The 113,156-nt window shown below is 64.4% G+C and carries 113 protein-coding genes, 1 tRNA gene, 1 other RNA gene and 1 pseudogene (2 of these 116 running past the window's edge); 79 read left to right on the top strand and 37 right to left on the bottom strand.

The window, feature by feature from the left end:
- The 29 genes from WFP44_RS08800 to WFP44_RS08940 all read left to right on the top strand — a co-directional run.
- Positions 1-338 carry the 3' portion of a host-nuclease inhibitor Gam family protein gene (locus WFP44_RS08800; protein WP_336926134.1) on the top strand. It extends 190 nt beyond the left edge of the window, so only the last 338 of its 528 coding nucleotides appear in the window; its start codon lies off the left edge, out of view; the stop codon is at positions 336-338.
- Complete coding sequence (locus WFP44_RS08805; protein ID WP_336926135.1) at positions 335-562, top strand: hypothetical protein; 228 nt, start codon at positions 335-337, stop codon at positions 560-562. The genes WFP44_RS08800 and WFP44_RS08805 overlap by 4 nt, the downstream gene beginning before the upstream one ends.
- The gene (locus WFP44_RS08810) at positions 559-873 is read left to right on the top strand and encodes an HNH endonuclease (protein ID WP_336926137.1); all 315 of its coding nucleotides are present in this window, start codon (positions 559-561) and stop codon (positions 871-873) included. The genes WFP44_RS08805 and WFP44_RS08810 overlap by 4 nt, the downstream gene beginning before the upstream one ends.
- A gap of 109 nt (positions 874-982) precedes the next feature.
- Positions 983-1,183, top strand: a complete 201-nt coding sequence (locus tag WFP44_RS08815; protein ID WP_336926139.1) for a hypothetical protein — start codon at positions 983-985, stop codon at positions 1,181-1,183.
- A complete protein-coding gene (locus WFP44_RS08820) occupies positions 1,176-1,604 on the top strand; it encodes a P27 family phage terminase small subunit (protein ID WP_336926141.1) in 429 nt (142 codons plus the stop codon). Before WFP44_RS08815 ends, WFP44_RS08820 begins: the two co-directional genes overlap by 8 nt.
- Positions 1,573-3,387, top strand: a complete 1,815-nt coding sequence (locus WFP44_RS08825; RefSeq protein ID WP_336926143.1) for a terminase large subunit — start codon at positions 1,573-1,575, stop codon at positions 3,385-3,387. Before WFP44_RS08820 ends, WFP44_RS08825 begins: the two co-directional genes overlap by 32 nt.
- Positions 3,384-3,527, top strand: a complete 144-nt coding sequence (locus WFP44_RS08830) for a hypothetical protein (protein WP_336926145.1) — start codon at positions 3,384-3,386, stop codon at positions 3,525-3,527. The genes WFP44_RS08825 and WFP44_RS08830 overlap by 4 nt, the downstream gene beginning before the upstream one ends.
- Positions 3,524-4,786, top strand: coding sequence for a phage portal protein (locus WFP44_RS08835; protein WP_336926147.1), 1,263 nt, complete (start codon positions 3,524-3,526; stop codon positions 4,784-4,786). Before WFP44_RS08830 ends, WFP44_RS08835 begins: the two co-directional genes overlap by 4 nt.
- Positions 4,783-5,496 (top strand): HK97 family phage prohead protease, encoded by a 714-nt coding sequence (locus tag WFP44_RS08840; protein WP_336926149.1) that lies wholly within the window; start codon positions 4,783-4,785, stop codon positions 5,494-5,496. The genes WFP44_RS08835 and WFP44_RS08840 overlap by 4 nt, the downstream gene beginning before the upstream one ends.
- A gap of 24 nt (positions 5,497-5,520) precedes the next feature.
- Entirely contained in the window at positions 5,521-6,936 is a 1,416-nt protein-coding gene (locus WFP44_RS08845) for a phage major capsid protein (RefSeq protein WP_336926151.1), read from the top strand.
- 81 nt (positions 6,937-7,017) lie between these two features.
- Positions 7,018-7,452: a hypothetical protein gene (locus WFP44_RS08850; protein ID WP_336926152.1), complete on the top strand. Its 435-nt coding sequence runs from the start codon at positions 7,018-7,020 to the stop codon at positions 7,450-7,452.
- A 71-nt stretch (positions 7,453-7,523) separates the two neighbouring features.
- Complete coding sequence (locus WFP44_RS08855) at positions 7,524-8,123, top strand: head-tail connector protein (protein WP_336926154.1); 600 nt, start codon at positions 7,524-7,526, stop codon at positions 8,121-8,123.
- Positions 8,120-8,455 (top strand): phage head completion protein, encoded by a 336-nt coding sequence (locus WFP44_RS08860; protein ID WP_336926156.1) that lies wholly within the window; start codon positions 8,120-8,122, stop codon positions 8,453-8,455. Before WFP44_RS08855 ends, WFP44_RS08860 begins: the two co-directional genes overlap by 4 nt.
- Complete coding sequence (locus WFP44_RS08865) at positions 8,455-8,955, top strand: hypothetical protein (protein ID WP_336926157.1); 501 nt, start codon at positions 8,455-8,457, stop codon at positions 8,953-8,955. Before WFP44_RS08860 ends, WFP44_RS08865 begins: the two co-directional genes overlap by 1 nt.
- A 2-nt stretch (positions 8,956-8,957) precedes the next feature.
- Positions 8,958-9,395 carry an HK97-gp10 family putative phage morphogenesis protein gene (locus WFP44_RS08870; RefSeq protein WP_336926158.1) on the top strand — a complete coding sequence of 146 codons (438 nt, stop codon included), beginning with the start codon at positions 8,958-8,960 and terminating at the stop codon, positions 9,393-9,395.
- Positions 9,392-9,823 carry a hypothetical protein gene (locus WFP44_RS08875; RefSeq protein ID WP_336926160.1) on the top strand — a complete coding sequence of 144 codons (432 nt, stop codon included), beginning with the start codon at positions 9,392-9,394 and terminating at the stop codon, positions 9,821-9,823. Before WFP44_RS08870 ends, WFP44_RS08875 begins: the two co-directional genes overlap by 4 nt.
- 1 nt (position 9,824) lies before the next feature.
- Positions 9,825-10,259, top strand: a complete 435-nt coding sequence (locus WFP44_RS08880) for a phage tail protein (protein WP_336926162.1) — start codon at positions 9,825-9,827, stop codon at positions 10,257-10,259.
- 2 nt (positions 10,260-10,261) lie between these two features.
- The gene (locus tag WFP44_RS08885; protein ID WP_336926164.1) at positions 10,262-10,744 is read left to right on the top strand and encodes a hypothetical protein; all 483 of its coding nucleotides are present in this window, start codon (positions 10,262-10,264) and stop codon (positions 10,742-10,744) included.
- A gap of 279 nt (positions 10,745-11,023) precedes the next feature.
- Positions 11,024-13,975, top strand: a complete 2,952-nt coding sequence (locus WFP44_RS08890) for a phage tail tape measure protein (protein WP_336926165.1) — start codon at positions 11,024-11,026, stop codon at positions 13,973-13,975.
- Positions 13,976-13,978: 3 nt separating this feature from the next.
- Positions 13,979-14,578 carry a hypothetical protein gene (locus WFP44_RS08895; RefSeq protein WP_336926167.1) on the top strand — a complete coding sequence of 200 codons (600 nt, stop codon included), beginning with the start codon at positions 13,979-13,981 and terminating at the stop codon, positions 14,576-14,578.
- Positions 14,578-15,195 (top strand): hypothetical protein, encoded by a 618-nt coding sequence (locus tag WFP44_RS08900; RefSeq protein WP_336926168.1) that lies wholly within the window; start codon positions 14,578-14,580, stop codon positions 15,193-15,195. Before WFP44_RS08895 ends, WFP44_RS08900 begins: the two co-directional genes overlap by 1 nt.
- Before the next feature lie 3 nt (positions 15,196-15,198).
- A complete protein-coding gene (locus tag WFP44_RS08905) occupies positions 15,199-15,663 on the top strand; it encodes a DUF6950 family protein (RefSeq protein ID WP_336926169.1) in 465 nt (154 codons plus the stop codon).
- A 10-nt stretch (positions 15,664-15,673) separates the two neighbouring features.
- A complete protein-coding gene (locus tag WFP44_RS08910) occupies positions 15,674-17,674 on the top strand; it encodes a phage tail protein (protein WP_336926170.1) in 2,001 nt (666 codons plus the stop codon).
- 36 nt (positions 17,675-17,710) lie between these two features.
- Positions 17,711-18,121 (top strand): hypothetical protein, encoded by a 411-nt coding sequence (locus tag WFP44_RS08915; protein WP_336926172.1) that lies wholly within the window; start codon positions 17,711-17,713, stop codon positions 18,119-18,121.
- Positions 18,118-21,555, top strand: coding sequence for a hypothetical protein (locus WFP44_RS08920; protein WP_336926173.1), 3,438 nt, complete (start codon positions 18,118-18,120; stop codon positions 21,553-21,555). Before WFP44_RS08915 ends, WFP44_RS08920 begins: the two co-directional genes overlap by 4 nt.
- 12 nt (positions 21,556-21,567) lie before the next feature.
- The gene (locus WFP44_RS08925; protein WP_336926174.1) at positions 21,568-21,936 is read left to right on the top strand and encodes a hypothetical protein; all 369 of its coding nucleotides are present in this window, start codon (positions 21,568-21,570) and stop codon (positions 21,934-21,936) included.
- 46 nt (positions 21,937-21,982) lie between these two features.
- The gene (locus tag WFP44_RS08930; protein ID WP_336926175.1) at positions 21,983-22,219 is read left to right on the top strand and encodes a hypothetical protein; all 237 of its coding nucleotides are present in this window, start codon (positions 21,983-21,985) and stop codon (positions 22,217-22,219) included.
- Positions 22,216-22,695, top strand: coding sequence for a lysozyme (locus WFP44_RS08935; RefSeq protein ID WP_336926177.1), 480 nt, complete (start codon positions 22,216-22,218; stop codon positions 22,693-22,695). The genes WFP44_RS08930 and WFP44_RS08935 overlap by 4 nt, the downstream gene beginning before the upstream one ends.
- Entirely contained in the window at positions 22,692-23,306 is a 615-nt protein-coding gene (locus tag WFP44_RS08940; protein ID WP_336926179.1) for a hypothetical protein, read from the top strand. The genes WFP44_RS08935 and WFP44_RS08940 overlap by 4 nt, the downstream gene beginning before the upstream one ends.
- Before the next feature lie 127 nt (positions 23,307-23,433).
- Here WFP44_RS08940 and WFP44_RS08945 read toward each other — a convergent pair whose 3' ends face one another.
- On the bottom strand, positions 23,434-23,922 hold the full coding sequence (locus tag WFP44_RS08945; RefSeq protein ID WP_336926180.1) for a hypothetical protein: 489 nt from the start codon (positions 23,920-23,922) through the stop codon (positions 23,434-23,436).
- 63 nt (positions 23,923-23,985) lie between these two features.
- Here WFP44_RS08945 and WFP44_RS08950 point away from each other — a divergent pair, with 63 nt between their 5' ends.
- On the top strand, positions 23,986-25,182 hold the full coding sequence (locus tag WFP44_RS08950) for a tyrosine-type recombinase/integrase (RefSeq protein WP_336926182.1): 1,197 nt from the start codon (positions 23,986-23,988) through the stop codon (positions 25,180-25,182).
- Here the strand turns inward: WFP44_RS08950 and WFP44_RS08955 are convergent.
- Together WFP44_RS08955 and WFP44_RS08960 are read right to left on the bottom strand one after the other, a co-directional pair.
- Positions 25,179-25,538, bottom strand: a complete 360-nt coding sequence (locus WFP44_RS08955; protein ID WP_336926184.1) for a helix-turn-helix transcriptional regulator — start codon at positions 25,536-25,538, stop codon at positions 25,179-25,181. The genes WFP44_RS08950 and WFP44_RS08955 overlap by 4 nt on opposite strands.
- Positions 25,539-25,644: 106 nt before the next feature.
- On the bottom strand, positions 25,645-25,944 hold the full coding sequence (locus tag WFP44_RS08960) for a hypothetical protein (protein WP_336926185.1): 300 nt from the start codon (positions 25,942-25,944) through the stop codon (positions 25,645-25,647).
- A 221-nt stretch (positions 25,945-26,165) separates the two neighbouring features.
- On the opposite strand from WFP44_RS08960, the gene WFP44_RS08965 reads away from it, so the two are divergent.
- Positions 26,166-27,005 carry a DNA adenine methylase gene (locus WFP44_RS08965; protein WP_336926187.1) on the top strand — a complete coding sequence of 280 codons (840 nt, stop codon included), beginning with the start codon at positions 26,166-26,168 and terminating at the stop codon, positions 27,003-27,005.
- A gap of 173 nt (positions 27,006-27,178) precedes the next feature.
- Here the strand turns inward: WFP44_RS08965 and WFP44_RS08970 are convergent, their stop codons facing one another.
- From WFP44_RS08970 to WFP44_RS08990, 5 genes are all read right to left on the bottom strand, one after another.
- On the bottom strand, positions 27,179-28,009 hold the full coding sequence (locus tag WFP44_RS08970; protein WP_336926189.1) for a LexA family transcriptional regulator: 831 nt from the start codon (positions 28,007-28,009) through the stop codon (positions 27,179-27,181).
- A gap of 46 nt (positions 28,010-28,055) precedes the next feature.
- Positions 28,056-29,321 (bottom strand): tyrosine-type recombinase/integrase, encoded by a 1,266-nt coding sequence (locus tag WFP44_RS08975; protein WP_336926190.1) that lies wholly within the window; start codon positions 29,319-29,321, stop codon positions 28,056-28,058.
- A gap of 160 nt (positions 29,322-29,481) precedes the next feature.
- Positions 29,482-29,556 (bottom strand) — tRNA-Phe (locus WFP44_RS08980).
- Between the two features lie 146 nt (positions 29,557-29,702).
- Entirely contained in the window at positions 29,703-31,478 is a 1,776-nt protein-coding gene (locus tag WFP44_RS08985) for a sodium:solute symporter family protein (RefSeq protein ID WP_336926191.1), read from the bottom strand.
- A gap of 17 nt (positions 31,479-31,495) precedes the next feature.
- Positions 31,496-31,804, bottom strand: a complete 309-nt coding sequence (locus tag WFP44_RS08990) for a DUF4212 domain-containing protein (RefSeq protein WP_336926192.1) — start codon at positions 31,802-31,804, stop codon at positions 31,496-31,498.
- A gap of 168 nt (positions 31,805-31,972) precedes the next feature.
- Between WFP44_RS08990 and wrbA the strand changes: the two genes are divergently transcribed.
- Positions 31,973-32,575 (top strand): NAD(P)H:quinone oxidoreductase, encoded by a 603-nt coding sequence (wrbA, locus tag WFP44_RS08995; protein ID WP_336926193.1) that lies wholly within the window; start codon positions 31,973-31,975, stop codon positions 32,573-32,575.
- A gap of 66 nt (positions 32,576-32,641) precedes the next feature.
- Here wrbA and WFP44_RS09000 read toward each other — a convergent pair whose 3' ends face one another.
- The 3 genes from WFP44_RS09000 to WFP44_RS09010 form a co-directional block, all read right to left on the bottom strand.
- Positions 32,642-33,256 (bottom strand): hypothetical protein, encoded by a 615-nt coding sequence (locus WFP44_RS09000; protein WP_336926194.1) that lies wholly within the window; start codon positions 33,254-33,256, stop codon positions 32,642-32,644.
- A gap of 131 nt (positions 33,257-33,387) precedes the next feature.
- Positions 33,388-34,443 carry an MlaA family lipoprotein gene (locus WFP44_RS09005; RefSeq protein ID WP_336926196.1) on the bottom strand — a complete coding sequence of 352 codons (1,056 nt, stop codon included), beginning with the start codon at positions 34,441-34,443 and terminating at the stop codon, positions 33,388-33,390.
- A 100-nt stretch (positions 34,444-34,543) separates the two neighbouring features.
- The gene (locus WFP44_RS09010) at positions 34,544-37,564 is read right to left on the bottom strand and encodes a TonB-dependent receptor domain-containing protein (RefSeq protein WP_336926197.1); all 3,021 of its coding nucleotides are present in this window, start codon (positions 37,562-37,564) and stop codon (positions 34,544-34,546) included.
- 199 nt (positions 37,565-37,763) lie between these two features.
- Between WFP44_RS09010 and purC the strand changes: the two genes are divergently transcribed.
- The 5 genes from purC (at position 37,764) to purQ (ending at position 44,669) form a co-directional block, all read left to right on the top strand.
- Positions 37,764-38,564 carry a phosphoribosylaminoimidazolesuccinocarboxamide synthase gene (gene purC, locus WFP44_RS09015; protein ID WP_336926198.1) on the top strand — a complete coding sequence of 267 codons (801 nt, stop codon included), beginning with the start codon at positions 37,764-37,766 and terminating at the stop codon, positions 38,562-38,564.
- A 48-nt stretch (positions 38,565-38,612) separates the two neighbouring features.
- Entirely contained in the window at positions 38,613-41,501 is a 2,889-nt protein-coding gene (locus WFP44_RS09020; RefSeq protein WP_336926199.1) for a M16 family metallopeptidase, read from the top strand.
- A 101-nt stretch (positions 41,502-41,602) separates the two neighbouring features.
- A complete protein-coding gene (locus tag WFP44_RS09025; protein WP_336926201.1) occupies positions 41,603-43,651 on the top strand; it encodes a DUF3857 domain-containing transglutaminase family protein in 2,049 nt (682 codons plus the stop codon).
- A 107-nt stretch (positions 43,652-43,758) separates the two neighbouring features.
- Positions 43,759-43,998, top strand: a complete 240-nt coding sequence (gene purS, locus WFP44_RS09030) for a phosphoribosylformylglycinamidine synthase subunit PurS (RefSeq protein WP_336926203.1) — start codon at positions 43,759-43,761, stop codon at positions 43,996-43,998.
- The gene (gene purQ / locus WFP44_RS09035) at positions 43,998-44,669 is read left to right on the top strand and encodes a phosphoribosylformylglycinamidine synthase subunit PurQ (RefSeq protein ID WP_336926205.1); all 672 of its coding nucleotides are present in this window, start codon (positions 43,998-44,000) and stop codon (positions 44,667-44,669) included. The genes purS and purQ overlap by 1 nt, the downstream gene beginning before the upstream one ends.
- 143 nt (positions 44,670-44,812) lie before the next feature.
- Here purQ and WFP44_RS09040 read toward each other — a convergent pair whose 3' ends face one another.
- The 6 genes from WFP44_RS09040 to glmU form a co-directional block, all read right to left on the bottom strand.
- The gene (locus WFP44_RS09040) at positions 44,813-47,116 is read right to left on the bottom strand and encodes a putative bifunctional diguanylate cyclase/phosphodiesterase (protein ID WP_336926324.1); all 2,304 of its coding nucleotides are present in this window, start codon (positions 47,114-47,116) and stop codon (positions 44,813-44,815) included.
- A gap of 105 nt (positions 47,117-47,221) precedes the next feature.
- Positions 47,222-49,045 (bottom strand): glutamine--fructose-6-phosphate transaminase (isomerizing), encoded by a 1,824-nt coding sequence (gene glmS, locus WFP44_RS09045; RefSeq protein WP_336926206.1) that lies wholly within the window; start codon positions 49,043-49,045, stop codon positions 47,222-47,224.
- A 16-nt stretch (positions 49,046-49,061) separates the two neighbouring features.
- Positions 49,062-49,427, bottom strand: a complete 366-nt coding sequence (locus tag WFP44_RS09050) for a type II toxin-antitoxin system VapC family toxin (RefSeq protein WP_336926207.1) — start codon at positions 49,425-49,427, stop codon at positions 49,062-49,064.
- A 3-nt stretch (positions 49,428-49,430) separates the two neighbouring features.
- On the bottom strand, positions 49,431-49,685 hold the full coding sequence (locus WFP44_RS09055; RefSeq protein WP_336926209.1) for a ribbon-helix-helix protein, CopG family: 255 nt from the start codon (positions 49,683-49,685) through the stop codon (positions 49,431-49,433).
- A gap of 48 nt (positions 49,686-49,733) precedes the next feature.
- Positions 49,734-50,045, bottom strand: coding sequence for a hypothetical protein (locus WFP44_RS09060; RefSeq protein ID WP_336926210.1), 312 nt, complete (start codon positions 50,043-50,045; stop codon positions 49,734-49,736).
- Positions 50,042-51,406 (bottom strand): bifunctional UDP-N-acetylglucosamine diphosphorylase/glucosamine-1-phosphate N-acetyltransferase GlmU, encoded by a 1,365-nt coding sequence (gene glmU, locus WFP44_RS09065; RefSeq protein ID WP_336926211.1) that lies wholly within the window; start codon positions 51,404-51,406, stop codon positions 50,042-50,044. The genes WFP44_RS09060 and glmU overlap by 4 nt, the downstream gene beginning before the upstream one ends.
- 60 nt (positions 51,407-51,466) lie before the next feature.
- Here glmU and WFP44_RS09070 point away from each other — a divergent pair, with 60 nt between their 5' ends.
- Complete coding sequence (locus WFP44_RS09070) at positions 51,467-52,150, top strand: HAD-IA family hydrolase (protein ID WP_336926212.1); 684 nt, start codon at positions 51,467-51,469, stop codon at positions 52,148-52,150.
- Here WFP44_RS09070 and WFP44_RS09075 read toward each other — a convergent pair.
- The 4 genes from WFP44_RS09075 to WFP44_RS09090 are packed head-to-tail and all read right to left on the bottom strand — an operon-like array spanning position 52,147 to position 55,164.
- Complete coding sequence (locus WFP44_RS09075) at positions 52,147-52,503, bottom strand: DUF2794 domain-containing protein (RefSeq protein WP_336926213.1); 357 nt, start codon at positions 52,501-52,503, stop codon at positions 52,147-52,149. The two genes, WFP44_RS09070 and WFP44_RS09075, sit on opposite strands and share 4 nt — an antisense overlap.
- Positions 52,503-53,222, bottom strand: coding sequence for a serine O-acetyltransferase EpsC (gene epsC, locus WFP44_RS09080; RefSeq protein ID WP_336926215.1), 720 nt, complete (start codon positions 53,220-53,222; stop codon positions 52,503-52,505). Before epsC ends, WFP44_RS09075 begins: the two co-directional genes overlap by 1 nt.
- A gap of 30 nt (positions 53,223-53,252) precedes the next feature.
- Positions 53,253-53,861, bottom strand: a complete 609-nt coding sequence (locus WFP44_RS09085; RefSeq protein ID WP_336926217.1) for a P-loop NTPase family protein — start codon at positions 53,859-53,861, stop codon at positions 53,253-53,255.
- Positions 53,862-53,889: 28 nt separating this feature from the next.
- Positions 53,890-55,164: a heavy-metal-associated domain-containing protein gene (locus WFP44_RS09090; RefSeq protein WP_336926219.1), complete on the bottom strand. Its 1,275-nt coding sequence runs from the start codon at positions 55,162-55,164 to the stop codon at positions 53,890-53,892.
- Between the two features lie 69 nt (positions 55,165-55,233).
- Here WFP44_RS09090 and purM point away from each other — a divergent pair, with 69 nt between their 5' ends.
- On the top strand, positions 55,234-56,331 hold the full coding sequence (gene purM / locus WFP44_RS09095; protein WP_336926221.1) for a phosphoribosylformylglycinamidine cyclo-ligase: 1,098 nt from the start codon (positions 55,234-55,236) through the stop codon (positions 56,329-56,331).
- A pseudogene (purN, locus tag WFP44_RS09100) lies at positions 56,324-56,911 on the top strand (phosphoribosylglycinamide formyltransferase); the annotation flags it as partial. The gene purM and the pseudogene purN, both read left to right, overlap by 8 nt.
- A gap of 12 nt (positions 56,912-56,923) precedes the next feature.
- On the opposite strand, the gene WFP44_RS09105 reads toward purN, so the two are convergent.
- From WFP44_RS09105 to WFP44_RS09125, 5 genes are all read right to left on the bottom strand, one after another.
- Positions 56,924-57,178 carry an HP1242/YdcH family protein gene (locus tag WFP44_RS09105; protein WP_336926223.1) on the bottom strand — a complete coding sequence of 85 codons (255 nt, stop codon included), beginning with the start codon at positions 57,176-57,178 and terminating at the stop codon, positions 56,924-56,926.
- 132 nt (positions 57,179-57,310) lie between these two features.
- Positions 57,311-57,733 carry a nucleoside-diphosphate kinase gene (ndk, locus tag WFP44_RS09110; RefSeq protein WP_336926224.1) on the bottom strand — a complete coding sequence of 141 codons (423 nt, stop codon included), beginning with the start codon at positions 57,731-57,733 and terminating at the stop codon, positions 57,311-57,313.
- Positions 57,734-57,836: 103 nt separating this feature from the next.
- On the bottom strand, positions 57,837-58,328 hold the full coding sequence (locus tag WFP44_RS09115; RefSeq protein WP_336926225.1) for a putative periplasmic lipoprotein: 492 nt from the start codon (positions 58,326-58,328) through the stop codon (positions 57,837-57,839).
- A 26-nt stretch (positions 58,329-58,354) separates the two neighbouring features.
- Complete coding sequence (locus WFP44_RS09120) at positions 58,355-58,792, bottom strand: DNA polymerase III subunit chi (RefSeq protein ID WP_336926226.1); 438 nt, start codon at positions 58,790-58,792, stop codon at positions 58,355-58,357.
- A 13-nt stretch (positions 58,793-58,805) separates the two neighbouring features.
- Complete coding sequence (locus WFP44_RS09125; protein ID WP_336926227.1) at positions 58,806-60,266, bottom strand: leucyl aminopeptidase; 1,461 nt, start codon at positions 60,264-60,266, stop codon at positions 58,806-58,808.
- Between the two features lie 155 nt (positions 60,267-60,421).
- On the opposite strand from WFP44_RS09125, the gene WFP44_RS09130 reads away from it, so the two are divergent.
- From WFP44_RS09130 to rsmA, 4 genes are all read left to right on the top strand, one after another.
- Positions 60,422-62,620 carry an LPS-assembly protein LptD gene (locus WFP44_RS09130; protein ID WP_336926228.1) on the top strand — a complete coding sequence of 733 codons (2,199 nt, stop codon included), beginning with the start codon at positions 60,422-60,424 and terminating at the stop codon, positions 62,618-62,620.
- A 158-nt stretch (positions 62,621-62,778) separates the two neighbouring features.
- On the top strand, positions 62,779-64,119 hold the full coding sequence (locus WFP44_RS09135; protein ID WP_336926230.1) for a peptidylprolyl isomerase: 1,341 nt from the start codon (positions 62,779-62,781) through the stop codon (positions 64,117-64,119).
- Between the two features lie 2 nt (positions 64,120-64,121).
- Positions 64,122-65,153, top strand: a complete 1,032-nt coding sequence (gene pdxA / locus WFP44_RS09140; protein ID WP_336926232.1) for a 4-hydroxythreonine-4-phosphate dehydrogenase PdxA — start codon at positions 64,122-64,124, stop codon at positions 65,151-65,153.
- Entirely contained in the window at positions 65,150-65,995 is an 846-nt protein-coding gene (rsmA, locus tag WFP44_RS09145; protein ID WP_336926233.1) for a 16S rRNA (adenine(1518)-N(6)/adenine(1519)-N(6))-dimethyltransferase RsmA, read from the top strand. The genes pdxA and rsmA overlap by 4 nt, the downstream gene beginning before the upstream one ends.
- Here rsmA and WFP44_RS09150 read toward each other — a convergent pair.
- Entirely contained in the window at positions 65,992-66,480 is a 489-nt protein-coding gene (locus WFP44_RS09150) for a hypothetical protein (RefSeq protein ID WP_336926234.1), read from the bottom strand. The genes rsmA and WFP44_RS09150 overlap by 4 nt on opposite strands.
- A gap of 114 nt (positions 66,481-66,594) precedes the next feature.
- On the opposite strand from WFP44_RS09150, the gene WFP44_RS09155 reads away from it, so the two are divergent.
- The 4 genes from WFP44_RS09155 (at position 66,595) to WFP44_RS09170 (ending at position 70,465) form a co-directional block, all read left to right on the top strand.
- Positions 66,595-67,806 carry a hydrolase gene (locus tag WFP44_RS09155; protein WP_336926236.1) on the top strand — a complete coding sequence of 404 codons (1,212 nt, stop codon included), beginning with the start codon at positions 66,595-66,597 and terminating at the stop codon, positions 67,804-67,806.
- Positions 67,803-68,834: an arginine N-succinyltransferase gene (locus WFP44_RS09160; RefSeq protein WP_336926237.1), complete on the top strand. Its 1,032-nt coding sequence runs from the start codon at positions 67,803-67,805 to the stop codon at positions 68,832-68,834. The genes WFP44_RS09155 and WFP44_RS09160 overlap by 4 nt, the downstream gene beginning before the upstream one ends.
- 5 nt (positions 68,835-68,839) lie before the next feature.
- The gene (locus tag WFP44_RS09165) at positions 68,840-70,090 is read left to right on the top strand and encodes an N-succinylarginine dihydrolase (RefSeq protein ID WP_336926238.1); all 1,251 of its coding nucleotides are present in this window, start codon (positions 68,840-68,842) and stop codon (positions 70,088-70,090) included.
- 129 nt (positions 70,091-70,219) lie between these two features.
- Positions 70,220-70,465 carry a hypothetical protein gene (locus WFP44_RS09170; protein ID WP_336926239.1) on the top strand — a complete coding sequence of 82 codons (246 nt, stop codon included), beginning with the start codon at positions 70,220-70,222 and terminating at the stop codon, positions 70,463-70,465.
- Positions 70,466-70,727: 262 nt separating this feature from the next.
- On the opposite strand, the gene ssrA is transcribed toward WFP44_RS09170, so the two are convergent.
- Together ssrA and mscL are read right to left on the bottom strand one after the other, a co-directional pair.
- Positions 70,728-71,070: a transfer-messenger RNA gene (ssrA, locus tag WFP44_RS09175) on the bottom strand.
- Positions 71,071-71,106: 36 nt separating this feature from the next.
- Positions 71,107-71,520 carry a large conductance mechanosensitive channel protein MscL gene (mscL, locus tag WFP44_RS09180; protein ID WP_336926240.1) on the bottom strand — a complete coding sequence of 138 codons (414 nt, stop codon included), beginning with the start codon at positions 71,518-71,520 and terminating at the stop codon, positions 71,107-71,109.
- Between the two features lie 164 nt (positions 71,521-71,684).
- Between mscL and WFP44_RS09185 the strand changes: the two genes are divergently transcribed.
- Genes WFP44_RS09185 through WFP44_RS09205 form a run of 5 tightly spaced genes read left to right on the top strand, consistent with a single transcriptional unit; the run spans position 71,685 to position 75,309 of the window.
- Positions 71,685-72,293, top strand: a complete 609-nt coding sequence (locus WFP44_RS09185; protein WP_336926241.1) for a LemA family protein — start codon at positions 71,685-71,687, stop codon at positions 72,291-72,293.
- A 26-nt stretch (positions 72,294-72,319) separates the two neighbouring features.
- The gene (locus WFP44_RS09190; RefSeq protein ID WP_336926242.1) at positions 72,320-73,144 is read left to right on the top strand and encodes a TPM domain-containing protein; all 825 of its coding nucleotides are present in this window, start codon (positions 72,320-72,322) and stop codon (positions 73,142-73,144) included.
- Between the two features lie 3 nt (positions 73,145-73,147).
- Entirely contained in the window at positions 73,148-73,825 is a 678-nt protein-coding gene (locus WFP44_RS09195; protein ID WP_336926243.1) for a TPM domain-containing protein, read from the top strand.
- Between the two features lie 21 nt (positions 73,826-73,846).
- A complete protein-coding gene (locus WFP44_RS09200; RefSeq protein ID WP_336926244.1) occupies positions 73,847-74,389 on the top strand; it encodes an NUDIX hydrolase in 543 nt (180 codons plus the stop codon).
- Entirely contained in the window at positions 74,386-75,309 is a 924-nt protein-coding gene (locus WFP44_RS09205; protein ID WP_336926245.1) for a ketopantoate reductase family protein, read from the top strand. The genes WFP44_RS09200 and WFP44_RS09205 overlap by 4 nt, the downstream gene beginning before the upstream one ends.
- Positions 75,310-75,314: 5 nt before the next feature.
- On the opposite strand, the gene WFP44_RS09210 is transcribed toward WFP44_RS09205, so the two are convergent.
- The gene (locus tag WFP44_RS09210; RefSeq protein ID WP_377922853.1) at positions 75,315-76,274 is read right to left on the bottom strand and encodes an isopenicillin N synthase family dioxygenase; all 960 of its coding nucleotides are present in this window, start codon (positions 76,272-76,274) and stop codon (positions 75,315-75,317) included.
- Between the two features lie 39 nt (positions 76,275-76,313).
- Here WFP44_RS09210 and WFP44_RS09215 point away from each other — a divergent pair, with 39 nt between their 5' ends.
- The 8 genes from WFP44_RS09215 (at position 76,314) to WFP44_RS09250 (ending at position 86,550) form a co-directional block, all read left to right on the top strand.
- Positions 76,314-77,150, top strand: coding sequence for a beta-etherase (locus WFP44_RS09215; protein ID WP_336926247.1), 837 nt, complete (start codon positions 76,314-76,316; stop codon positions 77,148-77,150).
- 6 nt (positions 77,151-77,156) lie between these two features.
- Positions 77,157-78,125, top strand: coding sequence for a 2-hydroxyacid dehydrogenase (locus tag WFP44_RS09220; RefSeq protein WP_336926248.1), 969 nt, complete (start codon positions 77,157-77,159; stop codon positions 78,123-78,125).
- Entirely contained in the window at positions 78,122-79,021 is a 900-nt protein-coding gene (locus tag WFP44_RS09225) for a kinase (RefSeq protein ID WP_336926249.1), read from the top strand. The genes WFP44_RS09220 and WFP44_RS09225 overlap by 4 nt, the downstream gene beginning before the upstream one ends.
- Positions 79,022-79,132: 111 nt before the next feature.
- Positions 79,133-81,193 (top strand): PQQ-dependent dehydrogenase, methanol/ethanol family, encoded by a 2,061-nt coding sequence (locus WFP44_RS09230; RefSeq protein WP_336926250.1) that lies wholly within the window; start codon positions 79,133-79,135, stop codon positions 81,191-81,193.
- Positions 81,190-82,446: an FAD-dependent oxidoreductase gene (locus WFP44_RS09235; RefSeq protein ID WP_336926251.1), complete on the top strand. Its 1,257-nt coding sequence runs from the start codon at positions 81,190-81,192 to the stop codon at positions 82,444-82,446. Before WFP44_RS09230 ends, WFP44_RS09235 begins: the two co-directional genes overlap by 4 nt.
- Complete coding sequence (locus WFP44_RS09240; RefSeq protein ID WP_336926252.1) at positions 82,446-83,528, top strand: alpha/beta hydrolase; 1,083 nt, start codon at positions 82,446-82,448, stop codon at positions 83,526-83,528. The genes WFP44_RS09235 and WFP44_RS09240 overlap by 1 nt, the downstream gene beginning before the upstream one ends.
- Positions 83,529-83,590: 62 nt before the next feature.
- Positions 83,591-85,543 (top strand): outer membrane protein assembly factor BamB family protein, encoded by a 1,953-nt coding sequence (locus WFP44_RS09245; RefSeq protein ID WP_336926253.1) that lies wholly within the window; start codon positions 83,591-83,593, stop codon positions 85,541-85,543.
- 20 nt (positions 85,544-85,563) lie between these two features.
- Positions 85,564-86,550, top strand: coding sequence for a VOC family protein (locus WFP44_RS09250; RefSeq protein ID WP_336926254.1), 987 nt, complete (start codon positions 85,564-85,566; stop codon positions 86,548-86,550).
- Between the two features lie 58 nt (positions 86,551-86,608).
- On the opposite strand, the gene WFP44_RS09255 is transcribed toward WFP44_RS09250, so the two are convergent.
- Complete coding sequence (locus WFP44_RS09255) at positions 86,609-87,010, bottom strand: c-type cytochrome (RefSeq protein ID WP_336926256.1); 402 nt, start codon at positions 87,008-87,010, stop codon at positions 86,609-86,611.
- A 265-nt stretch (positions 87,011-87,275) separates the two neighbouring features.
- Here WFP44_RS09255 and WFP44_RS09260 point away from each other — a divergent pair, with 265 nt between their 5' ends.
- The 9 genes from WFP44_RS09260 to WFP44_RS09300 all read left to right on the top strand — a co-directional run bounded on the left by WFP44_RS09260 (position 87,276) and on the right by WFP44_RS09300 (position 98,750).
- Positions 87,276-87,773, top strand: coding sequence for a hypothetical protein (locus WFP44_RS09260; RefSeq protein ID WP_336926257.1), 498 nt, complete (start codon positions 87,276-87,278; stop codon positions 87,771-87,773).
- Positions 87,773-88,471: a HupE/UreJ family protein gene (locus WFP44_RS09265; RefSeq protein ID WP_336926258.1), complete on the top strand. Its 699-nt coding sequence runs from the start codon at positions 87,773-87,775 to the stop codon at positions 88,469-88,471. The genes WFP44_RS09260 and WFP44_RS09265 overlap by 1 nt, the downstream gene beginning before the upstream one ends.
- A complete protein-coding gene (locus tag WFP44_RS09270; RefSeq protein WP_336926259.1) occupies positions 88,468-89,142 on the top strand; it encodes a hypothetical protein in 675 nt (224 codons plus the stop codon). Before WFP44_RS09265 ends, WFP44_RS09270 begins: the two co-directional genes overlap by 4 nt.
- Positions 89,143-89,355: 213 nt before the next feature.
- Positions 89,356-91,359: an outer membrane protein assembly factor BamB family protein gene (locus tag WFP44_RS09275; RefSeq protein WP_336926260.1), complete on the top strand. Its 2,004-nt coding sequence runs from the start codon at positions 89,356-89,358 to the stop codon at positions 91,357-91,359.
- A complete protein-coding gene (locus WFP44_RS09280; protein ID WP_336926261.1) occupies positions 91,359-92,411 on the top strand; it encodes a hypothetical protein in 1,053 nt (350 codons plus the stop codon). Before WFP44_RS09275 ends, WFP44_RS09280 begins: the two co-directional genes overlap by 1 nt.
- A gap of 9 nt (positions 92,412-92,420) precedes the next feature.
- Positions 92,421-93,545 (top strand): hypothetical protein, encoded by a 1,125-nt coding sequence (locus WFP44_RS09285; RefSeq protein ID WP_336926262.1) that lies wholly within the window; start codon positions 92,421-92,423, stop codon positions 93,543-93,545.
- A 63-nt stretch (positions 93,546-93,608) separates the two neighbouring features.
- On the top strand, positions 93,609-94,739 hold the full coding sequence (locus WFP44_RS09290; protein WP_336926263.1) for a hypothetical protein: 1,131 nt from the start codon (positions 93,609-93,611) through the stop codon (positions 94,737-94,739).
- 142 nt (positions 94,740-94,881) lie between these two features.
- Positions 94,882-96,540: a carboxylesterase/lipase family protein gene (locus WFP44_RS09295; RefSeq protein ID WP_336926264.1), complete on the top strand. Its 1,659-nt coding sequence runs from the start codon at positions 94,882-94,884 to the stop codon at positions 96,538-96,540.
- A gap of 92 nt (positions 96,541-96,632) precedes the next feature.
- On the top strand, positions 96,633-98,750 hold the full coding sequence (locus tag WFP44_RS09300; RefSeq protein ID WP_336926265.1) for an outer membrane protein assembly factor BamB family protein: 2,118 nt from the start codon (positions 96,633-96,635) through the stop codon (positions 98,748-98,750).
- A 71-nt stretch (positions 98,751-98,821) separates the two neighbouring features.
- Here WFP44_RS09300 and WFP44_RS09305 read toward each other — a convergent pair whose 3' ends face one another.
- Together WFP44_RS09305 and WFP44_RS09310 are read right to left on the bottom strand one after the other, a co-directional pair.
- A complete protein-coding gene (locus WFP44_RS09305) occupies positions 98,822-99,346 on the bottom strand; it encodes a DUF6644 family protein (RefSeq protein ID WP_336926266.1) in 525 nt (174 codons plus the stop codon).
- Positions 99,347-99,363: 17 nt separating this feature from the next.
- Positions 99,364-99,879, bottom strand: coding sequence for a DUF6644 family protein (locus WFP44_RS09310; protein WP_336926267.1), 516 nt, complete (start codon positions 99,877-99,879; stop codon positions 99,364-99,366).
- Between the two features lie 495 nt (positions 99,880-100,374).
- On the opposite strand from WFP44_RS09310, the gene WFP44_RS09315 reads away from it, so the two are divergent.
- The 4 genes from WFP44_RS09315 (at position 100,375) to WFP44_RS09330 (ending at position 104,991) form a co-directional block, all read left to right on the top strand.
- A complete protein-coding gene (locus WFP44_RS09315; RefSeq protein WP_336926268.1) occupies positions 100,375-102,249 on the top strand; it encodes an outer membrane protein assembly factor BamB family protein in 1,875 nt (624 codons plus the stop codon).
- A 116-nt stretch (positions 102,250-102,365) separates the two neighbouring features.
- Complete coding sequence (locus WFP44_RS09320) at positions 102,366-103,121, top strand: hypothetical protein (protein ID WP_336926269.1); 756 nt, start codon at positions 102,366-102,368, stop codon at positions 103,119-103,121.
- 73 nt (positions 103,122-103,194) lie between these two features.
- Positions 103,195-103,623, top strand: a complete 429-nt coding sequence (locus tag WFP44_RS09325) for a DUF6152 family protein (RefSeq protein WP_336926271.1) — start codon at positions 103,195-103,197, stop codon at positions 103,621-103,623.
- Between the two features lie 174 nt (positions 103,624-103,797).
- On the top strand, positions 103,798-104,991 hold the full coding sequence (locus WFP44_RS09330; protein WP_336926274.1) for an alpha/beta hydrolase: 1,194 nt from the start codon (positions 103,798-103,800) through the stop codon (positions 104,989-104,991).
- Here WFP44_RS09330 and WFP44_RS09335 read toward each other — a convergent pair.
- Together WFP44_RS09335 and WFP44_RS09340 are read right to left on the bottom strand one after the other, a co-directional pair.
- Complete coding sequence (locus WFP44_RS09335; RefSeq protein ID WP_336926275.1) at positions 104,988-105,377, bottom strand: thiol-disulfide oxidoreductase DCC family protein; 390 nt, start codon at positions 105,375-105,377, stop codon at positions 104,988-104,990. The two genes, WFP44_RS09330 and WFP44_RS09335, sit on opposite strands and share 4 nt — an antisense overlap.
- A gap of 214 nt (positions 105,378-105,591) precedes the next feature.
- Complete coding sequence (locus WFP44_RS09340; protein ID WP_336926326.1) at positions 105,592-106,122, bottom strand: response regulator transcription factor; 531 nt, start codon at positions 106,120-106,122, stop codon at positions 105,592-105,594.
- Between the two features lie 272 nt (positions 106,123-106,394).
- On the opposite strand from WFP44_RS09340, the gene WFP44_RS09345 reads away from it, so the two are divergent.
- Complete coding sequence (locus tag WFP44_RS09345) at positions 106,395-107,666, top strand: OmpP1/FadL family transporter (protein WP_336926276.1); 1,272 nt, start codon at positions 106,395-106,397, stop codon at positions 107,664-107,666.
- An 18-nt stretch (positions 107,667-107,684) separates the two neighbouring features.
- Here the strand turns inward: WFP44_RS09345 and WFP44_RS09350 are convergent, their stop codons facing one another.
- Positions 107,685-108,674 (bottom strand): hydroxyquinol 1,2-dioxygenase, encoded by a 990-nt coding sequence (locus tag WFP44_RS09350; RefSeq protein WP_336926277.1) that lies wholly within the window; start codon positions 108,672-108,674, stop codon positions 107,685-107,687.
- Positions 108,671-109,177 (bottom strand): cupin domain-containing protein, encoded by a 507-nt coding sequence (locus tag WFP44_RS09355; protein ID WP_336926278.1) that lies wholly within the window; start codon positions 109,175-109,177, stop codon positions 108,671-108,673. The genes WFP44_RS09350 and WFP44_RS09355 overlap by 4 nt, the downstream gene beginning before the upstream one ends.
- Positions 109,178-109,345: 168 nt before the next feature.
- Here WFP44_RS09355 and WFP44_RS09360 point away from each other — a divergent pair, with 168 nt between their 5' ends.
- From WFP44_RS09360 to WFP44_RS09375, 4 genes are all read left to right on the top strand, one after another.
- The gene (locus WFP44_RS09360) at positions 109,346-110,767 is read left to right on the top strand and encodes an aldehyde dehydrogenase family protein (RefSeq protein ID WP_336926279.1); all 1,422 of its coding nucleotides are present in this window, start codon (positions 109,346-109,348) and stop codon (positions 110,765-110,767) included.
- Positions 110,768-110,815: 48 nt separating this feature from the next.
- Positions 110,816-111,262 (top strand): RrF2 family transcriptional regulator, encoded by a 447-nt coding sequence (locus tag WFP44_RS09365; RefSeq protein ID WP_336926280.1) that lies wholly within the window; start codon positions 110,816-110,818, stop codon positions 111,260-111,262.
- Between the two features lie 133 nt (positions 111,263-111,395).
- Positions 111,396-111,572 carry a YezD family protein gene (locus WFP44_RS09370; protein WP_336926281.1) on the top strand — a complete coding sequence of 59 codons (177 nt, stop codon included), beginning with the start codon at positions 111,396-111,398 and terminating at the stop codon, positions 111,570-111,572.
- A gap of 107 nt (positions 111,573-111,679) precedes the next feature.
- Positions 111,680-113,156, top strand: partial view of a TonB-dependent receptor gene (locus WFP44_RS09375; RefSeq protein WP_336926282.1) — the 5' portion only. Its footprint extends 965 nt past the window's final position; 1,477 of the gene's 2,442 nt are visible here — the first part of the coding sequence; its start codon is at positions 111,680-111,682; the stop codon falls past the right edge of the window.

Here is a 113,156-nt window from a genome sequence, read left to right on the forward strand (position 1 = left end):
TTGCGATCTGGTGGGGCAAGGAGGGCGATGCGCTGCTGCCTGACGGCCGCAAGACGATGGAACTGGGCGGCTGCATCATCGGAGCGCGCCTGGGCAAACCCTCGCTGGCCGTGGCATGCAGCGATGACATCATGGTCGAGCGCCTCGACGGCAAGGCCTGGGCCGAGGGCCTGCTGCGCGTGAAGGTTACGCTCGACAAGCGGGCGATCCTGAAGGCGCTCGAAGGCCCGCACCGTGTGCATCTGGGCGAGGCAGGCTTCAGCATCAACGCGCCGGCGGCAGAGTTCGTGCTCGAGCGGGCACAGCAGGCCGGCACGCGTGGCGGAGCGGGCAAGTGAGGCTGATCATGCTGCCGATCGTCAACCGGACGGTCGAAGCGCTTGAGGGCGTCGAGCGCGCTGTCGAACGTGTGCAGGCCGACGATTTCTGCGTTTCGATCGCTGGCAACCGACAGGACGAAGCCATGCTTGCGCGAGTGAAGCCGGTGCTGATTTCGGAACTGACTGGCCGTAAGGCCGAGCTGGAGCGCGATCTGACGTCCTACGGTGTGGAACGCGGGTGACACGACGGGGCGAGCGCCTTCGCGGGCGTGCCGGGCAAAGGCAGCGGCAGCGCCGGCTTGAGCGATCTGGCTACCTCTGCGAGCTGTGCGCCGATCGAGGTCTGACGGTGAAGGCTGATGTGGTCGATCACATCGTACCGCTGGCCAAGGGTGGCCTCGACGTGGACGAAAACACGCGGAACCTCTGCGATCCCTGCCACGTGAAGGTGACGGCCGAACAGTTCGGCCTCGCCACGGTTGCGCGCGGCGTCGATCGGAGCGGCCGACCGACCTACGAGGGCCATCCGTGGAACGCTTCAGCTCGCCAGTGACGGCGAGACAGGGGGGGTGGTCCGATCTCTGAGATCGCCTCGAGCGGACACCGACGGTCCTCCTCCGTGCGCACTTTCACGTTTTTCAAAGCAAAAAGTTGGAGGCAGAATGAGCTCTCTGGTGCGGCGTTTGCAGATCCGGATGATGAAGGCGCGCGGGTATAGGCGCACGAACTACGCGATCCGGAAGGATATCGACGGGCAGCTTCGCCCGGTTCAGGTGCCGCGCGGAGGCCTCATTCTCGACCCGAACGACAAACCGATCGGCTATCACTGGCCGCGCACGGTCGGCGAAGGCATCGGTGGCTAAGCCATTCACGATCGGGGGCATCGCAGAGCCCGACTGGAAGAGGCTGCTGGCTGACAAGCAAGAGCAGGCCTTCGCGTCCGAGCAGTGGCGCCGGATTGCCGGCGAGATGGACGGCGAGCAGATCCTCTCGCCCGCGAATGGTCACGCACTGCAGCGCCTGGTGCTGGCCTATCTCGTATATGATCGCTGTTCCAAATGTGTGGCGGCGGACGGGCTGGTGACCGAGCCGAAAGCGGACAACCCCAAGGCAATTGCGCGCCTGTCGATCCACTATCAGGCGATGCGCGAGGCGGAAAAGACTGCCGAGCGGCTTGAAAAGCAACTGGGAATCACGCCTGGCAACCGCGCGAAGGTGGGCAAGGTGAAACAGAAGCGGGAGCGCAGCACGGGTGCCGACGCGTTCCTCGGGCCAAAGGGCTGACAAAGGGCCGTCCGATCCGACCACGGAATGGGCAGAGGCGGCGGTTCGCGGCGATTTTGTCGTAGGTGACCTGGTGCGGCATGCTGCCGAGCGCCACCTGCGCGACCTGAAGGATGCGCCGGCGCGTGGCTATCACTGGCGGCCTGAGCTGGCGGAACGCGCGCTGAAATTCTTTCCTGCGTTGTTCACGATTACGGACGGTCCTGCTGCCGGCAAGCCCTTCCACCTGCTGCCTTACCAGACTTTCTGCGTCGGGTCGCTGATGGGCTGGGTCAACGAGGCGGGACGGTGGCGCTTCCGGTCTGCCTGGATCGAGACGGGCAAAGGCCAGGCAAAATCTCCCATGATGGGGGGGCTTGGCCTTTACGCCATGGGCTGGTGCGGGTTCGAGCGCAGCCAGATCTATTCGATCGCGGCGAACAAGGACACGGCCTTCGTCCTGTTCAAGGATGCTGTGGCAATGTGCCGAGCCCAGATCCCGGGCTATGACGACGGGGAATCGCTGGAAGCGCGGGGTGATGTTGTCATCCGCGGCGAAGGGGACAACGCACACAAGATCGAACACCCGGAGACGGGAAGCTTCTTCCTGCCGCTGGCGGGCGGTGAAAAGCAGTCCGGCCCGCGCCCGCGAATGGTGCTGGCCGACGAAATCCATGAGTTCGCCACCGATACCCAGATCGAGATCTGGAAGGCAGCGATTGCGAAAGTGGCCGGCAGCGCGATGATGGTGCTGGGAACCAACACCCCGGCAACATCGCAACATGTCGGCACCTCATTTTCGGATACCGCACAGGCGGTGGCCAAGGGCGAGGTGCGGGACGATACATCGTTCGCCTTTGTGGCGAGGGTCGACAAGGCGGACCGGGAAACCGTGTTCGAGAACGAAGCGTGCTGGGGCAAGTCGATGCCCGCGCTGGGTATTACGTTTCCGGTCACCAACATCCGGGAGCAGGTTCAGACCGCCAAGACGCGGCTGTCGACTGCGAGTTCGGTCAAGCGCCTGTATTTCGGCATCCCGACCGGTGCCGCCGATTTCTGGATCGACGAGGAAGTCTGGGCGGCGGTCCAAGAAGAGATCGACGAGGAAGCCCTGAAGGGCCTTCCCTGCTGGCTGTCGCTTGACCTGTCGAAGAAGAACGACCTCACGGCCCTGACCGCAACATGGCGCGGCGATGCCGGGCATATCTGGGCGAAGACCTGGTATTGGACAACGCAAGTCGGCCTGCCTGATCGGGCAAAGGCGGACCATGCCCCGTATGAGGATTGGGTCGAGCAGGGATGGTTGACCGCGGTACCAGGTGCCACGATCGACAAGACGTTTGTTGCCGCACGGGTCGCTGAACTGGTTGCCGCGCATGATGTGCAGGAGCTGGTGTTCGATACTGCGCAAATCGCGGATTTCGAATCCGCCTGCGACGATATCGGCCTGCCGGTCTGGCGCTTCAAAGGTCCGGACAAGCCCCAAGGTGAAGGCCTGAAAATTGTTGCCCATGCGCAGGGCACCAAAGTGATGTTCGAAGACCGGCAATACTGCATGCCACGTTCGATCGAGCGGCTCGAGGACAGGATCCTGCAGCAGACGATCACCATCGAGAATTCGCCTGTGACTTACAGCTGTGCCGCAAACGCCGCGCTCGTGGAGGACGGAATGAAGAACCGGGCCTTCGACAAGAAGCGGTCACGCGGCCGCATCGATGGAATCGTTACGATCGCCATGGGCGTGGGCGCGGCGGACAACCCGAAGGCTGCTGCGCCGAAGAGCTTCTGGGAGACGCCGCGGTGACGGTATTACGTGATGCGATCGGACTGGCGGGCGCTGGCCTGGTTGTCGCCGGATTCTGGGACATTGCCCGTCCCGCCGGGCTGATCGTCGGCGGGATCATTCTGCTGGCTGGCGCAATCGCCTGGGCGCGGCGCGGGTGAGGCGAGCGGTGGGGCGCAAGGGCGGGATCTTCGGCGGACTCTGGGGGCCGCAGGACGACTGGGACACCAAGATGTCGAGCGCGGAGTTGTCAGCGCTGCTCCATGGCGGGACAACCAGCGGATCGGGCGTGACGGTGAACCATCGTACGGCGCTTCAGGTCACCACGATGCTCGCCTGCACACGCGTCATAGCCGAAGGAATCGCGCAGGTTCCGTGGAAAGTCTACCACGGCGATGCCGGGCGGGTGGAAGCGCGCGATCACCCACTGGCCGATATCATCCATCGCCGCCCGAACGGATGGCAGACCAGCTTTGAAATGCGGGAGACGGCTGCATTTCATGTTGTTCTGGCTGGGAACGCCTTCCTGCGAAAGATGCGCGTCGGCAGTGCCCGCAGGCTGGCAGCGATCGAGCCGTTCGAGCCGGGCTATATGCGGGCGCAACGCGAACCGGACGGGCGCATCCGCTTCTTCCACCGGCCGGAAGGCGGCAGCGAGCGGGAAATTCCGGCCGACGAGGTCTGGCATCTGAAGGGGCCGAGCTGGAATTCGTGGCTGGGGCTCGACATCACCAGGCTGGCTCGCGAGGCGATTGGCCTCGCTCTGGCTACCGAGAGTGCGCATGCCGAAATGCACAAGGGTGGATCGCGCATATCGGGCACATATACGGTCCAGAATGCATTGAGCCTGGAGAAGTTCGGGCAGCTCGAAAAGTGGATCGACCAGTATTCGCTTGGTGGCAAGAAGGCCGGAAAGCCGCTGATCCTTGATAACGGCGCGAAGTTCGAGCGCACCCAAATGAGCGCGGTGGACGCGCAGCACGTTGAGACGCGCCGTCTGCAGATCGAAGAAATCTGCCGCGCCATGCGCGTGATGCCGATCATGGTGGGCCAGTCGGACAAGGCATCGACCTATGCCAGTGCAGAGCAGATGTTCCTGGCGCATGTCGTGCACACGCTGATGCCTTGGTATGAACGGTTCGAGCAGTCGGCGGACGTCAATCTGCTGACCGAGGCGGAGCGGCGCGCAGGATATTACACCAAGTTCAATCCCAACGCGCTGATGCGCGGTGCAGCCAAGGATCGCGGCGAGTTCTATTCCAAGGCGCTGGGTGCGGGCGGGACGCCGGCATGGATGTCGCAGGACGAGGTCCGCTCACTCGAGGAGCTCGCCCCGCGGGGCGGCATAGCGGACGAGCTCAGCCGCGGGGCAATGAACAAGGCACCAGCCACCCCTTCCGAGGAGAACCCGGACCAATGACCCTCTTCGAATGCAAATCAGGTGCTGTGCGCCGCGCGGAGTTCGGCCTGTGCGAAGTGAAGTTCGCCGGCGATGAAGGTGAGGAGGCGCGCACCTTCGAAGGCTATGGCGCGGTGTTCGGCAATGTCGACAGCTATGGCGATGTGATCGAGAAGGGCGCCTTTCGCAAGTCGATTGCCGAGGCGAAGAAGTCGGGCATCTGGCCTGCCATGCTGATGCAGCACGGCGGTTGGGCGATGTCGGCGGACGATCTTACCCCGCTGGGCATCTGGACCGGCATGGAAGAGGACGACAAGGGCCTGTGGGTCCAGGGCATTCTTGCCGAGACCCTGCGCGCCAACGAAGCGCGCGCACTGCTCACCATGAAGCCGCGCCCTGCGCTTTCAGGCATGTCGATCGGCTACCGCGCGCGCAAGTTCACGCTGGGCACCAAGCCCGACGAGCCGCGCCGTCGGCTGCATGAGGTGGAGCTGGTCGAGATCTCGCTCGTAACGTTCCCCGCCAATCCCAAGGCCCGCGTCCATTCGGCAAAGTCCGAGGGCGGGCTGACCATACGCGACGCCGAAGGAGCCCTGCGGGATGCGGGCTTTTCGGCCAGCGAAGCCAAGGCGATCGTCGCCAAGGGCTTCTCCGTGATCGATCACCGGGAGGGTGATGATCAGACCAGGCTGAACGATGCGTTCGCCAACGCCCTCCGGGCGCTTTCCTGACCACCCTTCCCGAAAGGAATTGCCATGAAGACCGCCAACCTGCTGGAGCAGGGTCGCACCGCCGCGCCGTTTGAACAGAAGGACGGCCTCAACCTGCCGGCCGATCCGGCCGATGCTATCAACAAGCTGGCGGAGGCTTTCGTCGCCTTCAAGTCCAGCCATGCCGAAGAAGTGGCCGAGATCAAGAAGAAGGGCGCTGTCGATCCCCTTCTGACCGAGCGTCTGAGCAAGATCGATACCGCGCTCAACACCTTCACCGAGGCGAAGACCGCGCTCGAAAGCAGCATCGCGGCCGAGCGCAAGGAGCGCGAGGATCTCGAACTGCGCCTGCAGCGAATGAACGTGAAGGGCGACGGTGACGCCGCGAAGGCGGAGCTGGAGCTCAAGGAATTCAACCAGGCGGCGAAGTCGATGGCGGCCGCGCGTCAGCGCCCGTTCGAGCCTGTCGATGCCAAGTCCTTCGATGAATACAAGGCTGCCTGGGACAAGCTTCAGCGCGAGGGGAAGGATGCTCTTTCCGCCGATGAGCTGAAGGCAATGTCCGTCGGCAGCGACAAGGACGGCGGCTATCTCGTCACGCCGGACACCAACGGCCGCATGGTCCGCAAGGTCTTTGAAACCTCTCCGATCCGCCAGATTGCCAATGTGCAGGTGATTTCGAGCGACAAGCTCGAAGGCGATTATGACTTGGACGAGGCCGGGGCTGGCTGGGTTGGCGAAACCCAGTCGCGCATTGATACCGACACCCCTGAAATCGGAAGCTGGGAAATCCCGGTGCACGAGATGTTCGCGCAGCCCAAGGCCACGCAGCAGCTGCTCGACGACGCATCGGTGAATATCGAGAACTGGCTGGGCGACAAGGTTGGCCAGCGCTTCGGCCGCCTCGAGAACACCGCCTTCGTCAGCGGCAACGGCGCGCGCAAGCCGCGCGGCTTTGCCGCCTATCCGACGTTGGAAGACGATGGTTCCGGCGTGGCCTGGGGATCGATCGGTTTCGTGAAGTCGGGCGCGAATGGTGCGTTTCTCGCGTCCGCTCAGCACCCCGCCGACCGCCTGTATGATCTTATCGGCGCACTCAAGGAAGCCTATCTGCCTGGCGCGCGTTTTGTGACCCGCCGCACGGTGCTCACCGCGGTGCGCAAGATCAAGGCAACCGACGGCCATTATCTGTGGCAGCCGAGCTTCGTGCTTGGGCAGCCGGAAATGCTGGCCGGCTTCCCTATCACTCGCGCGGAAGACATCGCGGCACTCGGCAACGATTCGCTGTCGCTGTGGTTCGGCGATTTCAACGAAGCCTACCAGATCGTCGATCGTCTGGGCACGCGCGTGCTGCGCGATCCCTACACCGACAAGCCGTTCGTCAAGTTCTACTCGATCCGCCGCACCGGCGGCGCGGTGGTGAACTTCGAAGCGATCAAGGCGATGAAGTTCGCCGCGTAAGCGCGCGGCACACGCGGATGGCGGGAATCATCCTGATTCCCGCCATCCACCCTTACCCTTTTTCCAGTGCGGAGAGCTTCCATGCACAGCCTGACCCAGAACATCGAGATCCACCTCGTCAACGACGCGGTGGCCAATGCAAGCAATACCGATGACAATTCCGCTCGCATCGACATGGCCGATTACGAGAGCGCCACCTTCATCGTTCCCGTGGTGGACAGCGCCGCGACGGGCGTAGCCGCCCTGACCGTTGAAGCCAGCGATGCCGACACTGACTGCGCCATGGCAGCTATCAATGGTGCGACTGCGACGCTGACCTGTGCAGTCAATGACGACATCAACGGCAAGCTGCTGATCGTCGAAGTGCGCAATCCGCCGCGCCGCTTCATCCAGGCAGTGATCACCAGCGCGGTCGCGAACATCGCCTTCGGTGCCACCACCGTTCTGTTGACGCCGCGCCGCCTGCCAGTGGTCGACCATTCGACCGTGGGCGCAATCGCCTACGTCAGCGAGTAATCGACCGAGGGCCGACGGAAGGGCGGGCGGGTGTCCGCCCTTCTGTCCGGAAGCGAACAGGAGCGGGCTTTGTGGTTCTGATCCAAGCACCTTACCGCACGATCGCGCCGGCGCACGCTCTGCTGACGCTCGCGGAGGTCAAACAGTTCCTGCGCCTCGAACTGGACGAGACCGAGGAGGACGAACTGCTGACCGCACTGATCGGCACGGCCACAGAGTATCTGGACGGTTGGCGCGGCGTGCTGGGGCAGGCGCTGCTGGTGCAGGAATGGGCGATGAAGCTGGCCGATTTTCCGGCCGAGCGCTTCATTCGCCTGCCGCTGGGTCCGCTGATCGAGCTGGTTGGCGTAAGCTGTTTCGATCCTGCTGGGCAGCAGAGTGTGCTGTCCGGCCTGGAAAGCTGGACCGATGATCTGGGGCCGGTGATCGGCCTGGCCGAGGGGCAGAGCTGGCCCGCGACTGCAACCCGTCCGGACGCAGTGACAGTTACTTGGCGCTGCGGGTTTGGCGAAGGCGCCGACGCCGTGCCTGCCGGTATCCGCACTGCCGCAAAGCTTATGATCGGCCAATGGTTTGCCAACCGCGAGGCGGTGAACGTGGGCAATATCGTGACGGAAATGCCGCTGGGCGCTCAGGTGCTGCTGGCACCGCACAGGCGGATGGGCTCGTGACGCCGGCCGGGAAGCGGGACAAGCGGATAACGTTCCACGAAGAACTGGCTGCCGGCGAGAACGCCTATGGCGAGCCAGCTCAACAGCAGGAGATGCCGGGCGTCGGCCGAGCCTGGGCGATGGTAAGCTATGGCCGATCGGACGAGCGGCGCGAGATGGCAATCGAGCGCTCGGAACAGGTCGCGACTTTTACTGTGCCTGCCAATTCAACCACGCGCGCGATCACTGCCAAGCACCTGATCAGGTTTGGCGGCGCGTATTGGGATATCAACGGGATCGCGCCCTGGGAGCGATCAGACATTCAATTCACCGCGATACGGAGGACGGCCTGATGCTGACCGGTTTCATTGACAGTTTCTGGAGCTTCACGAAGCAGGGTTCTCCTGACATCGGGACCGCGCAGCACGCGGTATCCGTTCACCGCCGCGCGAGTTTCAGCAACGGCACTGGCGCCGACCAAGCGAACAATCTCTTCGTCGACAGGCGCACCATCGCCGGTGCGGGCAGCGAGGAAATCGACCTTGCGGGTGTGCTTTCCAACGCCTTGGGCCAGACCCTTACCTTTACCGCTATCAAGGCGATCCGCATCCATTCTGATCCCGATAATGGCGGCAATATCGTCGTAGGCGGCGCCGAATCGAACGCCTTTGTCGGCCCCTTTGGCGATGCGACGGATACGCTCTCGATCGCGCCAGGCGGGTTCTTTGAGGTGGTAAATCCCAGCGCAGCAGGCTGGCCGGTCACTGCCGGAACAGGCGACCGCCTCAAGGTCGCCAACTCCGACGCAGAAGACCCGGCCAGCTACTCGATCGAGATCATCGGCGAGGCCTGATCGTGGAGATTGCGCTCGAAGTGTCTGGGTTCGACAGGATCCCGGACACTCTTGCACGCATATCGGCGGCTTTAGGGTTTGAGACGATGAGCGCGGGTGCCGAGGAAGCGCTTCAGCCGGTGCTTGAGCGGGCGCGCGAGCTTGTCCCTGTCGATACCGGCAATCTGCGCGACGGGATCGTGATCGCAGGTGAGGATTACCGTCAGGCCGGCTCTGGCGCCAAGCGCTACAACCTGCATCCAGCATCCGGAGTGCGGCAAGGCGGGATGATCGTTGGCCCCCTCGAGGTGAACGAGTTCTACGCCTGGTTTGTCGAATTCGGGACGATCAATATGGCGCCGCAGCCCTTCCTGATCCCCGCAGTAGAGAGCGAGAAGGCGCAGGTTTTTGATATCCTCGGGCGGCGTGCCGGCCGGGCAATCATGGCAGCAACGGCATGAAGGCGGAGTTCCTGGCCAAGCTGCGTTCCGACGCCGCGGTGAGCGCGGTCGCCGGTTCGATAGCGGTAGGACAGGGCTTTCGCCCAGCAATTGACTGGGTGGCACGCCGTTCTGACGATGCGAGTGCCTTTCCTGCGGCTACGCTGCAGGTGATCTCGGGCGAAGGCGATTATGATCAGGATGGCCGCACTCGCTTTGAAGAGCCGCGCATCCGCGTCACATCGTTCGGAGCAAGCTACCAGGACGCGCGTGACCTGCACGATGCCCTGCAACTGGTGATCGAGACCCCCGGCGAGGTGAACGGCGTGAGATTTCACCGCGCCAAGCTGGTGCTCGAACGGGATCTTCCGCCCGAGAAGCTGAACGACAGACTGAACATTTACCGGGTCGCGGCGGATTACCGCGTGCCCGCAACACTAGGAGACTGACATGGCAGAAGCTGACGGCGTCCTGAGCGATGGCACCGAACTGTGGCTTACGAATGGCGCGGCGGTACTGACGAAGGTCAAGGGCCTGATGAGCGTCAACCGCCCCAACCTTTCGGTCGCGAAGGTGGAAAACACCGATCATGACAGCGGTGGCACCAAGGGCTATATCCCGGGCCACGGTGACTGGGGCGAGCTGAAGGCCAAGATCAAGTACGAACCGGGTTCGGTCACCGATCAGCTGATCAACGAGCACCTGGCGAGCAAGGAAAAGCGGCCGTTCAAGATCGTGACCGTCTCCGAAGACGGCTCGACCGAGGACAACACCGCCACCATCTTCCTGATGGGCTACGAGCCCGACGAAGCCCCGCTTGGTGGCATTCGCACGGCCACGATCACCGGTCAGCCCGGTCCGATCGCTCAGGCACCGAGTGCCTGATCATGACCAAGGTCGACATGGTCAATGGCCGGGCAAACCGGCTCCAGGGCGAAGCGCAGTTCACCTATGAGGGGCGCGCCTACAAGATATCAATCAACAACCGCGCGCTTTTCGAGGCCGAGAGCGTGCTGGGTGAATCGATGCTCGATTTCGGCAACGCCATTCTCGAGGCGCTGCAGGCTGGCCGTAACCCGATGATGAAGCACGTCTGTGCGATCGTTTACGGTGGCCTGGTAATCAACCATCCCGAGATCACCGAAGACGATGTAATCGATATGGTGATGTCGGGCGACAACAATGTGCGCCGGGCGATCTACGCCGCGATGCAGGGTGTGCAGACCCCGGCCAGCGCACCGGCAGAAGCGGGAAACGCGCCGGCCACCGCCACTCCGAAGGCGAGTGGGACTGGGAAGCGGTCTACGAAAGCTGGTGCAAAGCCGGCTTCGAACCGGCCGGCTTCTGGCGGGAAACGCCGCTCTCGGTAATTCTCGCCCTGCGCGGCGTCGGGCGGCGTCAGACTGACCTTACCGACCTTGTGATCTACAATGCCTGGATGGCTGGCCTTCTGGGCCAGACAGATCCTGCGAGATACCCGCCGCTCGCCTCACTTCTCAGCTCTGCTGCCGACACCAAGGCAACGTCTGATCTGCCCGATGACCTTGTCGTGGCAAGCCGCAACGCAGCCAGTTGGGGCGCTGCCATCAAGGGCATGAACCGGACTTCGCGTCCATCCCCCACCTGATTTCAACCACGCGGAGGCCTGAATGAGCGGATCGATTGCCGCACTTCACGCCTCGCTGCGCTGGGATCTGGCGGATTTCGACCGCGGGACCGCGCATATCGAGGGCGTTTTTGGCCGCCTGCGCGGCTTCATCGTGGGGGTGAGCGAAGCCATTGCCGCCGCTGGCAGGCGCATGACGTTGGGAATCACTGCGCCGCTTGCGGGGATTGCGGCCTATACGGTGAAGGCGGCCAGCGACGCGCAGGAGCTGCAATCGGCCTTCGACTACACGTTCGGTCGAATGGCCGACCGAATGAATGTGTGGGCCGAGGAAACCGGCAATGCGATGGGCCGCGCGACGCAGGAGATGCAGGAGGGCGCGCTGGCCCTGGGCGTGCTGTTCAAGCAGGCGGCACCCACCGAGGAGGCCGCAGCCCGGCTTTCGCAGCAATTTGCCGAGCTCGCCCAGGACGCCAGCAGTTTCTACAACGTGTCGTTCGATGATGCGCTGCTACGGATCCGCTCCGGCCTGACCGGCGAGGCCGAGCCGCTGCGCAAATTCGGTGTCTTCCTGAGCGAAAATGCAGTGAAGGCGAAGGCGCTCGAGCTGGGCCTCATCAGTGCCGGTCAGGAGATCAACGAGCAGGGCAAGATCATGGCCCGCGCAGCGATCATCGCGGAAAGCATGGCCGATGCGACCGGGGACGTCGAACGCACCAGTGATAGCTTTGCCAACCGTGTCCGCGCCCTTCGTTCCGATCTGCAAGAGCTGGCCACCGAAATCGGCGAACGCTTCCTGCCGATCGCGGAGCGCGTGATTGGCTGGCTGCGATCAGCAGTTCAGTGGCTATCCGCCCTTCCTGAAGGTGTGAAGGAAGCCATGATCAACATGGCGCTTTTCGCTGCCGCGGTCGGCCCTGTCCTGATGGTGCTGAACCAGCTCGCCATTTTCGTCCTCCCCCTGTTGCTGGTGAACCTCGGTCCAGTGGCGGCCGCAGTCAGCTTCCTGCTCAATCCGCTCGGCACACTGATCGTGATCGGAGGCAAGCTGGCTGGCGAATTCGGTTTGTTGGGCGCGGTACTGAGCCGGCTTGGGCCTTTGATCATGCGTGCGTTTGGCCCGATTGGCTGGGCGATCGGGCTGGCAATCACTTTCCGCGAGGAGATTGGTAACGCTTTCCGCATCATCGGGCAGTTGGCGGAGCAGTATCTTGGCCCGAAGCTGGATCAGCTCTGGGCGGCTTTCGACCGCCTTGGCGCTGCATTCCGGCAGCTGGCAGACGGACCGCTCGGCCAACTTATCTTGGCCTTCGGCGATGTCCTTGGCCCGGTCATCGAGCGACTGATCACATTGTTCGGTGCCGGGATGGTGGCCATTGTCGGCGCGGTGATCGACGCGGTTACAGCGATCGTGCGGCTGTTTGGCGATTTGACGCAGGCGTGGAATGACACGTTTTCCGCGATCGACGCAATCCTGCGCGGCGACTGGCCCACTGCCTGGGAGCATGCCAAAAATGCCGCCGGCAACGCCATTAGGAGCATTGCCGAATGGCTGTCCGGTCTTTTCCCGCCGCTGAACCTTTTGCTGAGGCTGCTGGGCAAGCTGCGCGGTGATGAGGAACAGCCGAGCGCGGTAATCCGCACGGGTGGGAGCAATTTCACCCATCTCAGGGAAATGCTCGATACGATCGCCGGCCTCGGCGATCCCGAAGGCAATTATGCGGTAGCGGAGGAGCCCAAGGCCAGCAGAGGTCGTGGATCGCGCGGCCGGACGGGGCCAAGTGCGCAGGAGCTCGCCGAGCGCAGAGCGGAAATCGCGCTCGAGCAGCAGATTGCAGTCGCCCGCGAAAGGGGCGATCTCGACGCCCTGCGTGCGCTTGAACGTCAGCGCGATCTGCGCGACAGGATCACCCAATACCAGCGTGCCGGCCTCTCTCTTGCACTGGCGCAGACTGCGGCCGAGCGCGATATGAGCGAGCTCGACGCTGCCCGCGAGGACGCGCGGATGCGTGAACTGGCCGATATGCGTTTCGCCACCGAGCGCGAAGTCGCTCGCCTCAACAATGACCAGATCCATCTGCGATACCTCGATCAGGAAGAGGATCTGCAACGCCGCATTATTGACCTTCAGCAGACCGGTTTCGATTTGGCCACGGCCGAACGGATTGCACTTGAACAGGTGCGCGCGATCGAGGAAGCGCGGGCTGGCCTGGTCACACGCCGACTGGCCGATCAACGTGCCGCGCACGAGATCGAGCTTGCTCGGCTGCGTGGAGAGGACACCTTCCAGCTCGAGGAAGCCGCGCGGATCCGCGCACGGATCGATGATCTCGAACGCGAGGGCGGAATGACGCGTGCGGAAGCCGAGGCCGCGGCGATGCGCGAGGCGGCTGAACGCTCGGAAGCCGCCATGATTGGCACTTTCCGCGATGCGTTCCGTGGTGGCCTCCAAGCGGCGATGGATGGAAATCTCGGCCGGTTTTTCGAGAACTGGCTGCGCGAGCACAGCTTCAACGCCTTGAGCCGCGTTCTCGAGCGTCTGGCCGACCAGCTGGCAGGGCTGATTTCGGGCCAGGGCGGAAGCGGGGGCGGACTGCTGGGCGCGTTGGGCAGCATTTTTGGCGCCACCAACACCGGCAATGGCTTCGGCGGAGGTGCGGCAGCCTGGGCAAGCGCAAGTACACCCCCCGGCTTTGCTACGGGCGGATCGTTCCGCCTGCGCGGCTTCCCCGGAATCGACCAGAATTTGCTTTCGCTGAACGGCAATCCGATTGCGCGCGTCAGCGACGGCGAAATCGTCGATATCCGCCAAGGTGCGCAAGGTGGCAGCGGCGGTGTTGTCCGAGTGGTGCTGGAAGATACGACCGGCCTCTTCCGAACCGCCGTGCGTGCCGAAGCCGGGCAGATCGTGGCGGAAACCGCACCAGCCATCATCGAGGCGGGGGCCGAGGCGGGCCTCGCAAAGGTGCGCGAGATCAACAGTGCGAGCTATTGACCCGTGGCGCTGACAGATCTGCCCGATCGCCCCTGGCCGGTGGCGCGCGAGATTGAATGGGAGCTGGTCGATTTCGGCGGCACGCTGGAAAGCGAGCTGGGTGGATGCGACCAGCGCGTGAACCGCCTGGGCAATCGCTGGCAGGTCACCGTTCCGCTGCCGGCAATGGACATGACGGCCGCCCGCGAGTGGTCTGCCTTGCTGGTGCGCGGACTGCGCACCGGTGTGCGCTGGAAGATCATACAGCCGGGCACGCCGACCGGTTCGCCCGGCAATGTGCTGGTAGCAGGCGCAGGACAGGCCGGTTTCGTGCTGAATGTCGATGGCGGGACGCCCGGCTATCCGGCGCGGCGCGGGCAGTTCTTCTCGATCCTGACGGGTGGACGCCGCTTCGTGCACCAGATTGCGGATCCGCAACGCATTGCAGGTGATGGCACGGCTGCACTGCCCGTCGAGCCCGCCATGCGCGTAGTGCCGGCAGACAATGCCGTGGTGGAACTGGGCCGCCCCTATCTGGAAGGTCTGATCCGCACGCCGCGCTGGAAACTTGACGCGGACCAGCTGGCGCGGGGGATTTCGCTCACCATCAGGGAGGCGCGCTGATGGCTGCCACCGACATTGCGATTACGCTGGCAACCTTCATCCGGTTCGAAGCGCCGGGCGGCGACGTGCTGCTGGCCGATGGCGGCGTGGTGAAGTTTGGCGGCGATACCTTTGATTCCTGGCATGCCGTGTTCGGTGCGATCCAGAAAATCGATGTCATCCGCTCGACAATCGGTGACATGGCCGAGCGCGGGAAGCTGGTACTGGCCCCCAATCCGGAAGCCTCGGTGTCCAGCTGGTACAATTTCGGCATCCGCAATGCGCGGGTCCGCGTCTGGATGGGTGAGCTGGAGGCCGATGGCGTTACCTGCACCGACGCCAAACGGCTTGCAGACTGGCAGGTTGATGAGATCACGCGCGTGCAGATGATGGGACAGGATCTGCTGCAGATCGACATGATCGGCCGGGGCGAGAAGCTGTTCCTGACCAATGAAGGCAATGTCTGCTCCGACCGCTTTCACCAGTCCCTGTTCCCCGGTGAACGCGGATTTGAGAACTGCACCGACGAGCAGGGATATTTCGCCTGGGGCGCCGAAAGCCCGCAACGCGCCAACCCGGTGCGCGGGGGAAGCACTCCCACGCCTACGCGCGGGCGCGGTCGAGTGGCAGGGATCTGAACCATGACCCACCACCGCCGGCCAGATCCGCGCGGCACACCGCGCCCCGGAACACTGGCCGAAAGGGCGCGCCGCACCGAGGACGTAATCGAACGCCACCGCACCAAGCCCTTCAGCTGGATGGGCGCGAACTGCATACGCCTGGCGCGGGCGCAGGCGGTGGCGCTGGGACACAAGCTGCCCCCGGTGCCGCCGTTTCGATCCGCGCTCAGTGCGCGGCGCGCGCTGGCCACACGCGGTGCGAAATCAGTGGGCGAATTGCTGGATAAGTATTTTCCACGCCTTCCGGCGCCGGCATTCGCGATTGCAGGTGACCTGGTGACTTTGCCCGGCGAAGATGGTGAACTGGAAGCGGTCATGATCGCGGATGGGCTGGGCAATCTGTACGGATGGCACGGCGCCGGGAATGACCGGATCGTCACGGTGAAGCTGGCCATGGGCGGCGCAATCGCCGCCTGGCGGCTGTAAGGCCTGGACGATGGCCAAGGCTCTGCGCGTAATCGGAGTGGTGGCAAGCGTTGCGGCCATGATCCCCGGTCCGCACCAGCCTTTTGCGGCCGGGCTGGCGGTGGCTGCCAATATCGGATCGCAGCTGGCCGCCAAGCCGCCGCGCGCGCAAGGCCAGGTGCAGGGTTACATGGTGGGTGCGAACCAGCCCCTGCCGTATCTGATCGGCGAGGCCTATACCGAAGGCGTTGAGCTTTACCGTGACGGTTTTGGCGGCAAGGTCGACAAGGTCCAGAACCCGTACGCCTTTATCCCGCGCGTGCTGAGCTGCTGCGGGCCGATCCAGTCGATGGGCGCAACGCTGGTCGATCACCAGGCAATCGGACTGACCGGCAGCGTCGGCAGCGTCCAGGAAGCCACCGGCTATTACGACAATTTCCTCTACATCGATCAGCAGCTGGGCGCACGGCCGGAAGCGGACGCGCTGACCACGCCCTGGGGCATGGCGCCGGGTTGGAGCAGCGCGCACAAGCTCTCCTCTCTCGCCGCAGTGGGCTGGAGCATGTTGTGGGACAAGAAGGCCGAACGCTTTGCCGGTGGCCAGATCCCGCCGCTGGGCAAGGTGCCGCAGGGCGTCAAGATCTACGACCCTCGGCTTGATTCAACCTATCCGGGCGGATCTGGTCCCTGCCGTCTCGGCGATGAAAGCACCTATATCTACTACCGGTGCCCGGCGCTGCATTCGGGCATGTATGCCTATGGCCGGTATGTAGCGGGCAAGAAGGTGTTCGGCGGCGGCATGGGCGCGGCCGGCGTCAACTGGCCCGAGGTGGTCGCCTGGGCCAATGTCTGCGACGTCAATGGCTGGACCGCCAACGGCACGATCTATGAACCCGCGGACAAGTGGAACAACCTGAAGCGCATTGCCGAGTGCGGCGCGGGCCGCCCGGTTTTGCGCGGCGGGGTGGTGGGCTTTGCCTTTCAGGCACCGCGCACCAGCCTTTACACGATCACCAAGGATGACCTCGCCAGCGGCGCGGTGACCGCGCGCGGCGGCAAGGGCTTCCGCGAGAGGCACAACACGCTGATAGCCCGGTTCCGCAGCCCGGCGCACCAATGGGGATATGTCCAGGCCACGGCGGTCAGCGAAGCGGCATTCCTGGCTGAAGACGGTGAGGAGAAGGTCGACGAGCGGCAATTCGACCTGGTCACCAATGTCGATCAGGCAACCGAGCTCATCACCTATGACCTGTGGCAGCGTCGCGCCGCAGGCCCGATCACGCTGACCTGCAAGCCTCATATGAAGGTGTTTGAGGCGGGCGACTGCCTGACGCTATCGGCCGAGATCGGCGCGCATCCCGCCGGCGCGATCAAGGTTATCCTGATCGATACCGCCAAGGATCCGCGTGACGGGACGGTGCAGCTGATCTTTGAAGAGGAAAGTGACGCCAAGCACGCCGCGGCGCTCGGCGCGACGGGCGCGGCCGCTGCGGCGGCGGTGCTGCCCGGCAGCGCAGAGATGGACGCAGCCTGGTTCACCAATGCGTTCGAGGATTTCCTTGACGCGCACGATCGCGCCAGTGCGGGCCTCGAGCTCGACGGCACGGTAAAGCCGGACAGGGTGATCAATTCGTCGGTGCTGGAAGGCGCGGTTTATGCGCAGGATGCCGAATATTCGCCCGGCAGCACCGCGATCAACAACACGTCGAGCGGGCCTTACAACACCTGGATCACGGTCGCATCCAAGGACTTTACCAGCACCGGCCGTGAGGTGCTGGTGAATATGGGTGCGCGCGTTGAGGTGACCGACAATTGCAAGCTGCAATACCGCCTGCTGTGCGACGCGGCGCAGGTCGAGGATGCGCTGGGCCCACTTTCGGTCAATGTCGGCGATCAACAGCCGCTAAGCTACCTTTGGGCGCACACGCCTATCGCGGGGTCGCATACCTACGAGTTGCAGGTGCAGTGCAACAATAACGGCATTGTGGTGCACAACCCGGTGCTGGCCCCCAGCGAAAACCGCAACATCTGACCTGCGCTGCGCGGGTCAATCCGGAGAAGTCGATACATGCAGACGCAATGGGGGCCATGGCTGGCCGCGGAGAGGCGCGCCCAGCGCGGCGGCGAAATATGGCCTGATGCAATCGTGCGCGGCCTGCCGTTCGCGATGGTGCTGCCCATCCCGATCGATGTGTCGGGGGATGCGTTTGTCGCCAGTCTGCGTATCGCACCCGGCGCAGTCGGCGATTCCCTGGCAGATTTCGCCTGCACGCCGGGCTCCTACGAGGACGGGTTCACCCTCGTGACCTTCACCTTGACTGCAGAGCAGACTGCCCTTGCGGGGGCGGCGGATGCCGATGGTGATGGCTTGGCCGAAGTGGTGATGGACGCGCTCTACACGCCCGCAGGCGGCCTGCAGATGCGCGCCTTTGGCCTTGTAATTCCCATCTCTGACCCGGTGACGGAGCCTGCCCCATGAGCGCGACGATGACCATTAGCCTCAACCGGCAGCCCGTCACCGTACCAATGCCGGGTGCAATGGCTGCCCAGGTGGCGCAGGCTTCCTCGATCCGCGCCCAGGCATGGGCGGTAGGCACCGAACCGGGCGGGCCGGGGACGTTGAGCGCACGGGAATGGAGCGAGGAGGCGCAGATTGCGGCGTCCGCTGCGGACGCATCCGTTGCCGCCGTGGCGGCGGCGGCGGCGGGCCTCAACAAGCTGTCCGACATCATTACCTGGCACGATGGCCTTCCGCGTCATCAAGTCGCGTGGCAGACCGATATTGGCCGCGCCACCATGCTGCCCAACGGCAACTGGTCTTTCGTTTCCGCCGTGACCGAGGAGCGCTGGATTTACGCGAACGGCCAGAAGGTCGCGCCGATCATTCAGGTGGCGGGCGAGTTCAAGTCCGCGCCGTTCCACGACACAATCCCCAGCAGCGGCCAGCCCGGTTTCGTCACCAACAGTAACACGGGCGGCACCGCGCTGACGCAATACGCCACGCAGCACAGTTCGCCGGATCGCTTTGGTGGCACGGGTGGCTGCCTGCGACTGGTGCAGGCGACCACGACGCAAAGCGCTGCGCAGCGCCGCTTTAACGATCAGACCGTGGACGCGGTGGCTGAGGACATCGTGCGTGTGGTGGCGCATGTTTCGTTTAACGCCAACCCCACCGGCACGGGCAGCTACCTGCTGGGCGTGCGGGCGATTTCCGGCAGCGCGCCGGGCGGGACAATGACTTTCGGTTTTAACACCTCGGGTGAGTTCATTTCGACCACGCCCGCTAGCCAAGTCCTGCGGGGCGGATACGAGCCGCTCGAAGTGCGTGATGGCAAGCAGTGGTGGCTGATCTGGGCGGACATGCGCTGCACCGCTACCGGCACAATCGCAGGTTATCTGCGGGAGCCGCAAACGCCTGTTGGCGCGGACATCGCGGTGCAGGATTTCTACATCACCAAGAACCCGCTGGGCCGCGCTTCGGGCGTGCCGGTGTGCCGTGCCAACGCGAATTACGCGGCGGACAGGCTGGGCCTTGGGAGTGCATCGCAGTTTCTCGAAGTGCATTTCTGGGAGAATGGCCGGGGCGTGAGCCGTGCTGCGGGCCATCAGGTGAGTCTGCCTGCCGTGCAGTTGGACGGAAACCGCTATTCGGTGGCGGGCAGCGTGTTCAACACCGAAAGCCGCATTGATGTTTACGCGGCCAAGACCGCAGCCAATCACAATTTCCTGCTTCCGCACCGCTATCCCGAACGCGACTTCAAGGGGTTGGGCGGCGCGACCTATCAGAACCTCACCTTCCGCGCGCTTGGCCATTGGGATCACAAGCTGCGCATCGAAACTGGCAGCAGCAATCTCGACATTCGCGGCCTGTCGGATACCGATTATCTGCGCCTGCCGTGGATCGGGCTGAACACCTCGAAATCGTTCACCCAGAACTTCCACTTCAATGGGGTGATGTTCAGCGCAGGCAGCGCGGCGACTTCGCAGTTCGGCCAGAACGAAATTCCGCAGAACCAGCAGGGGCAGATCGCCTATGGCGGCGCCTTCACCAGCGATATCATGGGCATGGCCTCGCACCCTTACGAGTATTCGCGCCTGCGAAACAAGGTGCCCTATGGAGAGGGATTGAAAAACAACGCGGCGACGTATGTCGGCAATTTCCCGCGCGACACGAATAGCAACAGCCAGTTGTTTCAGGTGAACAATATGTTTACCTTCGGGGTGGCCAAGCCGCTCGGCCTCAGCAACTGCGTGGCCAATATCGGCGGGCTGGTGCAGGCCAATATCAGCGGCGACTTCATGGGGTGGGGCAGCGGCCTTTCCGGTGAAATCCGTGACTGGCTGGCGATCCGTGACAATGTGATCCGCGCCGACTTCTACCAGTCCGCGCCCGATATGCCGCTCTGGCTCGATTACGGGGCTGGCTGGGTGTCGGTGGAAACGGCTGCTGCATCCGCTGGTATGACGGTAGCAAACTTTGTCCGCACGCTTCCGGTGCACCATCGGTGGGAGCGCTACGGCCAGTTGAGCCGCCCCTATGACGCGAATAATCCGCGCACGCTGGCCGATCTGCAATACGACCCCAAGCCCGACGAATGGACGGCGGTGATCGAATGGCAGATCAAGGGCGCTACCTTCAACAGCGCCGACAAGCCGGGGTATCAGTGCCACCGCACATATCGCCGCCTGCCTGATCCTGCGGCACCGCTCGGCTATGTGCTCACCGCCAGCGTGCCGTATGACAGCGCGTGGATTTCCACGGGTTACAAGCAAGCTGCACCCGATAATCCGCACCTGCTGTGGGTGCGCGGGAATGGCCGCTATCGCAGTTCGGACGGGGCATGGACGCCGATTGACGGGGCCAGCGAAGGCCCGGCCTACCCCAATACCTTCACCCACGGCGACCTCAGCCAAATCAATGTCAGCTCCACCACGCTGAATATCACCGTGCGGCGCGGGCTGGCGAATGTGAGGGCGCAGGGGTTCTTCGGCCAAGGGCCGCAGAACGACCCGACGCGTGTTCGCAATGTCACCATCGAGAATTACTTCCTCGCCAACCAGACGCAGAACGCGGTGCGTTACGACAATATGAGCGGCGGCACGATCACGCTGCGGAACTTCGTGCTGGCCAAGAGCATTGAAGAGGACAAGCCAGACTCCGGGGCCAATCGCCCGTGGCTGTTGCAAAGCCAGAACGCGCCATCTTATGTGCTGGATAATGCAGTTTTGACGGCCATGGTGCAGGCCGATGGCGCCATTCTGTCCCCTGTGGTGCAGGATGGCAGCCCGCCCAATCCGATCCCGCCCAGCGCCTATCGCCGGGTGCTGGCATCGCAATACGATGAAACCACGAAAACGTGGTCCACTGTCACCCCCACTGTTGTTAATGGCAGCGTGACCGAGCCTACCTGGGCGCAATTGCTGGGACGCAACAGCCCGATCTACGATCCGCGTTCGGGCTGGATCAATCAGGAAAACGAAGTGGAAGCGATGGCCCGCTGGGTCTTTCCGCCCAATGCCGTGCGCTATCTGGGCTGGAACCCAAATCAGGCCATCGACAACACGCTGCGCAGCCGGATCACCTACATCACCACCTACAACTTCATCACGGAGGTGCTGCAAGCGCTGCCCATCGGGCACGGCACCATCGCCAACAATCAGGCGGCGGGCACCGAAGTGCCGATCTACGAGGACTTTGATGACGGCAAGCAGAAGATCGTGCGCCTGCCCGGTTTCACCATCGACCCGATGTGGAGCGGATACGGGATCGACACGCCTTTCACGATCACGCCGGACGGCAAGTTTGTGCAGCGCTGGGCCTCGCTGTCCTCGCTCAACAAGGTGCTGCCCTTCCTGACCCGCTCGCCCGATGGCCAGTTTGGCCCGGTCGTCACCATCGATGTAACCGCTTGAGGAGCCGCCGCCATGCACGACATTAACGAAGTCCACCCTGTTTCCGCTGTCGGCCTTTCGGTGTGCGACAATTTCGCCGCCGCCATCATGGTGCAGGTGGATATCGCCACGGGTGAGCCGGTCGATCTGTTCGAGATTGACGCCGATGATCTGGTGATCGCCCGCGTGGTGGAATTGACCTTCACGCGCGAAGGCCCAAGCGGCGAGTTTGCCGAAGTGGCCGATCCCGAAACCGGCGATACGGTGACGCAGGAATTGCTGGGCGACGTAACCGAAACCGCCATGGGTCTGCCTGCCGGGGAATACCGCGTGGTGGGTGCCAACGGCCATGTGGTCGATATCACCGTGCCCCCGTTTGAGGGCGCGGGCGTCGTAATCTGACCTGATTAATAGCTGGTCTTTCCAGGCCAAACCGGAGCACCTTTCCATGTTCGACAATCACAATGCCCTCGCCGAGCGCGGCGGGGAGATCGCTGCTGCCGGCTTCAAGGCTGCGCCTGCTGTCGCGGTGACTACGGCGGCCAGTGCCGGGATGACGCTGGAGGAGTGGGTCTTCACGGTGACGCTGATCTACCTCGTGCTGCAGATCCTTCATCTGGGATGGAAGTGGGCGCGTGACCTCAAGCGCGATCGCGCAGAGCGCCTGAAGGAAGGCGCACAGTGAGCGGTGTCGTTTCAGGCCGCGCCGCGGGCCTTGTCGGTTCCGTCCTTGCCGCGTTGGCGCTGGCGGTCGCTACCATCGCGCCATGGGAGGGTAAGCGCAACGAACCGTATCGTGACCCGATCGGGATCCTGACCGTCTGCTATGGGGAAACCCGCGTGCCCATGCGTCGCTATACCGACGCCGAATGCACGGCCATGCTGGAGAGCGGCGCGGCAGGCTTCATGGAGGGTGTGCGCCGGCGTAATCCGGGGATCGTCGAATACCCGCACCAGTGGGCCGCGCACACCAGCCTTGCCTATAATATCGGGCAGTCCGCCTATGACAGGTCGAGCGTCGCCCGCCTGTTTGCTGAAGGCCGCCAGGTGGAGGCCTGCCGGTTCATGAACCGCTTCGTCTACGCCGGCGGCAAGAAGCTGCGCGGTCTAGAACGGCGCCGTGCGGCCGAGGTCGAGCTTTGCCTGAAGGATGCCCGATGAATCTGCCGTTCAATCCGTTCGGTGCGATCGCCGCGAAGATCTACAGCGCGCTGCTGATCGCAGCCGCAGCAGCTGCCTTGGTGCAAACCCTGCGCATCGAAGGCGTATGGTGTCGCGAGGTAGCCGAAGGCGAGCGATCGCGCTGCCTGATTACAGGATTTGTTCAGGACGTGGCCGACCGCGATGTCACGATCGCGCAGCGCACGGCCGAGCGGGACGCCGAGATCACGCAGCACCTTCTGACCAAGCAGGCTTACACCGGAGCGCAGGCGGAAGCTGCGCGCCTCGAGAGCGAACGACTGGAGCGAGTCCAGAACCGTCAGCAGGAGATCACCAATGCCACGATCGACGATTACCGCCGCCGCCTTGCTGCCGCTCGCGCTGATGCTGAACGGTTGCGCCAGCGCGCCTCAACCGGAACCGGTTCTTCAGGTGCGGCCGCAGGAATCGATCTGCCCGGCCTACCCGTTGCCTCCGGACGAGCTGATGCGTCGGCCAGCGATCGTGGATTTCCTCTCGCCGAGCGGCTGACAGCGACTGAGCAGGCGATCCAGCTGGACGAGCTGATCAGCTGGATCGAGGCGCAGGCCCGCGTCGATCCCAACGAGTAGGACGTTGTTCCCAGGGCCGGGAAAGACCTTGTCCAGAATGGGGGTATCAGCGGGGGTATCTCTTCCCGCAGGATGGACGAAATAGCCCGGATGTCCGCCATTCTCGCCCGGCGGCGGGGCGGAGGGGTTATCCGCCGCGATCCAGTATATCGATACCGAGGTTCTTTCGGCCATGTTCGATGAGCTCGGCGATCAATTGCTTCGCTCTGACCATTTCATCGTGCAGCAGATCCCCGTAGTCAGCCTGCGGGTCGGAGTGGCGCGCGTCGGTGAAATTCTCGAGCAATTTCTGCGTTTCTGTCGGGAGGATCAACTTACCGGTCGAGATCGTCTGATTCAGGATTTTTGTCGCCTCGCGATATCGCTGATTTTGCCGAGCACTTTCCTCCTCAGTCGGCCCTCTTTGGCCTTCCCAATGATCAAGCCACCGGCTGTTGAGCCGGTAGATCTCGCTGAGTGCGTCGACGAGGTCAGCGTAGGCGGCGAGACGGCGATCCCACATTCGCTCTGATTTGTAGCGCTTCAATGCCCAGCCAACGGCGAGCCGAGCAACCACGGCTGCACCTGCAAGCTGGGCGATCAGCTTCAGAACTTCAAAGATCAAAGTGCTGCTCATGGTCTCTGCCCCCGAAAATTACACCGGCACCCATTTCTAAATTTCTGCCTACAGGATTTCGCAATGCTCACCAACGCCGCGGCGAAAGCCGCCGGCGCGCAGGCGCGCGCCTACAAGCTTTTCGACCAGGGCGGGCTGCATCTGTTCATCGCGCCCACGGGCCTGAAGAGCTGGCGGTTGAAGTACCGCTGGAAGGGCCGCGAGAAGCTGCTGACGATCGGCCGATTTCCCGAGGTGAGCCTTGCCCAGGCGCGGATCCGCGCGGCCGAGGCGAAGGACGCGTTGAGCCGGGGAACAGATCCGTCGAACGCGTCAAGAAAATCGCCGCAAGCTGACACGTTCGAGCAGGTGGCGCGTGCCTGGTACCGGCATGGCCGGCCGGGATGGTCGGCCGCACACGCAGCCGATGTGATCGGCAGCCTCGAGCGCGATGTCTTCCCGGCGATAGGAGGGGAGCCGGTAGCGGCGATCACCGCGCCGCAGCTGCTTGCGGTCATGCGTTCAGTCGAGCGGCGCGGCAGCGTGGCCACCGCCCAGCGCATTCGTCAGCGCCTGTCCGAGATCTACGGCTTTGCCATTGCCGAAGGTTTGGCCACGATTGATCCCGCTGCACGCCTTGGCGCGGCAATGCGGGATGCTCCACCGGCGGTGCCGCACCCCGCGCTGCTGAGCGCGGAGGATTGCCGTGCACTGTTGACGGCGTGCGAAGGGATCGCGGCCAGCCGGGCCACGGTGCTGGCCAGCCGGTTCTTGGCGCTGACGGCGGTGCGCCTTGAAGCGGTGCGCGGCATGCACTGGTCCGAAGTGGATTTCGAGGCCCGGATCTGGACGGTGCCAGCCGCGCGGATGAAACTGGCGCGGGCGAAGAAGGCCGATCCGCGTTTCGATCACCAGGTGCCACTTTGCGCGGCGGCGCTCGCCGTCCTCGAGGAGGCCATGTCCACTTTTTCGCCCGCATCTGAGGCGCTGAAAATGAACAGTCTGATTTTTCCCGGCCGCGGCAACCAGCCGATTGGCGAGGGTGCGATCCGCGAACTTTACCAGCGTGCAGGATTCAAGGGGCGCCATGTGCCGCATGGTTGGCGCGCCAGCTTCTCGACCATCATGAACGAGGAGCTGGGAGAGGAGTGGCGGACCGTGATCGACCTTGCCCTTGCACACAGCAACAAGGGCAAGGTCGAGGCGGCCTATAACCGATCGCAGCTGCTCGACCGGCGGCGCGTGGTGTTTGATCGGTGGGGCGAGCTGCTGGCGGGTTAGGCCTGTGGCCGTTCCAGCCGTGCGATTTCCTTCTTCAGCTCCTCGCGCCGGGCGGCAGCGTTCTGCTTGTCCCATTCGAGCTGATAGTTCAGCAGGAAGTCTGCCATATCGTCGCCCAGCAGGGCGCCAAAGCGATAGGCCAGTTCCCGCGAAATGTCCGATTGCCCCAGCAGCACGCGCTGCAGGCCGACGCGGTTGACCTTCAGCAGCTCTGCCAGCGTGACAACTTTGGTAAGGCCCCATTGCGGCAGGATCACCTCGCGCAGATAGACGCCAGGCGGCCGGGTAAGTTCGGGCTGTTTGTCGATCCGCATCTCGGCCGGATCATCAATGCGGTACTCGTCTGCGGTTTCCATGATTCGCTCCTTGCCCTTCATTTTGTAGCGCAGCGCTATACATTTTGCAACAGAATTGTAGATCATCGGTCTACAGTTTGGGCGGGGTTTCCCCCGCCCGGCCGGTTCAGTGGGGATCGCGGTAATCGAGGAGCGAGACCTGCTGCTTGGCAATATCGCAGTGAAAGAGCAGCCGCCTGTTGCCGGTCACATCAAGCGACCAGTAACCCGCGCGGCCCTTCCATTCGTGCGCCCGCCAGTTAGGGAAGTTTTCAACCAGCTGGCGCGGGTGGGTCATCACGCGGATCGCGGCAATCTGCTGGGCGATTATGGTGAATTCGAAAGGGTCGAGGCCCTTGACCGCCGTGAGGCTGGCATCGCGGACCATCTTGCGGATGGCCTTGTGCTTGACGGTGATGATTTCCACTTGGTTTCTCCTTGCTGTGTATATTCTGAATATACAACAAGGATGATTCGCGCAAGACAAAAGTATATCTAGAATATACATTTTCTCGCCGTTCAGGCGGGGGAACGGGCGTTGGCGCGCCCGAAACCGACGACAACTGCATCGTCACAACCCCAACCGGTCCCGCCATGGGGCCGTCCCGCCAGCCGACGTCCGGCTGAGCCCTTTATGGAGCATTTTCGATGCATGTGACGCCAACCTCGTCCATTCTGGACGCAATTCGCCCCGTGACCCCGGCCGCTGGCTATCAGGGCGGCAAGCGCAACCTGTCGCGCCGCATCTGCGGCCTGATCGATCGGCTGGATCATGATGGCTATGCCGAGCCCTTTGTCGGCATGGGCGGGATTTTCCTGCGCCGTTCCACTCGGCCGCGCGCCGAGATCATCAACGATATCTCGGGCGACGTCGCGACGTTTTTCCGCGTGCTGCAGGAGCATTATCCCTATTTCGTCGATATGCTGCGCTGGCGGGTGAGCAGCCGGTCGGAATTCGAAAGGCTGCGCGCCCTGCCGCCGGAGCAGCTGACCGATCTGCAGCGGGCGGCGCGTTTCCTTTACCTCCAGCGGCTGGCCTTTGGCGGCAAGATCCAGGGGCGCAATTTTGGCGTCGATGCGCGAAGCGGCGGTCGGTTCAATCTCGCGCGGCTGGAGCCGATGCTGAGTGACATTCACGAACGACTGCAGGGCGTGGTGATCGAGCAGCTCCCCTTCGAACGCTTCATCGCCCGGTATGACCGGCCGGGCATGCTGTTCTACTGCGATCCGCCCTATTTCGGCTGCGAGGGTGATTACGGCGCGGACATTTTCGCGCCCGAGGATTTCGCGCGGCTGGCCGGTATCGTCGCGGGCGCGCGCGGCCGCTTCATTGTCTCGCTTAACGACACGCCGGAGGTGCGCGCCATCTTCGCCGGATTGCACCTTGTGCCGGTCGAGACGACCTGGACGATCGGCTCCGCCCACGCGGCCCCGAAGAAGGTTGGCGAGGTGCTCATCGCAAATTTCGACCTTGCCGCGCCAGGCTGAGGCTCGCCGGCTGGCACGGACCTTGCGCTTGCCCTTCTGGCAAGCCCCGGCCGGGCGCAGCCCGGCTGGTCCGGCGGTGCCGGAGGAGGTTTGATCGGGGGATGGGGGAGGCCTTTCGGCCTCGGGGCGCGTCTGCGCCAGAGCATCGGGGGGCCATTGCCCCCCGATTCATTCTATGGATCAGAATGATCCCCCGGTTTCATCGGCCCCGGAGGATTCGCGCTTCGTGCTTCACGCTCATCGACAAGAGCGGCGATCCGCCCCAGGACGTCGCCGAGATAGGGATCGCGGTTGAAGGTGGCGGAATATTCGCGCGCGGTAAGGCCGGCGAGCATCCGTTCGAATTCGGCCTTTTGCTGCCGGCGACGATCCTCCTCGCACGCCGGCGTCGGAGCCTTGCCGAAGAGCCTGCCGAGCCATTCGCGCATCGATGGCGGCGCATGGAGGGCATAAGCGTTGCTTGCCTGCTTCACCTGCGGTCCGCCTGGTTCAGGATCCTCGAGCTTTTCAGACCGGCGCATCCACGAAATGAAGCCTGCTTCCCGCAGGCGGCAGAGCGCCAGATGCACTGCCGAATAGGCGCGGCCGATCGCGTCGGCGATCGTGCGGATGGCGGGATCGAGGCGCCCGGTCATGAAGTCGACGTGCTCGTAGAGATATTCGAGCACCGCAATTCCGACATCCCCCAAGACGCCATTGCGACAGCCCGGATCGGTCTCGCGGCGTTCGGCCCGCGTCTTGAGTTCGAGCGCCTTGGCTGCCTTCAGCAGAGCGCCGGTCCACCTCTTTCCACCGCGAGCTGATCCTCCGTTGATCGGCTTCCAGATCCTGTCTTCAATCTGTCCGACATAGTAGGAATTGCGCCAGACCGGCTGGCCCGTGCGCGGTGAATCGCCGCGGGAAAGCAAGGCCCTTGTCTTGCGCGGCAGCTCGTAACCTACGAGGTTGGCCGCGATCAGCCCGATCGGCTGCGCGTCAAATGGCTGGCCGGGTGCGCTGCTCATGCCGCACCCCCTGGCGCCCGCACGAGCTGCTGGACTGAATTTGCTGCTAGTTGCGCGGACCTTCGCGCAGCTGTTCGGCCGATTGCAATCCCTGGCAGAGCAGATCCGCCCATTCCTGCGCCAGAACGCGCCGGCGCGGCATGTAGGCCGCCCGGTTGTAACGCGATTCCACACCGCCGGGCTTGTGCGCTAGCATCAGGTCGATGATGGCGCGGTCGCCCGCATTGCCTAGATCGGCTGCACGTTCGTTCATGATCGTCGAGAAGGTGCTGCGCCAGCCATGCGGCACGTGGCGACCCGCAAACATGGGCGTGCGGCGATAGGCCGTGCTGAGCGCGTTCTCGCTGATCGGCTTTCGTGCCTGCTGCGGCGAGGGAAACAGCCACGCCCGCCCACCGGCGTCGTCGATCGCGGCCTTCACGACTTCCACCGCCTGACGCGAAAGCGGGATAGTGAAGGCGAAAACCTCCTGCTCGCTCTCCGCGCGTTCCAGCTTCAGCTTCTCGGCCGGGATGATCCAGCGCGGATCCTCGCCGTCGAGATCGTGAAATTCCTCCGCCCTGGCGAAGCGCACCGGGCCCGGCCGCGACGCGGTGAGCGCCAGCAGGCGCGAGGCCAGCTTTACGGCTGGCCAATGCCGTTCGGCCTCCAGCTCCTTCAGGCCCGCTCGCGCTTCCGAAATTGTCACGACTGCCGGATATTTGCGTTTGGGAACCGGGCGAAGGATCGCGGTAAGCGGCGCGGCTGGATCGGCCGTTGCCTTTTCGTCCACGATTGCCAGCTGAAAGATGCGCGAGATCCGCATCAGCATTCGGTGTGCCTGATCGACCGCTCCGCGATCCTGCATAGCCTCGACGATCGGCCGGATGTCCGAAGGCAGCAGCTCCGCGATCGCGCGGTCCGCCAGATCCGGAAAGGCCTCCGCTTCCAGCGCTGACAGCACCTGCTGGGCGTGGTGCGGCTTCCACCCATGCGCCTGCAGGCTGTGCCAGCGCAGCGCCGCCTGCTTGAAGGTGTAGGCTGCTGGGGCAACGCCGGTTCGGCGCTGCCGCGCCATCTGCGCGGCGGATGAGGGATCGAGACCGGCTTGAAGCGCCTTCTTCGCCTCGTCCCGCATCGCGCGTGCATCGGCCAGACTGACCAGCGGGAACTGGCCGAAAGTGAGCTGCTTCTCTTTCCCGCCGAACCGGTATTTCAGGCGCCAGCTCTTCACACCCGAGGGCAGCACCAGCAAATGCAGCCCGCCGCCGTCGAAAAGCTTTACGGGCCTCGGCCCTGGCTGGGCCGCTTTCACCTGCGCAACAGTCAGCATCCGATGCCCCCACAACGGCGACCGGGTGCCCCGAAAATGCCCCCAGCGATGCCCGGCTTGCCCCGGAACTTCCCGGAACAACTCGGACGCAGGAATGGGCCGCAAATGGCGGAATTGCAAGGGTTTGGCGGAAGAAGCCGGAACACGGCGGAATAGGGAGTGGTGCCCAGGGGCGGAGTCGAACCACCGACACGACGATTTTCAGTCGTCTGCTCTACCACTGAGCTACCCGGGCATCTCTCAGGCGACGGTCCGGCAAGTCCGGTCCGGCGAGCGATTGGAAGCGGCCCTATGGCGAAGCCGCGCCAGCTTGGCAAGGGGCTTTGTGCGCTCTTTTTGCGAAGGGAGTGCAGCGCGCCGCCCCGCTCCCCGCACCGGCCATCAATGCATATGCGGGGTTTCCGCCCCCTTGGGCACGCGGATCGTGGCGACCAGGCGGCGCACATCCGGCGGCGTCGGCGCGGTCATTCGGGCCACCAGCATCGCCACGGCAAAGTTGAGCACCATGCCGACAACGCCGATCCCCTCGCTGGAAATACCCAGCAGCCAGTTTTCAGGGGTATCCAGTTCCGGAAACCACAGCTTGAAAAAGGCGATGTAGAGGAAGGTGAAGGACAGGCCCGTCACCATCCCCGCAATCGCGCCTTCGCGGTTCATCCATTTGGTGAAGATGCCCAGGAATATCGCCGGGAACAGGCTGGCCGCTGCAAGGCCAAAGGCGAAGGCCACCACCTGCGCCACCCAGCCGGGCGGATAGACGCCCAGATATCCCGCCACCAGAATCGCCGCACTGGCCGCAAGTCGCGCTGCCAGCAGTTCCCCCTTCTCCGATATGTCGGGCCGGAAGGTGCGCTTGAGCAGATCGTGGCTGACCGAGGAGGATATCACCAGCAGCAGCCCCGCCGCAGTGGAGAGCGCTGCGGCCAGCCCGCCCGCTGCCACCAGCGCGATCACCCAGCCGGGCAATTGCGCGATTTCCGGATTGGCCAGCACCATGATGTCGCGGTCGACATAGACCTCGTTCTCCCCTGCCGCGGCGGGATTGCTCACCAGCCGTTCGCCCGATGCGCCGGCTTCGCCCGTAAAGACCGGCGCGCCGCCATCAAAGGCGTGGCCGCTGCGGTATTGCATCACCCCGTCGCCGTTCTTGTCGGCCCAGGCGATCAGGTCATTCGCTTCCCAGTTTTTCAGCCATTGCGGCGCATCGGCGTAGGACCTGCCCTCCACCGTCTCGATGAAATTGAGACGGGCAAAGGCACCCACGGCAGGCGCGGTGGTATAGAGCAGCGCGATGAACACCAGCGCCCACCCGGCGCTGCGGCGCGCGTCGCTTGCCTTGGGCACGGTGAAGAAGCGCACGATCACGTGCGGCAGGCCCGCCGTGCCGATCATCAGCGCGGCGGTAATGCAGAACACGTCAATGCTGCTTTTCGAGCCAGCGGTATAGGCGGCAAAGCCCATATCCTGCAGCGCCATATCCAGCTTTTGCAGCACATAGAGGCCCGACCCGTCATTCACCTGCGACCCCAGCCCCACTTGCGGCAGAGGGTTGCCGGTAATCAGGAAGCTGATGAAGAAGGCGGGCACCAGATAGGCAAAGATCAGCACGCAGAACTGCGCCACCTGCGTATAGGTGATGCCCTTCATCCCCCCCAGCACGGCATAGACGAACACGATGCCCATGCCGATGATGACGCCGGTGGTCACCCCCACATCCAGGAAGCGCGAGAACACGATGCCCACGCCGCGCATCTGCCCGGCGATATAGGTGAAGCTGATGAAGATCAGGCAGATCACCGCCACCACGCGCGCAGCCTTGCTGTAATAGCGCGCGCCGATGAAATCGGGCACGGTAAACTCGCCAAACTTGCGCAGGTAAGGTGCCAGCAGCAGCGCCAGCATGACATAACCGCCCGTCCAGCCCATCAGATAGACGCTGCCGTCATAGCCCGAAAAGGCGATGATCCCGGCCATCGAGATGAAACTGGCCGCGCTCATCCAGTCGGCGGCGGTCGCCATGCCGTTGACCACCGGGTTCACCCCGCCGCCGGCAACATAGAAATCGGTGGTGGAACCGGCCCGCGCCCACAGCGCAATGCCAATATACATGGCAAAACTGCCGATGACGAAGATGTAGATCAGCGTCTGCGTGTCCATCGCGCCTGTGCCTCTCTTCAGTCTTCGAGGTGATATTTGCGCTCAAGCCGCTTCATGGCGTGCGCGTAATAGAAGATGAGGGCGATAAAGACATAGATCGCACCCTGCTGCGCGAACCAGAAGCCCAGCGGATATCCGCCGATCATGAACTGGTCGAGCCATTCGCGAAACAGGATGCCTGCACCAAAGCTGACCACGAACCAGATCGTCATCAGGATCGCCAGCAGGCGCAGATTGGCCCGCCAGTAGAGATTGCTTTCGGCGGTTTCGCCGGTCGATTCGGCCCCGTCTTCGGGAACCTTCGTGTTCTCAGTTTCGTTTGTCATGCCGAATGGGAAGCGTCTGCTGCCGGGCCGCCAGGCGGCACCGCCAAAAGACGCGCTTCCCGATCCTCCCTGTTGTCCTCTAGGACGCAGGTTGTAACGCTGCCGTGCTTGCCCGCAAGCCGCATCAACAGCTTTATTTTCGATCTATTGTTCAAGGGAAACAGGACCATGGCCCGCATTCTCGTGCTCTACTACTCCTCCTATGGCCACATCGCCACCATGGCCGATGCCGTAGCGGAGGGAATCACCGCCGCGGGGCACGAGGCGGTGATCCGCTATGTCCCCGAAACCGCGCCTGCCGATGTCGCCGCAGCAGCCGGTTTTCAGGTGCGCGGCGACCACGGTCAGATCGAAGGGCCCGACGCGCTGGCCGAGTTTGACGGCATCGTGCTGGGCTGCCCCACCCGCTTTGGCCGGATGGCCAGCCAGATGGCCGCGTTCTGGGATACCTGCGGCGGCCTGTGGTTCCGCGGCGCTATGATCGGCAAGGTGGCGGGCGTGTTCACCTCCACCGCCGCGCAGCATGGCGGGCAGGAAACCACGCTGTTTTCGATGATCACCAACCTGCTCCACTTTGGCTGCACGATCGTGGGGCTGGATTACGGCTTTACCGCGCAGAACGGCGTGGACGAAGTAAAGGGTGGTGCGCCCTATGGCGCCACCACGATTGCCGACAATGACGGCACGCGCCAGCCCAGCCAGACCGATCTGGACGGGGCGCGCTATCTGGGCCGCCGCGTGGCGGAAACCGCGGCCAAGCTGGCGGGATAAAGCCGCCCACGACGCATGGCTGCAAGGGGACGCTGCTCGCCGCAAGCGTCCCCTGTCCGCCCTGCATCAGCGGCGCAGCATCACCGGTGTGGTGCTGGACGAAAGCACGACGCCCGGCGGCAGCGACACGGGCACATCCTGTTCCAGCGTCGCCATCAATTCGCGGCCTTGCGGGATAACCGCGCTCTTGCCCGTGATGAACCCGGCGAAGACACCTGCCACCACAACGCCACCGACAGTGGCCAGCGTGTTGCCCTCGCCTTCCTGCCGATAGGTGCCGTCCAGATTGACCCGCTGGCCGCCGAGTTCCAGATATTGCAGCTCGATATCCATCTTGCCCGATTTGCCGAAGGCGCCCCGATTGGTGAGGTAGGTGATGCGGCCCACCGCGCGGGTCCCGGCAGGGATCACCACATATCCGCCCAACATCACCGGATGTACCACCGACATGGCGAAGCTGTCGCCCTCACTCCAACTGTCGCCGCGCGTGGTCACTTCCTGATTCATGCGCAAAAGGATTTCGGTGTTGGCGGGCAGCCGAGCGGCGGGGGCGGGCGGCGCTTCAACAGCCTGCAAAGTGACGGGGGCCGCCTGTATGCCATCGGCATCTTGCGCGTTGGCGTGAACGGCAAAGGCGAACAGGGCGCTGGTGGAAAATGCGAAGGCGGATCGGAATTTCATGGCAAAGGTCTCCTGCGAAGGGGAACCTATTGCCGGATCAACGCCGAAATATTGTGAACTTACGTGGCTAATGCCTGTTAATTAGGGGCAAATTCTCATCTGAAGAATAGCAGGCTTCGGCATCCGGCCGGCTATTCTGCAACCGCCTTTGCTTCCATCGCCAATTCGGCCTGATCGGCAGATGGCGCAGGCGCTTCCACGATGGCAGGTGCAGTATCGGCGGGAGAAACAGCAGCAGCGGCAGGCGCCACAGGCACCGGATCGGCCATCAGCGCATCGATGCTGCAATCGCGCGGCGCAGGGCGGTTGCGCAGCGCGGCAATGTCGGCTTCGCGCAGGCAGAGATAGCTTTCGCGCATGGCGCTGTAGGGGTCCACGCTGTCGCGGATCTGGCCCAGCCGCTCGTCAAATTCGATGCGGAATTGCAGCGAATTCACCGTATAGGCCGGCACCGCGTAATAGGGCGTGTTGAACGGCGCGCCCACGGCCAGCGGCACCACCGCCTGGTCCAGCGTGCTGCCGATGATATCGCGCAGCGTGGTTGCCCCGATCAGCGGCAGGACAAGGAACGGCCCCGGCCCCACCCCGTAATAGCCCAGCGTATTGGCCAGCCCGTTGCGGCGATAGGGCAGCTGGAATTCCGGCCCGGCGGCAATGTCGAACAGCCCGCCAATGCCCACGGTGGAATTGATGGTGAACCGCGCCAGCGTCTCGACCGCCTTGCCCGGTTTCAGCTGGAGCAGGAAATTGACGAAATTGACCGGTTCCAGAAGATTGCGCAACAGGTTGCGCAGGCCGTTGCGCAGCGGTTTGGGCAGATCGTCGCGGTACACCTCGGCCACGGGGGCCACGAAATTGCGATCGATGCTTTGGGTAACTTCGTAGACCTGGATATTGACGCTTTCGAGCGGGTCGCCCGGCGGTGCGGCCAGATTGCCTTCCACGATGATGACGTCTTGCGGTTCGGCCGCGTCGAGGTCGGTTACCGTCGCGGCCGGCTGCTCCACGCCCGCCCCGATCCCCTCGGCCGGGGCTGGCGCGCCCTCCTGCTGCGCCTCTGCCAGAGCCGCGGCGCCCTCTGCCGAAGCAGCCACCGAAACCGGCAGGGTGGCATGGGAAACGGGTGTATCGGCTAGGGAAAGCGGTGCGGCAGTTGCCAGCAAGGCGGGAACAAGGGAAAGGCTCATGCATACTCCGCCGAAATCTGGCACCACCATGCCAGCACAGGCCTAATTACGCAAATGGCCTGAACAGGTTCCGAACAACGCCTGGTTCCAGCCAATTCCTTCAGAAGCTGCGTGAAATCCCCAGCTTGGCCGTGGCGCCCAGCGGGCTGACGGTGAAGGGATCGTAATTCTGGTCCAGCCGGGCCAGCGGCGGATCGGCATCCAGCACATTATCCAGCACCAAAGACAGGCGCGTGGCCTCGTCCATGTCCCATACCCACACCAGATCCAGCGTGGTGAAGGCATTGAGCCGCTTGCCCGCCGTGACGGAGGCACCCGCCAGCGCAGCAGTGTTCGGGCCAAAGATCGCCGCGCCGCGCTGATCCTCGTAGCCGGCGATGTGGTTGACCTGCGCGCGCAGCGAATGGTCGTGCCCACGCCATTGCAGCCAGGCCTGCCCCTTGGCGCGCGGCAGCGGATAGGCGGTGGTCTGGAAATTGAGCAGGCCCACCGCGTTGAACGCGGGCTGCACCGGCACCCCGGCCACCGCAACATCGCCCACCTTGTAGGCGATGATATAGCTGCCCGATGCGCCCAGTTCGAGATCGCCCCTGCCCAGCCCCCATGCGTGGCTGATCTCCCCGTCCAGCCCGCTGGTGCTGACGGAAGTGGAATTGAAGGCATAGGTCGCCAGCCGCTGCACATTGGCCGCCCCGCACACGCCGCCGGCAAAGGTGAAGCGCGCCTGAAGCGCGGCAAAGGCGGGATTGCCGCAATTGGCCGTGCCGCTTGAACCGAACAGCGCGGCGACCATGCCGCCAATCGGTTCGTTCTCGATCGCGCCCGAAATATCATAGCGCCAGTAATCCACGCTGGCGCGGAAACCGCCGCTTTCGACCACCGCGCCCGCGTTCCACGTAGTGGCCTTTTCCGGACGGAGATTCGGATTGGCAAGGATATCGACCGCGCGGAAGCCGCCGCCGATAAAGGTCAGGATCACGCTGTCGGCCAGCGTCTGGTTGGGCGGAGGCGCGCGGAAGGTGCTGCCCACCCCGCCGCGCAGCACCAGCCATTCGGCAGGCTGGAAGCGCAGGCGCACTTGCGGGTCGAAGGTGGAGCCGCCGCCTTCGTAATCCTCGTAACGCGCGGAAATCTGCGCGCTGAAGGTGTCTGCCAGCGGCATCTGCACTTCGCCAAACACCGCCACCACATTGCGGGAAACGGCCAGATCGCGGCCCGCACCGATAAAGCCCAGCGCGCCCGTTTCGGGGTTGCAGGTAGCCGCCGGATTCAGCACCGATCCGGGGCAGGGAAACAGGTCGAGATTCGTGCCGCCTTCGAACCGGCGCGCAAAACGGTCGCGGCGCAATTGCAGGCCCAGCGCCGTTTGCACCTCGCCGCCGGGCAGGGTCACACCCGGATTGCCACCCACCACCGCATCGAACACCATCTGCCGCGTGTCGGCCACCCGATCCCACACATTGTAGAAATGGCCGATGGTCGCCGTATCGTTCACCAGCCCCGCACCCGGCTCAAGGCTGAGGCCCAGCGGATTGCCATTCGCGGCGAAATTGGGATTAGCCACACCAGTTACCGCATTGGCGGCAATGCCGGTGGAGAAGGGATTGAACCAGGTGCAGCCCGCCGTGCCCGCCAGCGCGGCCAATTGCTCCGCGCTCAGCCCTGCACGGCTTTGCGGGCTGGCGTAGGCGCAGCTTTCCCCGCCAAACCCGGCCAGTGCGTTCTGCAACAAATCCACATAGCTGTCGCCCACCTGATAGAAAGCGTTGTAGCGCGACCAGGTGCCTGCGGCGTGAAAGTAGAAGCTGTCACCCAGATCGGCGCGGAAGGCGGCAGCCAATTGATAGCTGTCGTTGTTGTAATCCAGCCGCGTTGCCGCGCGATCATTCTTGGCACTGGCGAACAGCGGATTGCCGCCAGCCAGCATCGGCCGAAACCGGATCGGGAAGGCCAGCGCCGGCTGCGTGGGATTGCCCGCCTGATCCAGCGCACAGCCCGCGCTATCGCCAAACCGCGCGCAGTAATCGGCCAGCGCAGGGGCGTAGGCCGGAATGGTGAACAGCCCGTTCCCGCCAAAGGCTGCATTGGCTGATGGCGCGATGGTCGGCAGGAAGCTGGGCGATGTATGCAGCCACGTCTGCGTGCGGCCATAAAGCCCGGTCAGCCGCAGATCCATGCCGGGCGCCAGATCCACCCCGACATCCGCGAAAAGCTGATACCGCTCCTCCGGTTCGACCAGATTGGTGAAGCCCAGATAAGAGGCCTGGCACAGATCGGCGCTGGAGCCGGGCAGCGAACGGAAACCGCCAAGCCCGGTGCAGCCTTCATCGGCTTCGAACACCAGCCCGCCAACCGCGCCGTTGAAATCGAAATTGCCGGGATTGCCGCCGCCGGTAAAGCCGCCTTGCGGGTTCTCCTCGAACGGACGCCAGGCAAAGGCGCGGTCGGTCACGCGCAGTTCGCCGCGCCGCTGATATCCGCCCGCGGCAAACACCCGCACATCACCGAATTCGCGCCCGAAACTGGCCGCGCCCGTCCAGTCGCCGCTTGATCCGTCGACATAGCGGTAATCCCCGCTCACCAGCAGGCCATCCTGATCGGTCCGGGTGAGGAGGTTCACCACCCCGCCCATCGCGTCCGACCCGTGCGTGGCCGCCGCGCCATCCTTGAGGATCTCGATACGTCCCACTGCGTGCAGCGGAATCAGGTTCATATCCACAAGCGGCACATTGCCGCCCCCGGTCGCCGCCAGACGCTTGCCGTTCAGCAGCACCAGCGTGCGCTGCGGCCCCAGCCCGCGCAGATTGATGCTGGATACGCCTTGCGCAAACTGGCTGCGGGTATCGAACTGGCTGGAATCGCCGATCACCCCGGCGGAAACGGGCAGGCGACGCGCCAGATCAACCGGGCTGGGCGACCCGGCGCGCAGCAGGTCATCGGCCGTAATCACACTTACCGGAGCTGCGGCATCCTCTGCGCTGCCCCCGATCAGAGTGCCCGTGACAATGATGGTATCGCCGTTCGCCTCGCCCGTCTGCGCCATCGCGGGAATTGCCCCTGCCAAAGCAAGAAAGGAGACGGCAGCCCGGCTGGCTGCGCGCAATGCGGTGCGGTTTGTCATGCTGACCCCGTTGTTTTTTGATCCGGGCGCGCCTTTAGCCCTGCTTTGCGCCTCCTGCAATTGCCAGCCGCACAGCCAGGGTGTATAGGCGGCAGCGAACCCGCGCCCCGGCATTTGCGAAGCCCTTCTGCTTTGCCAAGCCGGGGCGCTCTCTTTTCCGGCGCTGGCCGCAGCGCCCCGATGCGAAGGTTGACTGCCCATGTCCCGCCGCCGCCAGATCTACGAAGGCAAGGCCAAGATCCTGTATGAAGGCCCCGAACCCGGCACGCTGATCCAGTATTTCAAGGATGATGCCACCGCCTTCAACGCCCAGAAAAAGGGCACGATCAACGGCAAGGGCGTGATCAACAACCGCATCAGCGAACATGTGTTCACGCGGCTGTCCACCATTGGCATCCCCACCCACTTCATCCGCCGCCTGAATATGCGCGAACAATTGGTGCGGCAGGTGGAAATCATCCCGCTTGAAGTGGTGGTGCGCAATGTGGTCGCCGGTTCGCTGGCCAAGCGCGTGGGCCTGCCTGAAGGCGAGCCGCTGCCCCACACCCTGATCGAATATTACCTCAAATCCGACGAGCTGGGCGATCCCATGGTGGCCGAAGAGCACATCGCCTGCTTCAACTGGGCCAGCCATGAAGAGATGCAGGATATTGCCGCCATGGCGATCCGCATCAACGATTTCATGTGCGGGATGTTCAGCGCGATCGATATCCGGCTGGTCGATTTCAAGCTGGAATTCGGCCGGATTTACGATGGCGATTACAGCCGCGTGATTCTGGCGGACGAAATCAGCCCGGACAATTGCCGCCTGTGGGATTTCGTCACCGGCGAAAAGCTCGACAAGGACCGCTTCCGCCGCGACATGGGCGGCGAGGAAGAGGCCTATCAGGAAGTCGCCCGCCGGCTTGGCCTGTTGCAGGACGATGGCAGCCCCGGCGAAGTGCTGGATATGAGCGCGCACCGCACCCGCCTGCGCCAGCCGGTGAAGCCCAAGAAGTAGGCCCAAGAAGTCATTGCAGGTTAAGCCGGTTTCCCGCATCAGGCGCGCATGACCTTGCGCGCCTTTTGCGTCGGCCTTGCCGCGCTTGCCCTTCCCTTCACTGCCACCGCCCAGGCACCTGAATATCAGAACCCGGAACGCGTGGTGCATCATGTCACCATGCCAGGTGACCGTCTGGCGGAATTGCCTGACGATCCCTTCGGCATTGCGGGCAGCGACCTTCCGCTCGATCCGTCCTACCGCATCGGCGTGCTGCCCAACGGGATGCGCTATATCATCCGCCCCAACGCCACCCCGGCGGCGCAGGGCATGGTCTATCTGTGGGTCAATGCCGGATCGCTGGGGGAAGAACCCGATCAGGCGGGCTATGCGCATTTCCTCGAACACATGGCCTTCAACGGCAGCGCCAATGTGCCCGAAGGCGAGATGATCCGCCTGCTGGAGCGCGAAGGGCTGGCCTTCGGGCCGGATACCAACGCCTCCACCACTTTCGACCGCACGATCTACCAGCTCAACCTGCCGCGCAACGATGCCGGGCTGCTCGACACAGCCTTGATGCTGATGCGCGAGACGGCGAGCAATCTGACGCTCGCGCCCGAAGCCGTGGCGCGCGAAATCGGCGTGATCCAGTCCGAAATCCGCGTGCGCGATACCTATCAGCAGCGCGCGTTTCTTGACCGGCTGAAGTTCCTTTATCCCGGTTCCGCCTTTGCGCAGAACTGGGTTGGCGGCACGCCCGAAACGATTGCCGCCGCCACCAGCCAGCGCCTGCGCGATTATTACGAACGCTGGTATCGCCCTTCCAACACCGCCATCATTGTGGTGGGCGAATTTGACGCGGACGCGGCCGAGGCCGCCATCCGCCGCCATTTCGAAAGCTGGCAGGCCGCACCCGTGGAACCGCCCGCTTCTGCCGGGCCGATTGACCTCGATCACCGGGGCGCAACCGCCATCTATATCGACCCCTCGCTGTCCGAACAGATCGATATCGCTGTGCACGGCCCCTATATCGAACGGCCCGATACCGTCGCGACCCGGCGCGAGCGGCTGCTGCGCGAAATCGGCTATTCGATCATCAACCGCCGCTTGCAGCGGCTCTCCCGGCTGGAAGACCCGCCCTTCCGCGCGGCGGGCATTTCGTCCGACGATGTGTTCAAGGACGCGCGCACGACGCTGCTGGTGGTGCAGGCCGCCGAAGGGCAATGGCAACGCGGCCTCGCCGCCGCGCAGGAGGAATACCGGCTGGCGCTCGAATACGGCTTTTCCGCCGCCGAAGTGGCCGAACAGGTCGCCAATATGCGCGCCGCAATCGAATCGAATGCAGCCGGCGCTGCCACCCGCCACAACCGCGATTTCCTGACCGGGGCGATGACGCTGCTTGAAGACGGGCAGGTGCCCACCACGCCGCAAAGCGCGCTGGAACGCTTCACTGCGCACGCGCCGCTGATCACACCGGATGCGGTATTTGCCGCGCTGCGCGCCGATCTGGTGCCGCTCGACAACCCGCTGATCCGCTTTTCCGGTCGCACCGCACCCACCGGCGGCGCGGAAGCACTGCGCGCGGCATGGGATGCCGGGATGGCCGCTCCGCTGGCCGCGCGTGATCTGGGCGCGGCGGCGGAATTTGCCTACAGCGATTTCGGCCCGGCGGGCGCCGTTGTCAGCGACAGTGTCGAACCGCTGCTGGGCGTGCGCACCATCACCTTTGCCAACGGGGTCAGACTGAACCTGAAGCGCACCGATCTGCAGGCTGACCGGGTCAGCGTGCAGGTGAACATCGACGGTGGCGAAATGCTCAACACCCGCGACGATCCGCTAGCCACCGCGATGACCGGATCGCTTCTGTCGGGCGGGCTGGGCGCGCATACGCTGGATGAACTGGTGACGATCCTGGCAGGCCGCCAGGTGGGGCTGAATGTGGAACCGGCGGAGGAAACCTTTCGCTTTACCGCCACCACGACCACGCGCGATCTGGATATGCAATTGCGCCTGTTTGCAGCGGCGATCAGCGATGCCGGGTGGCGGCCGCAGGCGGAGGAGCAATACCGCCGCTCGGTCGCCAATTTCTTTGCCCGGCTCGACGCCACACCCGAAAGTGCGCTGGGCAACGCCATCGGCGGCATCGTGTCGGACAATGATCCGCGTTTCTCGCTCCAACCGCAGGACGCCTATCTGCAATTGAGCTTTGCGCGGCTGCGCGAGGCGATTGGTGACCGGCTGGCAAACGGCGCGATGGAAGTGGCGCTGGTGGGCGATTTTGACGAGGAGCAGGCAATTGCCATGATTGCCTCCACACTGGGCGCGCTGCCCCCGCGCGAAGCCGATTTCCGCCCCTATGCCGATAACCGCGACCGGGGCTTTACCGCCAACCGATCCCCGCGCACGCTGACGCATCGCGGCGATGCGGGGCAGGCGCTGATCCATATGGTATGGCCGACTACCGATGGTGAGGACCTGCGCGAGACCTTGCGCCTTGAACTGCTGCAGAATGTCACCCGTTCGCTGCTGCTCGACCGTCTGCGCGAGGAGCTGGGCCAGACCTATTCGCCCGGCACATCGGCGCAGCAATCGCGCGTCTATCCCGGCTACGGCACCTTCGCCATCAGCGCGGCAGTGACCCCGGCCGATATCGCCGCCACGCGCGATGCGATGCTGGCCGTGATCACCGAACTGCGCGATGCGCCGGTCAGCGAGGATACGCTGCTGCGCGCCCGTGCGCCGCAACTGGAAGCCTATGACAACCTGCTGAAAACCAATGGCGGCTGGATGGGGCTGGTCGACCGCGCCCAGACTCAACCCGACCGGCTGGAACGGTTTGTGGCGGGCAAGGGGATCCTTCAGGCGCTGACCGCGCAGGATGTGCAGGCGGCGGCCAGGGCCTATCTCGATCCGGAGGCACGTCTGGAAATCACCGTGTTGCCCCGGCCTGCCGAGTAAACCCTACCCAAAAGCGTCGCAGCTTTAGTGTGTTAGGCCGTCTTTCCGCTTGACCTCATGCGGCGCGTAGCGGAGGCTTTCCTGCCTGAGACAGGGGGAATTTGATCCGTCTTGCAGCGATTGCGCTGATTCTGGCAGGCGTGTCTGCGCCGGCCATGGCGGCACAGGAAGTCACATACGGCCCCGCCCCCGAGTGGTTGATGCCCACGCTGGAACCCGTTGCCCCCGACCGTCGGCAGGGCGCAATCGCGGTGCTGGCGCGCGATGTGCAGATCCGCCTCGATGCCGATGGGCAGCATATGTACGAAGCGACCGACTATCTGGTGCAGACAGCCGAAGGGCTGGCAATTGGCAATCTGCAGATCGTATGGAATCCGGCTGCCGGCGGCCCCACCGTCCACGCCGTGAACATCGTGCGCGATGGCGAGGTGATCGATGTGCTGGCGCAGGAAGGTTTCCGCATTTTTCAGCGGGAAGGCGGGCTGGAGCAGGCCTTTCTGGACGGGCTGCTCACCGCCAGCCTGCAAGTGCCGGGCCTGCGCGTGGGGGACCGGCTGCAATTCGTGCTGACATCACACGTGAAGGACCCAACCTTTGGCGATCAGCCCTTTGGCCTGATGGCGATGCCAGCTTTGCCGAGCGCGGGCAGCTACCGCTCGGCGCTGAGTTGGGAAGAGGGCCATGCACCGCGCTGGCTGGCGACGCCCGATATTGCCGGGCAAGTGCAGCAGAACGCGGGGGGGATCGTGCTGCGGCTCGACCAGCCGGGCCAGTATTCGCCGCCCGACAACGCGCCCCTGCGGTTCAGCCCGGCGCGGATGATCGAATATTCCGCCTTTGCCGACTGGCAGGATGTCTCGGCCCGCATCTATCCGCTGTTTGCCCACCGGGCGGTGCTGCCCGAAGGATCCGAACTGGCGAACGATGCGGCGCGCATCCTGCGCAATTACGCCAGCGAAGCCGACCGCGCGCGCGCCGCGCTGCGGCTGGTGCAGGATCAGGTGCGCTATGTCTTTGTCGGGCTGGACGGCGGGAATTGCACGCCCGCCAGCGTGGCCGATACGTGGGCGCGGCGATACGGCGATTGCAAGGCCAAGACGGTGATGCTGATGGCGCTTTTGCACGCCATGGACATTCCGGCGGAGGCGGTGCTGGTCAACCAGTCTGTCGGCGCCAGCGACATGGTCGCGCATTTCCTGCCCAGCCCCGGCCAGTTCGATCATGTGCTGGTGCGCGCCCTTGTCGATGGGCGTCATGTCTGGCTGGACGGCACGCGCCACGGCGATCTTCGCCTGTCCGAGGTTCCGCCCGATGGAATCCGCGAGTTTCTGCCGCTGCGCGCAGAGGGTTCGGGCCTCGAAACGCTGCCTTACCACCCGCCTGCCGAGCCGCTCACCATCACCTTGCGCGAATACGATGCCACCGCCGGGATCGACCAGCTCAGCCGGTTGCGGATGCGCCAGATCTATCGCGGGGTGGAGGCGGTGCAGATGCGCGCCGGACTGGAAGCGCTGCCGCCCGATATGCTCGATCAGGTCTTGCGCCGTCTGGTTGGCGGCGAAGGGGCCTGGGCTGAGCTGGAACGGCTGGATTGGTCGTTCAACGAAGAATACGCCGCATTGGTGATCGAGGCTGAAGGGCTGGACGATCTGGAATGGGACGAGGCGGATGATTATTCCATCACCAGCTTCGCCATCCCCATGGCCGGTTTCAATCCGCCGCCCCGGCGCCAGCGCCCGCCGCAACAGGATCGCAGCCTGCCCTATGCGAACGACCCGCTGCGCTTTCCCTGCTATGTCACCACCATCCGCCTGCCCGCCATCACTGCCCGCCAAGGCTGGACGCACAGCGCCGACGCCATGAATGTGGAAATTGGCGGCGTTGCCTACTGGCGCATGGCCGATCTGGAAAACGGCGAACTGCGCACCGTGATGAGCAGCCGCACAGTGCGCCACGAAATCACGGCAGAGGAGGCGGCGGTCGCCAATGCCGCCATCCCCGGCTTCGACAATTCGCAAAGCTGGGCCTATCTGCGCCGGAATCCGGAAACAAGGAGCCAGCGCCAGATCGCAGTTCCGGGCCTGACCCGCGTGCCCGCTGCGGGCGAGGTGGACTGGCTGGCCGATCCCTCGGCCTGCCGCGCGCCCTGAGGCCCCGGCGGGGATGCGCGGGTGCTGCCCCCTTGCCCCTGCGGCGGGCAGACGCCATAGGCGGGGGCATTGAGTCCGATTCCATTTCGTACGAAAGTGATCCGCCCATGAAAGTCCGCATCTTCGTCAATCTGAAGCCCGGCGTGCTCGATCCGCAGGGGCGCGCGGTGCATCACGCGCTGGAGGGGCTGGGTTTTGCAGGCGTGGCCGATGTGCGCATTGGCCGCCTCATTGAAATGGATGTGGCCGACAGCACCAGCGACGAAGCGCTGGATGATATGTGCCGCAAACTGCTCGCCAATATGGTGATCGAGAATTACCGGATCGAGAAACTGGAAACGGTCTGATGCGCGCGGCTGTCATCACCTTTCCCGGCTCCAATTGCGACCGCGACATGGCGGTGGCGATCGAGAAGATTTCGGGCCGCGCGCCGCTGCGCGTCTGGCACGGCGATGCCGAACTGCCCGATGGGCTTGATTTCATCGCCCTGCCCGGCGGCTTTTCCTATGGCGACTACCTGCGTTCGGGCGCGATGGCCGCGAAAAGCCCGATAATGCAAGGCGTGATCGCGGCGGCCGCACGCGGCGTGCCGGTGCTGGGCGTATGCAACGGGTTTCAGGTTCTCACCGAAAGCGGGCTGCTGCCCGGCGCGCTGATGCGCAATGCGGGGCAGACCTTCATCTGCCGCACCGTGGCGCTGAAGGTGGAAAACAGCCAGTCGCTGTTCACCTCCCGCTATGATGCCGGGCGGGTAATCGCCATTCCGGTGGCGCATCACGATGGCAATTACTTTGCCGATGCCGAAACGCTTGACCGGCTGGAAGGGGAAGGCCGCGTGGCGTTCCGTTATGCGGAAAGCGTCAACGGCTCGCAGCGCGACATCGCCGGCATTCTCAATGAAGGCGGCAATGTGCTGGGCATGATGCCGCACCCCGAACGCGCGATCGAAGCCGACCATGGCGGCATCGATGGCCGCGCCCTGTTCGAAAGCGTATTCGCCAGCCTCAGCGTTGCCTGATTGATGCAGCGAAGGCCCGGATCAGCCTTCGCAAACAAGCCAACGACGCGAAGCGCCGCAAGGCCAAGCGGCCGCCCGCAGCGGGGGCAGCTTGCTGCCCGCCTAGCGAGGACGAAGGCCCGGATGGGCCTTCGCAAAACCAATTAAGCCGCTGCCGTATTGCGGCGCTTGACCACCAGACTGCGGGCTTCGAGCGCCCCCATGGGACGACCGAAGTAATAGCCCTGGATCTTGGTGCAGCCCATATCGCGCACCAGCGCGGCCTGCGCCGCGTCCTCCACGCCTTCGGCGGTGGTGGACATTTCCAGGCTCTGTGCCATGGCGACCACGGCATTGATGATGGCGAGGCTCTCCTGGCTCCCCTGCGCCGCGCCCTGCACAAAGCTGCGGTCGACCTTGATCGTGGAAAAGCGCAGCGTGCGCAGATAACCGAGCGAGGAATAGCCGGTGCCGAAATCGTCGAGCGCGATCGAGCAACCCAACGCCAGCACCTCTTCCAGCGTCTGGCGGGCGGTGCGCCCATCGCGCAGGAACACGCTTTCGGTCACTTCGATTTCCAGCCGGTGCGCTGGCAAGGCGGCATCCCCCAGGGCGCGCACCACGGTCTGCGCAAAGCGCGGGTCGAGCAATTGTTCGCCCGACACATTGACCGCCACCTTGATGTCTTCAGGCCAGGCCATTGCATGGCGGCACGCCTCGCGCAGCACCCATTCGCCAATCGGCACGATCAGCCGCGTATCCTCGGCCAGCGGGATGAACTTGGCCGGGCTGACGGGCCCGTGATCCTTGCTGTTCCAGCGCAGCAGCGCCTCGAAACTGACGACATTTTCGCTGCGTGCATTCACCACCGGCTGGAAATGCAACTCCATTTCCTCCTTGCCGATGGCCGTGCGCAGCGATGCTTCCAGCTTGAGGCGTTCCTGCGCATTGCTGTGCAGCGCGGGCATGAACTGGCGGTGCTTGCCGCCGCCGTCATCCTTGGCCTGATACAGCGCCAGATCGGCATTGCGCATCAGGGCTTCCACCGTTGCCCCGTCGCGCGGGCCGATGGCAGAGCCGACCGATGCGCCAATATACAGCGTGTGGTTGTCCACCAGATAGGGCTCGGAGACCGCCTTGACGATCCGCTCGGCCACTTCCTCCACATGGCCGCTGCGCGATGCGTCGCGGATCACGACGGCAAACTCGTCGCCGCCCAGGCGGCCCACCTGCTCGTTCTTGGTCATCACCGCCTGCAGACGCGCGGAAACCTGTGCCAGCAGCCGGTCGCCCACATGATGGCCCAGCGAATCGTTCACCGCCTTGAAGCGATCGAGATCGACCATCAGGAAGGCGCAGCGCGTTTTCCATTGCGCGGCATAGCGCAGCGCCTCGGCCAGCCCTTCGGTCAGCATCAGGCGGTTGGGCAGGCCGGTCAGCGTGTCATAGCGGGCGAGATAGGCAATCTTCTCGGACGATTCGCGCTCCTGCGTGACATCGGAACCCACGCCGCGGAAGCCCGCAAAATTGCCCGCCTCATCCAGCACCGGGGTGCCCGAAAGCTCCCACCAGCGGCGGCCCGCAGGCACTTCGACCTGCACCACCAGGTCGGCGAAACTTTCGCGGCGGCGGAGGCGTTCGGCAAGCTCGTGCAACGAGGCCGGCAATTGCCCGGTTTGCCAGCCCGGCCCAGCCAGCATTTCCATCAAGAGTTTGCCATCCACCTCGCGCGCTTCGCGGCCCAACGCATAGGCAAAGCGCGGGCTGGTGCCGCGAATGCGGCGCTGCGTATCGATCTGCCACAGCCAGTCGGCCTGGTGCTCTTCGAACTCGCGCAGCAACAGCGAGACGACCTCGTCCTTCTCGGCCACGCCCGCCTCAGCTATCCGCGCGGTCAGAAACATTCGGGCGTTTTCCACCGATCCGGCCACGATGAGAACGGCATAAAGCAGGCACGTTCCCGCCAGCAGGTATTCCTGCACCATCAGAAAGGAAAAGGCGCCGGTCAGCCCGCCGATCACCGCCCAGGTCAGGGAAATGACGGGTGCCTGCTTCAGCTTCACCGCCGATCCTGCGACCAGCATGGCAACCAGCATCCACAATGTCGCGTGTTCCCCCGGATCGCCAAAGGGCACGAAAACCAGCAGAGACATACTCCACACCGTGGCGAGGCCAGCAACGGACAGGCAGTGGCGGTTGAATTCCACCCGCGTCATGAGCCTGCGGTCCAGGCTGACAAGCTGCCGTTCGATGGTCAGCACATGGCCAAGCGCCAATGCCAGCGCGATCACCCAGGCGCCCAGCAAAATGGGCGACACATCATCCATGAACAGTGACAGGACGATAGCGGCCGACACCACGTGTCCGACAACGCGCACAGTCGCCGACGCAAACAGTTCGCGGTATTGCAGCACGCGCACGCGTGCCCAGTCCCCTTCGCAAGGGTCCTTGAAACCCAACACCTGCATGGTGCTGAGCCGCAGGGGTAGTCCCGGAAGTCCTGTTACATCTTCAGCCACGCATCGGGGAATAGCGCGCAAGCGTTAGCGACGCGTAAAGCGCGAGGCCCCGATTCACTCCACCGTGACCGATTTTGCCAGATTGCGCGGCTGGTCCACATCGGTGCCCTTGAAACAGGCCACGTGATAGGCGAGCAATTGCACCGGCACGGCATAGACCAGCGGCGCGATCAGCGGGTGAACGCGCGGCATTTCGATGGTGGCAAGGCAGCCCGCGCCCGCTTCTGCCAAGCCTTCAGCATCGGAAATGAGCACGATCTTGCCGCCGCGCGCGCGCACTTCCTGCATATTAGACACGGTCTTTTCAAAATGCGGGCCCGAAGGCGCGATGACGATCACCGGCACCGCTTCGTCAATCAGCGCGATGGGGCCATGCTTCATCTCGCCTGCCGCGTAACCTTCGGCATGGATGTAACTGATTTCCTTGAGCTTCAGTGCCCCTTCCAGCGCCAGCGGGAAGTCCGGCCCGCGTCCCAGATACAGCACATCGCGCGCCGGCGCGATCAGCGGGGCCATCGCCTTGATCTCGGCATCATGTTCCAGCGCCAAATTGAGGCTGGCGGGTGCTTCCATCAGATGCGCCACGATTTCGGCCTCTTCCGCCGCGCTCATCCGGCCCTTTTTTACGGCGAAATGCGCGGCGAGCGCGGCCAGCACGGCCAGCTGGCAGGTGAAGGCCTTGGTGCTCGCCACGCCGATTTCGGGGCCAGCATGGGTGGGCAGCAGCAGATCCGCCTCGCGCGCCATCGTGCTGGTGGGCACGTTCACGACCACCGCAATCGTCTGCCCCGCTGCCTTGCAATGGCGCAAAGCGGCCAGCGTGTCCGCCGTCTCCCCGCTCTGGCTGATGAACAGCGCGAGGCCCCCTGCGGGCAGGATCGGGTCGCGGTAGCGAAACTCGGATGCGAAATCGATGTCCACCGGCACGCGGGCAAAGCATTCAAACCAGTATTTGGCCACCATTGCGGCGTAATAGCTGGTGCCGCAGGCGACGATGGTGATGCGGTCCACCGCCGAAATGTCGAAATCGATCTGCGGCAGGGCCACCTGCTTTTCCAGCGGGCGCAGATAGGAGCGGAGCGTCTGCGCCACAACGGTGGGCTGCTCGAAAATCTCTTTCTGCATGAAGTGCTGATACGGCCCCTTCTCGATCGCCGCCGCGCTGGCGCCCGATGCCACCACGGGGCGATCCACCGGGGCATTGGCACCATCGTGAATCGCGATGGCATCGCGGGTGATTTCCACCCAGTCGCCTTCTTCCAGATAGATGACGGATTGCGTCAGAGAGGCGAGCGCCAAGGCGTCTGAGCCGAGATAGTTCTCCCCCTCGCCCAGCCCCACCACCAGCGGCGAGCCGAGCCGCGCGCCGATCAGCAGATCGGGATGCGCGCGGAACGCAATCGCCAACGCGAACGCCCCGCGCAAGCGCGGCAGCACGGCCGACACTGCCTCGCGCGGGGATTTGCCGGCCTCGACCTGTTCGGAAATCAGATGCGCCACGACTTCGCTGTCAGTCTCGCTTTCAAAGCGGCGGCCGCGCGCTTCCAGTTCGGCGCGCAGGGCAGAGAAATTCTCGATGATGCCGTTGTGCACGATCGCTACTTCGCCGGTCGCGTGCGGGTGGGCGTTACGGGCGGTGGGGGCACCGTGCGTAGCCCAGCGTGTATGCGCAATGCCGACAAGGCCCGGCGCAGGATTGCCCGCCACTTCGCGCACCAGATTGGCGAGCTTCCCCTCTGCCCGCCGGCGCACCAGCGCGCCATCATGCACGGTGCAGATGCCCGCCGAATCATAGCCGCGATATTCCATCCGCCGCAGGCCATCGATCAACCGGTCCGCAACCGATTCCTTGCCGACGATACCGATAATTCCGCACATTCTGGTCTGGCTTTCTCTAGAGGATATAGGGGACGCGGATGCCAGGCATTTCTGCCGGAAAATCCTTGGTATTTCGTGTAATCAGGATTGCTCCGTTCACCTGCGCGGTAGCCAGGATCAATGCGTCCATCAGCTTCATGCGGGTGCGGTGACGGATGTCTGCTGCGGCCGCTGCAATCCGCGCGTCAATCTCGACCACCTCGAAAGATGCAATCGCCGCCTGAATTTCGCCGCGCGTTTCGAGCGCCTCACCGGCAAGGATTTCGGTCCACACGATGCGGCTGATGCGATGGCGGCGATAGCGCGACAGTTCCGCCGAGGCAGGTGCCCGACCCAGCAGCCAGTCAATCAGGATATTCGTGTCGAAGAATGGGTCCGACACGGATCAGATATCGTCGTAGGGCCGCCGGTCCTCGCGGATGGCACGTTGATATTCCACGCCATCAACGATGCCGGGGCGATCTTTCCATAACCCCGCGCCGCGGGCGATCCAGTCCTTGCTACCGCCGACCGGATGCTGGCTTTTGAACGCAGCGACCGCTTCTCGCAAAACCGATGCGCGCGATTTGCCCTGCTCCGCAGCGAGCTTGTCAAGCCAGCGGATGTCCTCATCAGGAAGGTCGGCAAGGATGCGGGTCATTATGATATATTGATATCATATCATGATATCATGTCAAGCAGGTGCGCGTCAGTGCGGGAAATTGGTGTCCACAAAGGTATAGGCGAACTGCACCGGATCCGCTTCCTCCCCCGCTTCCGCTGCAAAGCGCGCGCGACCCTTGTCCCAGACTTCGGCAATCGCACCTTCCATTCCTGCGGGGAACTGCATCCGCGCCGCCACGATCTCGCGCCAGCTTCCGGCCTCGCCAAAGATGTGCCGGAAATGCGGTTCCGCGGCCGCTAGCCAATCCTCGTTCGCCCGGTCCAGCGCGCCGATGGCCGACAGGACATAGGAATCGAGCAGGCGCAGAAACGGCTTGCCTTCGTAGCGGTCGCTCATTTCTTCAGCCCCTCTTTCTTCTTCTTCATCGCGTCATGGAACCGGTCGGCCCAGCCGGGCTTCACCAGTTGTTCGGCGCGCACCATGCGCAATTCGCCATCGGCCACATCGCGGCTGACCGCGCTGCCCGCCGCCACGATCGCATCGCGCCCGATCGTGACCGGCGCGATCAGCGCGGAGTTGGAGCCGATGAAGGCCCCCTGCCCGATCACCGTCCGGTGCTTGAAATAGCCGTCGTAATTGCAGGTGATCGTGCCCGCGCCGATATTGGCCCCGGCCCCCACGGTGGCATCGCCCAGATAGGTGAGGTGGTTGGCCTTGGCCCCTTCGCCCATAGTCGCGTTCTTGACCTCGACGAAATTGCCGACTTTCGCACCCTTTTCCAGCACCGCGCCGGGCCGCAGCCGGGCATAGGGGCCGATTTCCACGCCGGGGGCCAGCGTCGCGCCTTCCAGATGCGAAAAGGCGCGGATGCGGACATTGTCCGCCACCGTCACACCTTTGCCGAACACCACATGGGGTTCCACCAGCACATCTGCGCCCAGCACGGTATCATGGCTGAAGAACACGGTTTCGGGCGCGATCAGCGTGGCCCCCTTGGCCATCGCCTTGGCGCGCATGGCTTGCTGAAAGCGCATTTCCGCATCGGCCAGTTCGGCGCGGCTGTTAATGCCCGCCACCTCATCCGGATCGCTTGTCACCACCACCGCACAGGGGACATCGGCGGCGATGGCGATATTGACGATATCGGGAAGGTAATATTCACCCTGCGCATTGGCATTGCCGACCTTCTCCAGCAGCGTGAAGAGCACATCGCTGCGCACCGCCATCAGGCCCGAATTGCACAAGGGGCAAGCGCGCTCCTCGTCGCTCGCATCCTTGAATTCGACCATCTTCACGATGCGGTCGCCTGTCGCCAGCACACGGCCATATTGCCGCGCGTCCCACGGCTTGAAGCCCAAAACCACCGCGGCGGGCGCGTCCTCTGCGTGCAGGCGTTTCAGCATCGCCATCATCGTTTCGGCGCGCACAAAGGGGACATCGCCATACATGATGAGGACATCGCCCACAAAGCCATCCAGCGCGCCCTTCGCCTGCATCACCGCATGGCCGGTGCCCAATTGCGGTTCCTGCACGGCATAGGCGACACAATCGCCCAGAAACGCCTGCACCTGCTCGCGCGCCTCGCCCACTACAACCACGCTGCGCGCCGGGCCGATGCGCGCCACTTCGTCCAGCAGATGCGCGATCATCGGCTTGCCGCCGATTTCGTGCAGCACCTTGTGCTTGGCACTGTTCATGCGGGTGCCCTTGCCTGCTGCAAGGATCACGGCGGCAACCGGGCGTTCAGCTTCCATCATGCGCGCTTCAATGCCACCAAATCATTGCGGATTCCACTCAGGCAGGGCAGATCGGCGGGGATGACATCAATTCCCTTTCGCATCGTCGGCTTTGATCTGGACGGAACGCTGGTCGATTCCGCGCTCGATCTCGCCCCCGCAGTCAACCACGCGCTGCGCGCCGCCGGGCGGCCGGAGGTGAGCCTGGAGACCACGCGATCGCTGATCGGCGGGGGCGCGCGGCGGATGCTGGAACGCGCGCTGGATGTCACCGGCGGCGCGGTGGAGCCGGCGCATTTCGAGGATCTGCACGAACGCCTGCTGGAACATTACACCGCCAATATCGCCGCCAACACGCTGCCTTATCCCGGCTGTCTCGATGCGCTGGATTCGCTGGCGGCGGGAGGGGTGAAGCTGGCGGTGGTCACCAACAAGGCGGAGGATCTGGCCCGCCTGCTGCTGGGCGAACTGGGGCTGACGCCTCGTTTTGCCAGCATCATGGGCGGCGACACGCTGGGCCGCGAACGCGCCAAGCCCGCGCCTGACATGATCCACGAGACCGTGGCCCGGCTGGGCGGCGGAGCCTTCGCAATGGTGGGCGATTCGACCTTCGACGTGCTGGCAGCGAAGAATGCTGGCGTGCCGGTGGTGGGCCTCTCCTTCGGCTATCACGACGTGCCGCCGCAGGAATTGGGGGCGGACGTGCTGATCGACCATTTCGACGATCTGGCGGGCGCGCTGCGGCGCCTTGGGTCTGCCGCCTAATTCTCCACCGCCTTCATCAAGCGCCGTTCGACCGGGGCCAGCACGCCCGACAGATCGTGCCCGCGTTTGAGCACCTGCCCGTGTTCGCCAAACAGCGCCCACATCCCCTGCCGGTTGCGCAGCGCGGGGCGCTTTTCCAGCCGCATCTGCGGCACATCGGCAGTGCGGCGATAGGCGGCAAAGACCGCGTAATCCCTGGTGAAATCCATCGCGTAATCGCGCCATTCGCCTGCGGCAACCATGCGGCCATACAGGTCGAGGATGCGCGTCAGTTCCACCCGGTCGAAACCGACCTGCGCGGGAACATTTGGCCGGGGAAAAGGAACAAGCGTGAAATCGCCCGCTCCGCTCATCAGGCGGCGTTCCCGGTCTTGCGGCGGCGCGTGGGCGGCGCATCAGGGGCAGAGGCGGCGCGCATCGCGGCCAGTTCCGCCTTCAGCTCGGCCAGTTCGCGCTCCAGCTTTTCAACCCGCGCTTCCGCCCCGCCGCGCAGTTCCTCGCACGGCTCGTCACACGGCGTGCCATAGGGGATGAATTCGCGCAGCCAGGTTTCCGCCGGCACCAGCGTGGATCGCGCCTTCAGGCCGATCATCGTTGCCCCTTCGGGCACATCGTCGGTGACGACGGCATTGGCCCCCACGCGCGCCCGTTCGCCCACGGTGATGGGGCCGATCACCTGCGCGCCCGATCCGATGATCACATTATCGCACAAGGTCGGGTGCCGCTTTCCGCCGACGCCGTTGGTGGGGTTGGTGCCGCCCAGAGTGACGCATTGGTAAATGGTCACATTGTCGCCAATCTCTGCCGTTTCCCCGATCACGGTAAAGCCGTGGTCGATGAACAGGTTGCGGCCGATCTTTGCGCCGGGATGAATGTCAATCGCAGTCAGCCAGCGCGACAGGTGATTGATGAAACGGGCAAGGAAATAGAGCCGCCCTTCGAACAGCCAATGCGCAAGGCGGTGAAATGCCATGGCCCAGACACCCGGATACAGCAGGATTTCCCAGCGCGAACGCGGGGCAGGATCGCGGGCACGGATTGAATCCAGATAGCTGATCAACCGGTCGAACATCTTACCCCCTAGCTTTCCACCAAACCTGCATCAAAGCAAGCGCGGCTCGTCCGGGCCGTGCAGCGCTTCCAGCGCCGCGCGCCAGATACCGGGCGAAGGTGGGGATTTTCTTTCCAGAGACAAGCGGTCGATCATCGCCACCAGCGCTTCCAGATCGGCAGCGGCACGGCCCGCACGCGGAACCAGATAGGCGGCGGCATCGGGCCCCAGCGCCAGCCCGCGCTCTGCCGCCATCGACAGCAGCAATTCGCCCGCCATGGCATCATCGGGTTGTCCAATTTCCAGTTGCAAGGCCGCGCCCAGCCGTGATCGCAGATCGGGCAGCGCGATATCCCACGGCGGCTGCCCGCCAATGATCAGCAGCGGGGTGCCGCTTTCCTGCGCGCGGTTCCAGCGGTGGAACAGCGCGTCCTCGGCAAGGCTGTTTGCATCATCCACCGCCTCGCCCCGCCCGGCAGCGGCGAACCAGCGCGCCAGCAGGCTCTTGCCCGAACGCGGCGGGCCGGTGAGAACGGCGGTGTGAAAGGGCCAGCTTTCCGGATGGGTCAGCGCATCGGCCACATGGGCATTGGCCGTGCCGATCACGATGCGGGCCGGCCCGGTTCCGGCAAGCGACAATGGCAAAGCAATCTGTGACATGGCAAAGTGCCGGAGGCTTTACGCCCGATCAGCGCGAAATGGCGAGCGCATTATTGCCCACCGTCACTTGCCAGCCCGCTGCGCGCAGGGCTGCGGCCAGATCCTGCAGGCTGCCCGCATAATTCACCTGCACCACCGAAGTGCCGCCAATCGCCGTGCTGGAAACCGACAGGCCGCGCACCCCGCCCACACTGCGCAAGCCAGTCAATGTGGCGTCGAAACTGCGTGCATCGGGCGTAGCGGCCTGCACGGTGATGGCGCTGACCGTGGGCGCCTGCACCGGCTGCGTGCCAGCTTGCGCACCGTCTGCGGGCAGCGTCAGCTGCGGATGCGGCGCATCTGCGGTTGCAGAGACTTCGGCTGCGCGCGCCCCTTCGATCAAAGCGCGGATTTCGGGGCTGATCTCGATATTGTCGAGCGTCAGGGTTGGATCGGGTCGCAGCGTGCCATCGGCCAATGCACGCTGGAATATCTCGTCAAATCGGGCCACCGCGCGGCGCAGCATATCGGGCAATTGGGCGGGGCCATCCGCGCGCATGGTGAATTGGGCAAGGAAGCGGTTGTCCGGCCCGTAACGCGCGGTGAAATGGCCGGTGATCGGGCCGCCGGGCCACGAATGTTCCAGCCGCGCCACGGGCACAAGCACGTCGGCGGCACTGAACTGATCGAGCACGCTGTTCCACCACGCACGGCTGCGCCGCCCGGTCTGTCCGAATGTCAGCAGCAGTGATTCGCCACCTGCGCCCGATGGCCGCACATAATCCACCGTGGAAGAGCCGAACTGGTATTCGGCCCAGGCGCGCTGCCACGGATTGCGGTATTCGAACATCGTCGCGCTGCCGCCGGTCAGCATCACCGGCAAGGTGAGCATGGGGGCCGACCGCGCCCGCGCCCCGCCCGCGCCCAGCAAAGCGCCCGCACGGCTGCGGTCAAAAATGACGCCAAGCCGCGCGATATAGCGGCGCGGGCCAAGCCGTTCTTCCTCTATGACAATGGCCGAAACGAGGCCTTGCAGGCGCGAATCGGGAATATCCGGCCCGTCAATCCGCGCCCAGGCCACGCGCTGCGCCTCCAGCCAGCCTTTCTCGCGCGCGTCCTGCGGATTGTCGCCGGTGACGTTCACCTCGATCCCCGTCACCTCGATGTCGGTGGAACTGGCGACCGGGGCGATGCCGCGCTCGCCCGAAACCTGCGCCCACAGGCTGGCTGCACCCAGCACAGCCAGAACCAGCAGCACAGGCGCGGCAAAGCGCCAGCTTAACGGGTGCGATTGCGGGTGAGAGGGGCTGGCAAGGGTCTGCATCGGGGAAATCGCGGCCCTTCTGCCCAAAGGCGAGTGGAAATCCAAGCAGGAATGCGCCATTGGCCGTGCATGACTTCGAACTCATCTCCTTACACCTACGAACAGGCGGGTGTCTCGATCGATGCGGGCAACCGGCTGGTGAAAGCCATCGGCCCGCTGGTGAAGGCCACCGCCCGCCCCGGCGCCGACGGCGAAATTGGCGGCTTTGGCGGCTTTTTCGATCCGCGCGCGGCTGGCTATAAAGACCCGCTGCTGGTGGCCGGAAATGACGGCGTGGGCACCAAGGTGAAGCTGGCCATCGACCACGACAGGCACGACGCGATCGGAATCGATCTGGTGGCCATGTGCGTGAACGATCTGATCGTGCAGGGTGCAGAGCCGCTGTTCTTCCTCGACTATTTCGCCACCGGCAAGCTGGTGGGCGGCGTGGCCGAACGGGTGATCGCGGGGATTGCGGAAGGCTGCAAAATCGCCGGCTGCGCGCTGATCGGCGGGGAAACGGCGGAAATGCCGGGTATGTATGCCGCCGGGGATTACGACCTTGCCGGTTTCTGCGTGGGCGCGGTGGAGCGCGGCGAGCAGTTGACGGGCGAGCGCGTGGCGCCAGGCCATGTGCTGCTGGGCCTTGCCTCCAGCGGGGTGCATTCCAACGGCTATTCGCTTGTCCGGCGGCTGGCGGCGGACAGGGGCTGGGCCATGAATCGCCCGGCGCTGTTCGATGCCGACCGGCTGCTGATCGATTATCTGATCGAACCGACGCGCATTTATGTGAAAAGCCTGCTGCCGGTGATCCGCGCAGGGCATATCGATGCGCTGGCGCATATTACCGGCGGCGGCCTGCTGGAAAACGTGCCGCGCGTTCTGCCCACCGGTGCCCATGCGGTGATCCACGCCGATAGCTGGGAATTGCCGCGCCTGATGGCTTTCCTTCAAGCGCAGGGCAATATCGAGCCTGCTGAAATGGCGCGCACCTTCAACACCGGCATCGGCATGGTTCTGGCCGTCAGCGGCGAGAAGGTCGAGACCGTCACCGCGCAATTGACGGCGGCGGGCGAGACCGTGCACCGCATTGGCGAGATCGTGGAAGGGCCCAAGGGCTGCACGGTCAAGGGTTCGGTCGAAACCTGGTCGGCCAAGGCCGCGTGGGAAGCCACGCATAATGCCTGAGGATACGGCGCCGCGCCCAAAGGCGAAGGTTGCCTGCCTGCTTTCGGGCAATGGCACCACCATGTCGGCGCTGCTGTTCGCCTCCAAACTGCCGGGCTGCCCCTATGAAATCGTGCTGGTGGCGAGCAATGTGCCCGATGCGCCCGGCCTTGGCATTGCCGCAGCGGAAGGGATCGCCACCTTTGCCCACAGCCATCGCGGGATGGAACGGGAGGCGCATGAGGCGATCATGGATGCAGCGCTCAGGGCGGCGGGCGCGGAATATCTGGCGCTGTGCGGCTATATGCGCGTGCTCACCCCCGGCTTCGTTTCCGGGTGGGAGGGGCGCATGGTCAACACGCACCCCTCGCTGCTGCCCAAATACAAGGGGCTGGATACGCACCAGCGCGCCATTGACGCGGGCGACCGCTATGGCGGCTGTTCCGTCCATGTGGTGACAGCGGAACTGGATGGCGGCCCCGTGCTGGGGCAGATGCCGGTGGCGATCCTGCCCACGGACACCGCCGACAGCCTGGCACGCCGCGTCTTGCTGGCCGAATACCAGCTCTATCCGCGGATGTTTGCCGATTACGTGGCGCGCCGCTGATTCCGGTCAGACCGCCGCAGCGCGGGCCTTGGCGATCATCGGGCTGATTTCGTCAAGCAGAGCAAGCCGCTTCTTCTTGAGCATTTCGGTGCGTTCATCCGACGCCGCCTCGATCTCGCTTTCGATCCGGTGAATTTCGCGGTTCAGATCGTGATAGGCATCGGCCAGCTTGGCAAAATGCGCATCCTGCGTTTTCAGGGCGTGAATGGCGGCGGCATCCTGCGGAAATTCGGCGGCGAGTTCGTGCGGGGTATGCGACATGGGCTGATCCTTTGTGGCCTTTGGTTGCAGAGCCAGCCTAGCGGTCGGGCACGCCAAATCCTTGCGCGCAATCAAAAACCCCGCCGGATTGTGGTCCGGCGGGGCGCATGATCTTGCAGGCTGGCAGGCTAATCAGCCGACGATTTCTTCCGGCTTGAAGAAGAAAGCGATTTCGATCGCGGCGTTTTCGTCGCTGTCCGAGCCGTGGACCGAATTGGCTTCGATCGATTCGGCCAGTTCGCGGCGGATCGTGCCGGGTTCGGCGTTGGCGGGGTTGGTTGCGCCCATGATGTCGCGGTTGCGCTTCACGGCGTCTTCGCCTTCCAGCACCTGCACCACCACCGGGCCACTGGTCATGAATTCGACCAGTTCGCCGAAGAAGGGGCGTTCCTTGTGCACGGCATAGAAGCCTTCGGCCTGTTCGCGGGTCATGCGGATGCGCTTGGACGCGACGATGCGCAGGCCGGCTTCTTCCAGCATCTTGGTGACAGCGCCCGTCAGATTGCGGCGGGTGGCATCGGGCTTGATGATCGAAAAGGTGCGGGTAACCGCCATGGGACATTCCTTGATTGCGTTGTAATCGGGCAAGGCGCCTTTCGGTGCCTTTCGGCCCGCGCCCCTAGCGCCCCTGCCCGGATTGGGCAAGCAGGCCGTGCGATCAGCTGCCCATCCCCACGATCAGCTGGCCGCTGGTGCCATCGCCATTGGGCGAGGCGCTGAAGCTGAAGGTGCGGCCGTTTGCCCCTTCGCCGTTGAGCATCACACTGCCGTTGACAGTGGCGTTCATGCCGATGGCAATCCCGGCCGCCTCCGCTTCGCGCCGGTAATGCGCGGCCAGGTCTTCGGGCGTGGCGCTGCTGTGCACCGTGATCATCGAGCCGGCCCCGTCATTGGCGTTGATCACCATGCTGGAGACGACCGTCGCGCCGGGGTAGAGCGAGAATCCGGCGGGAAAATCCGCCGTGCCGCTGCCCGAATTGGCCACCACCGTGCTGCCATCCTCGGCGGTGATGGTGACATTGGTTTCCTCGCCCGACTGGTCGACATCATAGGCGACCTCGCCATCCTCGGTCTGCACCGTGCCTTCATTCGATGATCCGCAGGCCGCCAGCAGAAGCGTGCCGCCCAAGACCAGTGCCCGTTTACGCATCGTCCATCTCCTTGTGGAGCAAGGTTTTACGCCTTGCGCACCCACTTGCCACCCTCGATCTCGAAAAATTCGCGGGTAACTTCGGTCTTGCCGTCAAAATTGCGCCAGACGGCGCGCGCCGATCCCCGCGCGTTCTCGTCGAACAGCAGGATGACGCGGGGGAAGGCGGCGGCCTCCTCGCGCCATTGCCCATCGGCCAGCGCGACCACTTCGGCTCCGTTGGCATGGGTGCAAATGTCCGCCAGCAGCACGGGCTGGCGCGCATCGTGCGGCCCGCCGGCAAAGCCGTGCGCAAGGAACTGCTCGGGAAATTGCTCCCACAGTGCCTTGTCCAGCGCGGCGAGCTGTGCGTCATCGCCCGACACGACCAGCAGGCGCTGCCCCTGCCCCAAAGCCGCGCGGGCGATCTGCGGCAGGACGCGCTCAACCGGCTGATCGCCGTGGAGGTAGAAGCCGAGGCGCATTATCGCAGGCCGGTCACCCCTCGCACGTGTCGCGCACGAAGCGGTCGATCAGGCGCACGCCGTAACCCGTTGCGCCCTTGTCCCATGTCGCGCCCGGCTTGTCGGCCCAGACCATGCCGGCAATATCGAGATGCGCCCATTCGACGCCTTCCTCGACAAAGCGCTGGAGGAACTGCGCCGCGGTGATCGATCCTGCCCAGCGCCCGCCGATATTCTTCATGTCGGCAATCGGGCTGTCGATCAGCTTGTCATATTCGGGCGAAAGCGGGAAGCGCCACAGCTTGTCGCCGCTCGCTTTGCCCGCCGCCAACAGCTTGTCGGCCAGCGTGTCGCTGTTCGAAAACAGCCCCCCATGTTCCATCCCCAGCGCCACGATCATCGCGCCGGTCAGCGTGGCGAGATCAACCATGACCTTGGGCGCGAATTCTTTCTGCGCGTAAGTCATGGCATCGCACAGCACCAGCCGCCCTTCGGCATCGGTGTTGATGACTTCGACGGTCTGTCCACTCATGGTGGTCACCACATCGCCGGGGCGCTGGGCATTGCCGTCGGGCATATTCTCGACCAGACCGCACACGCCGATGACATTGGCCCTGGCCTTGCGCCCGGCCAGTGCCAGCATCGCGCCCGCCACCGCGCCCGCGCCGCCCATGTCCCATTTCATGTCTTCCATGCCGGCTGCCGGCTTGATCGAAATGCCGCCGGTGTCGAATGTGACGCCCTTGCCCACGAAAACGGTCGGCGCCTCGCCCGCCTCGCCGCCCAGCCATTTGATGACCAGCAGCTTGGGCTTCTTGACCGAACCCTGCGCCACGCCCAGCAGCGCGCCCATGCCGAGCTGGCGCATCTCGTCCTCGTCCAGCACGGCGATTTCCGCGCCCGTACCCGCCAGCCGCGCCTGGCAGCGTTCAACGAAGCTTTGCGGGAAGATCACATTGGCCGGTTCCGCCACCAGTTCGCGGGTAAACTCCACCCCGGTGGCGATCGCCTGTTCCACATCCCATGCCGCGTCCGCGCCTTCGGGCGCGCCTGCCACCACCACTTCGGCAAGGCTCTTTTTCTGCTCGTCCTTCAGCTTCGTGCGGTAGGCATCCCAGCGCCAGCAACGCAGCCGCAGGCCCAGCAGCACGCTTGCCACCTCCTCTGCCAAAAGCGCGCTGCCGGAAAGGTCGAGCACCAATTGCGTCTCGCCCGATGTCAGATAACGCGCGGCGAGTGCAGCGCCCGCCCGCTCAAGGTTCGCGGCACGGCCATTGCCCTCCGCCTTGCCAATTCCGGCCAAGGCAAGGCGAGTGACCACGCCATTGATCTCGGCAAAGCCTTCGAACACCTGCGCCGTTTTGCCCGAAAAGCGGCTGGCCTCGGCCCCCTGCACGATCGCCACCGGCAAGTCGGCCGGCAAGTGATCCTGTTCCACCAGCCGCGCCAGCAGGCGGGGGGATTGGGGAAGGCTGGCGGCAAAGGTAATCTGCATGGGTTCTCCGATGATCCGATTGCGGGAAGCGGCGGGCGGTTGGCGCGCGCGCAAATGCTGGCGTTGCAGTTAAGCACGGGTGGTGCGATAGGCAAGCCATGCTCCCCCCCCCTTCGTCCCTTTTGCCAGCCCGTCTGCCCGGTGATCGCAAGGCCATGGCGGCAGTCCTGCTGGCAGGTGCGATGATTCTGTGTCCGGCACTTGCCGCGGCGCAGGACAGCCCCCCCACGCAGGCCAGTGCCGAAGGAGAACGCCGGATCGCGTTCGAAGCGGACGCGCTGCAATACAATAACGAAACCGACACGGTCACCGCATCGGGCAATGTCCTGGCGCGGTCGGGCGACGAATCGGTGCGTGCCGAGGCGATCGTCTGGAACCGGCAAACGGGCGAGATCGTGGCCGAGGGCAATGTGCGCCTGGTCGACCGCGACGGGAACCAGTTGTTTACCGACCGGGTGGAACTGACGCAGGAATTGAAGGCGGGCACGATGGCCAATCTCCTGCTCGCCTTCCGGCAAGGCGGGCGCCTGGCCGCCGATATGGCGGCACGCGACGAGGCGGGCAATATCGTGCTCGACATGGCGGTCTATTCATCCTGCGCGGTGGTGGATGCCGAAGGGTGTCCGCGAAACCCCAGCTGGCGCGTCACCGCGCGGCGGGTGCGCTATGATGCGGAAACCGACCGCATCCATTTCGAAGGCGCGCATCTGGAACTGTTCGGCCGGCGCATCCTGCCGCTGCCGGGCCTTGTCATCACAGCCGATGGCAGCGCGACATCGGGCATCTTCATCCCGGATGTCGGCATTACCGCGTCCAACGGGCTGGAAATCACCGACAGCTTCTATTGGCGCATTGCCGACAATCGCGACCTGTTGCTGACCGGCTATCTTTACAGCTCCGCCGCACCGATGGTGTCGGCGCAATACCGCCAGTTGAACGAAAACGGCGCGTTCCAGGTCACGACCTACGGCACCTATTCGCGGCGCATTGGCCTCAATTCCACCGTGCCGGTGACCGAAAGCAGCCTGCGCGGATATATCTTCGCCAATGGTCGCTTCCAGCTCGACCCGAACTGGAGCGTGACCGGATCGGCGCGGCTGGCGAGCGACCGCACTGTCTTGCGCCGCTACGACATCACGCGCGAAGACCGCCTGCGCTCGACAGTGAATATCGAGCGGATCGATGCCAACAGCTATTTCTCACTGGCGGGCTGGGCCACGCAGGCGCTGCTGGTGCCGGTGGATCAGGGGCAGGTGCCGCTGGCGCTGCCGCTGCTCGATTACCGCCGCCGGCTGGAAGACCCGGTGGCAGGCGGCCGCGTTGACCTGCAATTCAATACGCTGGCCATTACCCGCGCCGAAGGGCAGGACACGCAGCGCGCCTTTGCCCGCGCGCAGTGGGATTTGCGGCGAATCACCCCGCTTGGGCAGGAAATCACGCTGACCGCGATGGCGCGCGGCGATGTGTACAATTCCAATCAGAACGGCCTCACGCTCACCCCCAGCTATCGCGGGCGCGAAGGCTGGCAATCGCGCGCCGTGGCGGCGCTGGCGGTGGATGTGAAGTGGCCGTTCATCGGTGAATTCCTGGGCGGATCGCAGATATTCACGCCCCGGGTGCAGGCCGTGGCCACCCCCAACACGCGCAATCTGGCGATTCCGAACGAGGATTCGCGCGCGATTGACCTCGAAGACTCGAACCTGTTCGCGCTCAACCGCTTTCCGGGATATGACCGGGTCGAGGATGGGGTGCGCCTGACCTATGGCCTTGATTGGGAGGCCAGTTTTCCCGGATGGCGGCTGGAGACGACCTTCGGCCAGTCCTACCGCCTGTCGGACAAGCCAACCATCTTTCCCGATGGCACAGGGCTGAACGAACAATGGTCCGACTTCGTGGGCCGCACCACCGTGCGCTACCGCGACCTGCTGAAATTCACCCACCGCTTCCGGCTGGACAAGGACAATCTGGCCGTCCGCCGCAACGAGATTGATGCAACCTTTGGCAATGACCGCACCTATGTCGAAGTGGGCTATCTGCGGCTCGACCGCAATGTTGACCTCGCTTTCGAGGACTTGCGCGACCGCGAGGAACTGCGCGTGGCAGGGCGCGTGGCCTTTGCCCGCTATTGGTCGGTGTTCGGTTCCGCCGTGGTCAACATGACCAACCGCGAGGAAGACCCCACCTTCCAGGCCGACGGATTCCAGCCGCTGCGCACACGCCTGGGCATTGCCTATGCCGATGATTGCCTGGAAATGGGCTTCACCTGGCGGCGCGATTACATCGAACTGGCCGATGCGCGCAGCGGCAATTCGTTCCGCGTGCATTTTGCGCTGCGTAATATCGGTTTCCGGTAAGCGGTCGCGCCGCTATCCCTGCGCCGATGTCGCCTTGCATTGGCAGCGCGTGTCATTGCCGCTATCAGCCGCAGGCTCAGCTTGGGTTAAGCCTGCATCGGGCAGGGGCCATCGGGCAAACTGGCGCAATCTCGCGCCGCATACAGGAATGAAACCAAGTGATCCGGTTCGCCAAGACCTTTGGAATTCTTGCCGCCTCCGCTGCGGCCACCGCCACGCTCGCTTTTGGCGGGACAGCCGCGCTCGCCCAGAATGACGGTTTCAACTTCCCGCAGGACATCAATTTCCTTGCCCAGGCCGATCCCAATGTCCGCCGCGCCACCGCGCGGGTGAATGGCAACATCATTACCGGCACCGATGTGGATCACCGCGTGGCCCTGATCGTGGCCGCAAACAACGCGCCGATCCCGCCCGAAGAAATGGAGCGCCTGCGCCTGCAAGTGTTGCGCAACCTGATCGACGAAACGCTTCAGGTTCAGGAAGCCGCCGCGCAGAACATGGCCGTGACGCAGGAAGAAGTTGACCAGTCCTATACCCGCTTCGCTGTCGAGCGGTTCGAACGCGGGCCGGAGGAGATGGACGCCTATCTCGCCTCGATCGGCTCCTCTGCGCGCACGCTCAAGCGGCAGATTCAGGGCGAACTGGCGTGGGATCGCCTGCTTCGCCGCAACATCGCGCCTTTTGTCAATGTCTCGACCGAAGAAGTGTCGGAAATCTACGACCGGCTGATGGCGGCACGCGGGCAGTACGAATACCGCATCGGGGAAATCTACCTTTCGGCAACCCCCGCCACGCGCGAGGCCGTGCTTGCCAATGCGCAGCAGATCGTAACGCAGCTGCGGCAGGGTGGCAGTTTCGTGGCCTATGCCCGCCAGTTCTCCGAAGCGTCCACGGCGGTTGTGGGCGGCGATCTGGGCTGGATCCGGCTGGAGCAGTTGCAGAACCCCACGCTGGAAGCAGCCGCGCGCGAATTGCAGCCGGGCCAGCTTGCCGGCCCCATCGAAATACCCGGCGGCTTCTCGCTGCTGCTGCTGATCGACCGGCGCCAGATCGGCATGGCTGATCCACGCGATGCGGTGCTGAGCCTGACACAGGTTTCGATCGATTTCCCCCCCGGACTGCCCGAATCCGAAGCGGCCTTGCGGGCGCAGCAATTCTCCAGCATGGTCGCAACGATCAATGGCTGCGGCGATGCCGAAGCCAAGGCCGCGTCGATCGGTGCGGAAGTCATCTCCAACGACGACATTGCCGTGCGCGCCTTGCCCGATGCGCTGCAGAGCATCATGCTGGAAATGAATGTGGGCGAAGCCACCCCGCCCTTCGGCGATTTGCAGCAGGGTGTGCGCGTGCTGATCCTGTGCGGGCGCGACGATCCGGCGCAGGTGGCAGGGCCGTCCTTCGACGAAATCCTGACGACGACCGAGAACGAGCGCATCAACCGGCGCGCACAGCGTTACCTGCGCGACCTGCGCCGCGACGCGGTGATCGAATACAATTAAACTTGGCGCAGTCTCCCGTGCCTGACCTGCCCCCGCTTGCCATCTCGCTGGGCGATCCGGCGGGCGTGGGGCCGGAACTGATCGCACGGGCGTGGATGGCGCGCGGCGAACAGGCCTTGCCGCCCTTTCTGGTGACAGGTGGGGCCGGCGTGCTGGCGCAGGCCGCGGGCAGCCGGGGGATCGCGCTGCCGCTGGTGCCTATTCACAGCGTGCACGAGGCAACGGGCGTCTTTCCCACTGCCCTGCCCGTGCTGGCCGATGCAGGCGACGATGTGTTCACTCCCGGCCAACCCACCGAAACAGGGGCGCGTCTGGCGCTTGCTTCGTTGACCCGCGCCGCGCACTTGGCGCTGTCCGGCAAAGTCGCCGCGCTGGTGACGGCACCGGTGGCCAAGGCGCAATTGGCCGCAATCGGCTTTACCCATCCCGGCCAGACCGAATTCCTCGCCCATGTCTGCGGCGTGGAGGAGGAGGATGCGGTGATGATGCTGGCCGGGCCATCCCTGCGCACCGTGCCGCTGACGATCCATATCCCGCTGGCACGGGTTTCGGCTGCCATCACGCAGGAACTGATCCTGCGCCGCTGCCGCGTGATCGCCGCCGCGCTGCGGCGCGATTTCGGGATGGCCCACCCGCATCTGGCGCTGGCCGGCCTCAACCCTCATGCCGGCGAAAAAGGGCGCATGGGCGATGAGGAAGCGCGCGTGATCGCCCCCGCCATTGCCGCCTTGCAGGCCGAAGGCATCAACGCCACCGGCCCGCATCCGGCCGATACGCTGTTCGCCCCGCACAAGCGCGGATCCTACGATGTGGCGGTGGCGATGTATCACGATCAGGCGCTGGTGCCGCTGAAAACGCTGGATTTCGACAACGGCGTGAACATGACGCTGGGGCTGCCGATCATCCGCACCTCGCCCGATCACGGCACCGCCTTCGATATTGCGGGCAAGGGGTTGGCGCGGCCCGATTCGCTGCTGGCTGCCATCCGCATGGCGGCACAGGCGGCGGCTTTTCGGGCCAAGGACACCGCGTGAACTTGCCCCCCCAGCTACCACCTCTGCGGGAAGTCATCGCCGCGCACGGGCTGAGCGCGTCCAAGGCGCTGGGCCAGAATTTCCTGTTCGACGAACATTTGCTGGGCCGGATTGCCCGCATCCCCGGCGATCTGGCGGGCAAGCGCGTGCTCGAAATTGGCCCCGGCCCCGGCGGCCTCACGCGTGCCTTGCTGCGCGCAGGCGCGCAGGTCACGGCCATCGAGATGGATCGCCGCTGCCTGCCAGCGCTTGAAGAACTGGGCGCGGCCTTTCCCGGCCAGCTTGCCGTGGTGGAAGGCGATGCGCTGAAGATCGATCACGGCGCGCTGATGGAGGGGCAGCCCTTCGCCGTGGTTGCCAACCTGCCCTACAATGTCGGCACCGCGCTGTTCACCCGCTGGCTTTCGCCCGAAAGCGATGGCGGAACATGGCCGCCGCAATGGACATCGCTGACGCTGATGTTCCAGCAGGAAGTCGCGCAGCGCATCGTGGCCGAACCCGGCTCTGACGCCTATGGCCGACTTGCGGTGCTGGCGCAGTGGCGCAGCATTCCGAAGCTGGCGATGAAAGTGCATCGCAGCGCCTTTACCCCGCCGCCCAAGGTGATGAGTGCGATTGTCCATGTCACCCCGGCGCAGGCTCCTGCAGGCGTTCAGGCCGCCATGCTCGCCCGGTTGACCGAGGCCGCCTTTGGCCAGCGGCGCAAGATGTTGCGGCAGAGCCTGAAGGGAGTGCCCGGCGCTCTGGCCGCGCTGGAAGGACTGGACATCGATTCCACCCGCCGGGCCGAGACGCTGGCCGTGGCCGATTTCGTGGCGCTGGCGGGCGCGCTGTCGCGCTAATGCGACGCGGCTTCCACAGCCTCGCGCACCGGATTGAGACCGCCCGCCACCAGCTCGGTCAACAGTATCCCCGCCCCTGCCACGGCCAGAAGCATCAAGCCGAGCTGCGCTGCACGGGCAAGCACTTGCGGGTTCAGCCAATCGGCAGAGGTTTTTCCGCGCACGACCCTTGCGCCGCGGGCTGCGGCCAGCATCACCGATGCCTTGCCGCCTTCGATCATTGCCGGGATGCTCACCCTTTCGCGCAGCAACAGGCCAAAGCGCCGCTCGCTTGTCCATTTCACCTGCGCGCTCATCCGGTTGCGGCCCACGATGATTTCCACAAAGTCGCCGCGCACAGGCGGGCGCGCCGCGGTGGCGAGCAGGCCGCGCGTCGATATGTCGATCAGGCAGATGTCGCGTTCGCCCAGATTGTCGCGCAGCCGTGCGCGCACCACGGCCCGGACGCGCGCTTCCACCCTTGGCTTGCCCGCTAGCGCCATCATAAACCCCTGTCGGCCTGCACCCTGCAGGCCCGACGCCTTAGCACTGCGGCCTTAGCCGGGGGTTAAGGTGCGGGGAATTGACAGCACCGCCTATTGCCTTATGCCCGGTTGCATATGAAACAACTCAGCGCCACCGAACAGGCTCTTGTCGCCGGGATCGACCAGCAGGCCATGCTGGGCCGGGTGCTGGAATGGGCGGCGATCAACACCGGCACCGGCAATCTTGACGGACTGGCGACATTGTCCGCCCTGCTGGCCGATTGTCTGAGCCAGCTTCCCGGCGAGGTGCGCCGCGCCGACCCGGCCGAAGTGACAGGCGTGGATGCGAACGGCCATGTGGTGACGCGTCGGCACGGGCACCATCTGGTGCTGAGCGTGCGCCCGGAAGCGCAGCGGCGAGTCATCCTGACCGGGCATATGGACACCGTGTTCCCCGCCGATGACCCATTTCAGCAGGTGCGCTGGCTGGATGAGGAAACGATCAACGGCCCCGGCACGGCAGACATGAAAGGCGGCATCGCGGTAATGCTGGCGGCGCTTGCCGCGCTGGAAACCTCGCCCGCCGCCGCGCGCATCGGCTATGACGTGCTGCTTAATTCGGACGAGGAGACCGGATCGCTTTCTTCCGCCCCGTTGCTAGCGCAGCTGGCGCGGGGCAAGTTTGCAGCGCTGACGTACGAACCCTCCGCACTGCCCGATGGCACGCTGGCCCATGCACGCGGCGGAAGCGGCAATTTTTCCGTAACCTTTCGCGGCCGCGCCGCCCATGCCGGGCGCAATCCGCAGGACGGGCGCAACGCGCTGGTCGCCGCGGCAGATTGCGCGGTGCGGCTGAAGCAGATGAGCCATGACGACTTGCCGATAAACCCGGCGAAGATCGATGGCGGCTCGGCCAATAATGTCGTGCCCGATCTGGCTGTGCTGCGCTTCAACATTCGCCCCAAGACGAGTGAGGCGGCGCAAGCCTTCTTATCGGATTTCAATGATTTGCTGCGCTTCATTGAAAAGCTGCATGATGTTTCCACGCACAGCCATGGCGGCATCACCCGCCCGCCAAAGCCAGTGGATGCCCCGGCGCAAAAGCTGTTCGATCTGGTGCGCGATGCGGGCGCGGCGCTGGGGCAGGAAATTGGCTGGAAGCCTTCGGGCGGGGTGTGCGATGGCAACAATATTGCCGCCTGCGGGGTCGCTGTCGTGGATACGATGGGCGTGCGCGGCGGGGCCATTCATTCACCGCAGGAATACATGATCGTGCCATCGTTGAAGGAACGCGCTGCTTTGAGCGCCGTGGTCCTGCACCGACTGGCAGAAGGGGATGTTTTGTGACTTTCGTCATCCGCGCGGCGGGCCTTGCCGATCTGCAACCGCTGTATGAAATGGCCAAGCTGACCGGGGGCGGCTTCACCAATCTGCCGCCCGATCGCAATGCGCTGCGCACCAAGCTGGAAAAGTCCGCCGCCGCCTTCCGGCGCGAGGCGGATGAGCCGGGCGATGACCTGTTCGTCTTTGTGCTGGAAAACACCGCCACGAAAGAGGTGCGCGGCACCTGCCAGATCTTCTCCGCCGTGGGGCTGAAATGGCCGTTCTATTCCTACCGCATCGGCGCGCTGACCCAGCACAGCGAGGAGCTGGGCCGCACGTTCCGCGCCGATATCCTCAACCTGTCCACCGATCTGGAAGGCGCTTCTGAAGTGGGCGGGCTGTTCCTGCATCCGGGTGAGCGGGCGGGCGGGCTGGGCCTGTTGCTGGCGCGCAGCCGGTACCTGTTCATCCGCAACCATCGCCCGCGCTTTGCCGACCGCACGCTGGCCGAACTGCGCGGCGTGATTGACGAGGCGGGCGGATCGCCCTTCTGGGACGGGGTCGCGGGCCGTTTCTTTGGCATGAGTTTTCAAGAAGCGGACGAATTCAACGCGCGCCACGGCAACCAGTTCATCGCTGACCTGATGCCCAAGCACCCGGTCTATATCGCCATGCTGTCCGAACAGGCGCGAGCCGTGATCGGCAAGCCGCACCCTTCGGGCCGCGCCGCGATGCGGATGCTGGAGGAGGAAGGCTTTGCGTGGGAAAACTATGTCGACATATTCGACGGCGGCCCCACCATGACCGTGCGCACCGACCAGATCCGATCCGTGCGCGAGGCGACGGACAGCACCCTCACCCGTATCGATCACAGCCTGGCCGATGGCGAGATCGGCGAAAAGCGGCTGGTCTGCACGGGACATCTGGCCTCCTTCCGCGCGGCCTATGGCTGGGTTGCGCCGGAAGAAGGCGGCGTGGCGATCGATCCGGCCTGCGCCGCTGCGCTGCATATCGGCGAAGGCGACAGCGTGACACACGTGGCGCGGTGGTGAGAGCCGTGATGCTGACAGAAATCAACTTCGACGGGATTGTTGGCCCCAGCCACAATTATGCGGGCCTCAGCCTTGGCAATCTGGCCGCCACCCGGAATGCGGGCGGCACCTCCTATCCCCGCGCTGCGGCGTTGCAGGGTCTGGCCAAGATGCGCGCCAATATGGCGCTGGGGCTTGCACAGGGCTTTTTCGTGCCGCTGCCCCGCCCCAACACCGCGTGGCTGCACGAACTGGCGGCCGATGAGGCTACGAACCCTGCCCTCATCGCGGGCGCGTGGTCGGCGTCCTCCATGTGGACGGCCAATGCCGCCACCGTATCCCCCGCGCCCGATACGGCGGACGGGCGCTGCCACCTGACCGTGGCCAATCTGGTGACCATGCCGCACCGCAGCCACGAATGGCCCGATACGCTCAAGCAGCTGCGGCTGGTCTTTGCCGATGCTGCGCATTTTGCCGTGCACCCGCCCGTGCCGCCCACCTTTGGCGATGAAGGCGCGGCCAACCATATGCGCCTTGGCCCCACGCACGCGCAGGCGGGGCTGGAAGTGTTCGTCTATGGCCGCCCCGGTGGCCGCTTCCCCGCCCGCCAGCACGAGGAAGCCAGCCGTATCGTCGCGCGCCGACACGGGCTTGATCCGGCGCGGGTGCTGTTCGTGGAACAGGCGCCGGAAGCCATCGCGGCGGGCGCATTCCACAATGACGTTGTCGCGGTGGCGAATGAGGGCGTGCTGTTCACGCATGAACGCGCCTTTGCCGATCCTGCCGCCACTTACGCTGCGATAGCCGAAAAATGTCCGCAAGCGCAGGTCGTCGAAGTTCCCGCCAGCGCGGTGAGCCTTGATGAGGCGATCCGTTCCTATCTGTTCAACGCCCAGCTTGTGACCCCGCCCGATGGCGAGATGACGCTGGTTGTGCCGTCGGAATGCAAGGAAAGCGCGCCGGTCTGGGACTGGCTGCAATCCATGCTGGCGGGCAACGGCCCGATCCGCCGGGTGCAGGTGGTCGATGTGCGCCAGTCGATGGCGAATGGCGGCGGCCCGGCCTGCCTGCGCCTGCGCGTGGTGGCAGATCCCGCCACCATCGACCCGCGCTTCCTTCTCAGCGAGGCAAAGGCCGATGCGCTGGAAAAGCTCATTGCCGCGCATTGGCCGCAGCAGATCGACCCTGCCGATATCGGCAGGGAGAGCCTGGCGTCCACTCTCCGGCAGGCCCGCGCCGCGCTGCTCGATACGCTGGAAATCCCCGAACTCGTCTGATGCACGCCCGCGACTCGGCGCATCTGTCGGGATGGTTTACACTCCGCTTTGCGTTAACCGTTGAAAGCCGCAGGAACCTGCGGCTGGCACGGGGATTGCAGAGAGAAGTGGTAAAGAGAAAGGGGAGCAATGCTGCGCAAGATTTCCAGGCTTTTCGTGATCAAGACACGGATCGAAGCCTTCCTGATCATCTATGCGCTTGCCCTCGGCGCCTGCACGCGCGGCGCGGCCTATCTCAAGACCTTTCCCGGCGTGGGCGGCTGGCTGCTGTTCCTCGCCTGCACTGGCGCGGTGTTCCTGGCGGGAGCGAAAATCCTCGATTGCCTGAAATACGAACGGGCCGAGCGCGAGGCCAAGGCCGCCGGCAAGGCCTGACCGGGCGCGGCGGCCAAAATTGACGAAGTTGACATCGTCACGATGCCGACTTTGTCGAATATCATATTGATAACGCGCGCATAAAACACGGTTTGCGAAATTGACACCGCTGCCCCGAAAAAAATGGCGGCATGGTGCGAAATCCCCCTGGGTCAACGATCGAAAGAACGCGGCAAGGCCTGCCGCGCGCCGCGCCGTGTAGGAAAGCCAATTGCAAATGGGAGAAGGTGGGGGTTTCTGTTGCTAGCTACCCCCGGAGCCCCGGAATCCGTTCTGTTGCCCGGTCGGTCCAACCGCGCTTTAGCTTTGTAAGATCAGGCCGTTAGGCCGTCAGGTTACGCAGCGATTGCGAGTGCTTCGTTATCGTTGGCACTTGTGTGTTTTGAGCCTTTAACGGGTTACTCAGCCCGGGCGAAAACAGTGCTTTTCAACACACGTCGATCCTGGTTCGGCCCCGTCATTTTCCCTGCGATAACAGGGAGAGTGGTGGAGCCGCCGGGTACTGCCCCCGGGTCCGCTGTGCCTATTGCACACCGCAATTTATCGCCATAGCCGGCCGAAACCGGCAGGCCCGATATAGGCGTTTCTGGATGAATGGAAAGTGGACGGCAGCGCAAAAAGCGCTGCCGCCCCATTTTGCCTTACTTCTTCAGCGCGTCGCGGATTTCGGTCAGCAGTTCCACTTCGGTCGGGCCGGCGGGCGCGGCGTCCTCGACCTTCTTGGGCATCAGCTTGTTCGCCTGGCGCACCAGCATGAAGATCACGAAAGCCAGGATAAGGAAGTTGATGACGACCGACACGAAATTGCCATAGGCGAGCACATTGGCCCCCGCCTCACGCGCGGCGGCAAGCGAGGTGCCCGGCGCGACATCGCCGCTGAGCACAACATAGAGGTTGGAGAAATCCACATCGCCCACAATGCGGCCGATCAGCGGCATGATGATATCATCGGTCAACGAACTCACGATCGTGCCGAAAGCCGCCCCGATGATGACCGCGACCGCCAGATCGAGCACATTGCCCCGCGCGATGAATTCCTTGAACTCGCTCAACATATCTTGTGTCCCCTGCTCCTCGTTGGAGCGGTTTGCTTGCCAGCTTCGATGGTTAACGGCAAGTGCCGCTGTCTGCGCGGGCGGCAATCCTTGAAAGGCGAAATGGCCGTGCTATATGCACAATACACCCGCGGATGGGCGGGTGCCTTGGGAGGATATCCGCGATGTTCATGCGCCTTGCCCGCCTTGCCACCATTACCATCGGCAGCCTTGCGCTGGCCGCCTGCGGCATCAATTCGGTGCCCAGGGCAGAGGAAAACGCGAAGGCCAAATGGGCCGATGTGCAGGCCGCGTTTCAGGAACGCGCCAATCTGATCCCCAATTTGCAGGAAATCACCATGGCTTCGGCCGAGCAGGAGCGCGAGACGCTGCAAGGCGTGATCGAAGCGCGCGCATCGGCCACGCGCCCCGAAATCCAGCTTTCGGGCGATGATCTGAACGACCCGGCCAAGATGGCCGCTTTCAGCCAGGCGCAGAACCAGCTCGGCGGCGCGCTGGCGCGCCTGATGGTGACAGTGGAACAATATCCCGAACTGCGCAGCCAGGAGAATTTCGGCCGCTTCATGACCCAGATCGAGGGCCAGGAAAACCGCATCCGCGTGGCGATCCGCGATTATAACGAGGCGGTGCGCCAGTATAACACCACCATCCGCACCTTCCCCGACATCATCGGCGCCAAGGTGATCCATGGCGCTGAGCCGATGGTGCCGTATGAAGCGGTGACTGCCGGGGCCGAGGTTGCGCCCACGCTCGATATGCGTTCGGGCAATTGACCGGGCACGCGGCGGGGCCAAACACGATGCGGCTGCGGGCAATCCTGCTGGCCTTTCTGGCCCTCATCATGCTTGCCCCCGCCGCGCAGGCGCAGCCCGCCTTTCCCGAACGCGGCACCGCCCCGGTGCTCGATCTGGCCGATGTGATCGACCCGGCGACCGAAGCGGATCTGACCGCGCGTCTGGACGCCTTCGAGCAGACCAACCAGCGGCAGTTCGTGATTCTGACCCTGCCCAGCCTCGATGGGTATGACATTGCCGATTACGGATACCAGTTGGGCCGTTACTGGGGTCTTGGCGATGCGGAAAACAACGATGGAATCATCCTGATCGTCGCTCCGAACGAGCGGCTGATGCGGATCGAGGTCGGATACGGGCTGGAGGCGATCATCCCCGATGGCCTCGCCTTCGAATATATCGAGGAGATGAAGCCCTTCTTCCGCAATGGTGATTATTCGGGCGGCATCGCGCTGGGGGCGGAGCGGATCATGACGCAGCTGACCCTGCCGCCAGAGGAAGCCGCCGCGATTGCTGCTGCGGCCGGGCAGGATCGGCAGGGCGAAGGCGGCATCCCGGTGGGCGGGCTGATCTGGCTGGGCTTCCTGTTCTTCTTCTTCATCCTGCCCATGCTGCGCAGCGGCGGGCGGCGGCGCTATCGCGGCGGCAGCGTGGCGGGCGCAGTGGGTGACATCATCCTGTGGGAAGCGGGCAAGGCCATTGCGCGCGGGGCATCGGGTGGCAACAGCGGCTGGGGTGGCGGCGGCTTTGGCGGCGGTGGCGGTTTTGGCGGCGGCGGTTTCGGAGGGGGCGGCGGCTCCTTCGGGGGCGGCGGCGCGTCGGGGGGGTGGTAGGCCATGCCCATTCATGACGAGAGCCAGCACCAGATTGTCAGCGATGCGGTGGCGGCGGCCGAAAGCGCAACCAGCGGCGAGATTGTCACCGTGGTGGCGCAGGCGAGCGATGGCTATACCGATGTCGCGCTGGTCTGGGCAATTGCCATTGCCTTTACCGCCATGTCGGTCTTTGCGGTGATCCCGGATTTCTACACCGGGCTGTGGGACGCGGTTTTCCACGCCGGATGGGCGGGCCAGTGGACGCATGGCGAAGTGCTGACGCTGGCCATCGGCTTTGGCCTGTTGACTTTTGCGGGCGTGATGGCGCTGATGCTGTGGCGGCCCTTGCGCATGGCGCTGGTGCCCGCTCCGGTGAAGCGGCTGCGCGTGCGCCGCGCGGCGGTGCGGCATTTCAAGGTGGGCGCGGAACGCCGCACGCATGGCCGCACCGGCGTGCTGATCTACCTGTCGATGGACGAACACCGCGCCGAAATCGTCGCGGATGATGCGATTGCAGCGATTGTCTCTGCCGATGTGTGGGGCGTGGCCATGGCCGATATGCTGGCCGAAATCCGCAAGGGCTGCGTGGCCGAAGGCATCGCGGCGGGCGTGCGCGATGTGGGCGCGGTGCTGGCCGAGCATTTCCCGCGCGACGGCAATGACGTGAACGAATTGCCGGATCGCTTGATCGTCCTCTGACGCTCCTCTACGCCCGCCTGCATGGTGGAAGACGCAGACGCGCCCGAAGAGGTGATGTGGCAGGGTGACTGGATCACCGCCAAGCGCCGGGGCAAATGGGAATATGTGGCCCGCGCACGCGGCATCCGTGCAGCTGTCATCCTGCCGCTGGACGGTGATCATGTCATTCTGGTCGAACAATACCGCGTGCCGGTGGGCGGGCGCGTGCTGGAATTGCCCGCCGGGTTGATCGGGGACGAGGCCGGCGCGGAGGGCGAAGACCCGCTGGAGGCCGCCCGGCGCGAACTGGTGGAGGAAACCGGCTATACCGCTGCGCACTGGCAGGATTGCGGCGCCTATCTGTCCTCCCCCGGCCTGACAGGTGAAAGCTTTACCCTGCTCAAAGCCACCGGTCTCACCAAGGTAAGCGAGGGCGGCGGCACGGCGGAGGAGAACATCGTGGTGCACCGCGTGCCCTTGGCCGATTTGCCTGCACACATTGCGGCGTTTCGCGCGGCGGGCCTTGCCATTGATGTGCGCCTGCTGATGCTGCTGGGCGGCCAGATACTGGGAGAGACAGCATGAACATCGCCATTCTGGGTTCAGGCGCGATGGGCTGCCTGTTCGGCGCGGCCTTTCACCGGGCGGGCTGCAAAGTCACCTTGGTGGATGTGAGCCAGCCCCATATCGACGCGATCAACGCTAACGGCCTTGAACTCGATACGCGCGCCGGGGTGGAGCATCTGCCCATCCCCGCTCGCCTTCCGGCTGAGGCCAAAGGGCCGTTCGATCTGATCGTGGTGTTCACCAAGACATTTCACACACTCGGCGCGCTGCACGGCATCGCCCATGCCATCGGGCCGGATACGCATCTTCTCAGCTTGCAGAACGGGCTTGGCAACGACGCCAGGCTGGCGGGATTTGTGCCCGATGCCCAAGTGATGGTCGGCGCGTCCATGCTCCCTTCCGATCTGGTCGGCCCCGGCAAGGTGCGCAGCCATGGGACGGGCTATTCGCGCCTCTATCCCGCATTCGGAGGTGACCCGGCCATGGCGGAACAGGTGGCCGATGCGCTGACACGGGGCGGGCTGCCTGCACAGCTTGACCCCGCGATTCACGAGGCGATCTGGTCCAAGGTGATCTTCAACGCCGCGATGAACCCGCTGTGCGCGCTCACCCGCCGCACGCCGGGCTTTCTGGGGGCGAGCGAGGAGGCACGCGCCACCATCCGCGCGGTGGTGGAGGAAGGCGTCGCCGCCGCCCATGCCAACGGGCGGATGATCGACGCGCAGCCCATCCACGATCTGACCCAAGTGTCGATGACCGACCACGCGAACCACGAAGCCAGTATGTTGCAGGACGTGAAGGCCGGTCGCCGCACCGAAGTGGACGCGATCAACGGCGCGATTGTCGAGGCGGCAGAGGCCAGGGGCCTTTCCGCCCCTGTCACCCGCACGCTGTGGCACCTCGTCAAGCTGGAGGAAGCCAAGCTGGCCGAGAGGTGAGTGCGTTACGCCAGCCTGATTTCGCGCAGGCGTTCCATCAGGTAATCCTGCGCCGTGATCGGATCCTCCCCGCCCTCGAACATGGGGCGAATCAGGAAATCGGGCCGGAAATGCAGGAAGAACGGCATTGAATAGCGTGAGGTGCGCGCCGCATCGCCTGCCGGATTGACCACGCGGTGCGTTGTGGAACGCAAGCGGCCCGCGGTCAGGCGTTGCAGCATATCGCCCACATTCACCGCCAGCGCGCCGGGTGGCGGGCTGACGGGCAGCCATGTGCCATCGCGCGCCAGCAATTCCAGCCCCGCCGCCTCTGCCCCCAGCAGCAGGGTGATGGTGTTGATATCTTCATGCGCAGCGGCGCGGATCGCGCCCTCTGGCGCGGCCTCAATCGGCGGGTAATGCAGCAGGCGCAACACCGAATTGCCGTCGCGCACGCTGTCTTCAAAGAACACCTCGTCCTCGCCCAGATAGAGCGCGATGGCCGACAATATGCGCCGCCCCGTCCAGTCAAAGGCGAGGTAGAGGTCCTGCATCACGGGCCGGAAATCGGGCAATTCGTCGGGCCAGATATTGGGCCGCATATGCGCCGCATACGGGTGCCCCGGCGGCAGATCACGCCCCACGTGCCAGAACTCCTTCAAATCCTGCACCCGCGCGCCCTTGGCCTGTTCGACGCCAAAGGGCGTGTATCCGCGCGCGCCCGCCTGCCCGGTGCGGTGATAGGCGCGCTTCACAGCGTCCGGCAAAGCAAAGAACTGCCGCATCAGCGCATCGGCCCGGTCGATCAGGCGCTGGTCGATCCCGTGCCCCTCCACCACGGCAAATCCGTATTCCTCGAACGAGGCGCCAAGCTGCCCCGCCAGATCGGGCAAGGGCTGATCCAGCCGGACGAATGCAAGCTGGCGAGCGGCTTCAGGGGCGGAATCTGACACGGCGCAATGTCTTTCGCTTTTCTTTCGGGCCATCTCGCCATAGCAAGCCCCCCGGAGAGAGGAACCCCGCACATGGCCGCGAACAACACGATCACGCTTTATGACCTTCAGGTGTCCACGGGCGCCACGATCAGCCCCTTTGTCTGGGCCACCAAATTTGCCGTGGCGCACAAGGGGTTCGATCTCGACATCGTCGATGGCGGCTTTACCGGCATCATGGAACGCACCGGCGGCAAGACTGAACGTTTGCCCGCCATCGTGGATGATGGCACATGGGTGCTCGATAGCTGGGGCATCGTCGAATATCTGGACAGCGCCTATCCCGATCGCCCGCTGCTGATCCCCGATGAAAGCGTGGCCGCGCTGACCAAGGCGCTGGATGCGTGGTTCTGGCCTGCCGCTGTGGGGCCGTGGATGCGCAGTTTTTGCGCCGATTACCGCGATGTCTGCTTCGAACATGACAAGGACTATGTCACCTCCACCCGCGAAGTGATGCTGGGCGGAAAGCTGGAGGATTTGCAGGCGGGGCGCGAAGATCGCCTCTGCGCCATTTCCGCCGCGCTCGAACCGCTGCGCATGGCTTTGCGCGAGCATGATTTTCTGGGCGGCAGCCGCCCCAATTATGCCGATTACCGCATCATGGGCGGTTTCCTGTGGCTTGCCAGCCTGGCGCAGACCCCGGCGCTGGCGGCGGACGATCCCTTGCGCCCGTGGATCGAGCGGGTGCGCGCCCTTTATGGCGGGCTTGGCAACCACCCCGGCCTGTTCGAGATTTTCGGGCTGGAACAGCGACCCGGCGATCCCGATCCCTTTGTGCGGGTGGCGGGCAAAGGCGGCATTTTCAAGCGCAATACCGGCCCTGCCTCCACGGCGGCGGAAACGCAGGCCATCACCGCGAAGAAGGATTGATCCCCCGTGGAACGGCTCAAGGTTCTGGTGACCCGCCGCTGGCCTGCCGAGGTGGAGGCGCGGCTTGCCAATGCGTTCGATGTGACGCTGAACGAAAGCGACACGCCGTTGAGCGCGGCCGAGCTGGCCACCGCGATGGCCGACTATGATGTGCTGTGCCCCACCGTGTCCGACCGGATCGACGCTGCGGTCATCAATGGCGGGGGCCGCGTGCGGCTGATTGCCAATTACGGCGTGGGCTTCGACCATATCGATCTGGAAGCGGCACGGTCAAAAGGCATTGCGGTGACCAATACGCCCGGCGTGCTGACCGATGCCACCGCCGACATTGCGCTCACCCTCATCCTGATGGCGGCACGGCGCGCAGGCGAAGGGGAGCGCGAATTGCGCGCCGGCAAATGGAGCGGCTGGCGGCCCACCCACCTCATCGGCAGCGCGCTGAAAGGCAAGGTGCTGGGCTGTGTGGGCTTTGGCCGCATCGGCATTGCCACCGCGCGGCGCGCGCATCACGGCTTTGGCATGAAAATCGCCTATTACGGCAGGCGCCCTTGCGATGCCGCCGTGGCCGCCGAATTGCAGGCGGAGTTCTGCCCTGATCTCAACGGGTTGCTGGGCAAAGCTGATTTCGTTTCGCTGCACGTGCCCGGCGGCGGCGATACCGCCAACCTGATTGATGCCGCGGCCATTGCGGCCATGAAGCCGGGCAGCTACCTCATCAACACCGCGCGCGGCGGGGTGGTGGATCACGATGCGCTGGCCGCCGCCCTGCAATCCGGCCATCTGGCGGGCGCGGGGCTGGATGTCTATCCGGCCGAGCCCGCCGTGCCCCCGGCGCTGCTGGGTATCGAGAATGTCGTGCTGCTGCCGCATCTGGGCAGCGCCAATGCGGAAACGCGTGCCGCGATGGGAATGTGTGCGCTCGCCAATGTGGAGGCTTTCGCGCGGGGGACAGACCTGCCAAACCGCGTGGCATGACATCGGATCCCATCGCAGACCTGATTGCGGCGCACGGCCTGCCCGCCTCCTATCGTGAGGTAGTGGCCCGATACTGGCAGCCGCTGGCGAATGCGATTGCCCGGCGCGCGGCGGACAGTTCTCCGCTGATCGTTGGCATCAACGGGGCGCAAGGCTCTGGCAAGTCGACGCTTTGCGCCTTTCTGGAAGTGCTCTTGGGGGCGCGGCAATTGCGCACCGTCACCCTGTCGATCGACGATCTGTATCTGGGCCGGGCGGACCGGGCGCAGCTTGCGCAGAAAGTCCACCCCCTGTTCGCCACGCGCGGGGTGCCGGGCACCCATGCGCCTGGCCTTGGCATCGCCATTGTCGATGCTGTCCTGTCGGGGCATGATTTCGACCTGCCCCGGTTTGACAAGGGCACCGATGATCGCACCGACGCGGCGGAACGGATCAGCGGGCCGGTCGATGTGCTGCTGCTGGAGGGCTGGTGCGTGGGATGCCGCGCGCAGGCGGACGAGGACTTGCTGGAACCTGTGAACAGCCTCGAAGCCGACGAAGACCCCGAAGGCATCTGGCGTTCGGTCAGCAATCTGTGGCTGCGCGGCGATTATGCGCGGCTGTTCGGCCTCATTGATATGCTGGTGATGCTGAAGGTTGACAGTTTCGAAACAGTCATTGCCAACCGGCTGAAACAGGAAGAAAAACTGCGCGCAGCCCGTCCCGACGCACCCGGCCTGATGGACGAGGCCGCGATCCAGCGCTTCTGCCAGCATTACGAGCGGTTGACGCGGCATATGCTGGGCGACCTGCCGCCGCGGGCGGATGTGGTGTTCGAACTGGGGCCGGATCAGGTGCCCGTCGCCCTGCCCAAAACCTTGCCGGCAGGACTCGCCAGCGGCCGACTTCCATCCTAGCATCCGTGATGATCACGTCCGCAAAGGGCGCAACGGGGAGAGGACCAGGCGATGAATTGGGTGCGATTCGCACGGGGTGCAGCGATTGCCGTGGCTTGCCCGCTGGCTTTGATGGCCTGTACTGCGGCCGATATGGGCGCGGTGGACGAGGCGCGGCTGCTCAGCGCGGAGGACGATCCCGACAACTGGCTCAGCCATGGCCGCACCTATGCCGAACAGCGCTATTCCCCGCTGGCCGACATCAACCTGGAAAATGTGGGCCAGCTCGGCCTCGCCTATGCGGTCGAACTCGATACCAATCGCGGGCAGGAAGCGACGCCCATCGTGGTCGATGGCACGATGTATATCAGCACCGCGTGGTCCAAGGTGATGGCGCTCAACGCCGCCACGGGCGAGGTGCTGTGGCGTTACGACCCGCAGGTGAACGGAGCCAAGGGCGCGGATGCCTGCTGCGATGTGGTCAATCGCGGCGTGGCGGTGTGGGAAGGCAAGGTCTTCGTCGGCACGATCGACGGGCGTCTGGTGGCGCTCGATGCCGCCACGGGCGCAGAACTGTGGGATGTGGTCACGGTCGATCAGGCCAAGCCCTATACCATCACCATGGCCCCGCGCGTGGTGCGGGATAAGGTCATCATCGGCAATTCGGGCGCCGAAATGGGCGTGCGCGGCTATGTCTCGGCTTATGATGCGGACAGCGGCGATCTGGTCTGGCGCTTCTACACCGTGCCCGGAAACCCCGCCGATGGCCCCGATGGCGCGGCCAGTGACGAAGTGTTTGCCCGGTTTGCCGGGAAAACATGGGCCGGCACTTACTGGGAAATGGGCGGCGGCGGCACCGTGTGGGATTCGGTGGTTTACGATCCCGAATTCGACCAGCTGCTGATCGGCGTGGGCAATGGCAGCCCGTGGAACCACCGGGCGCGCAGCGCCGGGGTGGGCGACAATCTGTTCCTTGCCTCGATCCTCGCGCTCGATCCCGATACCGGCGCGTATAAATGGCATTACCAGCAAAATCCCGGCGAAACATGGGATTACACCGCCACCCAGCAGATGACGCTGGCCGACCTCACCCTTGACGGGCAGGTGCGCAAGGTCATTCTGCAAGCGCCCAAGAACGGCTTCTTCTATGTGATCGACCGGGCCGACGGGAAGCTGATCAGCGCGGAAGCCTATACCACGCAGAACTGGGCCGAGCGGATCGACATCGCCACGGGTCGCCCGGTGGAGCGTCCCGGCGCGCGGTTTGAAAACTCGCCCGCCATCATCATGCCATCGGGCCTTGGCGGCCATGCCTGGCATCCGATGAGCTATTCGCCGCGCACGGGCCTTGTCTACATCCCCGCGATGCAGACGTCGCTCGCCTATGCGGATGATACCAATTACACCCGCCATATCGGCCGCTGGAACACCGGTGTCTCCTTTCTCGCCCCGCCCGAAGGGCTGGTGCCGGGCGACACGCCCGAGGCGCGCCGCGCCTACCTTACCGCGCAGACCAAGGGCCGGCTGGTGGCCTGGGACCCGGTGGCGCAGCGGGAGGTCTGGGGGATAGACCGCGACTGGCCGTGGAATGGCGGCACGCTGGCCACCGGCGGCGATCTGGTTTTCCAGGGGCTGCCGCAGGGCCGCTTTGTTGCTTACGACGCGCGCAATGGCCGCGAGGTCTGGTCGTTCGCGCAGGAACGCGGCATCATGGCCGGGCCGATCACCTACCGCGTGGACGGGGTGCAATATGTGGCGGTCATGGCCGGCTATGGCGGATCGATGGGCATGGCGAGCCAGACCGACTGGATGCGCCGCCCGCCGCCCAACGGGATGCTGCTGGTGTTCCGCCTGAACGGCACGGCCAAGCTGGACCCCCTGCCCCCGCAGGCCCCGCGCCCCTATGTCACAAGCGCCGAAAGCTTCACGCCGCAGCAGATCGCCGCAGGGCAAGCCGGCTATTTCGGCTTCTGCACCATCTGCCACAACGGGCCGGTCAATCCGGACCTGATGAAAAGCCCCGTCGCTGCCGACAAGGCGGCCTGGAGCGCGGTGGTGAAGGACGGCATCCTGGCGCAGCGCGGCATGATCAGCTTTTCCCCGTGGCTCGACGATAGCCAGATCGAAGCGGTGCGCGCCTATGTCCTGACCGAAGCCGCGCGCCGCGCGGCAGAAGAGGGCGCAGCACAATGAGCCCGGCAACCGATGTGCTGATCGTGGGCGCTGGCCCGGTGGGGATGCTCACCGCGCTCGCCTTGGCGCAGACCGGGGCCAGCGTGCGCGTGATCGAGCGCGAGGGGGACATCATCAATTCCCCGCGCGCGGCGATCTACTTTCCCTCCACCCTGGCGGTGCTGGAGGAACTGGGCATACTGGAGGAACTGGACGCAATCGGCTTTCGCACCCGGATCTTCGGCACCCATGTGCCCGAATTCGGCTATTCCTCGGTCGTGAAATTCCAGCCGGTGGCGGGCATCCCCTACGATTGGCAACTCCATGCCGGGCAGCACGATGTTGCCCGCGTGGCGATGGAGCACGCGCAAGCGCTGGGCGTGGAGGTGCATTTCGGGCACAGGCTGGTCGGCCTTGCCGATCACGGTCACGGCGTGACCGCCGATGTCGTCGGGCCGGACGGAACTGAAACGGCATTTGCCGCAAAATGGGTGATCGGCTGCGACGGAGCGCGCTCCACCGTGCGCAAGCTGGCGGGTATCGCGTTCGAAGGGCACACCTGGCCCGAACGCTTCGTGGGCACCAATGTGATCTTCCCCTTCACCGAACTTGGCTATCAGACAGCCAATTTCGTGTGCGACCCGGTGAACATGGCGGTGATCGCCCAGCTCGACACGCAGGGCCTGTGGCGCTGCACCTATATGGAGGATTCCGCCCTGCCGGAGGAATCCTTCGAGGAGCGCATTCACCAGCGCTACGAATGGTTCATGCGCGGGCGCACGGATTACCGGATCGTTTCCGCCAGCCCCTACACGCTGCATCAGCGTGCGGGCGAAACATTGGTGAAGGGGCGCGTCCTGCTGGCCGGCGATGCTGCCCATGCGACCAATCCGTGCGGTGGCCTCGGCCTCACCAGCGGGGTGTGGACCGGCATGGTGCTGGCCGATGTGCTGGGCGCAGTGCTGCGCGGGGAGGAGGACGAGAGCATCCTGCAACGCTTTTCGGACGAGCGGCGGCGCGTGTTCTGGGAAGTCGTCTCGCCCGCGGCGACCGAGAACAAGCGTATGTTGCAGGAAAAGGACCCCGACCAGCGCCAGAAGGATCTGGGCTTCATCAAGGCGCTGGAGGAAAATCCGGAAAGCGGCGCGCTGCTGCTGCTGTTCGCCTATAAGGTGATCGGCAATGTCCTGCGTCCCGGCAGCCGCTGGGCCGATGCCGATCCGTCAGACCGGGTGGCGATCAATATCAGGGATCGCAAGGGACAAATCCACTGATGCGCTCCTACCGCCCGGCAGATCTTCATGCGGCGGGCGTGGGCAAGCCGCTTGAACTTGCCGCGCAGGGCTTTTTCTGGGTCGGGGGCGAGCTGATCGACCATCCTGCCGCAGGCAAGGCGATGCGCGGGCAGATGTATGTCGAATACTGGATACCCGCGCGGCTGATCCATCCGCTGCCGCTGGTGCTGATCCACGGCGGGGGCGGGCAAGGCACCGATTTCCTCGGCACCGCCGATGGCCGCGAAGGCTGGGTGCATTTCTTCGTCCGCGCCGGCTGGGCGGTCTATGTCGTCGACCGGCCACAACACGGGCGCAGCCCGTTCCACCCGGAGTTTCAGGGCGCGATGGCCCCACCCGGCCCCACGCATTTCCTCGAACGTCTGTTCACAAGGCCCGCCGCCTTTGCCGACAATTACCCGCAGGCGCGGCTGCACAGCCAGTGGCCGGGGACGGGCGAGCTGGACGATCCGGCCTCCCTGTCCTTCCTTGCCGGAACCGGGCCGACGCTGGCCGATCCGGCCGCCGCGCAGGTGGATGCGCAGCGCGCCGGGGCGGAATTGCTCGACCGGATTGGCCCGGCGGTGCTGCTCACCCATTCCGCCGGTGGCCCGCCCGGCTGGCTGATTGCCGATGCGCGGCCCGATCTGGTGCGCGCGATCGTGGCGGTGGAGCCGCTCGGCCCGCCCTTTGCCGCGATCAGCGGGCAGCTGCCCTATGGCATCACCCACGCGCCGCTCACTTTCGATCCGCCGCTGGCGCCCGGCGAACTTCCGCAGGCGGCGGATATGCCCTCGCCCGGTGAAGGGCTGGTTGCCTACAAGGTGCAGGCCGCGCCCGCGCGCCGCCTGCCTGCGCTGTGCGGCAAACCCATCGTGGTGGTGACGGCGGAGGCAAGCTGGATGGCGGCGGACAACCACGCGATCGTCCATTTCCTGCGCCAGGCCGGGGCCGATGTGGAACATCTGCGGCTGGAGGATCACGGCGTGCACGGCAACGGCCACGCCATGCAGCTGGAAGCCAACAGCGACGCGGTGGCGGGCGTGATTGCCCGCTGGCTAGGCGATCAGGGCTTGAGTTAGTTATAAAATGGAACGATTAGAAGGCATAGAATCGCCGGATCGCAGATGGGGGTAAGGATCGCATGACGCGCACATTCATGGCTCTTGCACTGGCGGGCAGCCTGCTCACCTCGCCCTTGATGGCGCAGGGCGATACGCTGATCCGCCCGGAAGATGGCGACTGGCCGCTCTATGCCCGCGACCACGGCGGGCAGCGTTTCGTGCCGCTGGACGATATCAATACCGGCAATGTCGGGCAGCTTCAGCGCGCCTGGACCTATCGCCTGCGCCCCGAAGGTGGCGGATCGATCCTTGCGGGCACGGTGCCGGTGGTGGTGGGCGGCATCATGTATATGCCGCTGGGCGATGCGGTGGTGGCGCTGGAAGCGCATACGGGCCGCGAATTGTGGCGCCATCAGGTAAGCGGCGCGACGATCCGCCGCAGCGTGACCTATTGGCCCGGAGATGGGCAACGCGGTGCGCGCCTGTTCTATGGCAAGGCCAATTCCATCGTCGCGCTCAATGCGGCGGATGGCTCGCTCGCCACCGAGTTCGGCGGCGATGGCGAGATGGAGTTTGAAGGCACGCCCTATGCCTATCCGCCCAGCATCTTCCGCAATGTGCTGGTGATCGGCGCGCTGACGCCCGAAATCCCGGTTGGCCCCAGCGGGAACAGCCGCGCCTTCGATGCGCGCACAGGGGCGAAGCTGTGGGAGTTCGATGTGGTGCCCCAGCCGGGGCAGTTGGGTCACGAAACCTGGCTGGACGAGGGCTGGCGCGGGCGGCCGGGCAACAATATGTGGGTCTGGTACACCACGGCGGATGTGGAAACCGGCCTCATCTTCATGACGCTGGGCAGCCCCGGCCCCAATTACTGGGGTGGCGATCGGCCGGGCGATAATCTGTTCGGCAATTCGGTGGTCGCGGTGGATGCCGAAACGGGCGCATACCGCTGGCATTTCCAGACAATCCACCACGATCTGTGGGACTGGGATCTGCCCGCCCCGCCCACTCTGGTCGATGTGCAGAAGGACGGGCGCACCATCCCCGCCCTCGCCCTCACCGGCAAGCCGGGGCTGATGTATATTCTCGACCGGCGAACGGGGGAACCGGTGCACGGCGTGAACGAGCATATCGTGGCCGCCGCCGATGTGCCGGGCGAATGGTATTCGCCCACGCAGCCCATCCCGGTCAAACCCGCTCCCTTAAGCCGGATGTGGTGGAACCCCACCGATGTGGTGACGGAAAGCGACACGACGCCTGAACACGTTGCCGCCTGCCGCGCGCTGCTCGACAGTTATGGCGGCACCTTTTTCAACGCCGGCCCCTTCACCCCCTTCTTCCTGCGGCGCGAAGGCGATCCGCCGCGCGCCAGCATCAATCTTCCGCATAATGGCGGATCGAACTGGGGCGGAAGCGCGGCCGATCCGCGCAGCGGCACGATCTTCATCAACACCACCGAAAGCGGCTCGATCGGCTGGATCGAGGAACGCGATCCTTCGGGCGATTACGGGCGCGGCACTGCGGGATCGAACCAGCCCTATGATCGCGGCAGCCTGACGGGGCCGGGTGCCTATGCCAGCTTTGCTGCCAGCTTCACTGCGCCTGATGGCACACGCGCCACCCTGCCCTGCATCCGCCCGCCCTGGGGCCGGCTGATCGCGGTGGATGCCAATACGGGCGAAATCAACTGGGCCGTGCCGCTGGGCACCACGCCCGAACTGGGGCCGGACAAGCAGGACACCGGCAGCAACAACACCTTTGGCGGCCCGATGGTGACGGCGGGCGGCCTCGTCTTTATCGGCGCGACATCGGACAGCGTGATGCGCGCCTTTGATGCGCAAACGGGGCAGCTCGTCTGGTCGGAACAGCTCGATTACGCGGCGATGACCATCCCGATGAGCTATCGCGGCGCGGACGGGCGGCAATATATCGCGGTCTTTGCCACCGGTTCTGCCTTCGGCCCGCCGGTGCGCGGGGCGGACGGGCGGCCCGCCAATAACGAAGCGCTTATCACCTGGGCGCTTCCGGAGTAGTCTGCGGATTGGGAGACACGATGATGAAAACACGATTGGCGCTTGGCGCAGCCGCATTTGCCCTGATGCTCACCTGTCCCGCCGCCGCGCAGGAGGTCATCACCACGCCCGAGGGCGCAATCATGGAAAGCGGCGCATCGCTTGCCTATGCGCCGGGCGAATTGTCCGATGCGCAATTGAACGGCAATGCCCGCCACCTCTTCCGGCAGGATTCAGCCAATGTCTTTCGCCGCTTCCCGCGCGAACTGACCGAGGAAATGGTCAATTTCTATGTCGGCGCGCTGGGCCTGCGCTCGCTCAACCCCATCCAGCTCACCGCCTCGCAGCAGATGATCCTGACCGGCGTTGGCACCGGCCAGATCAAGCTGTCCGCCGGGCAGGAAGGGAACCGCCTGTATAACCTTTCGGGCGGCTATGCGGGCGGCACGGGCATTCGCTTCCTCGTGCTGTCTTATCCCGATGCCGATGTGGTCGCGGCCCGCTTTACCGAGGCTGGCTTTACCGCGCCGCACTTCACCGCGCGCGAGGACGGGACGGCCCAGGCGCTGGTGCAGGATCCGGCGGGGATGGATATCGTGATCGTGGTCAACCCCGAAGCCGCCGACCATTCGGATGACGGGGTGGGCGTGGGCATTCAGGTGTCGAACCTCGACGCCTCACGCGCTTTCTACCGCGATTTTGTGGGTCTGGACGAACTGGACCCGGTGGAATCCACGCTGCTGGGCACCACGCTGTATCCCTATGCCCATGCCGAAACCACCATCCTGCTCTACAAGATGGGCGACAATCTGCCGGCGGATACGGGCAGTTCGGGGATTCAGTATGTGGTGGCCGATGCGCCCTATGTCGCGGCAATGGCCGATCACCGCCATGTGACGGTGGAAACCCCGCTCAACCGGCTGCGCGGGTTCGATCTGACCACGATCTGGCTGAACGATCCTGATGGGGTGACCAACTACTTCGCACAGGTGGGGCCGAACAGCCGCACGGCCAGAGGGGAGAACTGATACGAAAAAGGGGGCCGTGCTGGCCCCCTTCCCGTTCATCTCAATTTCGGCTTCGCGCTTACTTCTTCGCCTGCATGATATAGGCGGCGAGCAGGTCGATCTCCTCGTCCGTCATCTGGCCGCCGAAACCGGGCATGGCGCCCTGTCCATTGGTGATGCGGTTGGCGACGAAAGCCTTGTCCATCGCGGTATTGCCATCCATCGACGGGCCGATATGGCCGTGGCCGTTGGCATCGGCCAGCACATGGCAGGCGCTGCACGACCAGCTCTGGAACAGCTGGCGGCCCTGCGCGACCTGTTCGGCGGTCAGCGAGCCGGGTTCGTGGCCAGCGGCGGCCTGCGTCGGATCAACCGGAGTTGCCAGCGCACCCGCCAGCGGAACCGCCAGCGCGGCTGCACCCAGCATGGCGAGGCCCGAAATTGTCCACTTGCCGGTGATGCCCATATTTTCAGACCCCATTTTTCCAGACATAGTATCAATCTACCTTTCGCGATCCAGTGGGCCTGCGACCATGCCGCCCCGTTGAAACCCGGCCCGTTGCAATTCGCGGCCCTAGTCAACAACCCGCCTATCCGAGTCAAGATTTACCGCAGATTTATGCGCTGCGCCCTTGGCCCCAAAAATCGGACATTGTCAACATGGCGACAGGTTCACCTGCAAAATCGGGTTGCGCAAGGCACGACGCAGGAGGACATAGGGTGCACAGGATGGGAGAAGGCGAATCATGATCAAATACGCAATTGCGGTGCTGGCGGCACCTGTGGTGGTGCTGGCCGCCTGTTCCGAGGCGCCGCCCGAAATGCCCTATGGCACGCCGCAGCAATTCATGGCGAACCATGTGCAGCCCACCGCGGAAGTGTATTGGAACGCGGTCGGATCGGTCAGTGAACTGGTCGAAGGCGAGCCGGTGTTCCGCGAATTCCGCCCCGAAACCGATGAGGATTGGGCCAAGGTGGCCGCGGCGGCGGTGTCCTTGCGCGAATTTGGCGCGGCGCTTGCCACCCCTGCCTATGCCAATGGCCGCGGATCGGACTGGATGGCCTTTGCGCAAGGGATGCAGGATGTCTCCCGCCTTGCCGAACAGGCGGCGCTGAACAAGGATCCCGATGCCGTGTTCGAAGTGGGCGGCACGCTCTACAATGTCTGCACCGCCTGCCACCAGGTCTATCCGCCCGCCGAACTGCCCGCAGGCACCAGCGTCGACGATCTGGCGCAGAGCTGATGCGCGCGGCGCCGCGGCATTGGCCCGCGCTGGCTGTGCTGGCGCTGGCATCTGTGCTTTTCATGCCAACGCTGGCGCTGGCGCATGACGTGGCCGAGGGCGACAAGGCCTTCGTGCTGAGCGTGGATGGCCCGGCGATCTTCCCGTTCCTGTATCTGGGGGCCAAGCACATGGTCACCGGATATGATCACATCGCCTTTCTGGTGGGCGTGGTGTTCTTCCTGTCGCGCCTGCGCGATGTGGTGGTCTATGTCTCCATGTTCACCATCGGCCATTCGCTGACGCTGATCGGCGGGGTGCTGCTGAACACCGGGGCCAATGCCTATATCATCGATGCGATCATCGGGCTTTCGGTGATTTACAAGGGGGTGGAGAATATCGGCGGGTTCCGGCGCATCGGCTGGAATGTGGACACGCGCCTTGCCGTGCTGGTGTTCGGCCTGTTTCATGGCATGGGCCTGGCGACCAAGGTGCTGGATCTGGGGATTTCGCAGAACGGGCTGCTCGCCAATCTGCTCGCCTTCAATGTCGGGGTGGAACTGGGGCAGGTGCTGGTGCTGGCCTTCGTGGTCAGCCTGTTTGCCGCCTGGCGCGCCCGGCCCAGCTTTACCCGCTATGCCTTTGCGGCCAATGTCGCGCTTATCGCGGTGGGCCTTGTGCTCACCGCCATTCAGATAGAAGGATATCTTGCAGCATGAGCCAGGGAGAGAACGGCCAGATGGCAAAGTCGAAGAAACCGCTGCTGGTCGGCAGCGCATTGGCGGGCGTCGCCGCAATCGCGGTGCTGTTCGTTCTGCCGGCGGAAACCGGATGGGACCCCACAGGCGTGGGCAAGGCGCTCGGCCTTGTCGAGATCGCCGAACCCGTCAGCAAGGAGTTGGAGCGCGGCATGGCGCGCATGGCGACACAGGACGTGCTGCTGCTGTCCGACACGCCGCCCGCTGCGGAACCGGGCGCGACCGATGTGTGGGAAGTGGAACTGGCCCCCTATGAATCGATCGAGTTCAAATACACCATCCCCCAAGGCGCACGCATGGCGTTCCGCTGGGAAGCGAGCGCGCCGGTGCATTACGATATGCACAGCCACCCCTTCGAAGGCGGACCCGAAATGACCGAGGGGTTCGGCGTGGGCGATGCGGCGGTGCAGCAGGGGGTCTACATTGCCCCTTTCACCGGTATTCACGGCTGGTTCTGGCAGAACCGTTCAACGGACATTGTCACTCTCAGGCTCGAAGCAAGCGGCGGCATGACCAGTTCTGCCCTGTTCAACGCCGCCGGGGAAAGCGAACGCCCCCTGCCCGGCGTGGAAAACACGGTAGCGGGTGAAGCGGAAGGCCATGCCATGCAGACGACTGATTCGGGCACCTGATCGCACCGCAGCAGCAGGAGCCGGCGCCTCTTGCCGCGCGGGTTTGGCTTGTCTGCGCGAATGATACAATTGGCGACAATAAAACCGGATTAAGTCAAATTGACCCGCCCTATAGGGCCTTGTCGTTGTCACAGGCTTGGGGCTAGTCTTGCGCCAAGCCGGGATGATGCCGCGGGCGGAGAGTCCTGCGCACGAAATGGATGGGAGCTGGGAGTGATCACATTGGGCCTCAAGAACAGCGGCGCGGGCGGATTTGCGCCCCGGCTTGTGCGGAACGCGCTGCGGACTGCGGCGATTTCGACGCTGGCGCTGGCCGCAGCCGCCTGCACCACGGCGGGCGGCACGGGCGTTGCGGTGAACGCCGACATGGCAGTTCCGGCGGGCAATTTCGATTTCGTCAGCTGGGATGGCTATCTCGGCGGCGGGGACAGTTCGCAATATTCCGCGCTCGACCAGATCAACCGCAGCAATGTGAGCCAGCTCGAAGTCGCCTGGACGTATGAAACCGGGCCCGGCGCACCGCCCATCTTCAGCCCCACCATCGGCGGCGGGCGGATGTATGTGCAGAATGGCGCGGGCAAGCTGGTGGCGCTTGATCCGGCCACGGGCCGCGAATTGTGGGTCAGCGATCTGGACGGGCGCGTCGGTATTCGCGGCGTCAATTACTGGGAAAGCGCCGATGGCCGCGAAGGCCGCCTGATGGTGCTCAACAACGGCATCCTGCGCGCGGTGGACGCGGCAACGGGCCGGATGATCCCCAGCTTCGGCACCAATGGCGGGGTGGACCTGCGCGATGCGCTGCCGCGCGATGTCGCCATGCCCAATGCGCCGCTGATGACGAACAATCCGGGCCGCATCTACAAGAACACCATCATCGTGTCGCTGCCGGCGGGCGCGTATGATTACGCTTCGGCCCCGGCCAATATCCACGCCTATGATGTGATCACGGGCGAATTGAAGTGGACCTTCAACACCGTCCCGCGCGAAGGCGAATACGGTTACGACACCTGGCCCACGGGCGAGGACCGCGCCAAGTATGGCGGGGTGCACAACTGGTCGGAAAGCACGGTCGATACTGAGCTGGGCATCGTGTTCATCCCCACCGGCACGCCGCGTTACGATTTTTACGGCGGCAACCGGGCGGGCGACAATCTGTTCGGCAATTCGCTGCTGGCGCTGGACGCCGAAACGGGTGAGCGGATCTGGCATTTCCAGACCGTGCATCACGATCTGTGGGATTTCGACCTGCCGGTCGCGCCCAAGCTGATGACGATCACCCGCAACGGCCAGCGCATCCCCATCGTGATCCAGGTGGTGAAGCACGGCTTCATCTTCGCCTTCGATCGCCGCACCGGGGAACCGATCTGGCCGATCGAGGAACGCGCCGTTCCCGCATCGGATGTGCCGGGCGAACACGCCAGCCCGACGCAGCCCTTCCCCACCTGGCCGCAGCCCTATATGCGGATGGAGTTCACGGAAGACGACATCAACCCCTACCTGCCGCAGGCGGATCAGGATGCGTTGCGCAACAGCTTGCGCAACGAATGGCGCAATGACGGGCTGTTCACGCCGCCCAGCTTGCGCGGGTCAATCTCGATGCCGGGCCATAATGGCGGGGCGAACTGGGGCAATGTCGCGGTCGATCCGGTGCGCCAGCGCCTCTATATCGTCAGCCGCGAATTGCCGCTGCTGCTGAAGATCAACCCGGACAACCGGGCCGAGGCCTTGGCCGCCATGCCCAATGCCGGGGACGACAACATCCCATATCGCTGGCCGGTCAACTTCATGCTGCAATCCAACGGCATGGTGGCGATCAAGCCGCCGTTCTCGAACCTCACCGCCTATGACATGAACACGGGCAACCAGATCTTCCAGATTCCCAACGGGGAAATCCTGACGCTGGAGGAACAGGGCATCACCGGCGTGGGCGCGCAGGCGCCGCGCAGCGGGCCGATTGTGACCGCAGGCGGGCTGTTGTTCGTCAACACCGCGTCCGACCGGGCCTTCCGCGCCCGTGACGCGGATACCGGCGCGATTTTGTGGGAGCACCGTTTCGACGCCGCGACCGAAGGCGTGCCGGCGGTCTATGCGGTGAACGGGCGGCAATACATCACCGTGCCGGTGGGCGGCGTGGGCCACTTCCTGGGCGGGCTGGGTCTGCCCGAACCGGGCCCCAGCCGCTATGTCACCTTTGCTTTGCCGCAGGGGCGCAACTGATGCGCCGGGCCTTCTTCCGCCTGCCTCTGCTTGCACTGGCCGCCGCCGCCCTGCCGGGTGGCGGCGCGCTGGCGCAGGGCGCGCAGGCCGAGGAAGACCTGACCGTTCTGCCCGCGCCTTCGGACGCATTCCAACCAGCGATGACCGCGTGGGGCGAGCCGGACTTTCGCGGACGCTGGCCGATTGACCACCTCAACGGGCGCACCCCGCTGCAACGCGCAGCCGAACACGGCAACCGCCAGCTGCTGACGCAGGAGGAGTTCAACGCCCGCGCCGAAATGGTGGAACAGCTCGAACAGCGTTACCAGAACGAGGATTCGAGCGGCACGATGGGCATCGGCCACTGGGCCGAAGTGGCCGCCGCCAACCGCCGCACCAGCTGGATCACCGCGCCCGCCAATGGCCGCCTGCCCGCCTTCACGCCCGAAGGCCAGCGCCTGTCCGATGCGATGCGCAGCACCTGGGTGCAGGGCCAGCCCTTTGACACCTGGCACGATTTCGACAGCTGGGACCGCTGCATCTCGCGCGGGATGCCCGCATCGATGTTCCCGTTCATGTACAATAACGGGATGCGCATTTTCCAGTCGCCCGGCATTGTGGCGATCCAGATGGAAATGGTGCACGAAACGCGCATCATCCCCACCGATGGCCGCGCACCCATCCCGGCGGTGATCGGCCACTGGCTGGGCGAAAGCCGGGGCGCGTGGGAGGATCACAACACGCTGGTCGTCACCACCACCAATTTCCTGCCCGGCCCCAGCGCCACCAATATCGGCACCACGGGCAGCCCGCCCAACAACAAGACCCCGGTGAGCGCGCAGGCGCGCATGGTCGAACGCTTCCACATGGTGGGGCCGGACGAGATCATCTACGAATTCACCTGGGAAGACCCGGTCGTGTTCGTGGAGCCTTGGGCCGCACGCCTCGAATGGCAGCGTTCGGACGACTACGAGATTTTCGAATATGCCTGCCACGAAGGCAATGTGCAGATCCGCAATTACATCAATGCCAGCCGCGCCGAACGCGGGCTGATCCCGGTTGCGGCCGAATAGGAGTTTGCAATGCCGTCCACGCGGACACAGTCCCTGTCGCTGCTTTCCGCCGCCGCCCTGGTGCTGGCTGGCGCGCTGCCTGCTGTGGCGCAGGACGTGCCGGATGATCTGACGGTGATGCCCGCTGTTTCGAACGATTATCAGCCGGCGCGCACGCCGTGGGGCGATCCCGATTTCCGCGGCACATGGCCGATCAACGATATTGCCGAATTGCCGGTGGAGCGGCCCGACCGCTTCGGAATGCGCCACTGGAAGACGGACGAGGAGCTCGCCGCCGAACAGGGCCGTGTCGAGGCGCTGGAACAGGCCTACGAAAGCGAGGACCATCAAGGCACGATCGGCCTTGGTCACTGGATCGAATACCAGGCGGGCAGCCGCCGCACATCGATGATCGTGGAACCTGCCAATGGCAAGCTGCCCCGCCTGACCCGGCAGGGCATTCACGATGCCGCCGAAATGCGGTCGAGCTGGGTTGTGGGGCAGACTTTCGACTGGGTGGACGATTTCGACAGCTGGGACCGCTGCTGGACGCGCGGCTTCCCGGCTTCTATGCTGCCGTTCCGCTACAACAACGGCATCCGCATTTTTCAGGCGCCCGGCTATGTCGTGATCGTGCTGGAAATGCTGGGCACGCGCATCATCCCCGTGGGCAACACCGCGCAATGGCCGGCGGGCGTGTCGGGTATGTTCGGGCAGAGCCGCGGCCGCTGGGAAGATCACAACACGCTGGTGGTGGAAACGACCAATCTCCAGCCGGGTGCATCGGCGCTCAACATTGCCACGCGCGGCGTGCCGCCCAACAACACCCTGCCGATGAGCCGGCAGGCAAGGACGGTGGAACGCTTCCACATGATCGGCCCGGATACGATCACCTATGAACTGACCTATGCCGACCCGGTCATGTTCGAGGCGCCCTTTACCCTGCGGATGGACTGGACGCGCGATGACGCGTACGAATTCTTCGAATATGCCTGCCACGAAGGCAATGTGCAGATCCGCAACTACATCACCGCCGACCGCGCCGCGCGCGAGGCGGAATATGCGCGCGGGCGGATGGTCGAACCGATCGATCCCGATGCCGGGCCACCGCCCGCCATGGACCCCGCCAGCCGGGGTGTCGGCAATCGGAACTGATTTTTGAAGGCTTGTTTGGCCTGCGACGTGTTGAAATACCGAATACCAGGAGAGAGAATCGAGATGTCCAAGATGAACAAGACCGGGTTTGCCCGTTCAATCGCCGCCATCGGCGCGCTGGCGCTTGCCACCACCGCGCTGGTAACCCCGGTTGCCGCGCAGCCGGTGCCCGATGACCTCACCGTGATGCCCCCGGTGCCCACCGATTACCAGCCTGCGCGCACCCCGTGGGGCGATCCCGATCTGCGCGGTATGTGGCCGATCGACAATATCGCCAGCCTGCCGATGAATCGCCCGGCGCAGTTCGGCAACCGCTTCTGGCTGACCGAAGAAGAATACGCCGCGCGTCAGGCGCAATACAACGCATCGGATGCGCGCTATGCCGCCGAAGAGGAAAGCGGCACGATCGGCATGGGCCACTGGGTGGAATCGGACAGCTCGGGCCGCCGCACCAATCTGCTCGTCAGCCCCGCCAACGGCCAGCTGCCCGCGATGACCCCGGCTGCACAGGCGCGCTATCAGGCGGGCCGTTCCAGCTGGACGCCCAATACGCAGTTCAACTGGGTGAGCGATTTCGACACGTGGGACCGCTGCGTCACGCGCGGCTTCCCGGCCTCGATGTTCCCGTTCCGCTACAATAACGGCATCCAGGTGCTGCAATCGCCCGGCTATGTCGTGATCAACCTCGAAATGATCCACGATGCGCGCATCATCCCGATCGTATCCGGCCCCGAAGCGGTCGCTGCGCGCCGCTGGCCCGCCAATGTGCGCACATGGATGGGCCAGTCGATCGGATACTGGGAAGGCAATACGCTGGTGATCGAGACGACCAATATCATCGCCGGCGACAGCGTGCCGCAGAACGCCTATGAACGCGGGCCGTCGCCGCTGAACATGGCGACGCTGGGCGTGCCCCCGTTCAACACCATCCCCACCAGCCTGCAGGCCAAGGTGGTGGAGCGGCTGACCATGACGGGCCCGGATTCGATCATCTACGAACTGACCTATGACGATCCGGAAGTGTTCACCGCACCGTGGACCGCCCGCCTCGACTGGTCGCGCAACGATGACTATTCGTTCTTCGAATATGCCTGCCACGAAGGCAATGTGCAGATCCGCAACTACATCACCGCCAGCCGTGCGGGCCTCCAGCCCGTGCGCGAAACCGAAGGCGGCGACGGCGGCGCACACTAGGCGCTGCGCACAGACGCGCCGATCGGGCGGGCCGGGACGCCAGATGCCCCGGCCCGCCATTCGGCGAAATTCGACAGTCAATCAAAGGGAAGAGGCTGCCCGCCGCAACGGCTTGAGGCGCCCTCACGGGGACAGAACTGCCATGAAACCCAGCTTTGCCAGAACCGGTCTTGCCGCACTTGTCGCCGCCAGCCTCGCCGCGTGCGCCACCACCGGCATTGCATCGGCGCAGGATACCATTGCCAGCGCTCCGGTGCAGACCGCGCAAGGGCTGGTGCGCGGCGTGCCCGGTGCGCTGGAAGGCATCACCGTGTTCAAGGGCATCCCCTTTGCCGCCCCGCCGGTTGGCAATCTGCGCTGGGAACAGCCGCAACCGCCGGCAAGCTGGGACGGCGTGCGCATGGCCGACACATGGGGGGACAGCTGCGTGCAGAACCCTGCCCCCACCCGCTTCCCGCCCAATTCCGCCACCGATATGCCCGACAGCCCCGGCATTTCGGAGGACTGCCTTTACCTCAATATCTGGACGCCAGCGACAACGGGCGCGGAACGCCTGCCGGTGATGGTGTGGCTCTATGGCGGTGCGTATAACGAAGGCGGCGGCTCCAGCCCCTTCAGCCACGGCGATCATCTGGCGCAAAAGGGCGTGGTGATGGTGACGCTGAATTACCGCGTCGCCGCGCTCGGCTTCTTCAGCCATCCCGAACTCACCGCCGCCAGCCCGCACGGCGCCAGCGGCAACCAGGCGCTGGGCGATGCGATTGCCGCGCTGCAATGGATCAAGGACAATATCGCGGCCTTTGGCGGCGATCCGTCGCGCGTCACCATCTTTGGTGAAAGCGCGGGCGCGGCGATGGCTGGCGGCCTTGTCGGCGCGCCGGCCGCACGCGATCTGGTGCACCGCGCCATCCCGCAATCGGGCGCGTGGATGGGCCTGGGCATTGCGCCCATGGTCACGCGCGAACGGGCCGAGGCGCAGGCCCTGCAACAGGCCGAGGCACAATTCGGCACCACTTCGCTAGCCGCATTGCGCGCTATCCCGGCCGAGGAAATCCACGCCAAGCTGCGCGGCGCTGGCATGATCGTGGACGGGCATATCATCCCCGAAGACGTCTCCATCGCGGTCGCCAACAACCGGCAGAACCCGTGGGACGTGCTGGCCGGTTCGAACGAGGATGAAGGCAGCTTCACCGCCGCTTTCGGCCCTCCCGCCACGCTCGCCAGCTGGTTGCAGGGCGAAGCCATGCGCTATGGTGCCCATGTGGAACTGGGCCGCGCGGCCTATCCTGCCAGCACCGATGCCGAGGCTGCCGCGCAATCGGTGCGTCCCTTCTCCGATGCGATGACCTGGCATATGCGCCAGTTCGCCGATGCGCAGGCGCGGCTGGGCCGGGGCGCCTACCTCTATTACTTCACGCATGATCCGCTCTATGACCCTGACCGGGCCGATCTGGGTGCGGCGCATACGGGCGAGATTCCCTATGTGTTCAACAATCTGTGCGCACCCCGCACCTTCCCCGGCGGATCGTCGGTGGAACTGATGTGCGGCAACCCGCGCGAGGAAGGCTTTGCCGATCAGGTCTCGCAATATTGGGTGAACTTTGCCGCCACCGGCAATCCCAACGGAGCGGGCTTGCCGCATTGGCCGGCTGCGGGTGAAACCCCGCGCGGCGCGGTGATGCGTCTGGATGCCGATGGATCGGCGGTGGGGCCGTGGCTGACACCGGAACAGGACGCGCTGTATCAGGCGCTGTTCCAGGACCGCGTGGCAGGCCCGCTGGGCATCGCCGCAGGGAACTGACGCCCGGACAATTCCCCCTCCTGCCCCCCTTGCGCTGCGTCCCGCATGATCCATAGTAGCGGTAAGCAGAAAACTGCGAGGGAGAGGGGAGAATGCCGTTTTACAAGGGAGGCCTGTGGGCCTCTGCCGCTGCCTTTGGTCTGGCAGGCTTGGCCACCGCCAACGCGCAAGGCACTGCGCCAGCCGCCACCGGCTTTGCCGAGCAGGTGCAACAGGGCCGCGCGCTCTATGCCGCCAATTGCGCCGCCTGCCATGGCGAGACGCTGGCGGGCGGGCAATTTGCCGGGGCATTGAAAGGGCCGGTCTTCCTGTCGAGCTGGGGCGAAGTCCCGGTGGGCGATCTGGAACGCTATATCCGCACCTCGATGCCGCCCGGCGGCGGCGGGCGGATGGGGGATGCGGCCTACGCCGCGCTCACTGCGCTGATCGTGCACGAAAACGGGGCTGCGCTGGATGTGCCGGTGACGCGCGATCTGGCGCTGGCCATGCCCCCTGCCCCGCCGCCGGAGGTGCGCAATGCGCTGGGCATTGGCGGCATTTCGGCCAACCACCCCATCCCCGCCAGCCCGCCGCCGGTGGACCGCTTCGCCAATTACACCCCGCTCACGGCAGAGCAGCTCGCCAATCCCGAACCGCACAATTGGCTGGCGTGGCGGCGCGGGCATGACGGGCACGGATTCTCGCCACTCGACCAGATTACCACCGCCAATGTCAGCCGCCTCAATGTCGCCTGGGCGCAGGCATTGCCCGCCGGGCCGACCATGAACGAACCGCTGGTGCGTGACGGGGTGCTGTATGTCTTTGGCTTTGGTGACGAGGTGTTCGCCTTTGACGCGGCCAATGGCCGCCCGCTGTGGCGCTATCAGCGGCAATTGCCCGATGGCACCAATGTATTGTCCAAAAAGACGATGGCGCTGTGGGATGACAAGCTGATCATCGCCACATCCGATCTGCATCTGATGGCGCTGGATGCGCGCACGGGCCGCCCGGTCTGGGATGTGCGAATGGTGGATAATCCCGATCAATTGCGCAGCAATGGCGGGCCGATGGTGGCCGACGGGGTGGTGATGGCAGGCCTTGCCACGCAGCGCCCCGGCGGCGGGCTGATCGTGGCGGTGGATGCGGCCACGGGCGAACATCTGTGGACCTTCGAAACCGTGGCCAAGACCGGCACGCGGGGCGGCGACAGCTGGAACGGCGTGCCCGATGCCGAGCGGCGCGGCGGCTCGGTCTGGACCAGCGGCACCTATGATGCGGTGAACGGCCTTGCTTTGTGGGGCGTGGCGCAGACATACGACACCGGCCCGCAGCGCGACCGCATCCCCGGCGGCAATAATGACGGGCTGTTCACCAATTCCACCCTCGCCTTCCGCCCGCGCACAGGCGAGCTGGTCTGGTATTTCCAGCACATGGCGAACGACCAGTATGACCTCGACTGGGTGTTCGAGCGTGTCGTGGGCACGCTTACCCTGAACGGGCAGGAACGGCGCGTGGTGATGACGGGGGGCAAGGAGGGGCTGTTCGACACGCTCGATGCGGCGACCGGGCAATATATCTCGACCGCCGATCTCGGCTATCAGGATTTCATCATCGCCATCGACCCGGTGACCGGCCGCAAGACACCCGATCCGAACTTGCTGCCCGGCCGCGATCAGCCCGCGCGCTTCATGTGCCCGCACGCGGGCGGTGGCCGCAACTGGAGCCCCACCGCCTTTGACCAGGCCACGGGGCGCCTGTTCGTCAACTCGCGCGATACCTGCATGGAAGTTGTGCCCAACCAGGAAGGCGGCTTTCTGTCGAGCGGGGTGGACATCTACTATTCCGCGCGTCCCGACAGCGACGGGAATTACGGCCTGTTGCAGGCGCTCGACATGGCGAGCGGCGAGATCGTGTGGGAACACCGCCGCCGCGCGCCTTACGATGTGGGGATGCTGGCCACCGCAGGCGGCCTGCTGTTTACAGGGGCCATGGACCGCGAATTTCTGGCCTATGATCAGGCCACCGGGCGGCAATTGTGGCGCACGGGCCTGACCGGCGTGCCCAATGCCAGCCCCATCACCTATGCCGTGGACGGGCGGCAATATGTGGCGGTGGTGACGGGCATGGGCAATCCGCTGGCCTTTGGCCTGCCCAACTTCACCCCGGAACTGCCGCTGCCGCCGGTCAATTCGGCCAGCATCACTGTTTTTGCACTGGATGATGCGGAATAGCGCAAACGAAAAGGGCCGCCCTGCTGGGGCGGCCCTTGGTTCCGGGAGTCCGGCCCAAACCGGAGCTGCGATCAGAAGCCGGTTTCGGGCAGATAGATGCCCAGCGTGAAGCCGATCGCGCGGCCGCAGAACACGATCACCAGCCACATGAGAATCGACAGCAGGCCGGCCACCTTCACCGCCGTGGGGGGGCTGGTCGCGTTGTCCCACTGATCCACCGTCTTGTAGGTGACGAAGTGGAAGATCAGCATATTGAGGCCCGCCAGCGCCATGATCCCCATCTTCGTCAGGAAGAACGGATTGACCATGTAGGTGCTCGCCTTGCTGGCGAACAGCAGCGTGCCGGTGATGGCCGCGGTGACAAAGCCGATCCAGGTCCATTTCAGCGTATCATTCGACATCCGGGTAATCGGCACATTGGTGGACGCGAGGCCCAGCATACGCAGATCCATGATGGCGATCGTGCCGAACACGGTGACCAGCGCGATCACGTGGACCGTTTCGATCATGGGGAAGGCCCACAGGCTTTCGGCAATGCCGATGCCCAGCGGCGAATATTCGATCGCCTGCCAGATATTGGTCGGTTCAGGATACATGATTTTCTACTCCCCCCTCAAACCGGAACATAAGCGATCCAGCGACCGCACAGCATGATGAAGCACCACAGCACGACCAGCGCGATGCCGGTGGTGCGCGTTCCGGAACTGGCGACATACGCGTCACCTGCGGCAATCGCCTTGGCCTTCACCGCCTTCTGGAAGCTGATCGACAGCACCATGGCCACCGCCAGCAGCACCATCTTGATCCAGAACACGGCATTCACCATGTTGCGGATCGGTTCGGCGGTGATCATCAGCAGACCGCTGATCACGATGCCCGCCAGACCCCACCACATCCACGGAAGATAGCGCGCGGCATTGGCCGAGATGGAGAGCGTGGTGCCCGCCTTTTCGTTCACCCGCAGCGTCAGCATCAGCAGCGAGGCAAAGGCCAGCGCGATCGAGACGATGTGAATCACCTGCGCGATCGGCACGTTCCAGAAGTTTTCGACCATGAACAGGCTGAGCGACGTTTCGGTCAGCCAGAACGAGAAGTCGAGGAGGAAGGTCGTCCTCAACCAGTCCGTCATATTGAATAGCAAATCCAGCATCTCACCGGGCTCCCACGCGTGTTCTCTCTGGCTTGCCGGGCGTGATTGTCTTGCGGCGCCCGTTCAAACCCCCTCAAACGTTGACTATGCCCGGACCATTGCTGGCATTCCGGGGGCCAAACCTTGATTTGGCGCAAATCCCGCTACCGATTCTCGGGCCGGTCGCCAAGCCCCGCCGTGCAGGCGAGACCAATCGCGACAATTTGTCACAAAGTGTGGCTCGACTTTCGCGCGCGCATTTTCCAACGCTTTTCGAGTGGAAAAACGGCCGTGGCAGTGCGGTTTTCGGGTGCCGGATTAGTCGGCCCCAAAGGCGCACAGGCCATTGTCAAAGTCTGGATGCGCCTTTAGGACAGAATCAACAAAATCAGGCAGCGCGCCTTCGTGCAAATGCCTGATGTGCGGTGGTTCCGTGAAAGTCTGGGGCGGGAGTGGAGTTTGATGCGCAAGGCAGCACGCCTTTTGATTGCGGCAATGTTGGCTTCGGCAGGTGCAACGGCCGGGCTGGCGCAGGAATCGATTCCGGCCGGCGACTGGCCGACGATCAACCGTGACCTTGCCACTACCCGCTATTCCCCGCTGACCGAAATCACCCGCGCCAATGTGGGCCAGCTGCGGCAGGCATGGACCTATAATCTGCGCGCCTTCAACACTGCGGTTCCGCTGGTGGTGAACGGACGTATGTATATCACCGCGCAAAACCGCGTCGTGGCGCTCGATGCGGCCACGGGTGCGGAAATCTGGGTGCACGAGGCGCCTGCTTCCGAACAGGCCGCAGGCGGCATGGGCGGCGGCGGCTATTCGGGCCGCGGGCTTGGCTATTGGCCGGGACAAGCGGGCATGGGGCCGCGCATCTATGTCATGCGTTCGAACCTGATGGTGGCGCTCGACGCGGCAACCGGCCAGCTGGTGGAAAGCTTTGGCGAAGGCGGGATGGTGAATGTCGGCGTGCCCTTTGGCGGCGTGCCCACGATTCACGGCAATGTCGCGGTCATCGGCGCGGCCAGCCTGGAAAATCCGCGGGGCGCGCCGGGCAATCCGCGCGCGTTCGATGTCATCACCGGCGCGAAGCTGTGGGAATTCGACACCACGCCCGATCACGGCCAATTGGGCGGCGACACCTGGGGTGTGGACGGCGCGCGCGATCGCGGCGGCACCAATATGTGGGGCTTTGCCGCCACGGTGGATGCAAGCACCGACACGGTCTATCTGCCGATTGCGGGCCCGGCGCACAACTATTACGGCGGCGACCGCCCCGGCTCCAACCTGTTTGGCAATTCGGTTGTCGCGGTGGATCTGCGCACCGGCGCCTACAAGTGGCATTTCCAGACGGTGCACCACGATCTGTGGGACATCGATATGTCCAATTCCGGCCCGCTGATCCCGGTCAACGGCCCCAACGGCCCCCAGCGCGCGATTGCCAATATCGGCAAGTCCAGCCTGTTCTTCCTGCTCGATTCCACCACCGGTGAACCGGTGCATCCCGTGGAGGAAATGCCGGTGCCGCGCGGCGATGTGCCGGGCGAATATTACCACCCGACCCAGCCAATCCCGCAGGTGACCCCGCCGCTCAGCCGCGTCAGCCTGACTTACGATGATATCGTGACGGCCGAGGATACCAACGAAGCGCACGCGGCGGCGTGCCGGGCCATGTGGGACCGTGCGGGCGGCTATCTCAATTTCGGCATCTACACCCCGTTCCACTACCGCGCAGAAGGCGCGCCGGTGCGTTCGACCATACAGCTTCCGGGCGGGACGGGCGGCGTGAACTGGGGTGGCCCGGCAGCCGATCCCACCACCGGCATCGTCTATGTCAACGCGCAGGACACCTCGCTGGTGGGCTGGGTCGAGCGCGTGCAGGGCGACCGGCCCTACAGCTTCGACGCCACCTCTGCCCCGCCCTATGACCGGGCGAGCGTGGACGGCAAGGGGCCGTTCTTCAGCTTTTCCGCCCCGCTGGGCGGCGAATATGACGCGAACGGCCGGCCGGTGGGCGTGTCTGCGCCCTGCTATCGCCCGCCGTGGAGCCGTTTGACCGCGGTCAACGCCAATACCGGCGAAATCCTGTGGGCTGTGCCTCTGGGAATTTACGAGAGCCAGCCCGAAGGCAAGCAATTGCTCGGCAATTCGGGCAGCGCCGGTCCCACCGTGACAGCGGGCGGCCTTGTGTTTGTGGGTGCGACAAACGACCGGCGTTTTCGGGCCTTTGATTCTGCCACCGGCGCCCAGTTGTGGGAAGCGGTGCTGAACGGTAATGCCAATGCCAATCCGATGACCTATCGGGGAAGCGACGGCAAACAATATGTCGCGATCAACGCCAGTGGCGTTATCACGGTCTATTCGCTTTGAACCATTTGCATACAGGAGAGGTTATGCGGGGGATTACAAAATTTTCGACGGCAGTAGCGGCTGCGGCCCTGCTTGCGTTCAGCCACGTACCGGCGCAGGCGCAGGCCGGTGCTTCGATGGAACGCATTGACGGCAAGCCGAACCTGAACGGCGTGTGGCAGGTGATGAACACCGCCAACTGGAATCTGGAGCCGCACAGCGCGGGCCCGAACCCGGTGGCTGACCGTCTGGTTGGCGCCATCGGCGCGATCCCGGCTGGCCTTGGTGTCGTGGACGGGGGCGAAATCCCCTATCTGCCCGAAGCGCGCGAGCGGCTGGAACGCCACCGCGCCAATCTGATCCGCCACGATCCGGAAGCCGCGTGCTATCTGCCGGGCATTCCGCGCGCGACCTATATGCCCTATCCGTTCCAGATCATTCAGGGCAATAATGACGACATCCTGATGGCCTATGAATATGCCTCGGCCAACCGGGTGATCCATATGCAGGAAGTCGGCATCCCGCCGATCGACACCTGGATGGGCACGTCCTATGGCCAGTGGGAAGGCGACACGCTAGTTGTCACCACGCTGGCGCTGGGGCCGGGCCTGGTGAAGCTGCCTGCCGGTGAAATGGTGGAAGGCGTCACCTGGCTCGACCGCGCGGGTAACTATCTGACTAACCACGCAACCGTGGTGGAACGCTTTACCCTGATGGGCCCGAACCACATCGATTATGTCGCCACGGTGGATGATCCCACGATCTATTCGCGCCCCTGGACTATCCGGATGCCGATCTATCGCCGCATGGAGCCGAATGCACAGTTGCTTGAATTCAAGTGCGTGCCGTTCTCTGAACATCTGCTTTACGGCGACTTAATCGAGGGCCAATGACAAGGGTGGTAACCCACACTTGTCGGAGTCCCGCAAGACTTCACGAATCGTGAAACACAAGGAGTTACACGCCATGCAACTGAAGAAGCTCAGCATCGCCGCGATCGGTGCCGTGCTCGCGGTGACCGGTGTGGGGGCTGCCGCCCACCACTCGTTCGCCACCGAGTTTGATCGCAACCGCCCCATCCGCCTTGAAGGCAAGGTTGTGATGTTCGAGTGGGTGAACCCCCACTCCTGGATCCACATCGACGTGAACCGCAACGGCCGTGTCGAACGCTGGCGCGTGGAAGGCGGCGCTCCGTCCGCCCTGCTGCGCCGCGGCTGGAACAGGAACTCGCTGCCGGCCGGCACCGACATCATCGTGGACGCCTTCCAGGCCCGCGACGGTGACACCCGCGCCTCGGCTGCGGAAATCCGCTTCCCCAACGGGCGCGAGCTCTCGCTCGGCAACCCGACCACGGAAGCCGTTGCCGCTGCCGCTCGCCGCGCACAGGGCAACTAAGACACGGCAAGCGCCACGGCTGGCACGCCCGCAAGCGCGCCTGCCACGGCAAATGTCCGCACAAGCGGGGGTTCCGAAAGGAGCCCCCGTTTTGTTTTGGGCGTGGCGGCGTTGCTGCCTTGCCACTTTGCATCAGCGGCGCGATAACCTCCTGAAATTGGAGGGAGGATCATCGTGACCCGTTTTGGCGCAGCCGTTCTCGGCGCATTTGCCTTTGCCATGCTGGCATCCTCGCAAGCCCTCGCGCAGGACAGCACGGCGCCGGCATCCTGCCTGCCGCAGGGCCAGTGGGCGCAGCCGGATTACCGTTCGGTCGAGCAACTGGCCGATGGGCGCGTGACATTCAGGCTCTGCGCACCCGATGCGGCAAGCGTAAAGCTGATCAGCAACGACATTGCGCAAGTGCCGCTTGGCCCCAATGGGGGCCTGCCCATGCAGCGCGACGAATCCGGATTGTGGCACGTGACCACGGCAGAGCCGGTTCCTGCGGACAATTACCGTTATAATTTTCTGGTCAATGGCGCGCGCGTGCCCGATCCGCTTGCCACCACCTTCAGCCGCGAGCGGACGGGTATCAACTCCACGGTCGATCTGGAAGGGCCAGAGGGGGATTTCCAGCGCTGGCACGCCAATGTGCCGCATGGATCGGTCAGCATGATCGAATACTGGTCTGCCCCGCTGGGGACAAAGCGCAGCGCCTATGTCTACACGCCGCCCGGCTACATGAACGGAACAGCGCGCTATCCGGTTCTCTACCTCGTGCACGGCGCGGGCGATTCGGCGGACAGCTGGACGCAGGTGGGCCATGCGCACAACATCATCGACAATCTGCTGGCCGCCGGCCGCGCGCAGCCGCTGATCGTGGTCATGCCCTTTGGCCACACGCCCCAGCGCGCCGATGCCCCGCTGGAAGCGATGCTGGCCAATGCCGATTTCGGGGCCGATCTGCACGATGCGCTGATCCCGCATATCGATGCCACTTTCCGCACAATTGCCGATGCCGATCACCGCGCCATGGCAGGCCTTTCCATGGGCGGCGCACATACGATCCGCCACGGGCTGACCCGGCCCGATGTGTTCAGCCGGCTGGGCATATTTTCAATGGGGCTTGGGATGGGCCGCGATGACGTGGCTGATTACCGGACGCGCCACGATGCCGTGCTGCGCCAGTCGGCGCGCGAAATGCGGCTGGTCTATTACGCCATGGGCGTGGACGATTTCCTGTATGGCACCGTTGCCCCAACCCGCGCCCTGCTCGACGCATACGGCATCGCGCATCATTACAACGAAAGCGATGGCGGCCACACCTGGATCAACTGGCGGCGCTATCTGGCGGATTTCGTGCCGCGGCTTGACTGGGGCGATTAACGCACCAGCCGCTGCAGGCGAGGCCGCACGGCCAGAAAGCGCAGATAAAGCCATTCCAGCGCGCGCAGCACTGTTCGGTTGCGGGCGATGAGGCCCAGCGGCCGCAGCAGCGGAATGGCGCGCCACATGGCGGCAAAGGCCGCCGCACCGCTGAGCAACTGGCCGTTCTCCAGCGCATGAAAACGCGCGAGCAGCTCGGCCTGCGACACCGGACACTGCGCGTGGTCGGCGGTGACGATGTCGATGAAGTCGATGGCTCCGCGCCGATCGAGCTTGCGCATCAGGGAAATTTCGCGGCGGCAAAGCGGGCAGGCTCCATCATGCCAGACGACAAGGCGATGTCCCTGCAAACTGCCAAGCGGTCTGCCCTGCCCTGTGCCGTTCATCCGTGCCGTCTCGATCCGACCTGCTGTGGGGTTGTGGGGCATCGCAGCCGGACGGGTGGGATGGAGGACGCGGAACGTGAGGGGGGAAGGGTGAGGTTCCGCGACAGATCCGGCTGCGATGCAGATGCGGTATGCACCCAAAGCCCGCCACAAAATACATGGACCTTGGCCCATGCTGCCAAAGCCGGTGCCAAGGCTGCGCATAAAGGGGAAGTTAGATGCCTGCTTCCACGGCAAGGCGGATCATGTCGGCCGATGTCTGCACGCCCAGCTTTTCCATGGCGATGCCGCGGTGCATCTTCACGGTCTTTTCCGACAGGCCCAGTTCCCAGGCGATCTGCTTGTTCCTGAGGCCTCTGGCGACCAGTTGCAGCACTTCCAGCTGGCGGGGCGAAAGTTCGCGCACCTTGGCCGCAGCACGCGCGCGGCGCACATTGCTGGGGCCGTTCGCATCCTCTGGCAATTCGACCTGCGAACCGAGGAAGTAGGTCAGTTCCTCTTCCTCATCAAAGATCGGCGCCACCAGCACCGCATTGCGGAAGGGTGTGCCATCCTTCTTGTAATTGAGGATCTCCACCATCACCGGCTTCTTGTCGCGCACACCCTGGCGAATGGCATCGGACAGCCACGGCTCCGTCTGCGGGCCGGAAAGGAAACGGCAATTGCGGCCCAGAATTTCTTCCGGGCCATAGCCGGTCAGATCGATAAACGCCTGATTGCAGGCCACAATCGGATTGTCTGCCATGCGCGGATTGCTGATGACCGAGGCAATCGGCGATGCCTTGATAAGATCCTCGACCCAAGGGTCAGGCTGAATGTCAAGCTCGCGTCCCACATCCTTAATGTAGGGAAAGCTTTGTTGCTTTGCCAGTCCCCTCACGCAACTTCCGGGCAAAGTTTTGCACCCCGAAGACAAACTTTCTTCGCGCAGCCTACTTCTGGCTCTAGGGGGACGCCGCGCAGCACCGCGATCGCGGGGACAAGGCTGCATCACAAGAATAGAACAGGCATCGCACCATGACCCGATTTTCCGCACCCCGCCCCCTTGCCGCGCTCGCTCTGGCTGCTGCGACAACCGCCTTGCCCGGATCGCCCGCGCAGGCAACCGACGGCTATTTCCTGAACGGTATTGGCGCCAAGGCAAAGGGCATGGGCGGCGTGGCGATTGCGCTGCCGCAGGATGCCCTTTCGCCTGCCAGCAACCCGGCATCCGCCACCGTGCTCGACAAGCGGGTGGATTTCGGCGTGGAAATCTTCATCCCCGATCGCGGGGCCAGCATTTCGGGCAATGGCGCGGGGCTGAACGGGGACTATTCGGGCAACGGCGCCAACCCCTTCATCCTGCCCGAATTCGGCTATGTCCGGCAATTGTCCGATCGCGTGGCCTTCGCGCTGACGATCAACGGCAATGGGGGCATGAACACGGAATACAAGACCAATCCCTTTGCCAGTTTCGGCGCGACCGGCCCGGCGGGCGTGGATCTGAAGCAGGTGTTCATCTCGCCCACGCTGGCAGCGGAGTTTGCGCCCGGCCATTCCTTCGGCATTGCCCCCATCTTGCTGGTGCAGGGCTTCCGGATGCAGGGCGTGCAGCCTTTTGCCGCGGCATCTTCCGCGCCGGGCAGCTTTACCAATCGCGGCACCGACTGGTCGGTCGGCGGCGGGCTTCGCGTCGGCTATCTGGGCCAGCTTTCGGATGCGATTTCGATCGGCGCGTTCTACCAGTCACGGATCGAGGCGAAGCATTTTGACAAATATGCCGGCCTGTTCGCGCAGGGCGGCGGGTTTGACGTGCCCGAAAGCTATGGCGCGGGGATCGGCCTGAAGCCACTGCCGGGCGTGATGCTGGGCGTGGATGTGAAGCGGATCGAATATTCCGAGGTGCAGTCGGTGGGCAATCCGCTGGCCCCGCTGTTCGGCGGCACGCCCTTTGGCGCGGAAGGCGGCCCCGGCTTTGGCTGGCGCGATGTGACTGTGTTCAAGGTGGGGGCGAGTGTGGACGCCACGGACAGCCTGACTTTGCGCGCAGGCTATGGCCGGTCGGACAACCCGGTGCCGCAGTCCGAGACCTTCCTCAACATCCTGGCGCCCGGCGTGGTGCAGGATCACTTCACCGTGGGCGCGACGGTGAAGATCGGCGGCGGGCGGGAAATCACCGCCTTTGCCATGCGCGCGCCCACCAATGTGGTGGAAGGCGCAGGCTCGATCCCCCTGCCTTATGGCGGCGGGGAAGCCGATATCCGCCTTGCCGAAACCAGTTTCGGCCTGTCCTTCGGCTGGGGGTTCTGACCCCCAGCCGCAAGGCGCTTAGCCGAAATCGACCGGATAGGGCTTCAGCTCGCCGCTGGCATAGCGCTGCTCCAGCCCCGGAGTGCCGTTTTCCATCACCATCAGCATGGCGCGCTTGGGCGCAAAGCCCTGGTGACGGATATCGGCGGGCATGGCGCAGACATCGCCGGGCCGCATCACCACGCGCCCGCGCGGCGCGCCCGATTCCTTGTCCGCGATCGACCAGTGAATCTCGTCGGTCAGCTGGATGAACCATTCGTTGCGGTCATTGCCGTGGATGACGGGGAGCATATGCTCCTCGCTGGTCACGCAGCAGATATTGGCGCGCGTGACCGCGCTGATCGACGGATTCCAGGTGACGTCCGAGCGGGCGATATGCTCGAACAGGTTGATCGCGTGGAGCTGTCCTTCGAAGCCGGGCGCACATTCGATATCGGGCGCATCATATTCCAGATCGGCAAAGGCGCGGTTGACCGGGTGGCCGGTGGCGTCCGAACGCACCGGCTTGTCGCCGGGCAGGCCCAGCATCCGGTCGGCCGCGATGAAGGCGCGCAGCAGCGGATCGGTGCGCTCCCTCCCCTTGGAACCAATCGGGCTGCCCGTTTCCAGCGGCGCGTTGAGCGGATCGTAGCCTTCCGAAATCCAGTCGCGGCTGATCGCCTCGAAGGCCTCGCTCACCGCATCGGCGGTGAAGGTTTCGAGGTGATCGATCCCCGCCTCGCGGTATCCCTTGTCATAGGAGCCGGCGAAGATGTCCACGGTGCCGTAATGGTTGGTGGTGCCGAAGATGTCGTCGAAGAAGATCCAGCCGTAGAAAAAGCCCCAGCCGATATCGCGCACCATCGCCCGCAGGAAACGGTCCACTTCGATGATATGGCTGCCCTTGGGCCAGCTGACATGGGCGAAATATTCATCCCGCCGGAAGGTGAAGCTGCCAAGGCGAAAGGCGGTGTAGCCGGTGGCGGGATCGGTGGAAAGGCGCTCCACCCGCGCGTCCAGAACGCTCATTGCGCCGCCTCCGTCTTGAGGGTGCAGATTTGCGCCCAGCGCTTGACCGTCTCTGGCCCGTCCATCGTCTGCATGATCGCAACAGAGGGGCGACCTGCGCGCATCTGGTAAGCCGCGCCCCTGGGCAGCAGCACCTGGTGCCCCTTGCGTGCCACCACGCGGCCCATCACCGCGCCATTGGGCGCACCGCCCAGCCGCACCGCGCCGCCTGCATGGGCGGGTATCTGGTCATCCTGCAACTGGACAAAGTGGAACGCGATCTCGCCATCCATCACAATCGCGAATTCGTCATGCGGGGCCGCATACCAGGGCGATTCCCCCTCGGCCCGCACCGCTTCGGCCACATATTCGAGGTTCTGCACCACGGCCACGCGTTCATACGAGGCGGACATTCCGGCCACTTCGAACACGTTGGAAAAGGCGTATTTGCGAAGGTCATCGTTCAGCGCGATCGTGCCCTTTTCATAGGCATCGAGCGCACCGGTGCGCGTGGTATAGGCCATGGGCATCCTCTCCCCGCCGGACGCTTGTGCTTATCTCGCCTCTGCGGGCGTCTTTCCGGCTGGCACGATGCTATCACCGCACGCACGCCGTGCAACAGCGATGTTGACCGCGCGCGCGCCGCGCGACAGGGTTGCGCCGAAATAAGAATGATCGGGGGGAATGCAGCCATGAAGATCGACACGCGCTTCTACATCGATGGGCAGTGGACGGACCGCCCCGATGCGCCGCGCCTTGCCGTTTGCAACCCCGCGACAGAGGAAGTGATTGGCGAAATCGCGGCCGGCAGCGCGGCCGATGTGGATCTGGCGGTGACGGCCGCGACGCGCGCCTTTGCCGGCTATGCGCGCAGCAACAAGGCCGTGCGCCTCGCGCTGCTTTCGCGCATCTGCGACTTGCTGGAAGAACGCGCCGAACTGTTCGCGCAGGCGATCACGGCGGAAATGGGCGCGGCCATCACCTTTTCGCGCGGCGGACAGGTGCATTTCGGCATCGAACACGTGCGCGTGATGCTGGACGTGCTGAGGCACTATCAATTCCAGACACAGGTGAACGGCATTTATGTGCAGCGCGAGCCGATTGGCGTGTGCGCGCTGATCACGCCGTGGAACTGGCCGCTTTACCAGATCACCGCCAAGGTGGCGCCCGCGCTGGCGGCAGGGTGCACCGTGGTGCTGAAGCCGAGCGAGCTGTCACCTTTCAGCGCGCTGCTGTTTGCCCAGGTGATGCATGATGCCGGAACGCCGCCGGGTGTGTTCAATCTGGTGAACGGAACAGGCGAGGCGGTGGGCGCTGCGATGGCGAGCCACCCCAAGGTGGATATGGTGTCCTTCACCGGCTCCACCCGCGCGGGCGTGCTGGTGGCGCAGGCCGCCGCGCCCACGATCAAGCGCGTGGTGCAGGAACTGGGCGGCAAATCGCCCAATGTGTTCCTGCCCGATGCCGATTTCGCTGCTGCCGTGCCCAAGGGGATTCTGGGCGCGATGCGCAATGTCGGGCAATCCTGCGCCGCCCCCACCCGCCTTGTGGTGCCCCGCGCAAGGCTGGCCGAGGTGGAAGCGCTGGCGGCGGAAACCGCCGGGTCCATCGTGGTCGGCGATCCGCTGGACGATGCCTGCATGATCGGCCCGCTGGCCAATGCGGCGCAATTTGCCAAGGTGCAGGAGCTTATTCAGGCCGGGATCGACGAAGGTGCCAAGCTGGTTTGCGGCGGCACGGGCCGGCCCGCGGGCCTCAATCGCGGCTTCTTTGCGCGGCCCACCGTGTTTTCCGATGTGACGCCCGAAATGCGCGTGGCGCAGGAGGAGATATTCGGCCCGGTGGTGGTGATCCAGCCTTACGAGGACGAGGAGGATGCCGTGCGCATCGCCAACGCCACGGTCTATGGCCTGTCCAGCCATGTCCAGTCCGCCGATCAGGACGCCGCGCGGCGTGTGGCCGGGCGCATCCGCGCGGGGCAGGTGCATATCAATTTCCCGGCGTGGTCAGGCTATGCGCCGTTTGGCGGCTATAAGCAAAGCGGCAATGGCCGCGAATACGGCGTGTTCGGGCTGGAGGAATATTGCGAGGTGAAAGCCATTCTGGGCTATTGATCCCGCGCCGGTTGACCGGATTGCCAAGCGGGCCGATAGGCAAACGCCATGCTTTCGCAGAAAACGCGCTATGCCATTCGGGCCATGCAGCATCTGGCCGACCGGTTCGGTCAGGGTCCGGTGCAACTGAGCGAGATTGCCGAGAAGCAGAATATTCCGGACAGATTCCTGACGGTGATCCTGTCCGAATTGGGGCGGCAGGGTCTGGTCGCCTCGCAGCGCGGGCGCGACGGGGGCTATTGGCTGGCGCTGTCGCCGATCGACATCACCTATGGCGACCTGATCCGCATCATGCGCGGATCCTTGGCGCTGGTGCCCTGCGCCAGTCGCTATGCGCACGAGAAATGCAAGAATTGCCTGGAAGAAGGCGAGTGCCGCACACGTGCCCTGATGCTGGAGGTTCGTGACCGCACGGCAGAGCTGCTGGACGGCATCCGCCTGTCCGACCGGATTGATCCGGTGCCGCCATTCACCGATCACAGCATTGATAAATAGAAACCTTTCAGGCTGAGCCAAGCCAGCCTTTCGTCGCCAATGCGAAATCTTTGACCCCTGCCTTATTGTCAACAAAATCAGTTGAGATTAAGCCTCCTGCCGCGGCACGATGCCGCCCGAACAGGAGTTCCGCATGAGCAAGACCAGTGAACATGGCCCCGCCCCTGCGCAGGATGAGCGCCCGGACGGCCCCCTGGGCCTGGTGGCAAGCGTGGTCGAACGCATCCGCTTTGGCGCGGTGCAACTGACCATCCACGATGGCCGCATCACGCATGTGGATGTGACCGAACGGCGCCGCTTCGGCGCATAGAATTCGCACTCAACCCGCCCACACGGGCGCCAAACTACTCCCATCAATCAGCAGGGACAGCAGACCGGACCGCCGGATGCGCCTCTTCTTCGCGTGAAAGAGAGACAATGCATTCGCTTTACACCCGGCTTCTTCTGGCCGCCTCCCCCCTCGCCTTGGCTGTGCCAGTTGCTGCTTCCGCGCAGCAGATTGCCGATGACACGGCAGCACCCACCCCCATCAGCACGCTCGCCTCTGCCGCAACTGCGGGCGACGCCATCATCGTGACCGCGCGCCGCCGCGAAGAGACCGCGCAGGAAATACCGCTCGCGATCAGCGTGATCGGCGGCGATACGCTGGAGGAACTGGGCGCGTTCAACGTCCAGCGGCTGCAAGCGCTGACACCGGCACTCAATTTCTACTCCTCCAACCCCCGCAACACCGCGATCAACATCCGCGGCATCGGCGTGCCCTTTGGCCTGACGAATGACGGCTTCGATCAGGGCGTGGGCATCTATGTCGACGATGTCTATTTCGCGCGCATCGCCTCGGCCACGCTCGATTTCCTCGATGTGGCGCAGATCGAGGTGCTGCGCGGGCCGCAGGGCACGCTGTATGGCAAGAACACCACCGCAGGCGCGCTGAACATTACCACCCGCCGCCCGACCTTCAATTTCGAAGGCAGCGCCGAAGTCACGTTCGGCAATCTGGGGTTCAAGCAGGCCAAGGCGTCTGTTTCCGGCCCGCTGGCGGATGATCTTGCCGCGCGCCTTGCCATCTCCTCCACCAGCAGGCGCGGCACGATCTACAATGTGGCGACTGGCAATTACATCAACGAACAGGACAATCTGGGTCTGCGCGGGCAATTGCTGTGGGAACCATCGGACAACGTCGAAGTCCTGTTTGCCGCCGATTTCAGCCGCCAGAACCCCGAATGCTGCGCGCAGATCTATGTCCGCACCGGGCCCACGCAGCGTCCGCTCAACCGCCAGTATGAAGCGCTGGCCGCCGCACAAGGGTATCAGGTGGTGAGCACCAATCCGTTCGACCGGCTGACCGATGTGGATGCCCCGCTTAATGCCGGGAACGAGATTGGCGGCGCATCGGTGCGGGTGATCTGGGATACCGGCCCGGGCACCTTCACCTCGATCAGCGCCTATCGCTATTGGGACTGGCTGCCTGAAAACGACCGCGATTTCACCGGCCTGCCGATCAACACCGCGTCCAACAACCCCTCGCAGCAGAAACAGTGGACGCAGGAACTGCGCTATTCGCATACGGGCAGCGCCTACGATTTCCTGATTGGCGCATTCGCTTTCCATCAGGCTGTGCGCACACAAGGCCTGACGCGCTTTGGCCCGGCGGCGAGCCGCTGGCTTATCAACCCCTCGAACGCGCTGGCGAATGATCCGACCGTGCTCGATGGGCTGATCGCGAACAACGACATCCGCCTCGACAATACCAGCCTGGCTGCCTTCGGCCAGTTCAACTGGAAGCTGACCGACCGCTTCAGCATCCAGCCGGGCTTCCGCGTCAATTACGACAAGAAGGTGGGGTTGTATGAATCCGTCGTCACCAATGGCGATGGCGAGCTGGTCACCTTTG

The sequence above is a fragment of the Alteraurantiacibacter palmitatis genome (assembly GCF_037154115.1).
GTDB lineage: Bacteria > Pseudomonadota > Alphaproteobacteria > Sphingomonadales > Sphingomonadaceae > Alteraurantiacibacter > Alteraurantiacibacter palmitatis.

Excerpts from the sequence above, each read along its gene's own strand:
- WFP44_RS08815 (WP_336926139.1), top strand. The coding sequence starts at position 983 with ATGAGCTCTCTGGTGCGGCGTTTGCAGATCCGGATGATGAAGGCGCGC.
- WFP44_RS08840 (WP_336926149.1), top strand. The coding sequence starts at position 4,783 with ATGACCCTCTTCGAATGCAAATCAGGTGCTGTGCGCCGCGCGGAGTTC.
- WFP44_RS08845 (WP_336926151.1), top strand. The coding sequence starts at position 5,521 with ATGAAGACCGCCAACCTGCTGGAGCAGGGTCGCACCGCCGCGCCGTTT.
- WFP44_RS08850 (WP_336926152.1), top strand. The coding sequence starts at position 7,018 with ATGCACAGCCTGACCCAGAACATCGAGATCCACCTCGTCAACGACGCG.
- WFP44_RS08865 (WP_336926157.1), top strand. The coding sequence starts at position 8,455 with ATGCTGACCGGTTTCATTGACAGTTTCTGGAGCTTCACGAAGCAGGGT.
- WFP44_RS08875 (WP_336926160.1), top strand. The coding sequence starts at position 9,392 with ATGAAGGCGGAGTTCCTGGCCAAGCTGCGTTCCGACGCCGCGGTGAGC.
- WFP44_RS08880 (WP_336926162.1), top strand. The coding sequence starts at position 9,825 with ATGGCAGAAGCTGACGGCGTCCTGAGCGATGGCACCGAACTGTGGCTT.
- WFP44_RS08885 (WP_336926164.1), top strand. The coding sequence starts at position 10,262 with ATGACCAAGGTCGACATGGTCAATGGCCGGGCAAACCGGCTCCAGGGC.
- WFP44_RS08890 (WP_336926165.1), top strand. The coding sequence starts at position 11,024 with ATGAGCGGATCGATTGCCGCACTTCACGCCTCGCTGCGCTGGGATCTG.
- WFP44_RS08900 (WP_336926168.1), top strand. The coding sequence starts at position 14,578 with ATGGCTGCCACCGACATTGCGATTACGCTGGCAACCTTCATCCGGTTC.
- WFP44_RS08905 (WP_336926169.1), top strand. The coding sequence starts at position 15,199 with ATGACCCACCACCGCCGGCCAGATCCGCGCGGCACACCGCGCCCCGGA.
- WFP44_RS08910 (WP_336926170.1), top strand. The coding sequence starts at position 15,674 with ATGGCCAAGGCTCTGCGCGTAATCGGAGTGGTGGCAAGCGTTGCGGCC.
- WFP44_RS08915 (WP_336926172.1), top strand. The coding sequence starts at position 17,711 with ATGCAGACGCAATGGGGGCCATGGCTGGCCGCGGAGAGGCGCGCCCAG.
- WFP44_RS08920 (WP_336926173.1), top strand. The coding sequence starts at position 18,118 with ATGAGCGCGACGATGACCATTAGCCTCAACCGGCAGCCCGTCACCGTA.
- WFP44_RS08925 (WP_336926174.1), top strand. The coding sequence starts at position 21,568 with ATGCACGACATTAACGAAGTCCACCCTGTTTCCGCTGTCGGCCTTTCG.
- WFP44_RS08930 (WP_336926175.1), top strand. The coding sequence starts at position 21,983 with ATGTTCGACAATCACAATGCCCTCGCCGAGCGCGGCGGGGAGATCGCT.
- WFP44_RS08940 (WP_336926179.1), top strand. The coding sequence starts at position 22,692 with ATGAATCTGCCGTTCAATCCGTTCGGTGCGATCGCCGCGAAGATCTAC.
- WFP44_RS08945 (WP_336926180.1), bottom strand. The coding sequence starts at position 23,922 with ATGAGCAGCACTTTGATCTTTGAAGTTCTGAAGCTGATCGCCCAGCTT.
- WFP44_RS08950 (WP_336926182.1), top strand. The coding sequence starts at position 23,986 with ATGCTCACCAACGCCGCGGCGAAAGCCGCCGGCGCGCAGGCGCGCGCC.
- WFP44_RS08955 (WP_336926184.1), bottom strand. The coding sequence starts at position 25,538 with ATGGAAACCGCAGACGAGTACCGCATTGATGATCCGGCCGAGATGCGG.
- WFP44_RS08965 (WP_336926187.1), top strand. The coding sequence starts at position 26,166 with ATGCATGTGACGCCAACCTCGTCCATTCTGGACGCAATTCGCCCCGTG.
- WFP44_RS08970 (WP_336926189.1), bottom strand. The coding sequence starts at position 28,009 with ATGAGCAGCGCACCCGGCCAGCCATTTGACGCGCAGCCGATCGGGCTG.
- WFP44_RS08975 (WP_336926190.1), bottom strand. The coding sequence starts at position 29,321 with ATGCTGACTGTTGCGCAGGTGAAAGCGGCCCAGCCAGGGCCGAGGCCC.
- WFP44_RS08985 (WP_336926191.1), bottom strand. The coding sequence starts at position 31,478 with ATGGACACGCAGACGCTGATCTACATCTTCGTCATCGGCAGTTTTGCC.
- WFP44_RS08990 (WP_336926192.1), bottom strand. The coding sequence starts at position 31,804 with ATGACAAACGAAACTGAGAACACGAAGGTTCCCGAAGACGGGGCCGAA.
- wrbA (WP_336926193.1), top strand. The coding sequence starts at position 31,973 with ATGGCCCGCATTCTCGTGCTCTACTACTCCTCCTATGGCCACATCGCC.
- WFP44_RS09000 (WP_336926194.1), bottom strand. The coding sequence starts at position 33,256 with ATGAAATTCCGATCCGCCTTCGCATTTTCCACCAGCGCCCTGTTCGCC.
- WFP44_RS09005 (WP_336926196.1), bottom strand. The coding sequence starts at position 34,443 with ATGAGCCTTTCCCTTGTTCCCGCCTTGCTGGCAACTGCCGCACCGCTT.
- WFP44_RS09010 (WP_336926197.1), bottom strand. The coding sequence starts at position 37,564 with ATGACAAACCGCACCGCATTGCGCGCAGCCAGCCGGGCTGCCGTCTCC.
- purC (WP_336926198.1), top strand. The coding sequence starts at position 37,764 with ATGTCCCGCCGCCGCCAGATCTACGAAGGCAAGGCCAAGATCCTGTAT.
- WFP44_RS09020 (WP_336926199.1), top strand. The coding sequence starts at position 38,613 with ATGACCTTGCGCGCCTTTTGCGTCGGCCTTGCCGCGCTTGCCCTTCCC.
- purS (WP_336926203.1), top strand. The coding sequence starts at position 43,759 with ATGAAAGTCCGCATCTTCGTCAATCTGAAGCCCGGCGTGCTCGATCCG.
- purQ (WP_336926205.1), top strand. The coding sequence starts at position 43,998 with ATGCGCGCGGCTGTCATCACCTTTCCCGGCTCCAATTGCGACCGCGAC.
- WFP44_RS09040 (WP_336926324.1), bottom strand. The coding sequence starts at position 47,116 with ATGCAGGTGTTGGGTTTCAAGGACCCTTGCGAAGGGGACTGGGCACGC.
- glmS (WP_336926206.1), bottom strand. The coding sequence starts at position 49,045 with ATGTGCGGAATTATCGGTATCGTCGGCAAGGAATCGGTTGCGGACCGG.
- WFP44_RS09055 (WP_336926209.1), bottom strand. The coding sequence starts at position 49,685 with ATGACCCGCATCCTTGCCGACCTTCCTGATGAGGACATCCGCTGGCTT.
- WFP44_RS09060 (WP_336926210.1), bottom strand. The coding sequence starts at position 50,045 with ATGAGCGACCGCTACGAAGGCAAGCCGTTTCTGCGCCTGCTCGATTCC.
- glmU (WP_336926211.1), bottom strand. The coding sequence starts at position 51,406 with ATGATGGAAGCTGAACGCCCGGTTGCCGCCGTGATCCTTGCAGCAGGC.
- WFP44_RS09070 (WP_336926212.1), top strand. The coding sequence starts at position 51,467 with ATGACATCAATTCCCTTTCGCATCGTCGGCTTTGATCTGGACGGAACG.
- WFP44_RS09075 (WP_336926213.1), bottom strand. The coding sequence starts at position 52,503 with ATGAGCGGAGCGGGCGATTTCACGCTTGTTCCTTTTCCCCGGCCAAAT.
- epsC (WP_336926215.1), bottom strand. The coding sequence starts at position 53,222 with ATGTTCGACCGGTTGATCAGCTATCTGGATTCAATCCGTGCCCGCGAT.
- WFP44_RS09085 (WP_336926217.1), bottom strand. The coding sequence starts at position 53,861 with ATGTCACAGATTGCTTTGCCATTGTCGCTTGCCGGAACCGGGCCGGCC.
- WFP44_RS09090 (WP_336926219.1), bottom strand. The coding sequence starts at position 55,164 with ATGCAGACCCTTGCCAGCCCCTCTCACCCGCAATCGCACCCGTTAAGC.
- purM (WP_336926221.1), top strand. The coding sequence starts at position 55,234 with ATGACTTCGAACTCATCTCCTTACACCTACGAACAGGCGGGTGTCTCG.
- WFP44_RS09105 (WP_336926223.1), bottom strand. The coding sequence starts at position 57,178 with ATGTCGCATACCCCGCACGAACTCGCCGCCGAATTTCCGCAGGATGCC.
- ndk (WP_336926224.1), bottom strand. The coding sequence starts at position 57,733 with ATGGCGGTTACCCGCACCTTTTCGATCATCAAGCCCGATGCCACCCGC.
- WFP44_RS09115 (WP_336926225.1), bottom strand. The coding sequence starts at position 58,328 with ATGCGTAAACGGGCACTGGTCTTGGGCGGCACGCTTCTGCTGGCGGCC.
- WFP44_RS09120 (WP_336926226.1), bottom strand. The coding sequence starts at position 58,792 with ATGCGCCTCGGCTTCTACCTCCACGGCGATCAGCCGGTTGAGCGCGTC.
- WFP44_RS09125 (WP_336926227.1), bottom strand. The coding sequence starts at position 60,266 with ATGCAGATTACCTTTGCCGCCAGCCTTCCCCAATCCCCCCGCCTGCTG.
- WFP44_RS09130 (WP_336926228.1), top strand. The coding sequence starts at position 60,422 with ATGGCGGCAGTCCTGCTGGCAGGTGCGATGATTCTGTGTCCGGCACTT.
- WFP44_RS09150 (WP_336926234.1), bottom strand. The coding sequence starts at position 66,480 with ATGATGGCGCTAGCGGGCAAGCCAAGGGTGGAAGCGCGCGTCCGGGCC.
- WFP44_RS09155 (WP_336926236.1), top strand. The coding sequence starts at position 66,595 with ATGAAACAACTCAGCGCCACCGAACAGGCTCTTGTCGCCGGGATCGAC.
- WFP44_RS09170 (WP_336926239.1), top strand. The coding sequence starts at position 70,220 with ATGCTGCGCAAGATTTCCAGGCTTTTCGTGATCAAGACACGGATCGAA.
- mscL (WP_336926240.1), bottom strand. The coding sequence starts at position 71,520 with ATGTTGAGCGAGTTCAAGGAATTCATCGCGCGGGGCAATGTGCTCGAT.
- WFP44_RS09185 (WP_336926241.1), top strand. The coding sequence starts at position 71,685 with ATGTTCATGCGCCTTGCCCGCCTTGCCACCATTACCATCGGCAGCCTT.
- WFP44_RS09190 (WP_336926242.1), top strand. The coding sequence starts at position 72,320 with ATGCGGCTGCGGGCAATCCTGCTGGCCTTTCTGGCCCTCATCATGCTT.
- WFP44_RS09195 (WP_336926243.1), top strand. The coding sequence starts at position 73,148 with ATGCCCATTCATGACGAGAGCCAGCACCAGATTGTCAGCGATGCGGTG.
- WFP44_RS09200 (WP_336926244.1), top strand. The coding sequence starts at position 73,847 with ATGGTGGAAGACGCAGACGCGCCCGAAGAGGTGATGTGGCAGGGTGAC.
- WFP44_RS09205 (WP_336926245.1), top strand. The coding sequence starts at position 74,386 with ATGAACATCGCCATTCTGGGTTCAGGCGCGATGGGCTGCCTGTTCGGC.
- WFP44_RS09210 (WP_377922853.1), bottom strand. The coding sequence starts at position 76,274 with ATGGCCCGAAAGAAAAGCGAAAGACATTGCGCCGTGTCAGATTCCGCC.
- WFP44_RS09215 (WP_336926247.1), top strand. The coding sequence starts at position 76,314 with ATGGCCGCGAACAACACGATCACGCTTTATGACCTTCAGGTGTCCACG.
- WFP44_RS09225 (WP_336926249.1), top strand. The coding sequence starts at position 78,122 with ATGACATCGGATCCCATCGCAGACCTGATTGCGGCGCACGGCCTGCCC.
- WFP44_RS09230 (WP_336926250.1), top strand. The coding sequence starts at position 79,133 with ATGGCCTGTACTGCGGCCGATATGGGCGCGGTGGACGAGGCGCGGCTG.
- WFP44_RS09235 (WP_336926251.1), top strand. The coding sequence starts at position 81,190 with ATGAGCCCGGCAACCGATGTGCTGATCGTGGGCGCTGGCCCGGTGGGG.
- WFP44_RS09240 (WP_336926252.1), top strand. The coding sequence starts at position 82,446 with ATGCGCTCCTACCGCCCGGCAGATCTTCATGCGGCGGGCGTGGGCAAG.
- WFP44_RS09245 (WP_336926253.1), top strand. The coding sequence starts at position 83,591 with ATGACGCGCACATTCATGGCTCTTGCACTGGCGGGCAGCCTGCTCACC.
- WFP44_RS09250 (WP_336926254.1), top strand. The coding sequence starts at position 85,564 with ATGATGAAAACACGATTGGCGCTTGGCGCAGCCGCATTTGCCCTGATG.
- WFP44_RS09255 (WP_336926256.1), bottom strand. The coding sequence starts at position 87,010 with ATGGGGTCTGAAAATATGGGCATCACCGGCAAGTGGACAATTTCGGGC.
- WFP44_RS09260 (WP_336926257.1), top strand. The coding sequence starts at position 87,276 with ATGATCAAATACGCAATTGCGGTGCTGGCGGCACCTGTGGTGGTGCTG.
- WFP44_RS09265 (WP_336926258.1), top strand. The coding sequence starts at position 87,773 with ATGCGCGCGGCGCCGCGGCATTGGCCCGCGCTGGCTGTGCTGGCGCTG.
- WFP44_RS09270 (WP_336926259.1), top strand. The coding sequence starts at position 88,468 with ATGAGCCAGGGAGAGAACGGCCAGATGGCAAAGTCGAAGAAACCGCTG.
- WFP44_RS09280 (WP_336926261.1), top strand. The coding sequence starts at position 91,359 with ATGCGCCGGGCCTTCTTCCGCCTGCCTCTGCTTGCACTGGCCGCCGCC.
- WFP44_RS09285 (WP_336926262.1), top strand. The coding sequence starts at position 92,421 with ATGCCGTCCACGCGGACACAGTCCCTGTCGCTGCTTTCCGCCGCCGCC.
- WFP44_RS09290 (WP_336926263.1), top strand. The coding sequence starts at position 93,609 with ATGTCCAAGATGAACAAGACCGGGTTTGCCCGTTCAATCGCCGCCATC.
- WFP44_RS09295 (WP_336926264.1), top strand. The coding sequence starts at position 94,882 with ATGAAACCCAGCTTTGCCAGAACCGGTCTTGCCGCACTTGTCGCCGCC.
- WFP44_RS09300 (WP_336926265.1), top strand. The coding sequence starts at position 96,633 with ATGCCGTTTTACAAGGGAGGCCTGTGGGCCTCTGCCGCTGCCTTTGGT.
- WFP44_RS09305 (WP_336926266.1), bottom strand. The coding sequence starts at position 99,346 with ATGTATCCTGAACCGACCAATATCTGGCAGGCGATCGAATATTCGCCG.
- WFP44_RS09310 (WP_336926267.1), bottom strand. The coding sequence starts at position 99,879 with ATGACGGACTGGTTGAGGACGACCTTCCTCCTCGACTTCTCGTTCTGG.
- WFP44_RS09315 (WP_336926268.1), top strand. The coding sequence starts at position 100,375 with ATGTTGGCTTCGGCAGGTGCAACGGCCGGGCTGGCGCAGGAATCGATT.
- WFP44_RS09320 (WP_336926269.1), top strand. The coding sequence starts at position 102,366 with ATGGAACGCATTGACGGCAAGCCGAACCTGAACGGCGTGTGGCAGGTG.
- WFP44_RS09325 (WP_336926271.1), top strand. The coding sequence starts at position 103,195 with ATGCAACTGAAGAAGCTCAGCATCGCCGCGATCGGTGCCGTGCTCGCG.
- WFP44_RS09335 (WP_336926275.1), bottom strand. The coding sequence starts at position 105,377 with ATGAACGGCACAGGGCAGGGCAGACCGCTTGGCAGTTTGCAGGGACAT.
- WFP44_RS09340 (WP_336926326.1), bottom strand. The coding sequence starts at position 106,122 with ATGGCAGACAATCCGATTGTGGCCTGCAATCAGGCGTTTATCGATCTG.
- WFP44_RS09345 (WP_336926276.1), top strand. The coding sequence starts at position 106,395 with ATGACCCGATTTTCCGCACCCCGCCCCCTTGCCGCGCTCGCTCTGGCT.
- WFP44_RS09350 (WP_336926277.1), bottom strand. The coding sequence starts at position 108,674 with ATGAGCGTTCTGGACGCGCGGGTGGAGCGCCTTTCCACCGATCCCGCC.
- WFP44_RS09355 (WP_336926278.1), bottom strand. The coding sequence starts at position 109,177 with ATGGCCTATACCACGCGCACCGGTGCGCTCGATGCCTATGAAAAGGGC.
- WFP44_RS09360 (WP_336926279.1), top strand. The coding sequence starts at position 109,346 with ATGAAGATCGACACGCGCTTCTACATCGATGGGCAGTGGACGGACCGC.
- WFP44_RS09365 (WP_336926280.1), top strand. The coding sequence starts at position 110,816 with ATGCTTTCGCAGAAAACGCGCTATGCCATTCGGGCCATGCAGCATCTG.
- WFP44_RS09370 (WP_336926281.1), top strand. The coding sequence starts at position 111,396 with ATGAGCAAGACCAGTGAACATGGCCCCGCCCCTGCGCAGGATGAGCGC.